The organism is Mesorhizobium sp. B4-1-4 (genome assembly GCF_006439395.2).
Classification (GTDB): Bacteria; Pseudomonadota; Alphaproteobacteria; order Rhizobiales; family Rhizobiaceae; genus Mesorhizobium.
Genome location: NZ_CP083950.1, coordinates 461,372 through 576,714, shown reverse-complemented (window position 1 = coordinate 576,714; position 115,343 = coordinate 461,372). Strand labels below are relative to the sequence as shown.

Here is a 115,343-nt window from a genome sequence, read left to right as displayed (position 1 = left end):
CAGCATGCGCGGCCCGCTCTGGTCACCAGTTCGACAAGGCGCGATCGAGCGTCTCGGCCAGCTGCTCGGCATTGTCACGGGCGAACGGCAGCGGCGGCCTGATTTTCAGCACATTGCCGCGCGGACCGCACGACGAGATCAGCACGCCATCCTCGCGCATCGCTTCGACGACGGAAGAGGTCTTGCTGGCAGCCAGCGCCTCATCGCTCCCCGCCGTCAACTCGACGCCGAAATAGAGGCCGTTGTGCCTGACGTTGGCGACCATGCTGTGGCGGCCTTGCAAGGAATCGAGCAAGTCGCGCGTATAGGCGCCGACCGTCCGTGCATTCTCGATCAGCCCCTCGCCTTCGATCACCTCGAGCACGGCGATGCCGACGGCGGCGGCGACCGGATTGCCGCCGAACGTGTTGAAGTAGCCGGTGTTCGAGCCGAAAGAGGAGACGAGCTGAGGCCGCACGATCACCGCACCTATCGGATGCCCGTCGCCGATCGGCTTGCCCATGGTGACGATATCGGGCTCGAGGCCGTAATTGGCGAAGCCCCACATGCCTTGGCCGAGCCGGCCGAAGCCGGACTGGACCTCGTCGGCGATGACGATGCCGCCGGCCTTTCTGACGTGATCCGCCGCCTCGCGCATGACAGAAGCTTCGGGGAAGAAAATGCCGTCGCTGGAAAAGGCCGAGTCGAGCAGCAGCGCGGCCGGGCGGATATTCTGCGCGCGCATATCCTCGATGGCGGCGGCGACATTCCTGGCGAAATCATGCGCGGCGCGGCCATGGTCGCGGAATGTGTCCGGCGCTGCCACGGTCCTGTGCTGTGCCGGCACGCCCTTGGCCCCGACCGCCGCCGGCGACAGCTGCGCGGTCGCGATCGTCGCGCCGTGATAGGCGAAGTCGGTGATGATGACGCCAGTGCCGCCACTCGAATGCTGGGCGATGCGGATGGCAAGGTCGTTGGCCTCGCTGCCGGTGCAGGTGAACATGGCGTGGCCGAGATGCGGCGGCAGGCTGCCGAGCAGTCTTTCCGCGTAATCGAGGATGTTCTCGCTCAAATAGCGGGTATGTGTGTTGAGCGTGGCGGCCTGACCCGACAGCGCCTCGACGACACGCGGATGACAATGCCCGACCGACGCGACGTTATTGTAGGCATCGAGGAATTTGCGCCCGTGCACATCGTAGAGCCAGACGCCGCTGCCGCGCACCAGATGGATCGGGTGGCGGTAGAAGGCGCGGTAGGTCGGCCCAAGCAGCCTGGCGCGGCGTTCAAGCAGGGCCTGCTCCTGTGCTGAGGCGACGGCGTTTGCAGCATATGGCGAGGACTGGGACACGAGCATCTACTCCGGATTGGAATGATCGAGAAAATAGCGGCGGGCGGCGGCTGACGACAGCTCATCCAGCCGTTCGAGCGAGGTCCAGACTTCGGTGGCGAGGCGCAGGACATAATCGCGCTTGGCCGGGAAGCGCTCCGCTTGCCAGCTGGCGATGTTGGCGATGAGCGCAAGGCGGGCACGGATCAGGTGGAAAAGAATGCCGATCTCTTCTGCTTCAAGCGGCTGCACCGACTGGTAGCCGGCGACGAAGCGCGCGGCCGGCGCCAATGGATGACCTTGCGCCGGCCAGCGATAGACGGCGCCGATGGCGAGATCGCAGATCAGCGGCGAATGGATCATGTCGCCGAAATCGAGGATGCCGCTCACCATTTCCGGCCGCGATGCATCCATCACCACATTGTATGAATTCATGTCGTTATGGACGATCTGCGCGCGCAGGCTGGGGATGACCGGCGCCGCATGCTCCTCGAAGGCGTCGATGACGCGCTCGACTATGGCACGGTGGCGAGCATCCGAGATATGCGCCAGCATCGGCCGGGTCTTTGCCACCTTGCGGATGTCCCAGAGAAGGTCGCTGCCGGCGGCCGGGTGGAAGAAGCCGCGCAGTGCCCGCCCGAGCCGGGCGAGGAAGATACCGAGATTGCGATCCTGCGCCGCCGAGGTGGGCGAGCGCGAGAGCAACTGGCCGGGCAGATAGGTGACCAGCCGGATGATGCGCGGCTGGGATCCCTCAATGCTGACCGCAAACTGCGCATCGCCCGCAAGGCTTTTGCGCACCGAGGGGACCGGCAAGGTCGGGTCGACTGCAAGGATATGGTCGAGCGCCTTGTTCTGGAAGTCGGTGAAGCCGGCCTCTTCGGCCGGATGGGAGACCTTCAGGACGAACTCGCCCTCGCCTTCGGTCTGGATGTGGAAATTGTGGTCGCGTTCGCCCGGCAACGGACGCGCGGTGCCGGTCAGCCCGTAGTGTCGGCGCAACAGGGCCAATGCGTCGGCGATCGAAACGTCAGGCGCGTCCTTGGCGAGCGTTTCGCCGAAAGCATCGGGCACTGAGGCATTCATGATCTCACCTCGGGATCGATCGGCTCGAGGCCGCACCAGTCGGCGATGAACAGCGCGATGGTCTGGGTGACCTTGCGCACCGAATCAAGATCGACCGCCTCGTCATAGCCATGCGGCATGCGGCAGATCGGGCCATAGACGATCGCCGGCGTGTCGGCATAGAGGCCGAAGAAGCGCGCATCCGTTGTCGCCGAGGTGACATGCTCCTGCAGCGGCTCGCCCCAGACGGCGGTATGGCTGCGCCGCAGAACGGCTTCCATCTCGTCGGCGCCCTCCAGCACATAGCCCTCGGCCATGAAGCCATTGTAGGTCATCCTGGGCGGGCGATTGGCCAGGAATGGATCGGCGCGGGCCGCATCGGCGATGCAGGCTTCGAGCTCGGCCCTGGCGTCTTCCAGCTTCTGGCCGGGATAGGTCGCGACCCGCATTTCGAAGACGCAGCGCGCCGGAACGCTCGACGTCCATTCGCCGCCTTCGATCTTGCCGAGGTTGAAGCGGATCGGATGCGGATGATCGCAGAAATGCTTGTCGTCGACCTTGCGCGCATTCCAGACGATTTCCAGTTGCTTCAACGCCTGGATGATGACGATGGCCTTTTCGATGGCGTTGGCGCCGGCGGAGAAAGCGCCCGACGCATGCTGCGGATCGCCGTCGACCTCGACCCTGAACCAGATCGGCCCGACCTGTGCCCGCATCAATCGCGGTTCCAGCGGTTCGGGAATGAAGGCAGCGTCGGCACGGTAGCCACGCTGCAGACAAGCGAGCGCGCCATTGCCGGTGCACTCTTCCTCGACCACCGACTGCAGGAACACTTTCGCGGCCGGCTGATAGCCAAGGCTGCGCAAGGCGGCCAGCGCATAGAGACAAGCCGACAGGCCGGCCTTCATGTCGCCGGCGCCACGGCCATGCATCCAGCCATCCTCGATCGCCGGATCGTAGGGGTCACGGGCCCAGCGGTCGAGCGGTCCGGTTGGCACCACATCGATGTGGCTATTGAGGATCAGCGAGCGGCCGGTTGCGTTTCGTGGTGTGTGGGTTGCGACGACATTGAAGGCATCGTCATAGGACACCGCCACCGGCGAAAAACCCGGCAGGCCGCGGATGGCGTCAACGTCGATGCGCCACATGTCGACCGCGTAGCCATCGGCCTCGTAGGCCGCCGCCATGAAGCTCTGCGCGGCGTGCTCCTCGCCGCGTTGAGAGGGAAAGCGTACAAGGTCCGCCAGGAACGCGACCTGCCGCGTGAAGCCGTCGTCAACCGCGCGCAAAATGGCTTCGTCGGCTATACGCTCAGGCATGATGTTCCGCTTTCCCGTGGATGGTGTATCATATCTCATATGCCATTCCTCGCAAATGCAAGTGACAGGGGGACCAAAATCGTGCCCCACCTGTGGAACCTCTTGGCAGGCGAGCACAGAGTTGGCATCAGCTTCTTGCAGGCCGGCAAGGCGGCGCGACGAAAGATCGAGGACAAATGCTGGTCACCGAGGGCACATTGCCGGATGAAGTCACCGATCTCGCGTCCGGTTACCGGCGTGTACCGGCCGGCAAGATCGTCAATGCGGTGACGTGGATGGAGGCGCGCGCGCCAGTGCCGGGTCTCGCCCGACCGCTGGCAATGACCCGTATCACAAAGCCCGACACTGCCTCCTACCGCGCGACCTTCCTCGAGATCGGCGCTCCCTGGCTTTGGGATCGCGCCGCCGAAATGTCGGATGCCGAAATCGCCACGCATTTTTCCGACCCTCGCCAGCATATCTACTACGCTCACGATGAGAGCAGCGCACATGTCGGCATGGTCGAGTTGCGAGTGGCCGAAAACAGCGAGATCGAGATCACCTATTTCGGCCTGCTCCCTTCCTTGACCGGCCGAGGCCTCGGCAAGCGGCTGATGGCCGGCGCGCTCGGTCAGGCATGGAGCCTCGGCCCAAGCCGTATCTGGCTGCACACCAGCAGCATCGATCATCACAGCGTCATCGGTTTCTACAGGGCTTGCGGATTTGAACCGTATGCGGCGGGTTTCGAAATCACCGACGATCCCCGGATCAAGGGAACCTTGCCACGCGATTGCGCGCCGCAAATCCCGCTGATCGAAACGGAATGGATGCCCGGCGTCAGATGAGACCGTCTTCGCGACCAGCCAGCCAGGCATCGCCCCACCATCGCCGGTGGGTACAGCGCGAGACCATCCTGTCGAAGCTGGAGCGGCATGTCGACACGCGCATCGTGCTGTTTGCCGCGCCCGCCGGCTTCGGCAAGTCGACGACGATGACGCAGTGGGCGGCGGAAGTCGCGCGCCACGGCCGGTTGACCGCATGGCTGTCCTGCGAGGCGACGGACAATGACGAAGGGGCCTTCCTGTCGCATCTGGTGGGTGCGTTGCGCCATCTCGTCCAGAGCCCGGCCGAGCTCGACCTCGCCTTCCAGTCGAGCCCGATCCCGCAGCTCGATGTCGTGCTCGCGGCGCTTGTGGCGGGTCTTGCTGCGCGTGACGCTGACATCACCCTTTTCTTCGACGACTACCACGCCATCGAAGCGCCGGCGGTGAAGCGGTTCATGGAGCGGCTGACGCGGCAGGCGCCCGCCAACGTCGTCTTCGTCATCGGTTCGCGCAACCTGCCCGACCTGCAGCTCGGCAAGCTCAGGGTTCTTGGCGACGTTTTCGAAATCGGCCCCGACGATCTGCGCTTCGCCTCGTCCGAAGCCGAAGCGTTCTTCAATGACAAGCTCGGCCTCAGCGTCAGCAGCGGCACGGTGGAGACCCTGTGCTCACGGACCGAAGGCTGGGCCGCCGGCCTGCAACTTGCCTCGCTGTCGCTCAGCGCCGCGCATGCTCCCGAAACCGTCATCGGCAACTTCACCGGCGCCAACCGCAACGTCGCCGACTTCCTGATGGGCGAAGTGTTCCTGGAGCTGCCGCCGGCCTTGGCCAAGTTCCTGCTCCACAGTTCGATCTTCGAGCGCTTCAGCGCCGAGGCGTGCCGGGCTGTGATGCGCGCGGCGGACGCCGAGGCTGATATCGCCGAGATCGAGACCCGCAACCTGTTCCTGGTGCCGCTCGACGAAGAGCGGCGCTGGTTCCGCTATCATCACCTCTTCCACGATTTCCTCAGCAGCGAGATGGAGCGGCGCGAACCGGAGATGATCGCGCCGCTGCACCTTGCGGCTTCGGAATGGTTCGGCGAACGCAAGATGCTGACCGAGGCCATCGGCCATGCGCTTGCCGCCGGCGACCAGGCCCGCGCGGCGGTGTTCGTCGAAAACAACGCGCTCGAGCTCATCGCCCAATGCCAGCTGCTTTACGTGCGCCAGTTGCTAGCGTTGCTGCCCAGGAAACTGGTCGACCAGCGCATCCGGCTGCAACTCGTCGTGCTGTGGTTGGCGGTGCACAGCAGCCAGCCCGAGATCGCCCAGCAGACGCTTAGCAATGCGCGCAAGCTTGTCGAGACCGGGCCAAGCGATAGCAACGATCCGGGCACGCTGACCGGCACCACGATCGAAGCCGAGCTCGCCGTCCTCACCGCCGCCGTCCACAGCACGCTGGAACAGTTCGAGGACGCTCACGACACCGCGCTGACCGCCCGGCGCGTCATTGCGCCCGACGCGTGGTTCATGGAAGGGGCGACCGCCAATGTCATCGGCTACAATCTCTATGCGCTCGGCGACCTCGAAGGAGCATGCGCGGCGGTTGACGCGGCGCGCAAGGCGCACGAGCGAAGCGGCAGCCTGCTCGGCGTCACCATCGCCAATTGCTACATGGCCGTCATCGAGCGCTCGGCAGGCCGCTTGCCCGCCGCCGAACGGCTGCTGCGCAATGCGATCATCGAGGCCAGAACGCGGATCGGCGCGAACTCCTATGCCGAGGCGCTCGCCGGAACGCTGCTTGCCGAACTTGCCTACGAGACCAACGCGTCCGGCGAGGCACTGACGCTGGTCGAGAATCTCGGGCCGTTGATCGAGGGCGCGGCGGTCATCGTCTATCCCCTGGCCAGCGTGCCGACCTATGCCCGCGTGCTGCAGCTGACCGGTCGGGGCGACGTCGCGCTGGACATGCTGGAGCGCGTCTACCAGCGCGTGCGCGGCTCCGTCTACCGCCGCCTCGCTTCAATTCTGGTGCATGATCGCGTCCGGCTGCTGATCGATCAGAACCGCACCGTGGAAGCGCGCGCCCTGCTCGACGAACATCGCCGCGATCGGAGCGAGACCTTCCCAAGCGTTGCCAACGAGTTCGAATACTTCGCCGAAGGCAGGCTGCTGACGGCGGAGAAATCCTATGCCGCAGCTGCGGCGATTTTCGACGATCTGCTGGAGCGAACGAAAAGCAGCGGGCGCATGCGCCGCCACATACTGGCGCTGATCCTGCGCGCCAGGAGCGCCGGCCATGACCCGCGCGAGGCCGATCGCCGTCTCCTCGAAGCGTTGCGTCTTGCGCGGCCCTCCGGCTTCATCCGCTCCTTCGTCGACGAGGGTAGGCCTGTCCTCGAAAGTTTGATGCGGCTGCGGGCAGCTCAGGCGAAGACCGATCCGTCGCTGTCAGCCTATGCGACGCGCATCATCGATGCCGCGCAGACAATGCCGGTGGCAACGCGCAAGCCAGCCGCGCCGGTTGCAGAGAAGGAACAGCTCACTCAGCGCGAGTCCGAGCTGCTGCGCTGCCTGTCGGAAGGCATGTCCAACCGCGATATCGCGGTCGCACTGTCGGTGAGCGAGACGACGGTCAAATGGCACTTGAAGAACATTTTCGGCAAACTCTCGGTGTCGAACCGCGTCCAGGCCGTGCGCGCCGCGCAAGCCGCCGCAAACTTCCGACCCCCTCCGAAAGGAGGGGCATAGATATCCGGCACAACCCTTCTTTGGGGTCGGGCCACGCGATCGTTAGCCTGCTAGCGTCCCTTTGTTTTTAGGAGACGTTGCGGATGGCGACAGGTTACGTTTTTCACGAACAGCTGATGTGGCACGACACCGGCTCCAGCGCCGACATGATGCCTCCCGGCCGTTTCGTGGAGCCTGGCCGACATCTGGAATCGCCCGGGTCGAAGCGCCGGCTCAATAACCTCATCCAGGTCAGCGGCCTGTCGCGTCATCTGGTGCCGATCATTCCCGAGCCGGTCTCGGTCGACGATCTGCTGCGCGTACACACACAGCGCCACGTCGCCGACATCAGGATGCTCAGCGAGCGCGGATCGGGCTTTGCCGGGCCGCAGGCGCCGATCGGCCTCAACAGTTTCGACATCGCGCTACTCTCCGCAGGGACCACCTATGCCGCGACGCGCGCGGTGCTGACCGGCCGCGTCGACAATGCTTACGCGCTGGCGCGCCCGCCGGGGCATCACGCGGAGCCGGACCAGGCAATGGGCAACTGCCTGTTCTCCAACATCGGCGTGTCGGTGCGCCGGCTGCAGCATGAGGGCCTGCTCGGCCGCGCGGCGATAGTCGACTGGGATGTGCATCATGGCAACGGCACCGAGACGGTGTTCTATTCCGATCCGTCGGTGCTGACGATTTCCCTGCACCAGGACAATCTCTATCCGACCGGACGCGGCGCGCTGGCCGACACTGGCAAGGGCGAAGGCGAAGGCTACAACATCAACATCCCCCTGCCGGCCGGCAGCGGGATCGGCGCCTATGAGGCGGCCTTCGACCGCGTCGTCGCTCCGGCGCTGCGCGCCTATAAGCCGGACCTTGTCATCGTCGCTTCCGGCTTCGACGCCTCGGGCTTCGACCCGCTCGGCCGCATGATGCTGAACAGCGAATGCTTCCGGCGCCTCGCGGCGCGCATGGTGGCGCTGGCCGCCGAAGTTTCGAACGGGCGGCTGATGATGACCCATGAAGGCGGCTATTCGGAAGGCTATGTGCCGTTCTGCGGCCATGCCGTCATCGAGACGCTGGCCAATCACCGCACCGAAGTGGTCGACCCGCTGTCGGACCATATCGACGAATGGGCCGGGCAGGAGTTGCAGCCGCATCAGGCTGATGTGATCGATGCCGCCGAAGGCTTGGTCGCCGGCTTGCGCCAACGCCTCGCCGGCGCGGCCTGACGCGATGGATTTTGTCGTCACCACATTGCTCAATGCGCTGACACTGATCAGCATCCTGATGCTGGTCGGGCTCGGGCTGGCGATCAGCTTCGGCCTGATGAACGTCACCAACCTGGCGCATGGCGAGTTCGTCACCGTCGGCGCCTTCGCGGTCTATTTCATCCAGAGCCTGGGCGGTTCCTTCTGGGTCGGGTTGGCCGCCGCACCGATCGCCGGCGCGGTGGTCGGCTCCATCCTGGAATTCGCCATCATCCGCCATCTTTATTCGCGGCCGGTCTCGACCGTGCTCGCCACCTGGGGCGTCAGCCTCATCCTGCAGCAAGGGCTGGAACTGACCTTCGGTCTCGGCGCCAAACCGGTGACGCCACCGATCGAAGGCACGCTCGACCTGTTCTTCACCGTCTATCCGGCGTACCGGCTGATCCTGATCGCGATTGCCATGCTGACCCTGCTCGGCGTCATCCTGCTGATCAACCGGACGTCCTTCGGGCTCGATATCCGCACCGTCATCCAGAACCGCGAAATGGCCGAAGGCGTCGGCATCAACACGCGCCGCACCTACGCCATCGCCTTCACCTTCGGCGCGGCGATTGCAGGTCTTGCCGGCGGGCTGGTTGCGCCGCTGGCGATCGTGCTGCCGCAGATGGGGGTGAACTATCTCGCCAACGCCTTCTTCGTCGTCATCGTCGGTGGCGTCGGCTCGATCGGTGGTCTCGTCGCCGGCAGCGTCTTCGTCGGCGGGCTGACCAGCGTGCTCAATTACCAGATCTCGCCTTCGCTGGCGCAAGCGATCGTGCTGCTCGCCGCCATCGTCGCCGTGCGGCTGCGCCCCAATGGCCTGTTCAACGGGGCGTCGCGATGATCGCCCGGGACCGCAACTGGCTGCTGGTCTTCGCCGTCTGCGCGGCGCTCGCCGTCACCTATCCGTTCTTCGCCGATGGTTACCAGCTGACGGTGATCCGCGACGCGCTCATCTTCGGCCTGTTCGCGGCGAGCCTCGACTTCTTCTGGGGCCGCACCGGCATCCTGTGTTTCGGGCATGCGGCCTTCTTCGGCATTGGCGGCTACATCATGGCGCTGGTCACGCTCAACGATGCGATCCCCTTCGGCAGCCTCCTCGGCGTCATGGGCGCGGTGTCCGGTGCTGCCTTCGTCGCCGCCATCATCGGCTATTTCTTGTTCTTCGGCGGCATCCGTGGCAGCTACTTCACCATCGTCACGCTGGCCATGGGCGTCATCTGCCAGCAGGCCGCCGTCTCCTGGAGTTCGATTACCGGCGGCGACAGCGGGCTGATCGGCATCCCGCCGATCGCGTTCGATGTCGGCGGCCTGCATGTCGACCTCAGCCAGGACGTGCCCTCCTATATCTTCGTGGCCGCCATCGTCGCATTGGTCGTACTGGCGCTATGGTCGATCAGCCGTGGCCGCTGGGGCACGGTGCTGACCGCCATCCAGGACAATGAAGTCCGGGCGGCGGCACTCGGCCACAATGCGCCATTGCGGCTACTCGTCACCTTCATCCTGTCGGCGGCGATCGCCGGGCTTGCCGGCGCACTCTATGTCTGCATGGCGGGGCTGGTCGCGCCCGATCTCTCCGGGCTGCTTCTGTCGACCGAAGTCATCGTCTGGGTGGCTGTCGGCGGACGCGGCACGCTGCTCGGTCCGGTGCTCGGCGCCATCGTCATCCAGCGCGCGCAGCAGACCATCAGCAGCTTCAACCCGAGCCTGTGGCCGCTTCTGCTCGGCTGCGTCTTCGTCATCATCGTCTTTCTGCTGCCCGACGGCATCCTGTCGATCTACGCGCGGTTGAAGAGCCTGTTCAAAGGCCGGAGCCAGGCGCAATGAGCGATGTCCTGCTTCAGGCCGAAAACGTCGGTATCCGGTTCGGCGGGCTTCAAGCGCTCGAAGGGTTGAACCTGACGGTCCGCGACAAGGAACTCTGCTGCATCATCGGGCCGAACGGAGCCGGCAAGAGCACTTTCCTCAACGTGCTGACCGGCACGCTTCGCCCGACGAGTGGCAGCGTTCGCTTCCTCGGCCACGACATAGCCGGCCTGCCGCTGCATCGGATCGCGCGGCTCGGCATCGCCCGCAAGTTCCAGATTCCATCGGTCTTTCCCAGCCTGTCTGTTGAAGACAACCTCAAGGTCGCACGGTGGGGCGCGCCCGCGCCGGCTCGCCCGGTCGGTGAACTGATGGAGCTGGTCGCGCTTGGCAATCGCGCCAGCACGCTGGCCGGCGCGCTGGCGCACGGCCAGAAGCAATGGCTCGAGATCGGCATGGCGCTGGCGATCGAACCGAGGCTGCTGCTGCTCGACGAGCCGACCGCCGGCATGACGCCGCAGGAGACGATGGCGACCGCCGAAATGCTGCTGCGGCTCAAGGGCGAGTTCTCGGTCGTCGCGGTCGAGCACGACATCCGCTTCGTGCGGGCGTTGAACTGCGAAACGCTGGTGCTGCATCAGGGGCGGCGGCTGCGCAGCGGTCCTTTCCACGACATCGAGAGCGACGAGATGGTCCGCGACGTCTATCTGGGGAGGCGCTGACCATGCTGCGGACAGTTGCTGTGTCGGCCGGCTACGGCCTGCTTCCGGTGCTGAACGGGATCGACCTCAGCGTCGCGCCGGGCGAAGTCGTCGGCCTGCTTGGCCGCAACGGTGCCGGCAAGACGACGCTGCTGCGCGTCATCGCCGGCGGCTTGAAGGTAAGCGGCGGAGCGGTGGTTCTCGGCGACAAGGATCTCACGAATGCCGCTGCCTTCCGCCGGGCGCGCGCGGGCATCGCGCATGTGCCGCAGGGCCGTGGCATCTTCAACCAGCTGACCGTGCGGCAGAACCTGGAAGTCGGCACCCGCGCCGCCCGAGATCGCGGCGCCGGCGGCATTCCGGCCGACATCTTCGGCTATTTTCCGATCCTGCGCGAACGCGAGGCGCAGGTCGCCGGCACCCTTTCGGGTGGCCAGCAGCAGATGCTCGCTATCGGCCGCGCGCTGTGCGGCCTACCGTCGGTGCTGCTGCTCGACGAACCCTCGGAAGGCATCCAGCCGAACATCGTGCAGTCGATCGCCGAACTGGTGCCGCGCATCGCCCGCGAGCGCGGCATCGCGATTGTCCTCGTCGAACAGAATCTCGATCTCGTTCTCAAGGCGGCGGACCGCTGCCTGGTGATGGAGAAGGGCAGGATCGTGCACGAAGGCACCCCTGAGGTGTTCGCCGACGAGACCCTGCTGAAAGACCTCTTGGCTTTGTAAGGCGTGCATGGGGCGCGCCTGGACTGGAAGGGAACACAACAATGATAAGCAGAAGAACTGTCCTGAAATCAGGCGCCGCCGCCGCCTTCGCCATGATCGGCGCGCCATCGATCCTGCGTGCCGCCGACACCGTCAAGGTCGGTCTGTCGATCCCGATCACCGGGCTGCAGGCGATCCTCGGCGAGACGCTGCTCAATTGCTACAAGCTGGCCGCCGCCGAACTCAATGCCGCCAACGGCATTGGCGGCCGCCAGGTCGAATTGTTCATCGAGGACAACCAGACCACGACCAAGGGCTCGATCGACAAGGCGCGCAAGCTCCTCAACGAAGACAAGGTCGACGTGATCATGGGCACGATCATTTCGCCCGAGCGGAGTGCAACGCTTTCCGTGACCTCGAAGGCCAAGAAGCTTTTCTTCTATCCAACCAATTTCGAAGGCGGCGAATGCAACCGCTACTTCGTGGCCACCGGTCCGATCCCGATGCAGCAGGTCGACCCGATGATGCCGTGGGTCGCCGAGAATCTCGGCAAGACCATCTACATCATGGCCTCCGACTATGCCTGGCCGCAGAAGATGACCGAGGCGATCACGGCTGCCTACGAGAAGGCCGGCGGCAAGATCATCGGCGCCGACTATTATCCGTTCGGCACCACGGATTTTGGCCCCGCCTTCCAGAAAATCAAGTCGCTGAAGCCCGATGTCGTCTGGTCGATGGTGGTCGGCAACGACGCCGTCACCCAGCTCAAGCAATATCGCAGCTTCGACATCAAGCAGCCGCTGATCGCGCCGCTCGACGAGGTCTTCAACAAGGATGCGCTGCCGCCCGGCGTCGCCGCCGGTACCTATGCGCCGCAGCCCTACTGGATGGCGCTCGACAACCCGGTCAACAAGAAGTTCATCTCGAGCTTCCGCGAAAAATTCGGCCAGGAGAAGATGATCAACGGCATCGGCGAAGCCGGCTATAACGGCCTGCATCTCTATGCGCTGGCCGCCGAGAAGGCCGGATCGCTGAAGGACGACGATGTGCTCAAGGCACTGCCGACGATCGAGTTCGATGCACCGCAAGGCAAGATCCGCGTCGATGCCAGCAACAATCACACGCTCTGCCATTCCTATGTCGGCAAGGCGGCGGCGGACGGTATCAGCTACGAGATCGTCAAGGATTTCGGCACGATCGCCCCGGTGACGCCTTACTGCAAGCTATAGGACGTCCGGCTGCGCGGCGATCGGGACTTTGTCCACGCCGCGCAGCCGTCTTGATCGGCAACTGTCAGGTCGACCGCGGCGCCGGCAGCCGCTGGCGCAATTCGTCGACGAGCACCCTGATGTTCTCGGAATAGTCGACAGGCACGACGACGAGATGCACGCCGCCGCCGGCGAATGCCTGCCCCAGCGCGGGCCGAAGGTCGGCGATGGCATCGACCCTCGTCCCCTTGGCGCCGTAGGCCTCGGCATATCTGACGAAGTCGGGGTTGCCGAAGGTCATGCCGAAATCCGGGAACTCATCGACCGCCTGCTTCCAGCGGATCATGCCGTAGGCATGGTCTTCCAGCAGCAGGACGACGAGGTTGAGCTTGAGCCGGACCGCGGTTTCCAACTCCTGGCTGTTCATCATGAAGCCGCCGTCGCCGCAGATGGCCATGACACGGCGCTTGGGATAGAGCAGTGCCGCCATCATCGCCGACGGCAGGCCCGCGCCCATGGTGGCAAGCGCATTGTCGAGCAGCAGCGTGTTGGCCATGCGCGTGCGGTAGTTGCGCGCGAACCAGATCTTGTACATGCCGTTGTCGAGGGCGAGGATCCCGTCCGCAGGCATCACCGCGCGCACGTCGTGCACGATGCGCTGCGGCGTGAAGCGGTCTTCGGTGGCGCGCGCGGCGATGCGGCTCAAAATGCCTTCCCGCAGCGGCAGCAGGGCCTGGGCGTTGGGGATCTTGCCTTCGACACGATCGGCCAGCAGCGCCAGCGAAGGGCCGAGATCGCCGACGATCTCGGCCTGCGGAAAATAGACCTGCTCGACATCGGCCGATTGGTACCCGACATGGATGACCTTCGGTCCGTTCGCGCCCATGATGAAGGGCGGTTTCTCGACCGTGTCGTGGCCGATGGTGATGATCAGGTCGGCCTGTTCGATGGCCTCGTGCACATAATCGCGTTCCGAAAGCGCCGCCGTTCCCATGTAGAGTTCAGTGCCGCCTGGCACGGTGCCCTTGCCCATCTGCGTGGTGAAATAGGGAATTTGCGTGCGCAGCACGAACTGGGCGATATCAGGGGTCACGCGCGGGCGTGACGCCGCCGCGCCGAACATCAGCAGCGGACGCTTGGCCTCCATGATCATGCGGGCGGCGCGATCGAGCGCGTCCGGGCTGGCCAGAGGCAGGTCGACCGGATGCGTCGGCACCAGAGCCACCGGCTCGCACTCGGCCGCCGCGATGTCTTCCGGCAGTTCCAGATGCACGGGGCCGGGGCGCTCTTCCTGGGCAACGCGGAAGGCCTCGCGCACCAGCGAGGGGATCATCTTCGGCGAGACGATCTGGCGCGACAGCTTGGTCAGCGGCTTCATCGCCGCGACGATGTCGACGATCTGGAAGCGTGCCTGCCGGGACGACAGGATGCCTTTCTGGCCGGTGATCATGATCATCGGCATGGCGCCGAGCAGCGCGTAGGCGGAGCCGGTCGTCAGATTGAGCGCGCCCGGACCAAGCGTGGTGATGCACACGCCCGGCTTGCCGGTGAGCCTGCCATAGGTGGCGGCCATGAAGGCGGCCGCCTGCTCGTGGCGGGTCAGGATCAGCTGGATCGACGAGCGGCGGATCGATTCGACGATGTCGAGGTTTTCTTCGCCCGGAATGCCGAAAATCCGCTCGACCCCTTCGTTCTCGAGGGCCGCCACGAACAGATCCGAACCTTTGGTCATGAACTGTCTCTCCTGCAATGCGCATATCCCGTCAGCCATCTTATGGCACCGGAACGCTACACCTCAAAGAGACTGTCTTCGACTGCGGATCAGCGGCACAGTCCGGCAACATCGCGGTGATGTTCAAGCCGTAGCCGTCACGAGCGTCAGCGCGGCTGCCGAATGACCGCGCTTGAAAGATCATATCCGCGATAGCGGACAAATCATTCTTGCGACGCCCTTGAAGGCCCGGCCCTCCAGTCCTAAATCCCGGTTGCGGGCCGGGCCCCTCTGACTGCCGCTTTCAGCGGCTGTGATGTCGGACCGCTATAACGGGCCCCTTTCCATTATTTCGGTCGAGCGGGCTCATTCTAAAAAAGGTTTGGAGCCCCTGATGACATCTTCCCTGCTTGGTATGGTTTGCCCCTCCTGCCGCGTCGCGCTCGTGATGAGCGAACGCCAAGGTATCGAGATCGACTATTGTCCGCAGTGCCGCGGCGTTTGGCTGGATCGCGGGGAGCTCGACAAGATCATCGAGCGGTCGAGCAAGGACGCGGCGCCCGCACCGCAGCCGCGGCCTGCACCGTTCGCCCAGCCGCAATACAGCCAAGGCCGCGATGACGATTATTCCCGCTCGCATGGCCACCGCTATCCGAAGCGCAAGAAGTCATTCTTCGAAGAGTTGTTCGATTGACCTTGCGAGGCCGGCCCCTGCAGGGCCGGCGTTTGCCGAAAACGTCCGAAACCGCATCGACAAAGGTCCACGCCGATGAATTCCCGCACAAGCCGATTTGCCGCTCTCTTTGCAGGTTTGTTCCTCGCATTCTCCATGGTCGCGATCGATCATGCCGAGGCCCGTCGCGGCGGCAGCTTCGGCAGTCGCGGCACGCGTACGTTCCAATCGGCGCCGCCGACCAGGACCGCGCCGGCGCCGACCGCGCCGGTCGAGCGTTCGATGACGCCCAACACCGGCGTGAACACCGCTGCCCGGCAGCCGCAGGCCGGCCTGCAGAGGCCCGGCTTCTTTAGCGGCTTCGGCGGAACCATGATGCGCGGCCTGCTGATTGGCGGCCTGGTCGGGCTGCTGCTCGGCCAAGGCTTCGGCGGTCTGGCCGGCATGTTCGGCTTCCTGCTTCAGGCCCTGCTCATCGGCGGTGCGATCATGCTGGCGATCAGGTTCTTCCGGTCGCAATCCGCGCGTGGTCCCGCGCTCGCCGGAGCCGGAGCCGGCAACGGCCAGGCTTCGCGGTTTGAAAACCGCGCAAATGGTGCGGACACGGCACGTCCCTTCACGATTCCCGGTTTTGGCGGCGGTTCAGGGGAAAGCTCCCCGGCCACCGGTTCCGAGGAGATCACGCTGGCCCAGACGGATCTCGACGCCTTCCAGCAGCTGTTGACCGATGTGCAGGAAGCCTTTGGGCGTGAAGACCATGCCGCGTTGCGCCGATTGGTGACCCCCGAAATGGTGTCCTATCTGTCGGAGGAATTGGCCGAAAATGCCCAGAAGGGCCTCAGGAACGACGTGTCCGACGTCACCCTGCTGCAGGCCGACATCGCCGAAAGCTGGCGCGAGGACGACCGCGACTATGCCACGGCCGCGCTACGCTATGAGTCGCGCGATGTGATGCGCGATCGAGCCAGCGGCAAGGTGGTCGAGGGCGACGAAGGCCATCCGACAGATACGACCGAACTGTGGACGTTCACGCGTCAGAACGGCTCAAGCTGGAAGCTCTCGGCAATCCAGCAGGCTTGATCCGGATCACCTTCGGCTGCTGCTTTGACTACGAAAATTGGCGGCTTTGCCGGTGCTCAAGCGACGATTTTGACGCACATCGGCGTGCCGATCTCGATGGCCCGCCCGGTGTCGGTCAGCAGGCCGCTGTCGGCATCGCGGGCGAAGATCGAGATACGGTCCGCGTTCTGGTTGGCGGAAAACAGGTGGCCGCCTGACGGCGTCAGTGCGAGGTTGCGCGGCGTCGTACCGCCGCAAGGGATATAGCCGACGAGGCTCAACGCGCCGGTGTTCTGGTCGACGGCCATGATCACGACGCTGTCATGGCCACGATTGGAGCCGTAGACGAAACGGCCATCCGGCGAGATCTGGATATCGGCGCAGTGGTTGCTGTCGCGAACCTCGGCCGGGACTGCAGGCTTGGCGTCGATCACCGAAAGCCTGCCGCTGGCTTGGTCCAACGCCATCGACACCACGGTCGAATCCAGCTCGTTCATGACAAAGACGAAGCGCCCGTTTGGGTGCAGGGCAATGTGGCGCGGGCCGGCGCCCGGCGGCAAAGCGGATTCGGCTGACTTCGTCAGGCTTCCATCTGGCCCGATCCGATAGGACACCAGCCTGTCGATGCCGAGGTCGGCGACGATCGCCGTCCCCCCGCCAATAGTTTCGGTGACGCTGTGGGCGTGCGAGCGCTCCTGCCGTGCAGCATTCGGCCCGGTGCCTTTGTGCGACACGCTGGCGAGCGGCGCGGACAGCGCGCCATCCCTTTCGAAACCATAGACAGCGACGGCACGGTCCGGACCGCCCTCGCCTATGCCGTAATTCGCGACAAGCAGTTTCGTGCCGTCACGGGTGATGGTGTTGTGGGCGGTGATGCTGCCGAGGGAGGGCTGCTTGTTGAGGTAGTTCAGCGCATTCGAGGCGCGATCGAAGCCGTAAGCGGAGACAGTTCCCTCGCGCCAGGTGAACACTTCCGAATTGACGTAGATGCGCGAACCGTCCGGGGTGACCGACAGGAATGTCGGGTTGTCGACGTCGTTGGTCTCGGCCAGTTTCCGGATTTCCAGCGTTTGCTCGTCGAAGCTGTAAACGCCGAGGCCGACGCCCCGCGCGCCCTGAAAATAGGGCGCCTCGCGGTTCAGGCTACCGACAAAGACCAGCCGCGCGTTGCTCATGATTTTCCTCCCCTGCCCGCCGGCGCTTCAGCGCGCCAGCGCCCAAAATTTCGCCTGTCCTCGCTTGCAACGCAATCCCATATGTGAAAATACTATTTACAAAAGAAGATTGCCGGGAGGAGATGTCGTGCATTCGAACGCTTTGAGGCGTGTTCAAACGATTGCTCGAAGCCTCCTGCGAGAGCGCCGGAGCCATCACCATGAATGATTTCGCCCCCACTGTCGGCGTCGCTTCGACATACCCCAAAAACATGCCTGAAGAGCACGCCGCCTTGCCGGTGTGGAACGCGGAAAACTGGTTCTATGAGGACTGGCCGGTCGGCCAGAAAATCCGCTCGTTGCGGCGCACGATGGCGGAAGGCGACAGCCATCTTTTCAATACGCTGGTTCTCGACATCCACCCCTATGTGCAGGACCAGATGTTTGCCGAAAGCGAAGGCGTATTCGGCAAGCGGCTGATCGCCGGCGCCTTCGTCTTTTCGGCGGGGCTGGGGCTGGTCGCAACCAACTGCGTCAATGCTTTTTCCTATGGCTACGACAAGCTGCGGTTCATCAAGCCTGTCTTCATCGGCGACACGATCTATTCGATCCGCTCCAATCTCGACAAGAAGCCCCGCTACAAGGAGATGGGGCTGATCCGCGCCAGCTACGAAGTGTTCAAGGGCGAAGGCGAACTCGTTCTCTACTGCGAGCATCTGCAAACGGTGAAGTACCGCAACCCGGCCGATTTCGCCGGCAGGACGGAGAGATAGAGATGGCAGCCGAATTGCCGCTTGCCGGCCTCGTCGTCGTCGATATGAGCCAGTTCCTGTCCGGGCCTTACTGCTCGCTCAGGCTGCTCGATCTCGGTGCCCGCGTCATCAAGATCGAGCGTCCTGACGGCGGCGACCTGTCGCGCCGGCTCTATCTCAGCGACACCGAGATCGGCGGCGATTCCACCATCTTCCATGCCATCAACCGGGCCAAGGAAAGCCTCGCCATCGATCTGAAGAACGAAGCTGACCTCGAGGCGTTGCGCGGATTGCTGGCCAAGGCGGATGTGCTGATCCAGAATTTCCGGCCTGGGGTCATCGAGCGCCTCGGCCTCGACTACGAGGCCGTGCGCAAGATCAACCCGCGGCTCGTCTATGCCTCGATCAGCGGCTATGGCGAGGAAGGCCCATGGGTGAAACGCCCCGGCCAGGACCTGCTGGCGCAGTCGCGCTCCGGCGTCATGTGGCTGAACGGCGACGAGGACCAGGGGCCGGTGCCGTTCGGGCTCGCCATCGGCGACATGCTGGCGGGCGCGGCCTGCGCGCAAGGCATCCTGGCCGCACTGGTGCGGCGCGGCATCACCGGCCAGGGCAGCCATATCGAGACCAGCCTTCTGGAGGCATTGGTCGACTTCCAGTTCGAGGTGCTGACCACGCATCTCAATGACGGCCGCCGCTTGCCTAGGCGCTCGAGCTTCCGCAGCGCGCACGCCTATCTCTCGGCGCCATACGGCGTCTATCCGGCCAAGGATGGTTATCTCGCCATCGCCATGACACCGATCCCCAAATTGGCCGATCTGCTGTCGCTGAACGAACTGGCGCCATATCGCGACAAGCCGGCATCCTGGTTTACGGCCCGCGACGACATCAAGGCGATCATCGCGCAGAGGATCGCCACCAAAACAATCGACGAATGGCTTGCCATTCTGGAGCCGGCCGACATCTGGTGCGCCAAGGTGCTGACCTGGCCGGAAATGCTGGCGAGCGAGGGTTTTCAATCTCTCGACATGCTGCAGACGGTGACGCGCGAGGACGATGTTTCCGTCCTCACCACCCGTTCGCCGCTCAGGGTCGACGGTATCAGGGCCAAGGTCGACCGCGCGGCGCCACGCATCGGCGAGCATAGCGTGGCAATCCGCGAGGAGTTCGGCCTGTGAGCGCACCCTCGCTCAAGGGCATGACCTGGAGCCATCCGCGCGGCCACGATCCGATGGTCGCGTGCTCGGCGCTGTGGCGGGAGCGAACCGGCGTTGCGATCGAATGGGACAAGCGCTCGCTGCAGGATTTCGAATCCTTCCCCGTCGAGGAGCTGGCGCGCGCCTACGACCTGATTGTCATCGACCATCCGCATGTCGGCCAGATCACGGCGGAGTGCTGTCTCGAACCCCTCGACATCGCGGGCCGCGAGGCCGAGCGCGCAGTACTTGCCGCAGGCAGTGTCGGCCAGTCCTATCCAAGCTACGCCTGGCAAGACCGGCAATGGGCCTTTCCCATCGATGCGGCGACGCAGGTCCAGGCCTGGCGGCCGGATGCGCTCGATGCGCCGCCAGCGACATGGAGCGAAGTGCTCGATCTCACCCGGCAAGGCCGTGTGCTGCTGCCGCTGCGGCCGCCGCATTGCCTGATGACCTTCTACACGCTGGCCGGTAATCTCGGGCATCCCTGCGCGACCGATCCGTCGCGCGACCTGATCGATGTCGAGACGGGCAGCGAAGTCTTCGAGAGGATGCGCGAGATGGCCGCGCTGCTCGATCCTGCCTGCTTCGAGATGGATCCGATTGCCGTCTCCGAACGCATGGCGGAGGCCGGCTCCCGGATCGTCTGCGCGCCGCTCATCTATGGTTACGTCTCCTATGCGATGGCCGGGTTTCGCCCAAATCGGCTGGCCTTTGCCGACATCCCGGTCATCGGGAACGCTGGTCCGGTCGGCTCGGCGCTCGGTGGCACCGGGATCGCTGTATCGGCCTTCTCAAAGGCGAAGGAGGCCGCGATCGATTTCGCCTACTGGATCTCCAGCGGCGACGTCCAACGCGGTCCCTATGCTGCCGCTGGCGGTCAGCCGGGCCATGCCGCTGCCTGGGAAGACCAGGCCGTCAATGCGGCGGCCGGCAATTTCTACAGGGATACGCGTGCCACGCTCGAGGGCGCTTGGGTGCGACCGCGCCATGACGGCTATATGGCTTTCCAGCAAGCGGCGTCCGATCGCGTCAATTCCGGCGTGACTTCAGGCCACCCCGCCGGCCAGGTCGTCGCCGATCTCAATCGCCTGTTCCGGGAAAGTAACCCAGTGCAGGTGTCCGGCGCTGCCGGTGGAGGAGCCTGAACCAAAACCGAACGGAGGAGACAATAATGAAAAACACGATCCGCGGCCTGCTGGCCGCAACCGCTCTCGCCTCACTTGCAACGACTGCCTTTGCCGAGGATATCCAGGGCGTCATCGGCGGACTGCCGATCGAACTCAAGGCGCAGTATGACGGCGCGCCGCAGAAGGTGCTGGGTTCGGCCTGGGACAATTTCACCCCGCCGCCGAAGCCATGGAAATGGTGCCACTCGGAATCCTACCAGGGCAATCCGTGGCGGGTGACGGTGACCAAGGAGTTGAAGCGCCTGGTCGACGGGCTGATTGCCGACGGCACCGTATCCAGCTTCGAAGTGTCGGATTCCAACAACGATGCCAGCCAGCAGATCAACCAGATCCGCGCCTTCATCGACAAGAAATGCTCGATCATCACCTCGATCCCGGGCTCGGCGACAGCGCTCGACGACGCCATCGACGCGGCTGCCAAGGCCGGCATCCCGTTCATCACGGCTGCTGGCTCGGTAACCAGCCCGAACGCGATCAATGTCGATTCCAACTATGCGCGCTGGGGCTATGACATGATGACGGCGATCGGCAAGGCCGAGCCGGATGGCGCCAGCATCCTGCTGGTCGAAGGCATTGCCGGCCACCCGATCGTGGTGCAGGAGCGCCAGGGCGCGGACAAGGCGCTGGCGGAAAATCCGAAGCTGAAGATCTCGCGTACCGTCAACGGAAACTGGACGGCCAACGTCACCAAGACGGTCGTGCTGCAGGCGATCGCCACCAATCCGGCGCCGATCGACGCGGTGTGGACGACCGGCAGCGAAAGCCGTGTCGTCGCAGAGGCCTTCGCCGAGGCTGGCCGGCCGGCGCCGCTGATCACCGGTTCGATCACGGGTGATGCTTTGGGCTACTGGAAAGCCAATCCGGACAAGTATCGTTTCGAAGGCCATGCGGTGCTGCCGCATTGGACCGCCGAGACGCTGTTCCGCGTTGGCGAGCGTATGCTGGACGGGCAGAAGCCGAAGCTGAACACGCTGCTGATCCCGATCCCGCCGGTTCACAACGCCGATCTCGGCGCCTGGTATAAGGACTGCATGACGCCGGATGCCGTCTCGATCTTTCCGATCCCGCCGAAGGACCCGATGCCGGAGGAATGGCTCGACACCTATTTCTCCAACCCCGCACCGACCAAGGGTTGGGATTATTCGAAGGTGCCCGACGCCTGCGCGAAGTAACGCCTGCGACAGACAAACCCAACGAGCCGGCTCCTTTCAGGGGAGCCGGCTTGCCAGCTTCGAAACACGGCATGCTTGAAATCAGGAACATATCCAAACGCTATGGCGAGACGGTCGCGCTCGCGGACGCTTCGATCGCGTTCCGGGCAGGGACCATCCACACCATCCTGGGCGAGAACGGCTCGGGCAAGAGCACGATGGTCAAGCTCTTGTCCGGAATCGTGCAGCCGGACAGCGGTACGATCCTGCTGCAGGGCGAGCCTTTTTCGGGCAGCAACCCTTCGGCCTTCCAGGGGCAAGGCTTCGCCACGGTGTTTCAGGAAGTACTGATCGCACCGGACCGCAGCGTGACCGACAACATCCTGCTCGGCCTCGATGGGCTGCTCCGGCGCGTCGTGCCGCGCAACGAACGCCGCGACCGGGCGGCCGCCGCGCTCAAGCGCTTCGCGGTTACCGACATGCCTCTCGACAAGCCAGCCGGCCTGTTGCCGCTCGCCGCACAGCAACTCGTCGTTCTCGCCCGTGCGGTCGTGCGCAATCCAAAGGTACTGATCCTCGACGAAGTCACCGCCGCGCTCGACTTCGCCGACCGTGAATCCGTCTTTTTGCTGATGAGGACCCTTGCCGGCGAAGGCTGCCTCATCCTGTTCATTACGCACCGCATGGACGAGGTGATGTCGCTTTCGGATCGTATCTCGATCCTTCGCGGCGGCAGCGTGGTGCGCACCGAAGAGCGGGGCGCTTCGACGCCCGCTGAACTGTTGAAGGCAATGGCACCGCGCACGGCGGCGGAGCTGGCGCATGGCTGATCGCGCCGCCTCAGATTTTCGCGGGCTCGCCATCCGCGACCTCGTCATCGCGGCTGAAGCCAACCCGATCACGCAATTGATCGCTCCCGGCGAGATCGTCGGGCTTGCCGGCCTCGATGGTCACGGCCAGGAAGTGTTCCTCAAGATGCTTGCGGGCCTGACGCCGCCGCTCGGCGGCTCGATCGAGTTGGCCCTGCCCGGCGCGTCGCACAAGATCATCGGGTTCCGCAGAGCCGTTGCCAGCGGCATCGCCTATCTGCCACGCGACCGGCGCGCAAACGGCATCTTTCCGACACAGTCGGTGCTCGACAATTTCGCCGTCGCGACGCTTTCGCGCGATACACGCCTCGGCCTGATCAGCCCGGCGGCGCGCAAGGCGCGCTATGAGATCTACCGCGAAAGGCTGTCCATTTCGGCACCCCGACCCGATGCGCCGATCAACACGTTGTCGGGCGGCAACCAGCAGAAAGTGCTGCTGGCACGGGCGTTGGCGCTGCAGCCATCGATCCTGCTTCTCAACGATCCCACGCGCGGCGTCGACGTGGCGACCCGGCATGTTCTCTATGATGTCTTTCGCGGTCTCGCCGCCGACGGCATGGGGCTGATCATCCTGTCCAGCGAAATCGAGGAGATTCTTCTGCTTTGTGGTCGCGTGCTGGTGTTCAGGGAAAACGAGGTTGCCGCGGAAATCTCGGGTGAAGCCATGAATACCGATAACGTGATAGCAGCCATGTTCGGACGCGCGGCATGAATCCGCGCCTTTCGTCTCTTTCGCGAAGCGTCGGCTTCGCTGTCGTGCTGCTGGCCATCCTGCTTGCGGTCAATCTCATCCTTAGCCCGGCGCGCTTCCAGCCGGGGTCCTGGGGCGCACTGGTCGGACTGGCCGCTCCCTTGATCGGCGCGGCAATCGCCTCGACGCCGGTGATCCTCGCCGGCCGTGGCGGCATCGACATTTCGGTCGGGCCGCTGATGGGTTTCGTCAATGCTGTCGTGATCCAGGTGCTTTTCCTCAAGGCAGGCATCTCGTCGCCCCTGTTGCTTGTGCCGGCGGCCCTGCTCATCGGCGCGCTGGTCGGCGCGGCGAACGGTTTCCTGGCGACGGTGGTGCGCATCCAGCCGATCGTGGCCACGCTCGGCACCTATCTGATCCTCACCGGCATTACGCTGACGATCCTGCCGGCGCCAATCGGCCCGGCGCCGGCATGGCTCAAGGCGCTGGCCGGGCCGCTGTCGCTGCTGCCGCTTCTATTGATGTTCATCGCCTGGTGGCTGGTGCGGCGCACGCCCTATTACGATCAGCTTATGGCGGTCGGCAGCGACGACCGCGCGGCCTACACCGCCGGCGTCGATGTCACGCGCGTACGCTTCATCGCCTATGTCATGGCGGGCATCCTAGCCGGCTGCGCCGGGCTGATGCTGACCGCGCTGATCGGCTCCGCCGATCCCAATATCGGGCCGACCTACACGCTGATCGCCATCGCCGCCGTCGCGCTGGGCGGCGTCAGCCTCGCCGGCGGACGTGGCGGCGTGGCAGGCGCCGCTGTCGGCGCCGTCGACATCTTCCTGTTGCAGAGCGTGTTGACGACCTTCAACGTCTCCACCTTCGTGCTGCAGATCGCCTATGGCGCCATCCTGGTGCTGGCGGTGATGCTGACCGCGCTGCAGGAACGTCTTGCCACGAGGGGGCGCTGACATGGCCAGCCGGAACCTGTTCGCGACAACCAATGCCCGCGTCATCGGCGCCTTCGGTGTCGCGGCGCTTCTGCACCTTGCCGGCACGATTCTTATCCCGGGCTATTCGGCCCCGTTCGCGGTACGCGCCATGCTGGTGCTGGCGTCGCTGCTGGCTGTCGCCTCGATCGGACAGACGCTGGTCGTCATCATGGGTGGCATCGATCTTTCGATCCCCTTCGTCATCGGCTTCGCCAATGTCGTGGCGGCACAGCTCTATGGCGACGGCTGGAACTTCTTTCTCGTCTGCGGCCTCGTCGGCGTGCTGGCGCTGGTCATCGGCGGACTGAACGGCCTGATCTCGCGCAGTTTGGACATCCAGCCGCTTATCGTCACCCTCGGCATCGGCATGATCGTGCAGGGGCTGGTGCTGTTGTGGACCGCCGGCTTCCCGTCAGGCTCCGCGCCACCGGTGGTTTCCAGCTTCGTATCGATCGGCGGATCGGCCGGCCCCCTGCCCGTTCCGTGGCTGGTGCCCAGTCTCGTCGTGGTGGCGGCGTTCGTCGTGCTGGTGCTGGAGCGGACGCCTTATGGACGACGGCTCTACGCACTGGGCAGCAATCCGGGCGCCGCGCCGCTGGCATTGATCGATCCCGTTCGCATGTGGGTGGTCACCTATGCGGCAAGCGCCTTCTTCGCAGCTGTCGCGGGCGTGCTGCTGCTCGGCTTCACCGGCTCGGCCTATGGCGATGTCGGCCAACCCTATCTGTTCCAGACCATCGCGGCCGTCGTCGTCGGCGGCGCCGCGCTGGTCGGCGGGCGCGGCAGCTATCTCGGCACGATCGCCGGGGTGCTGGTGCTGACTGAAATCAACACGCTGCTGATCGGGCTCGGCTTCCAGCCCTCGGCTGTGCAGGCCGCGCTCGGCCTCATCATCGTGCTGCTGGTCTCGCTCTACGGCCGCGAGCGGCACGTCTCGACGACCATCTGAAGGCGACTATTCCAACCGCCACAGCTTGCGGGCATTTGCCGATAGCAGCCTGTCGCGTTCCGAGACGCCGCAGCCGGAAAGCAGCGCATGGGTGGCGGCCACCCAGGTCGAGAGGCCGCCACCAAGCGTGCAGACCGGCCAATCGCTGCCCCAGACGACGCGGTCCCAGCCAAACGAACGAACCGTGTGTTCGACATAGGGCCGCAGGGTGTCGACGGTCCAACTGCCGGGATCCGCGTAAGCGACCACGCCAGAAATCTTGGCCATGACATTCGGCCGGCGCGCGATCTCGCCCATGTGCTCGCGCCAGGGGTGCTCGCCCCCGCCCTTGATGTCGGGGACGCCGCAATGATCGAGCACGAACTGAACGTCGGGCGCCAGGTTGGCAAGGGCAATGGCCTTGGGAATTTGATGTGGCAGCACGACCAGATCGAAGGTCAGGCCAGTGCCGCCAAGCCGCTTGATGTTATCGCGAAACAGCGCAGCTTCCGACAAGTCATCGGGCACGACGTGGAGGACGCGACGGAAGCCCTTGACGAAGTGATTTGTCCGCTGCCGCTCGAGATAGGCGGCAAAGCCAGGCTCTTCCGGCCGGCAGGACGCAATCGCCCCGGCCAGCATGCTGCCCGGCTGCCGCGACAGCCCTTCGACCCTGGTCGTCTCCGCCTCGATGTCGGCCGCATCGACATCGACCTCCATATGCAGCACGCGTTCGACACCGACCCGCCGCGCCTCCGCGGCGTACTCGTCATAGGAGAAATCACGGTTAAGCGCCGGCACACCGGCAAGCCAGGGATAGCGCAAGGCCGAGCGATCGATGAGATGCAGATGGGTGTCGATGATCATGGTGAGGCTCCTCCCTCCAGCATTTTCAAATCATCTCACGGAGGAATTCTTCATTCAAATAAGAATTCATGCCGCCGCGCCGACAGCCGATCCAGCCAAGTGCGACAGCTTCCCGGTCGTGGCCAGCAAAAGCTCGATGGTCCTGGTCATATCCGGTGCCGAAGGCGTGTTGATCACGCTGATGTAGGGAATCGACAGTGCCGCAATCGCCTTGCCGTCGGAACCGCGCACCGGTGCTGAGAGATTATAGACCCCGGCGGTTTGCATCGAGGCCATCATCTCATAGCCGCGATCGTGGATCTGGTTGAGGCGGGCGTAGAATTCGGCCGATTGCAAGGTCTTGTCGGTGCTGCGGACATGCTCGGAAATCATCATCTGCCGCTCCTCAGGTGAGCGGAAGGCAAGCAGCACGTGGCCGGAACCCGTGTCGAAAAGGCTGATATGAGAGCCGACCCGGATCGAGATGCCCCAGTAGTTCGGCGCCTCCTGCTGAGCGATAACGACAGCGGAACCTCGATCAAAAACAACGAGTTGGTTGGCCTGCTGCGAGGTCTCGGCCAGCTCGCGCATCAGCGGTGTGGCGTAGGAGACCAGCCGCCGCACCGGCGCGTGCAACTGCGCCAGGCCGAACAGTTTCAGGGTCAGGGAATAGCGATCCCCGTCAAGCCTTGTGACATAGCCGCGCCGCACCAGCCGGTCGAGCATGCGGTAGAACTCATTGGGGCTGCGGTCGAGTTTCTTGGCGATTTCGGCCTGGGTGAGGCCGCCGTCGACACCAGCCAACAGTTCCAGAATGTCGAGTCCCTTGTCGAGCGCCGGCGCGCGGTAGCGCTCGTCTTCGCTGTCGTCCATGGGCATCCCTCCAGTGAATTCGATTCTTCATATACGCAGGCGCGTGGGTGTCGGAAACAAAATTCGCCTTGACGTATGTATGAATGTTTTGTTTGTATATGAATGTAGCACTTGTTGTCACGCGAACAAGTTGCGGTCGCCACCAAGGCGCACCCAGGGAGGAACCAAATGAACAGACTGCTTTCCGGCGTGTGCGCCGGTGCATTGGTGCTTGCGTCAGGTGCAGGCACTGCGCTTGCCGGCGACCTGCCCGGCAAGTTCGAAGGCGTGACCGTCGACGTAAAGCTGATCGGCGGCCAGCAATATGAAAAGCTCTATGAGCGCATTCCCGAATGGGAGAAGGCCACCGGCGCCAAGGTCAACATCCTGACCAAGAAGAACGGCTTCGACATTGACAAGGAGCTCAAATCCGACATCGCCTCGGGCAGCACCAACTGGTGCGTCGGCTGGAACCATTCGTCCTTCGCGCCGCAATATACGGGCCTCTACACCGACCTCAGCAAGTTGCTGCCGAAGTCGGAGATCGACGCCTTCGTGCCTTCGACGATCAAGGCGGCGACCATTGGCGGCAAGTTGGAGATGCTGCCGCGCGCGCAGTTCGACGTCTCCGCTCTCTACTACCAGAAGAGCCTCTACGAGAACGCCGACAACAAGGCTAAGTTCAAGGCGAAATACGGCTATGACCTGGTGCCGCCGGATACCTGGAAGGAAGTGACGGACCAGGCCGAGTTCTTCGCCAACCCTCCCAATTTCTACGGCACGCAGTTCGCCGGCAAGGAAGAGGCGATCAACGGCCGCTTCTATGAAATGGTGGTCGCCGAGGGCGGCGAATATCTCGACAAGGACGGCATGCCGGTCTTCAACTCCGAGGCCGGCGTCCGGGCGCTCGACTGGTTCGTCAACCTCTACAAGGCCAAGGCCGTGCCGGCCGGAACCACCAACTATCTCTGGGACGATCTCGGCCAGGGCTTTGCCTCCGGCACCGTCGCCATCAACCTGGACTGGCCGGGCTGGGCCGGCTTCTTCAACGACCCGAAGTCGTCCAAGGTCGCCGGCAATGTCGGCGTGAAAGTTGCCCCGAAGGGTTCTTCCGGCAAGCGCACCGGCTGGTCGGGTTTCCATGGCTTCTCGGTGACCGAGAACTGCCCGAACAAGGAGGCCGCCGCATCGCTCGTATGGTGGCTGACCAATGAGGACAGCCAGAAGCTCGAGGCCGCGGCAGGCCCGCTGCCCACCCGCACCGCGGTCTGGGACTGGGACCTGCAGCAGGCCGCCAACGATCCCTACAAAAAGGAGGTTCTCTCCGCCTTCCAGGAAGAAGCCAAGCACGCCTTCGCCGTGCCGCAGACGCCCGAGTGGATCGAAATCTCGAACGCCGTCTATCCCGAACTGCAGGCGGCGATCCTCGGCGACAAGACCTCCAAGCAGGCATTGGACGAGGCCGCCGTCAAGGCAACGCAAATCCTGCAGGACGCCGGTAAACTCTAAGCATTGCTCCCAAGGCTGCCTCCCCCATCAGCACTGGGGGAGGCGATCGCGTCTTGAGTGCGCCGCGTGGTGCTTCCGTCGGCTGGTTCGACGAGTACGCCGACAATCAAAACAACATGTCACGGAATCCTGATGAAGGGCTTCAAGCCGTCCGCGCCGTTCCTGCTGCTGCTTCCAGCCATCATCGTGCTGGCGGCGGTCGTCGTGGTGCCGCTGATTTTGTCGCTCTATTCCAGCTTCACGCCCTTCCGACTGACGCGGCCTGAGACGTTCTTCGTTTTCGTCGGCTTCCGAAACTATCTTTCGATTCTGTCCAGCGCGGATTTCTGGTGGGCCTTCGGGCGCACCGTGCTGCTGCTGACCATCGCGCTCAATCTCGAAATGCTGCTTGGGCTTGGCTTGGCCATGCTGGTCGAGAAGGCGACGCGCGGACAACGCATCCTGCGCACACTGATGATGTTTCCGATGATGTTCTCGCCGATCCTCGTCGGCTTCCAGTTCAAGTTCATGTTCAACGACAATATCGGCCTGGTGAACAATGCGCTGCAGTCGCTCGGCGTCACCAGCGATGCCATACCGTGGCTGATCGAGGGGCACCTCGCCTTCATCGCCATTTCGATCGCCGAGATCTGGTCGTCGACGGCGATCTTCGCCATCCTGATCCTCGCCGGCCTGCTCGCCATGCCCAAGGAACCGATCGAGGCGGCGCGTGTCGACGGCTGCACGCCGTGGCAGACCTTCCGCTATGTGACGTGGCCGTTCGTCATGCCGTTCGCCTATATCGCCATGACCATCCGCTCGCTCGACGTGGCGCGCGCCTATGACATCGTCAAGATCATGACCGATGGCGGACCGGCGGGCCGCACCGAGCTGCTTTGGACATTGGTGGCGCGCACCGCCTATAGCGACGGGCGCATGGGTATGGCCAACGCCATGGCCTATTTCTCGATCCTGCTGTCGATCGCCTTCACCGTCTATTTCTTCAACAAGCTCGCCGCGGCGCGCACGCAGATCGGGGCCGAGTGGTGAAGGGCGGCGTCGTGAGAATGGACGAGAATTCTTCCGCCCGCCTCAAGCGCCGGCTGCTGGGCATCGTCTATCGCATCGGGCTGTTCCTAGCGATGCTGACCATCTGCCTGCCTGGCCTGTGGATCGTGCTGTCGTCGCTCAGGCCAACAGTCGAGATCATGGCCAAGCCGCCGGTGTGGATCCCTAAGGAGATTTCATTCGACGCCTATATCGCGATGTTCTCAGGCATCGGCAAGGGCGGCATTCCGGTGATCGAATATTTCCGCAACTCGCTGATCATCTCGGTGACCTCGACGGTCATCGCGGTGGCCATCGGCATGGCCGGCGGCTATGCCTTCGCGCGCTACCGTTTCCGCGGCAAATCGAGCGTCTTCCTCGGCCTGATGCTGACCCGCACCGTGCCCGGGATCGCGCTGTCGCTGCCGCTGTTCTTCCTCTATGTGCGGCTCGGCATCATCGACACGCATTTCGGGCTGATCCTCGCTTATGTCGCGCTCAACGTGCCGTTCACGATCTGGCTGATCGACGGCTTCTTCCGCCAGGTACCGAAGGACCTCGCAGAGGCAGCGCAGATCGACGGCTGCACACGCTGGCAGGCGTTCTGGCAGGTCGAATTCCCGCTGGCCGGGCCGGGCATCGCATCGGCGGCCATCTTCGCCTTCCTGACCTGCTGGAACGAATTCGCGCTGGCCTCGCAGCTGACCCGCTCGGTCAGCGCCAAGACGCTGCCGGTCGGCCTGCTCGACTACACGGCCGAGTTCACCATCGATTGGCGCGGTATGTGCGCGCTCGCCGTGGTGATGATCATCCCGGCGCTCACCCTCACCTACATCGTCCAGAAACACCTTGTCGGCGGCCTGACGTCCGGCGCGGTGAAAGGCTGACAGAATGGCAACGGTTTCCCTCAAAAAGCTGACCAAGCGCTACGGCAATATCGAGATTGTGCACGGTATCGATCTCGACATCACCGACCGCGAATTCATTGCGCTTGTCGGCCCTTCCGGCTGCGGCAAGTCGACGACGCTGCGCATGATCGCCGGTCTGGAAGAGATCAGCGCCGGCTCTATCGAGATCGGCGGACGCGTCGTCAACGATTTGCCGCCGCGCTCGCGCAACATCTCGATGGTGTTCCAGTCCTACGCGCTTTATCCGCACATGACGGTGCGCGAGAACCTCGGCTTCTCGCTCAAGATCGCGGGAGCCGCCAAGGACGAGATGGATCGCCGCGTCGCCGAGGCCTCTGCCATCCTCGGCCTCGACACGCTGCTCGACCGCCGCCCGTCGCAATTGTCCGGTGGCCAGCGCCAGCGTGTCGCCATGGGCCGCGCTATCGTGCGCGATCCAGACGTGTTCCTGTTCGACGAACCGCTTTCCAATCTGGATGCCAAGCTCAGAACGCAAATGCGCACCGAGATCAAGAAGCTGCATGCCAAGGTGCGGTCGACGGTCATCTACGTCACCCACGACCAGGTCGAGGCAATGACGCTCGCCGACCGCATCGTCATCATGCGCGACGGCCATATCGAACAGGTCGGCACGCCCGACGAGGTGTTCCGCCGGCCGGCGACCCGGTTCGTCGCCGGCTTCATCGGATCGCCGCCGATGAACCTGCATGAGGCGACGGTCGATGACGGCCAGCTGGTTTTCGCCAGCGGCGAAAAGCTGCCCCTGCCCGGCCAATTCAGAGCCAATGTCGCCACCAGCGACAAGATCGTGTTCGGGCTGCGGCCCGACGATATCTACCCGACCGGGCACGGTATCAGCTCCGGCGACGCCGCCGACGTGCACCAGATCGAACTGCCGATCACGGTGACCGAACCGCTCGGCAACGAGACACTGGTGTTCGTCGAATTCAACGGCAGCGACTGGGTGTCTCGCATGCTGAACCCGAGACCGCTGAAGTCGGGCGAACGAGTAGCGATGAGCCTCGACATGTCGCAGGCGCATCTGTTTGCCGCCGACACCGGAAAGACATTGCGGAGCTGACCGACATGGCTAGAATCGAAAAGATAGAACTGCGGATGGTGGACCTTGTGCCCAAGGTCAAGCGCACGGACGCGATCCAGAGCTTCGTCAGCCAGGAAACGCCTGTTGTGACGGTCACCGATTCCGACGGCGCGGTCGGCACCGGCTACAGCTATACGATCGGCACCGGCGGCTCGTCGGTGATGCGGCTCTTGTCCGACCATCTCGCGCCACGCCTGATCGGCCGCGATCCCGAGATGATCGAGGCGATCTGGCACGACCTCGAATTCGCCACCCATGCGACCACGATCGGCGCCATCACCGCCATCGCCATCGCCGCGATCGACACGGCACTTTGGGATCTGCGGGCGAAGAAGCAGGGCCTGCCGCTGTGGAAACTCGCCGGCGGCGCCAAGGACCGGTGCCCGCTCTATACGACCGAAGGCGGCTGGCTGCACATTGAGACGCAGGCGCTGGTCGACGATGCGCTGGCCGCCAAGGCCAGGGGATTTCGCGGCTCGAAGGTGAAGATCGGCAGGCCGCATGGGTCGGAGGATCTTGCCCGCCTGTCGGCGGTGCGCAAGGCGGTCGGCGACGGCTACGAGATCATGACCGACGCCAATCAGGGGTTTTCCGTCGACGAGGCGATCCGGCGCGCGGCGAGGCTGCGCGAGCTTGACCTTGCCTGGATCGAGGAGCCGCTGCCCGCCGACGATATCGATGGCCATGTGCGGCTGTCGAACTCGACGCCAACGCCGATCGCCATCGGCGAGTCGCTCTACTCGATGCGCCATTTCCGCGAATACATGCAGAAAGGCGCCTGTTCTATCGTGCAGGTCGATGTCGGCCGCATCGGCGGCATCACGCCCTGGCTCAAGATCGCGCATGCGGCGGAAGCGTTCGACATACCGGTCTGCCCGCATTTCCTGATGGAACTGCATGTCAGCCTGACCTGTGCTGTTCAGAACGGCCGATATGTCGAGTACATTCCGCAACTCGACCAGTTGACCGGCAACCGCATGCGCATCGAGGATGGGCAGGCGCTTGCGCCAGACGAGCCGGGTATCGGCATCGACTGGGACTGGGACGCGGTAAAGGCCATGAGCATCGCCGAATTCACCACGACGATCACGAAATAAGGGAACGAACATGCAGCGGATGGGAATGGTGCTCGGGCTGAAGCCCGAAAAGGTCGAGGAATATGTCCGCCTGCATGCCGCCGTCTGGCCTGACGTGCTGACCATGATCTCGGCCTGCAACATCAAGAATTACTCCATCTACCTCAAGCAGCCGGAGAACCTGCTGTTTTCCTATTTCGAATACCACGGCACCGACTACGCGGCCGACATGGCCAAGATGGCCGCCGACCCGAAGACGCAGGAATGGTGGGCGGTCTGCATGCCCTGCCAGGAGCCGTTGGCGACCCGCAAGGACGGAGAGTGGTGGGCCTCCATGGACAAGGTCTTCCATCATGACTGAAGGCGGTTTCGACCCTGCCTCACTCATCCAGTCCTGGCCCAAACCCTCAAAGCCCCGGCCGATCGTCACCTTCGGCGCGGGGTCGATCGTCGGTGACGCGCATTTTCCAGCCTACAGAAAGGCCGGATTCCCGGTCGCCGGACTTTACGATCCAGACCAGGCCAAGGCGCAAACCCTGGCCGAGACATGGGGGGTGACGGCGTTCCGCTCGGTGGACGAAGCCGCAGCCGTCACGGACGCGATCTTTGACCTGGCGACGCCGCCGGGACGGCACGCCGAGATCCTGAAGGCTCTGCCCGACAGGGCGGTGGCGCTGATCCAGAAGCCGATGGGCAACTATCTCGGCGAGGCAACCGAAATCCTCGAAATCTGCCGCGCCAAGGAACTGAAGGCGGCGGTCAATTTCCAGCTGCGCTTCGCGCCGATGATGCTGGCGCTCAAGGATGCCATCGCCAAGGGCTGGCTCGGCGGGGTCGTCGACTTCGACGCCTGGCTGGCGCTGGCGACACCCTGGCAGCTGTGGGAATTCCTGCTCAAGGCGCCGCGCGTCGAGATCGCCATGCATTCGATCCACTATCTCGACCTGATCCGGCAATTGCTCGGCGACCCCAAGGGAGTGCACGCCAAGACACTCGGCCATCCCAATCATAAGGTGGCGCAGACGCGGACCAGCGCCATTCTCGACTATGGCGACACGGTGCGCTGCGCGCTGTCGATCAACCACGATCACAAATTCGGCCGGCGGCACCAGGCCTGCGAGTTCCGCATCTGCGGCACCGAAGGTGCAGCCTATCTGAAGCTCGGCCTTAACCTCGATTATCCCGCCGGCGAGCCGGACACTCTCGAGATCTATGCGAAGGGCGGCACGGACTGGGTCGCGGTGCCACTGGCCGGCGAGTGGTTTCCCGACGCCTTCGTCGGGCGTATGGCCAATGTGCAGCGCTTTGCATCTGGTGAAGATGACACGTTGGTCAGTTCGGTCGAAGACGCCTGGAACACCATGGCGCTGGTGGAAGCCGCCTATAGATCAAGCGCGGCGCCAGCGACGCCAATCGCGGAAAGGCCGTAAAGCAGGATATGGAACAGATCACTTATTTCGAGGACTACGAGATCGGCTCTACGCGCCTCAGCACCGGCCGCACCATCACCGAGACTGACTTCGTCGTCCACGCCGGCCACACCGGCGATTTCTTCCCGCATCACATGGATGCCGAGTACATGAAGACGACGCCGTTCGGCCAGCGCATCGCGCATGGCACGCTGGTGTTTTCGGTCGGTATCGGGCTGACGGCTGGTGTCGTCAACCCCGTCGCCTTTTCCTATGGCTACGACCGGCTGCGTTTCATCAAGCCGGTGTTCATCGGCGACACGATCCGCACGCGCACCACGATCGCGGCCAAGCAGGACGACCCCAAGCGCCCGGATTCAGGCCGGGTGATCGAGCGCTGCGAAGTGATCAATCAGCGCGGCGAAGTGGTGCTGGCGGCCGACCACATTTACATCGTCGAGCGCAAGCCGGCCTGAGCCTCGGAATTTACGAGCCAGTGGCGCGCGCGGTGATGCGCTCGAGCCCAAGCAGCAGCACCAAGGTCGCCACCACCAGGATCATCGTCAGGGCCGCACCTGCAAATATATCGCCACGATCGGTGAGGCTGAAGATCGACACCGGCAGCGTCACCCAGCCCGGCGGATAGACCATGACGGTGGCGCCGAGTTCACCCATCGACAGCGCGAAGCTCAGGCCGAAAGCGGCGACCAGATAGGGGGCCAGCAAGGGCAGCGTGACATGCCAGAGCCGGTATGCGGGCCGCGCGCCGAGGCTTGACGCCACCTGTTCGAAATCGGGCGAAAGCCGTGCCAAACCGGCCGAGACGTTGCCGAAAGTGAAAGCCGAGATCAGCACGAAATGCGCGATCATCACGATCGCCACCGTGCCGTTGAGCAGAAGCGGCGGATGGCTGAACGCAACCAGCAGGCCAAGCCCGACGGATACCGAAGGCACCGCGCTGGGGATAAAGAACAACAGGCCAAGCAGCCGCTTCAAGGCATCGCCCTGAAGGCGAAGCGAAAGGGCCGCCCAGGTGCCGCTGACCAGCGCCAAGGCGCTGGCCAGGAAGCCGGTGATGAGGCTCGCCTTGACCGAATTCCAGGCCGCGCCCTTGACGACGTCGGCGTAGTGCTCCGTCGTCAAGCCATTGGGCAGCACGCCATTCCACTGGTCGGCAAGGCTGGACAAGAGGATGACCGCCAGCGGCGCCAGGAACAGCACACCGAAGATCAGCGCGAAGAGCACCCATAGAACAGCGCGACCGGAGCGCGACCAGACCAGCATGGCTAGACCCCCAACCGGCCGGCGGCGAAGCGGTAGAGGCCGAAAAGACCGAGCGACAGCGCAATGTTGATCACGGCGATGATGCAGGCGACCTGATAGGCCGATTCCTGGATCGCCTTGCCGTAGATCAGCAGCGGCAGCGTGATGACGCCCTTGGCGCCAATGAACAACACGATGCCGAATTCGTTGACGGTCAACAGCAGGCAGAGGCTGCCGCCGGCGATGAGCGCGGGCACCGCGGCCGGCAGGATGACCTGGCGCACGATGCGGAAAGGCCTCGCCCCAAGCACGCTTGCCGCTTCGATCTGGCCGCGGTCGACCAGGGAGAAGGCGGCGAGCAGCGGCCGCAGGATGAAGGGCGTGTAGACGGTGACTTCGGCCAGCACCACGCCCCAGGTCGAATAAAGGAAATCGACCGGCGGCAGCGGCAGCGAGAAGACCTCCATCAGCCCCGAATTGAGCATGCCGGCGGAGCCGTAAAGAAAGGTGAAGGCCAGCGTCACCAGGAAGGTTGGCAATGCGATGAAAGTGTCGATCAGTCGGGCGATGAAGCCGCTGCCGGGAAACGGCACGAAGGCCAGGATCAATGCCAGCACGAGCCCGACGATCAGGCATCCGGCCGTAGCGGCGACCGAGATCGTCACCGTGTTGATCAGCGCGTTGAGGAAGAAGCGCGAATGCAGGACACGGACGATCTCGGCGACGTTGGCGACACCGCTGTCGTCAAGGAAGGCCTGCCGGGCAATCAGCGCCAGCGGATAGAAGAACAGCAGCGCCAGCAGCGCCGCCGGCGGCACGATCCCGAATTTGCCGGGTTCTCTCCTGATCGCCGGCGCACGGATGGCGACAGCCTCAGACACCGGCGTCTTCCGGAAGCAGCGACGTGTCGGCAGGTGCGAAGAACAGCGGCACCCTTGCGCCGGGCTCCGGCAACGCCATGGGCAGTTTCGTTGCCGAGACGCGCACCGGCGTGCCCTCGACATCGAGCACGAGATGGGTCAGTTCGCCCTGCCAGTGCACTTCCCTGAGTGTGCCGACGATGCGATTGGTGTGCTCGCTGTCGGCCGTCAGGCTGAGATGCTGCGGTCTGATGCAGAGCAGGCTCTTGTCGCCGGCCTTCTCGTCACGACCGGCGCCGGTGAGCAGCGCATCGCCATGCCTTGCCTTGGCAAAGCCTTTCGACCCGACAGGTTCTTCAACCGTCACCGGCAGAAGGTTGGCGCGGCCGAGGAACTCGGCGGTAAAACGGTTTGGCGGACGACGGTAGAGTTCCGTCGTCGGTCCGTGCGAACAGACCCTGCCGTCGCGCATGATGGCGATCTTGTCGGCAAGCGTCAGCGCCTCGGTCTGGTCATGGGTGACGTAGAGGATCGTCAGGCCCGGCAGGCTGCGGTGCAGGCGGGCGATCTCCTCGACCATGTTGCGGCGGATCTGCGCGTCGAGCGCCGAGAGCGGTTCGTCGAGCAGGAGTACGCGCGGCCGCACCGCCAGTGCCCGTGCGATCGCCACACGCTGCTGCTGACCGCCCGAAAGCTCGCGCGGATAGCGCCTGGCAAAGGCCGACATGCCGACGGTGCCGAGCGCATCCTTGACCCGCTCGGCGATCAACACCTTGTCGGCGCCTTGTGCCCTGAGGCCGAAGGCAACATTGTCCTCGACCCGCATATGCGGAAACAGCGCGTAGTTCTGCACCACCATGCCGAGACCACGCTCGTAAGGCGGCAGGTCGGTGACGTCGGTGGCACCGATACGGATGCGGCCGCTTGCAGGCCGCACGAAACCGGCCACGGCCCGCAAGGCAGTTGTCTTGCCTGAGCCGGAAGGACCGATCATTGCCAGGATCTCGCCCGGTGCGATGTCCAGGGTCAGCGGATGCAGCACGACATGCGCGCCATAAGCGACGCTGACCCTGTCGAAGTGGACGTTGGAACCGGCGCCGCGAACCTTCGCGGCGTCGATATCCATGACACTGGTACCCGTGAAGGCGACGGCCGACATGGCGTTGTTCTCCCGACTGGTTCCCTTGGGGATCAACTTCCGGTCGCTTCGTTCCACTTCTTGACGTAGTCGGGAAGCTTGGCCAGCGCGTCATCCCAGTTCGGCGACCAGATGGTCAGGCCCTTCATCGCCTCCTGCAACTTGGCGAAATTGGCGTCGGACGGCTTCACGTCCTTGCGGGCGGGCATACCGATGGCAATCGAGCTTACGGTGGACTGGGCTTCCTTGGATAGCAGGAAGTCGATCAGCTTCTTGCCGTTGTCGGCGTTCGGCGCACCGGTGACCAGGCCGATTTCATAGGGCAGCGCGAAGGTGGAGCGGGTGCCGTCCGGACCAGCGGGCCAGAACACCTTGATGTTGGGATTGTCGGCCATCTGCGACATGTTCATCTGCAAATCGCCGTTGGCGACATGCAATTCGCCCTTGTTGACCAGCGCGGTCAGCTTGCCGGTGGAGGCGGACGGGCCGACATTGTTGTCCTGCAGTTTCTTCATGAAGGCGAAGCCAGCATCCTCGCCGCCGAAGGCGTGAATGATCTGCAGCATGACGGCGGTGCCGTCGCCGGCCTGGCCGGGAGTCGAATACTGGATCTTGCCCTTGAACTTCGGATCGAGCAGGTCGTTGTAGCTCTTCGGCGCTTCCGACAGCACGGCGCTGTTGTAGATGAAGTTCATATAGTTGTTGACCAGCGGCCGGTACTTGTCGGTGCCGCCGTCGATCTGGGATGCGGCCTCAGGCTTGTAATCCTGCAGCAGGCCATCTGCGGCCGCGCGCTGGATGAAGGGCGGCAAGGTCACCAGAACATCGGCCTGCGGGTTCGACTTCTCCTTGGCGACGCGCTCGACGACGCCGCCCGAACCTGCCTCGATATATTGTACGGTGATGCCGGTGGCCTTGGTGAAGGCGGCGAATTCGGTCTCGTACCAGCTGCCATTGCCGTCATGCAGGCCATCGGCGGAATAGATGGTGACGACGCCGTCGGCGAGTGCCGGTCCGACGAGAGCGGCCGACGCGAGCAATGCGGCAAAGGCCGCGACCATGGTTGCGTTTCGTGATTTCATGACCAGTTCCCCTTTATGATTGAAGGCACATTCTGCGATGCACTAGGACCAATCGGCTCGGTCTCTGACGGACGTTGAGCCGATTGGATGTCGTCGTTATGACAACTCTGAGGATTGGTGATCGATAAGTAAAATCTATTTATTTTATGACAGACAAACTTCCTCTGATATTTGTCATAGAACTGTCGCATCCATGTCGTGGACGCATTTTAGGGGCGCGGAATCGGCCCGAGGCAGGGGTCCTGAAAGTTAAAAGGTGATGGAAATCAGGAGAATAAAACGCCTGCCGTCTGCGCCCGCAGACGAGGATCGAACGAGCGGATGGTCACCGGACGCCCGTCGAGGATTTCGAAGCAGCGGGCGAGCGTGTCCTCTTCAAGCCGGCGCATCGCTTGCGCCGTGAAAAATGTGAGATGCGGAAAGAGGATCACATTGTCGCGACCGAACAATGCGCTCATCGGATGGCCGGACTTCGCCAAAGGCTCGACCGAATAGACGTCGAGCCCGGCGCCGGCTATGCGCCCGGCGAGGATCGCCTCGACGAGCGCCGCCTCATCGATCAGCGCGCCGCGAGAAACGTTGACGATGACGGCGGAAGTTTTCATGCAATCGAGTTCGGCCTTGCCGATCAGGCCACGCGTCTTGTCGTTCAGCACACAATGGATGGAAAGGAAGTCGCAGGCCCGTAGCATGGTGTGGAGATCGTCGGCCTTCTCGATGCCGGCAGCGTGCATCGTCGCTGCATCGACACCGGGATCGAAACCAAGAACCCGTGCGTGAAACCCTTGCCCGGCCATGCGCGCCATGCTGCGGCCGATCTTGCCGCAGCCGACCAGGCCCAGCGTGGCGCCGGAAATATCGCGCCCAAGCCAACGCTGCCCGGGCCAGACCCAGCCATCGCGCGACACCGCCGCCGTAATGGCCGGCAGCCGCTTGGCAAGCGCGATCATCAGCGCGAAGGCGCCTTCGGCGACGGTTTCCTCGGCATATTCGGGCACATTGACGACCGGGATGCCGCTCCGCATCGCGGCAGGGACGTCGATGGCATCGATGCCGACGCCATATTTGACGATGCCCTTCAATCTAGGAGCTGCCTCGATTACCGCAGCGGTTATCGGTGTGTAGCACATGAGCAGAAGGTCGGCGTCGGCGACCGCGCTGATGAGATCGGCTTCGGGAATGCCTTCGGGCAGCGTCACCAGTTCGACGCCCCTCCCCCGCAAGCCGGCATCGATGCCGGGGCATTCGAGTTCCTGGTCGGTGCGCACGGCTTTCATGGTCAGGCCGCCAGCACCGCGGCCTCGACGATATCGAGCGCGCGATCGAGATCGGCTTTCGAGATGACCAGCGGCGGCGAGAGCGTCAGCACATTGCCCTGGCTGATTTTGAAGCTCAGCCCTTGCTCCAGGCACGTGTAGAAGACGCGTTCCGCAAGTTCACGTGCCGGCTGGCGCGTGGCTCGGTCCTGGACGAGTTCGACGCCGCCCATCAGCCCCCTGCCCCTGACGTCGCCGACATGAGGCGAGCGCGCCATCAGATCCTGCATGCGTCCGAGCATGTGCCGACCGAGTTCGGCCGAGCGCTCGACTAGCCCTTCTTCCAGGATAATGTCGATTGTCGTCAGCGCGGCGCGCGTCGTCACCGGGTTCTTCTCGTGGGTATAGTGGCCAATGGCAAAGCCGCCCGTGACATCGAGGTCGCGGCGGGCAATGACGGCGGCGATCGGCAAGATGCCGCCGCCGAGCGATTTGCCGAGAACGACGATGTCGGGCGTCACGCCATCATGGTCGTGGGCGAAGAATTTTCCCGTCTTGCCGAGCCCGGTCGGGATCTCGTCGAAGATCAGCAGCGTGCCGTGCCGGTCGCAGGCCTCGCGCACCCGCTTCCAGAAACCAGGCGGCGGCGGGTTTGGCGTCGCCCGCATCGGCTCGGCGACGACCGCCGCCACGTCCTGCTCGCGGCCGAGCACGTAGGCGATCATGTTGGCGCAAGCGAGCCCGGATGCTTCCAGTGAATCGTGGCCGTAGGGGCAGCGATAGCCGTCCCAGGGCGCGACATGCTCGGTGCCGGTCATCATCGGGCCGGCGATATGGGAACGGAAGGTCGCCTCGCCGCCGACGCTGGCGGCGCCGAAGCCAGCGCCATGGAAGGCGTCCCAGAACGACACCGTCTTGAAGCGGCCAGTCGCGGCTCGTGCGATCTTCAGCGCCACCTCGATTGCATCCGAGCCGCCCGTGGTGAACAGCACCTTGCCGAGGTCGCCGGGTGCAAGTGCCGCCAATTTCTCGGCCAGTTCGACCGCGGGCTCGCAAGTGAAGCGGCGCGGCGCAAAGCAGAGCTCGTCGAGCTGCTTCTTGATTGCCGCCACCAGCCTGGGATGGCCGTAACCAAGGTGATGCACGCTGTTGCCGTGGAAATCCATCAAGCGCCGGCCGGCGATGTCCTCGATCCAGATGCCTTCCGCCTTGGCGATCGTCGACAGGCAGGGACTGGACAGGCTCTGGTGCATGAAAGCGGCCGCGTCGCGGTCGAGCAGGCCGCGGATACGCGGATCATCCTGGCCGGCGTCCCAGCGGCCGCGCGCCGCCGTGGTGTTGGAATCGCCCTCGGTATGCACAAGCTCAGATATTGGGGCCATAACCCTCTCCGAAACGCGAATGAGGGAGCGCGAAACGCCCCCTCGATTTGTCCTGCCAGCCAGTGTGGTCCGGTCAGGACCAGGGCAGCGAAAACGTCTTTACATTGGTATAGCTCTTCATCGCCTCGATGACGCCTTCCTTGTAGCCATTGCCCGAATCCTTGATACCGCCAAATGGCGACATCTCGATGCGGTAACCCGGCACTTCCCAGATGTTGACCGTGCCGACCTGCAGGCCGGCGATGTACCTCTGCATGCGGGGAAAGGAATTGGTGCAGACGCCCGACGACAGGCCGAAGGCGGTTGAGTTGGACAACGCGATCAGCGCCTCGTCATCGTCCGGCGCGCGCACGATGGGGATGATCGGCCCGAAGGTCTCTTCCATCACCAGTTCGGATGTGTGCGGCACACGATCGACGACGATCGGCGGCAGCAGCGCACCCTGGCGGCCGGGGTTGTAGAGGATTTCCGCGCCCTGCTCGGCGGCCATGTGAACGCGGGCTTCGAACAAAGCCGCCGCCTTCTCGTGCACAACGGTGCCGAGATCGGTCGCGCGATCCATCGGATCGCCGAAGCGGATCTTCTTCGCTCGCTCCAGCACCATCGGCACCAAACGGTCAGCGACGCTTTCCTGGACGAGGATGCGCTTGACCGCCGTGCAGCGCTGGCCGGAGTTCTTGGTTGCACCCGCGACGGCGAGATCGGCGGCCTTGGCCAGATCGTCGTCGGAGAGATCGTTGAGGATGATCAGGGGATCGTTGCCGCCGAGTTCCAGCACCTGGCGCTTGTAGCCGGCGGTGCGGGCGATCATCTTGCCGACCGGCACACCGCCAGTAAATGTGATCAGGTCGATGTTCTCGTTGGTGATCATTTCGTTGCCGATGTCGGCCGGCCAGCCGGTCACCACCGAGAGCATTTCCGGCGGCAGGCCGGCTTCGTAGAGGATGTCGGCGAGCAGCAGCGCCGTCATCGGCGTCAGTTCGGTCGGTTTCACCACCACGCAATTGTTGGTGGCGATCGCCGGTGCCACCTTGTGCGAGACCATGTTGAGCGGATGGTTGAACGGCGTGATCGCCGAGATCGCCTTCAGCGGCTCACGCGTGGTGAAAATCTTGCGTGCCTTGCCATGCGGTGTGAGATCGCAGGAGAAGATCTGGCCGTCGTCCTGGATGCACATCTGCGCCGACAGCGTGAACACGTCATAGGCGCGGCCGACTTCATAGAGCGAGTCGGTCTTGGAGATGCCGAGTTCCAGCGTGATGAGATCGGAGATTTCCTCCTTGCGCGATGCCAGCGCTTCGGCGGTACGGAACAGGATCTGCTGGCGCTCGTAACGCGTCAGTTTCGATTTGTAGCCAGCCGCGATTTCGAAGGCCTGGCGGGCGTGTTCGGCGCCACCGGCCGGCACAGTGCCGATGACAGCGTTGGTATAAGGGTAGTGGACGGGAACGACGCCGTCGGCATCGACCTTGCGCCCCGCGATGCGCATCGGTTCATGGCGCACCTTGATGGAAGTTTCGAGTTTGGTCATGGGCTCTGCTCCAGCAGATTTTTGGGTGCGTTGGGGCACAGGGTCGACCCCCACTCCGGCCCTCCGGGCCACCTCTCCCCCGATCGACGGGGGAGAGGAAGTTTGGCAACGTCAGCGCCCCATTGTTTCTCAACCAAAGCGCGGCGGGATCGGCTTGGCGCCTTTCCTCTCCCCCGTCGATCGGGGGAGAGGTGCCGAGCGAAGCGAGGCGGAGTGGGGGTCGACATTGGCTCAGCCTACGCCGAGGCCGCCGCCATGGTGGCGTAGTAGAAGGCGTCGAAATTGCGCAAGGTTGGCTCATTCGGCAGGTCCGGCAGCACGCGGTTGACGATGAACGGCACTTCCTGCTCGGTCAGCCCGCCATGCGAGCGCAGCGGTTCGTTGAGGGCCGCGAGATCATGCCGGTGTTCGCTGGTGCCAATGGTCTTGTTCTCGGTCGAGATCAGCACGATGTCGCCGATGCGGTCGGCCGGCAGTTCGAAACGTTCGCAGGCCGTCGGGCTGTCGACGACCAGCATGATGCCGTCGACCTTGGCCAGACGCGCCATGATGTCGGCCTGGTCCGCGCCATCAGGCAGATAGGCGGTGGCGAAGGAGCCGAGCGCGCCGTGGTGCACGACATAGGGATCAGTGATCGGCAGGATCACGCGGGCGGCGTCCTTTCCCAGCCATTCGTCGAGCAGGTCCTGGACATAGACGACGTCGGGCGAGCCGTCCGCCTTGTGCTTGGGCTTCATGCCATGGTCGGCGGTGACGACGATCGCCGCGCCCAGCGCATCGAGTTCGGTCAGGTACTTGTCGAACATCTCGTAGAAGGCGTTGGCCTGTGGCACGCCGGGCGCATATTTGTGCTGCACGTAGTCGGTGGTGGTCAGGTACATGATGTCAGGGCGGAATTCCTTCAGCAGTTGGACGCCTGCGGCGAAGACGAATTCCGACAGCTCAGCTGAATAGACTTCCGGCACCGGGAGGCCGAAGTGCTTCGAGGCGTTGTCGATGCCGTGCTCGGCCTTGGTGGTGGTGTCGGACTTTTCCGCCGAGAAGCACAGCGCACGGCCTTCGTCGAAAGCCAGCCCCTTGCCGAGCAGCGCGCGCAATTTGTCCTTGGCGGTCACCACGGCAACCTTGGCGCCGGCGTCGTAGAAGGCCTGGAAGATGGTCGGCGCGCGCAGGAAGCGCGGGTCGTTCATCATCACTTCCTTGCCGGTCTCACGCTCGTAGAGATAGTTGCCGCAGATGCCATGCACCGACGGCGGCCGGCCGGTGGCGATCGAGAGATTGTTGGGGTTGGTGAAGCTCGGGATGACCGAGTGCGCCATGAGCACCGTGCCCTTCTGCTTGATCCTGACCAAAGCCGGCATCAGCCCGGCATGAATAGCCTCGTCGAGATAGGCCGGCTCGCAGCCATCGAGACAAATGGCGATGGCGGGCACGCGCGGCCAGGCGTAGGTGCGGCCGTTGACGGCGACGTTAACGGGAGACATCTGGTTCATCGAAAATCCCTTGAAATCCTGCCGCTTCAGGCGGCGAGTTTGGCACGCTCGGCGATTGCCGCGGCGGGTGGAGCGGCGGTGTCGACGCCCATTTCCTTCAGTGACTCCGCCGCTGTCTCGACGACGCGGCGCATGACATGTTCGTCCATCTGGCCGATGCAGCCGACGCGGAAGGAATCCACGACCGTCAGCTTACCCGGATAGATGATGAAGCCCTTGTCCTTCATCAGCTCGTAGAAGCGATCAAAGGCGAAGTTGGCATGGGCCGGATTGAAGAAGGTGACGATGATCGGCGACAGCCAACGGTCTTTCAGCAAGGTCTCGAAACCGAGTTCGCGCATGCCGGCCACCATGACGTCGCGGTTCCTGGTGTAGCGGGCGCCACGGCCGGCGACGCCGCCTTCGGCTTCGTGCTGGCGCAGCGCTTCGAGGAAAGCGGCGACGACATGCGTCGGCGGCGTGTAGCGCCACTGGCCGGTCTTGTTCATATGTGCCCATTGTGCGTGGACGTCGAGCGACAGCGAATGGCTGCGGCCCTTGGCGGCCTCAAGTTCGCTTTTGCGGGCGATGATGAAGCCGAAGCCTGGCACACCCTCGATGCATTTGTTGGCGGAGGAAACCATCGCCTCGTAGCGGATCTCGTTGACGTCGAGCGCGACCGCGCCGAAGGCGCTCATGGAATCGACCAGCAGCTTGCGGCCCTTGGCTTGGACGGCCTCGGCAATCTCGGCGACCGGATTGAGGATGCCCGAGCTGGTTTCGCAATGGATGGCGATTACATGCGTGATGGCGGGGTCGGCTTCAAGGGCTGCCGCTACCTCGTCGCCGCGCGGCGGCAGATAGTCGCCCTTGTCGATCAGCGTATAGGCACGACCGAGATACTGCATGGTCTGCGCGGCGCGCAGGCCGTAGGCGCCGTTGGCCAGCACCAGAACCTTGCCGTCTTTCGGCACGAACGAGCCCAGCATCGCCTCGACGCAGAAGGAGCCGCTGCCCTGCATCGGCACGCAATCGAATTCGCCTTTCGCGTCACCGGTCAGCGCCAGCAGGCGGCGGCGCATGTCTGATGTCATGGCGCGGAAGTCGCCGTCCCACGATCCCCAGTCGCGCAGCATGGCCTGCTTGACCGAATAGGCCGTGGTGAGCGGGCCCGGGGTCAAGAGATAGGGCTCGCCCAGCGCCGGCATGGCCAGCGGCTCCGCGGCAAATTTCGTCTCGGCGAGCATGGGTGTCCTCCGACAGGTCGCTGCTTTTTGATGCGGCCTTACTCTCGGCCGGAATGACATATTTGTAAAATCGTTATTTTGTATCGAAGTATCGATTTCCACGATGGTAGAATTGCCATCTCTGTCAGGCTGGCACGGGCGCCATTGCGTCCGCGGCGCGCGTGGCCAGCCGGCTTTCAAGCAGATCGCCGCTTTGCGTCAGCAGGGGATAGGCGACCGACGCCATCAGCGAGTTGATTTCCTTCAGCGCCCTGACCGCCTCCAGATGAATGTCGCTGGTGTCGATGCTCTGCGGCATTCCCGATTGCAGGCGCTTGAGGTGACGATCATGGCTCATGCGTTCCAGCTTGCGCATACGCTCCTTCTCGACCACGAGTTGCCGCGCCGAATCGAGGTCGCCCGATACCAACACGTTGAGCGCAAGCTGCATGTTGGCCATGACACGGCTGTGAAGCCCGCCCAGTTCGCCCCAGCCGTCGCGTGAAAAGCGCAGATTCTTGTCCCGCAATTCCCCGGCAAGCACGAGCAGGTTCTTGGCGACGATATCGCCGGCCCGTTCGAGATTGATGGCGAAATCGGTGAGTTCGATGCCGCGGCGGGCCTCGGCCGCGGTCATGCTGCCGCGATTGACCTCGGCAATGTAGAGCTTGATGTCGGTGTGGGCGCGGTTGACCTCGTCATCGAGCTTGCGCGCCTGACGGATCTGATCGGCAGTGCCGGCGTCGAAGAAATCCATCACCGGACCCAGCATCACCTCGACGACTTCACCCATGCGCAGCAACTCGCGGGTCGCGCTGGCCAGCGCAAGACGGGGTGTCCGCATGACGCTGCGATCGAGCGCGCTGGCGCGACGCGACATCAGATCAGTACTGTCCTTTGCCGGCGGCTTGTCGCCGACCAGCAAGGTCACCAGCCTTTCCACCAGGCCAGCGAAGGGCAGGCAGCAGATGACCAGAGCCAGATTGAAGGCGAGATGCAGGTTGACCAGTTGCCGGCCTTCTGTCGCACCGAAAAGATGTGTCGGGAACGCCATTTCCTGAAGGGCGAACAGGGCGGCGAGCGCGGCCGTGCCGCGGAAGATCAGATTGCCAAGGGGGATGCGGCGCGCCTCGACGGGCTCGCCGCGCGTCAGCCACACCGCGATCAGCGCACCGCCGCAATTGGCGCCGAGGATGAAGAACAGACCGACCTCGACAGGCAAGACGCCTTGCGCGGCGAGCGTGACGAACAGCAGGATCGCCGCCACGCTGGAATGGATCAGCCACGTGAACAGGGCGGCGGCGGCAAAGGCCGTGAAATAGTCCGCGCGCAAATAGGAAATCACCAAGGGCAGCAGCGTGCTCTGGCGCATCGGCGCGGTCGCCTCGCCGATCATGTGCAGCGACAACAGAACGAACGCTATGCCCATCAGGATGCGCCCACCTTGCTTGATGCCGCGCGCCTCGAACATCAGGAACATCGCGCCGCCGATCAGGATCAGCGCGGGTACGAGCCAGCTCAAGTCGAACGAGAGCACCTGCACGACCAAGGCGGAGCCAAGATCGGCGCCAAGCAGGATTGCCAGCCCGGCCGAAACCGAAACCATACCGCTTGCGGCAAAGCCAGCTGCCAGCATGGCGACGGCCGTGGAACTTTGCAGCAGGACGGCAAGCACGGTGCCGACCCCCGCCGATTTGATCCGCGCACCGCGAGCCTGTCTCAGGGCATCGCGCAATGCAGGCCCGCAGGCCAGCTCGACGCCGGTGCGCACCATGCGCACGGCCCAGAGCAGCAGTATGACGGCACCCGCCAGATGCAGCAGGATGAGGGAAAATTGCATGGCTACGCCTCCGGAATGTCCGTGGCCGGCAGAGACGTCGACCTTTACTCAGGCTAAGTTTGACCGAACATAAGTCAAATCGTTCATTTCTATCTTTTAGTTAATCTGACTTATGGTAAGATATCCACTCTTCCTGACCTCGAACGGCGGAAAAGATGCGCTACGTCCAGTTGCGGGCCTTTCATCAAGTGGCGATCTCGGGCGGCTTTTCGCGAGCGGCCGAAGCGCTGTTCCTGACCCAGCCGGCCATTTCCGACCAGGTGCGCAAGCTCGAGGAAGAATATGATGTCCTGCTGTTCAATCGGAACAAGAAGCAGGTCACGCTGACCCATTCGGGCCAGAAGCTGCTCGAGATAACCCACCGCATGTTCGACACCGAACAGCAGGCACTGGAACTGCTCACCGAATCGCGCGCGCTGCGTTCCGGCACGCTGCGCATCGTCGCGGACGCCGCACATCACCTGCTTCATATCCTCGGCAGCTTCCGGGCCCGTTATCCCGGCGTCCAGGTTTCGGTGCGCGCCGGCAACACCGAGACGGTCATCAGCAGTCTCTACAGCTATGATGCCGACATCGGCGTGCTGGGCGAGGTGCCGGCCGGGCGAGACTTCGAAGTGCTGAAGCTCAACTCGACGCCGATCATCGCCTTCACCTCCCTCGACCACCCGCTGTCCGGCAAGAAATCGCTGACCCTCAAGCAGCTCGCGCAGGAATCGCTGGTCATGCGCGAGCGCGGCTCGAAGACCCGCCAGAAGCTCGAAGACCTCGCTGCTGCCTCGAAGGTCGAACTGAGGCCGGTGATCGAGGCCGAGGGCCGCGAGGCCGTCCGCGAGATCGTCGCCTCGGGCGCCGGCATCGGCTTTGTCTCGGCGGCCGAATTCGGCCAGGATTCGCGGCTCGTCCCGATCACCATCGACGCTCCCGAAACCTTGATGGACGAAGCGCTGATCTGCCTGCGCGAGCGCAGCGGCGGCAAGCTGGTGCGCGCCTTTCTCGACATGGCGCGCTCGATGTCGGCGGATTAAGCGGCGGCGCGAACCTCAACCCTATCCGCCTTCACCCGCTCTGATTTCGGATCGTAGGGGCTGCGCAGGTGCGCCGTTGCCGTATGGCGAACGCCAGCGAGGTCGATTTCGAAACGGCCACCGCTGAGGAATTGGGCGTCGACGCCGGCTTCGTTTTCGACCAGCCCGAGCGCGACCGAGCGGCCCAGCGTGTGGCCATAGGCCGCCGAGCGAACCTCGCCGACCGGCTTGCCGTCACGCAGGATCAGCTCACCGCCCCACAGCATCGGCTCGGCATCGTCGAGCGTGAACAGCACGATGCGCTTGGCCGGTGCCGCCGCAGACCTTGCCTCGACCAGCGCGTCGCGGCCGATGAAGCCGCCCGGCTTGTCGATAGCGACGGCAAAGCCAAGCCCGGCCTGCCAAGGGTTGATATCCGGCGTCAATTCCCTGCCCCAGGCGCGAAAACCCTTTTCGATGCGCAAGGCATCGAGCGCGTAGTAGCCGGCGTCAGCCAAGCCGAATTCACCCCCTGCCTCATGCAGCGCCTCGTAGACGCCAACGGCGAATTCTGTCGGCACGATCAATTCCCAGCCGAGTTCACCGACATAGGTCATGCGGTTGGCATGGGCGGTGGCATGGCCGATATCGATCTCGCGGATGGCGGCGAAGGGAAAGCTCGCGTTGGAGAGATCGGCCGAGGACAGTTTGCCGAGAAGATCGCGCGAGTGTGGTCCCATCACGGCCAGCACGGCATAGGCCGAGGTGACGTCGGTCAGGATCGCATGGGCGTCGGCCGGAATGTTCCTGACGATCCAGTCAGCGTCGTGGACCGCTTGCGCGGATCCTGTGACGATGAGGAACTTCTCCGCATCCAGCCGCATCACGGTGAGGTCGCTTTCATAGCCGCCACGCGCGTTGAGCAAGCCCGTGTAGACCGACGTACCTATAGGTACATCGACATTGCCGGCGCAGATCCGGTTCAGCACGGCGCAAGCGTCGCGGCCCTGGACAAGCAGTTTTGCGAAAGACGTCTGGTCGAAGATGGCGACGGCCTCGCGTGTCGCCTTCATCTCGCGGCGGACCGCCTCATGCCAATTCTGGCGGCCGAAGGCGTAATCGTTCTCGGCCTTCTCTCCTGGAGCAGCGAACCAGTTGGCACGCTCCCAACCCATCTTGGAGCCGAAGCAGGCGCCCCTGGCGGCCAGCCGGTCATAGAGCGGCGAGCGGCGGAAGGGCCGCGCGGTCTCGAGTTCACGGTTCGGCCACGGCATGGCGTAGTGCAGGCCGAGCGTCTCCTTGACTCGGTCATGCAGCCAGCGCGGGTTGTTGTTGAAGGAAGCGAAGCGCCTGATATCGACCGGCCACAGATCCATGGTCGGTGCGCTGTTGACGATCCATTCGGCCAGCGCCCTGCCCGCGCCGCCGGCGCTGGCGATGCCCATCGAATTGAATCCAGCGCCGACATAGAAATTCTTCAGTTCCGGCGCCTCGCCAAGGATGAAATTGTTGTCCGGCGTGAAGCTTTCGGGACCGTTGTAGAATTTCTTGACCTCGGCATGCGCCAGCTGCGGCACGCGGACCAGCGCGTTTTCCATCAGGATCTCGAACTGGTCCCAATCGTCGGGCAGCAGCGCGAATTCGAAATTTTCGGGGATGCCGTTCATGCCCCAGGGCTTGGCATGCGGCTCGAAACCTCCCATGACCAGGCCGCCGACCTCTTCCTTGAAATAGATGAAGCCGTCGGGATCGCGCATGACAGGCAGGTCAGGATGCACGCCCTCGATCCTGCCGGTGACGATATACATGTGCTCGGCCGAATGCAGCGGCACAGAAACACCGCACATCAGCCCGACCTTGCGCGCCCACTGGCCGGCGCAGTTGACGACGATCTCGGCGGCGATGCTGCCGTGGTCAGTCTCGACACCGCAGGCGACGCCGTTCCTGACGCGGATGCCTGACACCTTGACCCGCTCGAGGATTTTCGCGCCGCGATTGCGCGCGCCCTTGGCCAGCGACTGCGTCAGATCAGTCGGATTGGCTTTGCCATCCCCTGGCAACCAGACGGCACCGACCAGATCGTCAATCGCCATGACAGGCCACAGATCGCCAGCCTCGCTCGGCGAGATAACGTCGATCTCCACGCCCTGAGCGCGCGCCGACGCTGCCGTGCGCTTCAGCACCGTCATGCGATCCGCGGTGCGCGCAACCGACAGCGAACCGCAGTTCTTCCAGCCGGTGGCGAGACCGGTCTCGGCCTCCAGTTCGCTGTAAAGCTGGGTGGAGTATCTGATCAGGCTCGTCATGTTGGAGTGGCTGCGCAACTGACCGACAAGACCGGCGGCATGCCAGGTGGTGCCGCCGCTGAGTTGTCCCTGCTCGAGCAGGACAACATCGGTCCAGCCGAGTTTTGTCAGATGATAGGCGACCGAGCAGCCAATGATGCCGCCGCCGACGATGACAACGCGAGCGTGGATGGGAAATTCATGTGCCATGAGCGTTCCGCCATTGGAGGGATGGCCGGGATACTAACATAGCAATGCCAAATATCAACTCAAAATCTCACAAATTATCACATAAAGCAACGATGAGTTCTGGCCCCTTTTGCGAAAGCGCTTCCGCAAGCGCTGGTTCGGGATTGGCGTCGACGATCACGCCGGCGGCCCGTTCGAAATTCGGAATCCTGAGCGGTGTCAGCTTGCCGAACTTGCTGCTGTCGAGCACGAAATAGGCCTTGCCGGCGAGCGCGATCATACGGCCGCGCTGCTCGGCGCCGGCACGGGTGAAGTCCGTCACGTCGCCTTCCGGCGACAGGGCACCACCACCGAGAAAGGCGATGTCGACGCGAAAGCGGGCCATTGCATCAAGCGTGTCGATGCCGGAAGCCGCCTCCTCGCCCGGATCGATCTCGCCGCCCAGCATATGCACGCGCATGCCCGGCACATGGCACAGATGCAGCGCTATCTTCAGGCTTGCCGTGCAGATGGTGAGATCGCGCAGTTCGGTCATGGCATGCGCGACGGCCAAGGTGGTGGTGCCGGAATCGAGAAAGACCACCATGCCATCCCTGACCAGACCGGCGGCAGCCCTGCCGATCGCCGCCTTGCCATGGGCATTTTCCTGGCTGCGCAGGCTCATCGCCGGTTCGCTCGGTTCGAAGCGGGCGGCACCGCCATGCACGATGCCGAGCCTGCCCTGCTCCGAAAGCAGCTTCAGATCGCGGCGGATGGTTTCGCGCGAGACCTCGAAGAACCCGGCCAGTTCGGCGACACTGACGGAGCCTTGGGCGCTCAGCCGCCGCAGGATTTCGTCATGGCGGCGCGGGGCAAGGGCGCGCACCGGCAGGCGGCTGACGGGAGACATGGCGATCCTCTTGTCGAGCATTGACGTTGCAATATGTGGCAGTGAACTCGCATAGACGCAACCGCGCCCGACGTGGCCGGTATCGATCGGCACTCTATTTGTCAGTCGAGGTTAGGGTTTTCGCGACAAGCCACCGCCCTCTATCGCGTTGACGAGCGTCTCGCTCCCTTCGCGCAGATACTGCCGCAGAACGCTCGCGGCTTTCCTGCCGTCGCGCTCGCGGCAGGCGGCCAGCAGTTCGCGATGCTCCATTTGCGAGCCGGTCGCATCGGGCTCGCTCCGCTCGGGCCAGAGCCGAGCACACAGGCGCTCGTGCTCAGCCTACCTTCACGGCCATCACCGCGGCGCAGTCACCCGCTTTGACCAGCCCGGGAAAATGCCGCGCCGCCAGCAAGCCAGACATTTTTGCCCGGATTTCCTGTGGGGCAATGCCGGTGCGGCCAACGGAATGGATGCGCGCCAGCACCGCGCCTTCCTCGACGGCTTCGCCGAGATCGACCATGGTTTCGATCATGCCGTCGTCCTCGGCGAAGGCGAAGCAATCGCCCGAGGGCATGTCGAGCCACTGTGTTCTGGTCTTCTCCACCGCGCCATCAACAATGCCTGCATGGCGAAGCACATTGAGGATGCCACGCCGCGCGATGCGCACGGTTTCGGCACGCGATGTCCCCCCGCCGCCAAGTTCGGTGGTGACGAAGACCTTGCCCATGTCCTCGGCCGCGGTGTCGTACATGCCGACCGCATCGATCTCGGTCATGCGCATCGAGAAAGGTGCCGAGAAGGCTTCGACTGCGGCGAAGGCCTTTTCTTCCTGCACCTTGTCCGGCAGCGTGTGCGCGGCGCAGAAAGGCACGAAATCCAAGGTCCTGCCGCCGGAATGGAAATCGAAGACGATGTCGGCGCGGGGGAGCAACTCGCGTTGGAAATAGTCGGCGATCTTCTCGGTCACCGTGCCATCGGGCCGGCCGGGAAAGCTGCGGTTCATGTTGCCCTTGTCGATCGGCGACGTGCGCGTGCCGGCACGAAAGGCCGGATAGTTCATCGCCGGCACGATGATCACCGTGCCGGAGACGTCCTTGGGGTCGAGTGTGCGGGCGAGTCCGTAGAGCGCCAGCGGGCCCTCATACTCGTCGCCATGGTTGCCACCGGTCAGCAGCGCCGCCGGTCCCTTGCCGTTGCGGATGACGCAGATCGGGATCATCACCGAGCCCCAGGCCGAATCGTCGCGGCTGTAGGGCAGGCGCAGGAAACCATGCTGGACGCCGTCACGATCGAAATCGACGGTCGGCGCGATAGGCGACGGACGGAGGCTGGACATCGGGTTCAATTCTTCACCACCAGCTTGCGCGGCACATTGGCCAGGCATTCCACACCCGTTTCGGTGATCAGGATGGATTCGGTGATCTCAAGACCCATCGTCTCCAGCCACAGGCCGGTCATGAAATGGAAGGTCATGCCGGGCTTGAGTTCGGTGCGGTCGCCGGGGCGCAGGCTCATCGTGCGCTCGCCCCAATCCGGCGGATAGGACAGGCCGATCGAGTAGCCGGTGCGGTTGTCCTTAATGATGCCGTACTTCTTCAGGACGGCGAAGAAGGCATTGGCGATGTCCTCGCATGTGTTGCCGGGTTTTGCCGCCGCCAACCCCGCATCCATGCCTTCAAGCGTCGCCTTCTCGGCATCGAGGAATTCCTGCGTCGGCTTGCCGAGGAAGACGGTGCGCGACAGCGGACAGTGGTACCTGTTGTAGCAGCCAGCAATCTCGAAGAACGTGCCCTCGCCCGACTTCATCGGCTGGTCATCCCAGGTCAAATGCGGCGCCGAAGCATCGACGCCCGACGGCAGCAGCGGCACGATCGCCGGATAGTCGCCGCCGATGCCGTCGACGCCGCGCGTGCCGGCATCGTAGATCTCGGCGACGAGATCACATTTGCGCATGCCGACTTCAATCCTGTCGACGATGCGCTGATGCATCGCCTCGACGATGCGGGCGGCCTTGCGCATGTAGTCGATCTCGGTCGGGCTCTTCAGCGCGCGCTGCCAGTTGACCAGGGCCGTGGCATCGACGAAGCGGGCGTTGGGCAGATGCTTCTGCAAGGCGGCGAACGCAGCGGCGGAGAACCAGTAATTGTCCATCTCGACGCCGATGGTCAGCTTGCCCCAGCCGCGATCGGTCAGCACGCTGGACAGGAAGTCCATGGGGTGGCGCTCGGTCGACTGCACATAGTGGTCGGCATAGCCGACGATGTTGTCATGCGCGAGATAGGCGGTGCGCTTGGCGCCATTGGCGTCCTGGCCACGGCCGTACCAGACCGGCTCGCCCGATGGCGGCACGATGACCGCCTGGTGCACGTAGAACGACCAGCCGTCGTAACCGGTCAGCCAGGCCATGTTGGAGGGATCGCTGACGATCAGGAGATCGACACCCTTGGCTTCCATGGCTTTGCGCGTCTTGGCGAGGCGATCCGCATATTCGCCGCGCGAAAATTTCAGGTTTGGCTGCATTTTTTTGGGTCCTCGTTTGTTGGGCTGGAGCCTGTTCAACTTCGCTGAATCCGGCTCGTCGTCTGGTTCTTCTTTGCGCGTGAAAGCCGGTTCCCACTTTTCCGGATCACGCTTTGGCCGGCATCAGCTTTCAAAAATGGTTCCGGATTTCGCGGCCAGCGCCCGGTCGCGGGCGAGCGTGGCAATCGCCGTATCCTGCACGCCGGTGCCGGTGAGATCGGCAATGGTGATGTCGCTGGCCGAGCGCCGTCCGTGTCTCTCGCCAGCGATGATCTGGCCCAATTCGGCCACCTCGTCCTCGGCGGCCATGATTCCTGCGGCGATGGCATGATGCAGTTCGCCCAGCCGCCGTGTCTGGCGAGCACTGTCGGCGACGTAGAGATCAGCCATGCGCAGGATCGCAGGGGCGATCTCGTTCTTGTGTTCGGCGTCCGAGCCCATGGCGGTGATGTGCTGGCCGGCAGAGATGAAGCCGGCCTTGATCAGAGGCTCGGTCGACGGCGTCGTGGTGACGATGATGTCGGCCCCAACCACGGCCTCCGCGGCACTGGGTTCGGCGCGCACGGCGATGCCGAGCTTCTCACGCAGGGCGCCCGCAGTCAGCTCAGCCTTGGCGGCATCGCGGGCCCAGATGCGTGCCTCTGTGATTGGCCGCACGAGGCGGAGCGCTTCGAGCTGCAATCCGGCTTGCACGCCGGCGCCGAAGATCGCGGCGACGGACGAATCCGGCCGCGATAGATGCTTGGCCGCGACCGCGCCCGCGGCGGCGGTGCGGATATCGGTGAGATAGCCATTGTCGAGCAGCAGCGCCTCGACCAGACCTGTCTTTGCCGACAAAAGCACCATCATGCCATTGACGCTGGGCAGGCCGAGTTTCGGATTGTCGAAGAATCCGGGACTGATCTTGATGGCGAAGCCGTCGACGCCAGGCACATAGGCGGTCTTCACATCGACCTCGCCGTGATGTTCAGGGATGTCGAGCCGCAGGATCGGCGGCATCGCCACCGGCAAAGTGGCTAGCGCGCGAAAAGCATTCTCGACGCAGGCGACGGCATCAAGATCGAGCGTCACGATCTTACGCAGTTCCGCTTCGGTCAGGATTGTCATCCGGTTCATGCGGCGCGCTCCGCAAATGAGGGCTTCTCTCCGCAAACGATCTTCTTGTGCAGTTCCATATCGATGTTGCGCCCCGAAAGCAGAACCACCATCGGTCCGCTCGCGCTGACCTTACCGGCGAGCAGTGCCGCGATGCCGACGGCGCCGGCGCCTTCGACGATCTCGCGCTCCTGCTCATAGGCATGGCGGATGCCGGCGGCGATTTCCTCCTCGGAAAGCAGGACGATATCGTCGAGCAGGTCGCGGCACATGGCGAAGGTCAGTTGGTTGTCGAGGCCGATGCCGCCGCCGAGCGAGTCCGCCAGCGTCGGCAACTCCTCGACCAGCACGGGCCGGCCGGCATCGAGGCTCGCCTTCATCGCAGCACCCCGCGCCATCGACACGCCGACGACCCTGGTCCCGGGGCTGACGCCCTTGATCGCCGCCGCTACGCCCGAGGCGAGCCCACCGCCCGACAGTTGCACCAGCACCAGCGCGGCGTCGGGAACCTGCTCGATCATCTCCAGTCCGAGGGTACCCTGGCCAGCAATGATGGCTGGATGGTCGAAGGGCGGCAGCATGACGAGGCCCTCCTCCGCCACCAGCCGCTCGACCTCCTGCTGCGCGTCGTCCTGGCTGTTGCCGACGATACGGATTTCAGCGCCAAGCCGGCGGATGGCATCGAGCTTGTTCTGAGGCACCAGCCGCGACATGCAGATCACCGCGCGCGTTCCCTCGAGTTTCGCCGCATGGGCAAGCGCTCGGCCGTGGTTGCCGGTGGAGGCCGCGACCACGCCACGTGCCTTCTCCTGCACGCTCAGCGAGGCTACCGCGTTCGAAGCGCCACGCAGTTTGAAGCTGCCGGTGATCTGGCGATGTTCGAGCTTGAGGTGAACGGGAATACCCAACCGTTCCGACAGAGCTTCGGACAGCACGGTTGGCGTTCGTTCGATCTTGCCGGCGATACGTTCGCGGGCGGCTCGGATGTCCGAAAGGTCGATGGCGCGCGTCATCGGGCGACCCCCTCTGGCCTGCCGGCCATCTCCCCCTCAAGGGGGGAGATCGGCAGCTCATGCGGCACCGCCGTTTCTATAGCATCCACAAGCAGCCAAAGCGCAGCGGCAGGGAATCTCCCCCCTCGAGGGGGAGGTGGCCAGCAGGTCAGAGGGAGACGCTCTTGCACGCAGAACATAATCTTACCGTCCCAGCGACAACGTCATCAGACGGCCGAACTCCGGATGTGGCGTCTCGTCCCCGCACAACCGTAAACAATTCCATGCCGTCGCCTGGTTGCTGGTCACCACTGGACGGCCGATCGCCTCTTCCATACTGGCGACCGCGAGCGCGCTCCGCAGCGCCGTGCAGGACACAAACAAGGCTTCGGCCTGTGGATGGGTCGCCTGGCGCGCGAGGTCGACAAGGGCTGCCGGCGGAATGCGTGCCATCTCGCGGTCATCCTCGAAACCCAGGCAGGTGAAGCTGGCGATATCGAAACCGCGTTCGGCGAAATAGGTTGCCATCGGCCTGGAAGTTTCAACCGTGTAGGGGGTGAGAATGCTGATCCGGCGCACGCCGAAGGCGTTCAGCCCGCGCACGCCGGCCATGGGCGGGGTTACGACGGGAATGCCGGGCTTGGCCGCCTGGATCGCCGCCTCGATCTCGGCATCGCCGATCACCACCGATGCCGAAGTGCAGGAGTAGCAGATGGCGTCGAGCGGCTCGTCGGGCAGGATCAAGGCCGCGCCCGCCGTCAGCGCCGGCTGCATCTTGCGAAGGTTCCGAGGCGTCGTCGGATTGGCATAGGGAATGCGCGCGACATAGACGCCGATCCGTTCGCTCGCCACCATGCGGCGAAAGTCCGGCTCGGTCGTGTGGTCGGTGGCCAGGATGATCAGGCCGACACGCTTCGCCAGCGGGCGGTCATCGAGCGCCGGCCGGTCGGGGTGGACCTTGATCTCGGGCAAGGGCTTCATACGTTATCTCTCGATCTTGCCGTAACGGCGTTCCAGCCAGCGCAACAGCACGACAGAACAGAGGCTGATGGCGAGGAAGAAGGCGCCCACCAACGTGATCGGCTCCAGGTAGCGATAATAGGTGTTGGCGACGCTTTTGGCCTGGTTCATCAGTTCTAGCACGGTGATTGCCGACAGCAGCGGCGTCTCCTTGAACATGGCGATGAAATAGTTGGCCAGCGCCGGGATCATCGGCGGAATGGCTTGCGGGATAATGATGTGGGACCAGGTCTGCCTGGCGCTGAGGTTGCACGCCTTGGCGGCCTCCCACTGGCCGCGCGGCACATTGTCGATGCCGGCGCGATAGACCTCCGCCGTATAGGTGCCGTAGTGCAGCCCGAGCCCGATGACACCGGCGACCAACGGCGGCAGAAGAATACCGACGTCTGGCAGCACGTAGAAGATGAAATAGAGCTGCACCAGCAGCGGCGTGCCACGGACGAATTCGGCCGCCCAACCGACGGAGCGCGATACCGCCTTGTTGGGCGAGCGGCGCGCCAGCGCGATGCCCAGACCGACGATCGCCGCCAGTACCGAGCCGAGCAGCGTCGCCAGGATGGTGATCTTCACCCCCTGGATCAGCGTCGGCAGGATCTGCCGGACAAAATCCCAATCCCAATCCATCAGCGAACCTTGGCCATCAGCGAGTTCCGGTCATCAGACGCGCACCCCGTCGAGGCCGCGCGCCAGGTGGCGCTCCAGCGAGCGCACACCCCACGAAATGAGCAGCGCAAGGATGAAATAGAGAATGAGGATGGTGGTGAACGGCACCATGGTGTTACCGGTCTGGGCTCGCACCACCTGCGCCTGGAATGTGAGGTCGGCGAGCGAGATCAGTGAGACGACGGATGTGGCCTTGAGCAGTTCGATGGCGTTGTTGCCGAAGGTCGGCAGCATCACCAGAAACGCCTGCGGCAGGATGACATGGCGCAGGCCTTGCCAGCGGCCAAGGTTGAGCGCGATGCAGGCCTCGTGCTGTTCGCGGCCGATCGACTGCACGGCGCCGCGCACCACTTCGGCGGCGTAGGCGCCGACATTCAGGCCCAGCGCCAGCACGCCGGCCTGCAGCGGGGTCAGTTCCAGGCCCAATAGCGGCAGCACGAAATAGGCGAAGAACAGCTGCACGAAGATCGAGGTGCCGCGGAAGAATTCGATATAGGCTGTGGCGAGCGCGCGCAGCAGAAAGAAGCGCGACAGCCGCCCCATCCCGGCAACAAAGGCCATGACCAGGGCAAGCACCGACCCCATCAGCGTCAGCTCGATGGTGACAAGCGCTCCCTGCAATATAAGGCCGAAATAGCCGGACCATTGGGTCATCGATTAGAAGTTCCAACGTTTGCGATTCGAGTTCCTTCTCCCCGTTGAACGGGGAGAAGATGCCGGCAGGCAGATGAGGGGCAGCGCTAGCTTCTCCAAACCTAGCGCCGCCCCTCATCCGTCACTTCGTGACACCTTCTCCCCGTGAACGGGGAGAAGGAAGAAGAGCGCTCTACTTCGCCGAGCAGAGCTTTTCGCGCGTCGTCGACATCGCGGCAGCCGCCGAGAAGCCGTAGGGCTCGATGATCTTGGCGAACTCGCCCGACTTCTTCATCTTGGCCAGTTCGACATCGTAGGCGTCACGCAGCGCCTCGTCGCCCTTCTTGAAGGCGGCGCCGTCGCAGTAGACCGGGGCGCCCTGCACCGGCGCGATGACTTCGAGGCTCGGATCGTTGGCTTTCTTCATCAGATCATTGATCGACAGGACCGGCAGCGAATAGGCGTCGATGCGGCCGTCCTGCACCATCTTCAGGCCGCTCTGGCCATCCGGCACGACGATGACACGTTCACGCGGCACGCCGGCGTTGAGCGCCAGCTTCTCCTCGGTGCCGCCGCCCGGCGCGCCGATCGTGGCGGCAGTGTCCTTGGCGACGTCCTCGTAGCTCTTGAAGTGCTTGGGATTGCCCTTCTTCACCAGCATCGCCTCGGCGTCGCACAGAACCGGCTCGGAATAGGCGACCGCCGCGCAACGCTCCGGCTTCATGAACAGACCGGCGGTGACGACATCGAAGCGGCCGGCCTGCAGGCCGGGGATCATCGCGCCATACTCAGAGATCGAAGCGACGATATCGGCCACTCCGAGACGCTTGAAAATCTCGCGCGCCACGTCGGGCGCCGCGCCCGAAACCTTGCCGTCGGCGGCGACCGCCGTATAGGGCGGTTCGTTGGCGATGGCGACGCGGGCGAAACCCTGCGCCTTGAGCTGTTCGAGCTTCTTGTCCGCGGCCGAGCCCACGCTTGAGGTCGCGAGCACTGCCATAATTGCGAAGCCGGCGATGCCGGCCAGAATGCCAAGTTTCTTCATTGTTCCCAACTCCTTGTTGCTCTTCTTGGTTTGCTTGTGGGCGGTTCGCACGCCCGCATGGCGGTCAGACGCGGTGTCCGGCCGCGATGATCTTCTTCAGGAAGCCTTGCGTGCGCTCCTGCTTGGGACGGCGGAAAATCTCGTCGGGCTTGCCTTCTTCAACGATCTTGCCGCGATCGAAGAACAGCACCCGGTCGGCGAAGTCGTGGGCGAAACCCATCTCATGGGTAACCAGCAGCATGGTCATGTCGGTCTCGGCGCAGAGCCGCCACAAGACGTTGAGCACCTCCTCGACCAGTTCCGGGTCGAGCGCCGACGTCACCTCGTCAAACAGCATGATCTTCGGCTGCAAGGCGAGCGCCCTGGCAATCGCCACACGCTGCTTCTGGCCGCCGGACAGTTGCGCCGGCATCGCCTTGGCCTTGTCGGCCATGCCGACCATGTCGAGCAGTTCCATCGCGCGTTTTTGGGCGGCGGCGCGCGGCGTGCCCTTAGTCAGCATCGGCGCCAGCGTGACATTGTCGATGACGCTCTTGTGCGGAAACAGGTTGAACAGCTGGAAGACCATGCCGATCTTCTGGCGCATTTTTGCCAGATGCCGCTCGTCGGCCGGCAACAACTGGCCGTTGCGCTCCATATGGTAAAGCTGCTCGCCATCGATCTGGATGTGGCCGCCGTCGATGCGCTCCAGCGTCATCAGGATACGCAGGATCGTCGTCTTGCCTGAGCCCGACGGGCCGATCAGCGCCAGCTTCTCGCGCGGCATGACCTGCATCGACAGGCCGTCCAGCACCTTGAAGGCACCAAAGCTCTTCGAAATGGCATCGACCTTGATGATGGGTGCGGACAAATGAATTTCCCCGTGCTGGAGAAGCCTGTGCCCCTAACGATGCGGAACGCGCCAAATCATGTCAATTGGGAAAATAATATCATGACAATTATTCCGATTGCGCACAATTCTCGACCCGTGGAGAGTCGGGCTCAGGCCCGACCCAGCAATGGCGGCGTCTGAGACCGGAACGGAGCCGGAAGCGCAGGAGACCACCTTCGCAGGCCGGCATCACCGGAATATCGACGCACCCCCTAGATGGCGAGCAGCAGGTGCTCCGGATCTCCAAGCAAGAGCTTGGTGACAACGCCGAGACCGGCGCGCAGTTCCCCCTCGGTGGTCGAACCCAACGAAATGCGCACCGCCGGATGCCAGGGGGCGTCGGAAATGCGGAAGGAGGCGCCCGGCGCGATCGCCACGCCCTGCAGCCGGGCCTGGGCGACAAAACTCTCCTCGGCCCGGTCGCCAGGCAATTGCAGCCACAGATGCAGGCCATCGCGATGCGAACGATAATCGACCCCTGCAAGGACCTCCGCGGCAATGACCATCCTGTGCCGGAGCGCTTGGCGCTGCCAGCGGACAAGCTCCATCGCGGTGCCGTCGACCACCCATTTGGTGGCGATCTCGGCCACCAGCGGCGTTGCCATCCAGTTCGAGACCAGATGCCGGTTGGCGACGGCGGCAACGTAACGATCGGGCGCGGCGAGATAGCCGATGCGCAGGCCGGGCACGGTGATCTTGGTGAAGGAGGTGACGTAGAGCGTGCGCTCCGGCGCATAGGCAGCGACCGGCGGCGGCCGGTCCTCGACCAGCGGACCCAGCACATCGTTCTCGATGATGGCGATGTCATGCTTGCGCGCCACCGCCGCGATCTCAGCGCGACGTCCCGAATCCATCAGCGTCGCGGTCGGGTTAATCACCGAAGGCTGCACGAACACAGCGCGGATGTCGGAAAGCCGGCAGGCCTCGTCCAGCGCCTCCGGGATGAGGCCATTGCCGTCGATCGGCAGGCCTTCGAGGTTGAAGCCGAGATAGCGGGCGAGCGGCACCAGCGTGTGATGGCCGATCGCCTCGGTCGCGACGGTCGATCCCGGCGGCGCCACGCTCATCAGCGCCACTGTCATGCCGGCGGTAGCGCCGTTGGTCAGGCTGATATTCTGCGCGGAGGCCTCGAGCCCGCACAGTTTCAGCCATTCGACGGCGACAGCGCGATGGCGCGGGAACACCATGTTGGGCCGGAAGGACAGTGCCGAACTCGAGGGCAGGTGTTCGGCCAGCCATCCCAGTGCCTGCTTCATCCGTTCCAGATGCATCGGCTCGCAGACCGGCTTCAGGATCGAGAGATCGATGACCTCGCCGAGGCGCTCGGGCAGATAGGGCGGCTCCGGCTCGCGGCGCTGCGTCTGGACAAAGCTGCCGCGGCCGATCTCGCCCGAAATCAGGCCGCGCCGGATCAATTCCTCATAGGCGCGGCTCACCGTCTGTACCGACAGCTTCAAATCGTCGGCCAGCCAGCGATGGGTCGGCAGGCGCGCGCCATTCGCCAGCCGTCCGTCATGGATGGCACGCGCGAACTGGTCGGCAAGCGACTGGTAGGCTGGCCGCCTGATGAGCGCGGGATCGGGTTGCCACAATGTCATGACTTATTAGAGATCGAAATCAGTGCAATTGACAATCGAAATAATGCACCGTCATGGTGCCGTGGACGAAAAGTGGACTGTGATGACGGCTGCAAAACTCGACGCGATCGACCTCAAAATCCTCGACGCCATCCAGCGTGACGGACGCATCACCAAGCTGGCGCTGGCCGAGCAGGTCGGGCTCTCGCCGACGCCATGCTGGATGCGGCTGCGCAAGCTGGAGAAAGCCGGCATCGTCTCGGGTTACCACGCCCGGATCGCCATGCGTGTGGTGGCGCCGGTCGCCACCGTGCTGATGGAAGTGACGCTGGCCAGCCACCGCCAGGCCGATTTCGACCGCTTCGAGCGAGTCATCCGTGACATTCCCGAGATCGTCGCCTGCTGGTCGGTGGGCGGCGGCGTCGATTATGTGCTGAAGGTGATGGCGCGCGACATCGACGCCTATCAGCGGCTGGTCGATGCCTTGCTCGACCGCGAGATCGGCATCGACCGCTACTTCACCTACATCGTCATCAAGACGGTGAAGGACGAGACCGTTTTGCCACTGGCTGACCTGTTGCCCATCGCCACTTCATCCTAGGGCGGAGCAAGGAGCGAAGCGACGCGGCGCAGACCCTGGCATTACGAAGTTGAGAGGCTCAGCTGACGGCTTTCCCGAAACAGCGATGCATATTCCCCACATAGAGAGATCGCTCTGCTCACGGGGGCGAATAGAGAGACTCTCTCCTTTAGCGGACGCCCAAACAGCCTCTCTGTCTGCGCATGGGGGATAGTCTTCCCGCATTAGTCCGAACCGGGAGGCTTCGACCATGTCCGCGCATTTCGCCCGCTCACATCGCCATGAAGCGCTCGATCGCCTGGCCGACCGCCGGCTGTTGCGCGAACTCGCCTATGTCGACGGCCACTGGACGGCGAGCGAGGCCGCCGAAAGCTTCGAAGTCACCGATCCGGCGACCGGCACCACGGTCGCCTTCGTCGCAGCGTTGGACGCGCGCCAGACGACAAAGGCGATCGATGCCGCGGCGCGCGCCTTTCCGGCCTGGCGGTCGCTATTGCCGCAGGAGCGCGCAAAAATCCTGCGAAAATGGTTCGAGCTGATCATCGAGGCGAAAGACGATCTCGCCCTGCTGATGACACTGGAACAGGGCAAGCCGCTCAAGGAGTCGCTCGGCGAGATCGACTATGCCGCCTCCTTCGTCGAGTGGTATGCCGAAGAAGCCAAGCGGCTCAACGCCGAGAGCGTCACCAGCCATCTGCCGAACGCCGAAATGATGGTGCGGCGCGAGCCGGTCGGCGTCGTCGGCGTGGTCACGCCTTGGAATTTTCCGTCGGCCATGCTGACCCGCAAGGCCGCCGCCGCTCTCGCCGCCGGCTGCACCATCGTCGCCCACCCCTCCTCGGAGACGCCGCTATCGGCGCTGGCGCTGGCCGAACTCGGCGAGCGCGCCGGCCTGCCCGCCGGTATCTTCAATGTCCTCACCGGCAGAGCCGCGACGATCGTCGGGCGCATGTGCGAAGACCCGCGCGTCCGCGCCATGAGCTTCACCGGTTCGACCGAGATCGGCCGGCTGATCGCCGCGCAGAGCGCGCCGACGATGAAGCGGCTGGTGATGGAGCTTGGCGGCCACGCGCCGCTGATCGTCTTTGCCGACGCCGAGGTCGACAAGGCCGTGCGCATCGCCGTCGACGCCAAATTCGCCACCTCGGGCCAGGACTGCCTTGCCGCCAACCGCATCTATGTCCAGCGCCCGATCTATGACCGTTTCTGCGCGGCCTTCGCCGCGCGCATCGAGGCACTGCGGACCGGCAACGGCCTTGCCGACGAAAGCGACATCGGGCCGCTGATGCACGAGCGCGCCGTCAAGAAGGTCGAGGAGCAAGTCGCCGACGCCCTCGCCCAGGGCGCCCGCTGCCTTGCCGGCGGCAAGCGCCATCCGGCGGGCCCCCTCTTCTACCAGCCGACGCTGCTGGCCGACGTGCCCGACGAGGCTTTGATCATGCGCGAGGAGACCTTCGGTCCGGTCGCTGCCGTCACGCCCTTCGACGGCGAGGACGAGGTGATCGCCCGCGCCAACGCCACGGAGTACGGCCTCGTCGCCTATGTTGTGACCGAGAACGGCGCCCGTCAGCAGCGCATGGGTCGCGCGCTCGACTACGGCATGGTGGCCATCAACCGTGTCAAGATCACTGGCGCACCGATCCCGTTCGGCGGGGTCAAGCAGTCCGGCATCGGCCGCGAAGGCTCGCGCCACGGGCTGGAGGCTTTCACAGATCTCAAATATCTCTGCCTGGATGTGGCTTAGGCCGCGCCGGAATTCTCTTTCAAGGAGTCAAAAAGATGCTCGACCAGTCCAACGAACTCAACGCCTGGGACCGCGATCACTTCTTTCATCCCTCGACCCATATGGGCACGCATGCGCGTGGCGAGTCTCCGACCCGCATCATGGCCGGCGGTGAAGGCGTCACCGTCTGGGACAACAATGGCAGGAAGAGCATCGATGCCTTCGCCGGCCTCTACTGCGTCAATGTCGGCTACGGCCGCCAGAAGATCGCCGACGCCATCGCCGCCCAGGCCAAGAAGCTTGCCTATTACCATGCCTATGTCGGGCACGGCACCGAAGCCTCTATCACGCTGGCCAAGATGATCATCGACCGCGCGCCGAAAGGCATGTCGAGGGTCTATTTCGGCCTCTCCGGCTCGGACGCCAACGAAACCAACATCAAGCTGATCTGGTACTACAACAACGTTCTCGGCCGCCCGGAGAAGAAGAAGGTCATTTCGCGCTGGCGCGGCTATCACGGCTCGGGCGTGATGACAGGATCGCTGACCGGCCTTGAGCTGTTCCACAACGCCTTCGATTTGCCGCGCGCGCCGATCCTTCACACCGAGGCGCCCTATTATTTCCGCCGCGCCGACCGCTCGATGAGCGAGGAGCAGTTTTCGCAATATTGCGCCGACAAGCTCGAGGAGATGATCCTAGCTGAAGGTCCGGAGACGGTGGCTGCTTTCATCGGCGAGCCGATCCTCGGCACTGGCGGCATCGTGCCGCCGCCCGCAGGCTACTGGGAAAAGATCCAGGCGGTGCTGAAGAAGTATGATGTGCTGCTGGTCGCCGACGAGGTGGTGACGGGCTTTGGCCGGCTCGGCACCATGTTCGGTTCCGACCATTACGGCATCAGGCCGGATCTGATCACCATCGCCAAGGGCCTGACCTCGGCCTATGCCCCTCTGTCAGGGGTCATCGTCGGCGACAAGATGTGGCAGGTGCTGGTCGAGGGTTCCGACAAGCTCGGTTCGCTCGGCCATGGCTGGACCTATTCGGCGCATCCGATCTGCGTTGCCGCCGGTGTGGCCAATCTCGAACTGATCGACGAGATGGAGCTGGTGAAAAATGCCGGCGAGACCGGCGCCTATTTCCGTGCTGAACTCGCCAAGGCCGTCGGCGGCCACAAAAACGTCGGCGAGGTGCGTGGCGACGGCATGCTGGCGGCGGTCGAATTCGTGAAAGACCGCGACGACCGCGTCTTCTTCGATCCTTCGCTGAAGATCGGACCGCAGGTCGCCACGGCCCTTGCCGCAAGCGGCGTCATCGGCCGCGCCATGCCGCAGGGCGACATCCTCGGCTTCGCGCCGCCGCTCTGCCTGACGCGCGAGGAGGCCGATATCGTCGTGGCCAAGACCGCGGATGCCGTGAAGAGCGTGTTTGCCAATCTGTGAGATCGAGCCATGAATGCCAGGACCAACACGCTCCCCGCCACCATGGCCGCCGTGCTGCTGACCGGCCACGGCGGACCGGAAAAACTCGTCTACCGCACCGATGTGAGAGTGCCCGCCCCTGCTTCGGGGGAAGTGCTTATAAGGGTCAGCGCTTGCGGGATGAACAACACCGATGTGTGGGTGCGCCAGGGCGCCTATGGCACCGAGGAAGACGCTGCAGCGGTGTCGACCTGGCGGCGACAGGGCAACACGCTTGTTTTCCCGCGCATCCAGGGCACCGACACTGTCGGCATCATCGCTGCCGTCGGCGATGGCGTTTCGTCTGATCGTATCGGCGAACGGGTGATGGTCGATTTCTCCATCTACAACCGCGACGACGATTCGCTTGCCGATATCGACTATATGGGCCACGGCCGCGACGGCGGTTATGCCGAATACCAGGCTGTGCCGGCTGAGAATGCGCATGTCGTCGACTCGACGCTGAGCGACGTCGAACTCGCCACCTTCTGCTGCGCCTACCTCACCGGCGAGCAGATGCTGGAACGAGCCGCGCTGAAAGCCGGCGAACGCGTTCTGGTCACTGGCGCTTCGGGCGGCGTCGGCTCTGGGATCGTGCAACTGGCGCGGGCGCGCGGCGCCATCCCCTATGCCGTCGTCGGCAGGGGCAAGGAGCAGGCGGTGCTCGACATCGGAGCGGAGGCCGTCATTACCCGTGGCGTCGCCGATTTGCCGCGAGCCGTGGCCGAGGCGACCGGCGGCCAGCCGATCGACGTCGTGGCTGACCTCGTTGGCGGTGCCATCTTCAACGATTTGCTGCGCATCCTGAGGCCGGAGGGCCGCTACACCACCGCCGGCGCGATTGCGGGCCCGGTCGTCCAGCTCGATCTCAGGACCATGTATCTCAAGCAGTTGCAATTGCACGGTTCGAGCCAGGGCACGCGCGCGGATTTCCGCCGCATCGTGCGCTACATCGAGGCGGGCAAGATCCGGCCGCTGGTCGGCGGCGTCTACCGGCTCTCCGATTTCCACCACGCGCAAGCCGATTTCGTTGCCAAGGACTTTGTCGGCAAGCTGGTTGTGGTGCCCGACGCTGTCGCGGAGCGGCCGGCGTAGTTAACAAATCCAGGCCTGCGCTCCGCCTGTCTTCTCGTCGCTGCCACAATGGGAATGGCTTGCACTCCAGCCAGCAAGCCGCCACAAACAGTGAGGCCCGCCGCGCCGCTGGTCCGGGCATCTGGTCACGGGTACAGGCGAGACATGACAGCCCGGATGATACTGCTCAACGCCAAGCCGCTCGGTGTGGCCGACGTCGCCGAGATCGCACGGCGCAACGCCCGGCTTATGCTCGGCGAGGCAGCGATGCGCCGCATCCGGGCGAGCCGGGCGCTGATCGAGCACCTGACGCAGCTCGGCAAACCGATGTATGGCGTCACCACCGGCCTCGGCGCCTGTGTCGACACGCCGCTCGCCGAGGCCGATCTGATCGCCTTTCAGCATAGCGTGCCGCTCAGCCACAGCATGGGCATCGGCCCCGCCCTTCCGACCGAGGCAGTGCGGGCGCTGATGACCGCACGCATCTCGGGCATGGCCGCCGGCGGCACCGGCACCTCCGAACGCGTGGTCTTGGGCCTTATGGCGGCGCTCAACGCCGGCGTCCATCCGGTGATCCCCACTTGGGGATCGATCGGCGCGGCCGACCTTGCCCATCTCGGGCATATGGCGCGAGCGCTGCGCGGCGAGGGCGAAGCGGAATTCCAGGGCCGGATCATGCCATCGGCCGAGGCGCTAACGCTGGCCGGACTGGAGCCGCTCGACCTGCGCGAGAAGGACGGCCACGCCCTCATCGTCGCCAACAGCCTGTCGACCGGAACGGCCTGCCTGTGCCTCGAAGACGTCGCCCATCTTATCGACTGGGGCTTGGCCGCCGTGGCTCTCAACTACGAGGCGTTCCGCTCCTCCCTCAGCGCGATCGACGAGGATGCCCTGGCCGCGCGGCCGGCCTTCGGCCAGCGCGAGATCGGCGCTCGGCTGCGCACGGAGCTGGCGGGCAGCGGCCTGTGGAAGGACAAGGCGGCGCGGCGCCTACAGGACCCGCTCAGCTATCGCTGCGTGCCGCAGGTCTGGGGCGGCCTGCTTCATGCGTTCGAACAGGCAAGGCTGGCGACCGAAATCGAACTGACCCATTCCGGCGACAATCCCGTGATCCTGCCGCAAGACGAGCGGGTGGTTTCGAACGGCAATTTCGACCTCACGGCATTCACGCTTGCCTGGGAACAGCTCGGCCAGGCGCTCGCGCATTGCGCGGTCGGCACCGCCAATCGCTGCATGAAACTGATGTCTCCGACAACAGCTGAACTGCCACGCTTCCTGTCGGCCAGGGGCGGCAGCCGCCAGGGCTATGCCGAACTGCAGAAACCCCTGGCCGCGCTGGAAGCCGAGATCCGGCATCTCGCCAACCCAATGTCGCTCAGCCCGCTTGCCGTTGCGGATGGGATCGAGGATCAGTCGTCGATGGCGCCCCGAGTGGTGGCCAAGACTGACGAGATCATCGAGCGCCTGCGCTATCTCGTTGCCATGGAGCTGATCTTCGCGGCCACCGGCGTGGAGTTGCGCGGCGTCGTCGACAGCATGGGCGAAGGGCCGCAGCGCACCTTCGCCGCCGTACGTGCGCTTGTCAGTCCACTCGATGACGACCGCGAGATGAGCACCGATATGACACGGATTGCTCGGATGGTGGCCGGTCCCCGCTACTGAGGCAGCGTCCTTCCGCCTGAAGCCTTTAAACCTCCGCAGCGGCAGGTCGAGTTATTGGTAAGGGCCTCTGAGATTCAGTTTCTCGGCCAACAGGCAGAAACGGTCGATCGACCGGACAAGCTCTTCGCCTTGCTCGGCAACAATCCCGCCACGCTCGGCAGTTGGCGTTTCCGACAGCGCCTTCCACAACCGGCTTTGCCGGTCACAGAGATCCGCCAGCTCGGTGCAGTCGTGGGAGGTCAGTTTCAAAAGATGGGACTCCGTCACCGGTCCGATGCCGGGAGGCGTCGTCATTCCAAGGGAGACATAGCCCGGCGGCACGGAGCCCTTGGCATTCGTCACCGCTTTGCGGCAGATGACATCGAACAGCTGGTCGACGGCCTGTTTGGCGCCGGCGACGCGCGAAGGATGGTCGGTGTCGGCCGCGGCATGGGGCAGAAGTTCGAGCTTGGCGCCATGCCTCTCGACGAGGTCGAGATAAGGCAGCATCGGACCGGACAGACCGCCGGTCGAGGCATCGCTGAACAGGTCGGCATCGATGGCGGCGTGGCTTAGCCGGCCGGAGGACAGGGCGTCGTCAAGCGCCTCGATATCAACAAGCTCACCGCGATCGTAGTTGACCAGCACCGCGCCATTCTTCATGCGGGACAGGACATCCGCGGCGACGATTCCGGCATTGGCGTAGCGGCCGGTCTGCGCGTCCTGCTTGCCCAGGCCGACATGGACGCTGAGCACATCGGCCCCCTCGGCCGCTTCGGCCGGGCTCGCCGCATAGACAAATCCCTCTGCTTCTATCCAGTCCCGGTGCCGAGGCCGTGCGTGGATCACCACGCGCATGCCGAAGGCACGGGCGAGCTTCGCCACCTCGCGGCCGATATTGCCATAGCCGATGATCGCCATCGTCTTGCCTTCGAGCTTTTCGGTGGGGAAATCCCGCAATTCCCTGCCGGTGTCGAAGGCGCCGCGCGCCACCAGGTCGTGCAGCATATCGACCGGGAGATCCGGCAGGACTTTCAGGATCGCCTTCATCGCCATCTGCGCCGTGGCGCGGCTGTTGATGCCGGGCGTGTTCATCAGCACCGCCGTGCCGCCCTCGCCGCTGCCGCCACCCCAGGAGCCCGAGCCCATATTGCCGGTGCCAGCGCCGATGCGCACGCCGGCCAGCGGGAAGACGGTCTCGGCTGGCAGGAAGGTCGCCGCCGCGATGACGGCGTCATAGCGCCCCTCCCCCGCGGCCTCGATCAGCTCTTCCCTGGTGCTGAGGTCCGGCTGGTAGAAGAAATGCACACGGCCACGCTCAAGCTCCGCTTTGTCTCCGAGCGACGATGAGTGAAAGCGGCCCCCCTTGGCTTCGATATGGGCGCGGACTTCGCTCGGGTCAGGCTTGCCGTCCGGCCCGAAGCGCAGGCCGACCAGATCGCAGATCAGCACGGCGTAGCTGCTTTGCGGGTCGATTGGCTCCACGGCCTGCATGCTGGTCTCTGCGGTCACGGCGTTTCCCCCATACAAGAACGGCAAAGCCTGCTGCGACAGCAGGGCTGCCCTGAACAATCAGAACCTATCAGCCCGGAAAGGTGTCAGATCGATCGCAGGCGGCAAACCGGCGGCAAGTTGCGACACGTCCGTGACGAACGCTTCAACGAGAGCGGCGCCGCACGGTTTTTGAGCGAACGGATTGTTCCACTATCCTTGCCGGGATGATTTGCGTGATCTGCCGATGTGACCACTGACCTGCACGCCGTCCTCGGCGCGCAGGTACAGAAAGCCGGGAATGGATATGAGCGGGATGATCGCGGTCAGCAGGAACACCTGATGGAACCGTTCCGGCGTCAGGACGTGGCTTTCCCCTGCAATCAGGCCCAGCAGCATGGCGGCGACCGAAACGCCCAGCGAAACGCTAAGCTGCTGCAGCACGCCGCCCAGGCTGGTGGCGCGGCTGAGCTTGTCCGCCGGCAGATCCGCGTAGGACAGGGTGTTGGAGGTCATGAACTGCGCCGACCGGACGACGCCGAACAGGAAGACATAGAAGCCGATCATCCAATGCGGCGTATCGGCACTCATCAAGGCGAAGCCCGCCACGGTAGCGGAACCCACGATCGCGCTGCCGATCAGCACGACTTTGAAGCCGACGCGCCGCAGCAGCGGCGACAGCATTGGCCGCATGAGCAGCGCGCCGAAGCTGCCGACGAATGTCAGCGAACCTGAGGTGACCGGGCTCATGCCAAAGCCGACCTGAAGCATCAGCGGCAGGAGGAACGGGGCGCCGTTGAGACCGACGCGGCACAGGCCCCCCGCCAGCGTGCCGACCCAGAACGAGCGAAATCGAAACAGCGTCAGGTCGACAGCCGGCGCCACGACGCGGCGCGCATAGCGCCCGAAGGCGAGCAGCAGCAGGACGGCCGCAGCCAACACCAGCACCGTCGTGAAGGCGGGAATGATCGGGCGGCCGATATTCTCCAGCCCGAACTGCAGTAACGCCACGCCGCATCCCACCATCAGAAATCCGGCGAAGTCGAAGCGCTCCACCGCCTCCTGGTGGAAATCGTCGACGAAGCGCAGCGCCGCCAGAATGCCAAGACAGCCAAACGGCAGGTTGACATAGAATATCCAGCGCCACGACGCGTAGGTGGTCAGCAGGCCGCCGAGCAGCGGCCCGATGATCGGCCCCATGATGGCCGGCAAGGTCGTGTAGGTCATGGCGGTGATCAGGCCGCTGCGTGGAGAGCTGCGCAGCAGGATCAGCCGCCCGACCGGCGTCATCATGGCGCCGCCAAGTCCTTGCAGCGCGCGCATGGCCAGCAGCATGCCGAAACTGTTCGCTATGCCGCACAGCGCGGAGCCAAGGGTGAAGGTGAAAAGCGCCAGGGCGAACACCCTGCGCGCGCCGAACCTGTCGGCGAACCAGCCGCTGACGGGAATGAACACGGCGAGCGTCAGGATGTAGGTGGTGATCGCCAGATTCAGCCGGACCGGCGTCGTATCCAGACTTTGCGCCATGGCCGGGATCGCGGTGGTGATGATGGTGGAATCGAGCTGTTCCATCAGAAAGGCGATGGCGACGATGATCGGGATGATCAACCTCAGCCTCGGGTCGCGCTCGGTGGCAAATAGAGGCTGTTCCAATGCTCTGGCCAATTCCGTCATGCAGGCGGTTCATATGCCTTGGCGAAAGGCTGGCATCCGCGACCAACCAGCCGGGGCGGGATCACTTGGCGCGTTTTATGGTCCGACAAATGCAGCAGCGACAATGAATTCTTACCGGACGGTGGTCAAAAAATCTTGAGCGCGGACAGAGGGCGAGGAAAGCAGCGATCGCGTCAAGAAGGATGGTCCAAAGACATTAGGCATTCAGCGTCAGGCATTCAGCGTTCCTATTTCGTGAAGGAACGTCTGGGGCGGCAGGCCGTTTTTCCTGTGCATGTCTCGTAGGAACAGGAGGCATCTTCATGAAACGGCGTCTGATGCTCGCCAGCGGCGCTATCGTGCTGGCCGCCGCGAGCGCGATTTCATTTACCTCCATCGCCGATGCGGCGGCTGTCAGGTACCACTTTGTCCATACCGCGGTTCATCGCCACAACGGACATCGGTACGTCGTACAACGGCAACATCCAAACCCTCGCGTGTGGGTTGGCGGCGGTTGGACAGGCGACAATTGGACCGGCGACAATGGCTGGATGGACAGCTACTACAATGGCTACGGCAGCTACCATGGATTCGTCGGCGACTTTTGTGGAACCATCGAATGGACGCTCGGCCTGTGCGGTCCCCACGGTCCTTGATCCCTGATCCCCAGACCCCGGCCAGTTGACCAGACGGGCGGATGCTATGCCATTTCGGGACGCCTTGACGCCTCTGAGTCAGCAATTCCTGCATCTGATGCCGGGTCAAGGCATCGAGCGCGCCAAAGGGCTCGTCCATCAGGAGCATCTTGGGGCGATAGGAAAGCGCACGCGCAATGGCGACGCGCTGTTTCATGCCGCCCGACAATTCGGACGGATAGCGGTCCGCACTCTGCGACAGCTTGACGAGGTCGAGATGCTTGAGCGAGATCTCGCGGCAGGCCGACCGGTCATAGCCCGCGGCCTTGAGGGCAAACTCGATGTTCTGCCGCGCCGTCAGCCAGGGAAGCAGCGTGTAGGACTGGAAGACGACGCCACGGTCGAGACCCGGCTGCAGGATCGGGGCACCGTCGATGCTGAGTTCGCCGGCGTCGAAGTCCTGCAGTCCGGCCACGATCGACAGCAACGTGCTCTTGCCGCAACCCGATATGCCGACAAGCGAGACGAACTCGTTGTCGGCTAGATCAAGATTGATGTCGCGCAGCACTTCCGTGCGCCGCTCTCCCGTGCCGAAGCTCTTGTGGAGGCCTGCTCCGCCCGAGGATGACGAAAGGATGAAACCTACTCCACCGTCACCGACTTCGCCAGGTTGCGCGGCTGGTCGACATCGGTGCCCATGAACACGGCGGTGAAGTAGGCCAGCATCTGGATCGGCAGCGCGTAGATGATCGGCGAGATGATTTCGGGCACGTCCGGCAGCACGATCGTCTCCATCGTGGTCACGCTCGCCTGCGCCGCTCCCCTGGCGTCGGTGATCAGGATGATCTTGCCGCCGCGCGCCGCCACCTCCTGCATGTTCGACACCGTCTTTTCGAAGATGCGGTCATGCGGGGCAATGACGATGACCGGCATGTTCTCGTCGATCAGCGCGATCGGCCCGTGCTTCAGTTCGCCGGCCGCATAGCCTTCGGCGTGGATGTAGGAGATTTCCTTGAGCTTCAGCGCCCCTTCCATGGCCAGCGGGAAATTGGTGTCGCGGCCGAGATAGAGCACATCGGAATAGCGTGACAGGTCCCGCGCGATGCGTTCGATCTGCGCCTCGAGCTTGAGCACCTGGTTGGCATAGCGCGGTGCTTCCGAAAGCGCCCGCACCAGGGTCTTTTCCTCATCCGTCGAGATCGCGCCGCGCGCCACGCCGGCGCGCACCGCAAGCGAGGCCAGCACCGACAGCTGGCAGGTGAAGGCCTTGGTCGAGGCGACGCCGATCTCGGGACCGGCAAGTGTGGGCAGCACGACGTCGGATTCGCGCGCCATGGTCGATTCGCGCACATTGACCACGGCGCCGATCTTCATGCCGGCCTTGCGGCAGTAGCGCAGCGAGGCCAGCGTGTCGGCGGTCTCGCCCGACTGCGAGATGAAGAAGGCGGCATCGTTGCCCGACAGCGGCATCTCGCGATAGCGGAACTCCGAGGCGACATCGATGTCGACCGGCAGCCGCGCATAGCGTTCGAACCAGTATTTGCCGATCAGGCCGGCGAGATAGGCGGTGCCGCAGGCCGAGATCGCCAGCCGGCCGATCTTGGCGAAATCGAACGGCAGGTCGAGCGGCTTCGAGACGCCGGAGACGAAATCGACATAGTGGGCCAGCGTATGCGAGATCACCTCGGGCTGTTCATGGATTTCCTTCTCCATGAAATGGCGGCGGTTGCCCTTGTCGACCATGAAGCTGGTCGACAGCGATTGCTGGCGCTTGCGGTCGACCTTTTTGCCGCCGATGTCGAAGATGGCGACGCCGTCGCGGCGCACCACCGCCCAGTCGCCGTCCTCAAGATAGGTGATCGAATTGGTGAACGGGGCGAGCGCGATGGCGTCGGAGCCCAAAAACATCTCGCCATCGCCATGGCCGACGGCGAGCGGCGGCCCGTTGCGGGCGCCGACGATCAGGTTGTCGTCGCCCCTGAACATGATGGCCAGCGCAAAGGCGCCCTCCAGCCGCTTCAGCGCCTGGTGCGCGGCCTCGACCGGCTGCAGCCCCCTGGCCATCTCGCGCGCCACCAGATGGGCGACGACCTCGGTGTCGGTCTGCGAGGCGAAGGAATAGCCGTCGCGCGTCAGCTCGTCGCGCAGTTCGGCGAAATTCTCGATGATGCCGTTGTGGACGATGGCCACGCCTTCGGAGAAATGCGGATGCGCGTTGGTCTCGTTGGGCACGCCATGCGTTGCCCAGCGCGTGTGGCCGATGCCGATGGTGCCGTCGAGCGGCTCGTCCCTGAGTCGGCGCTCGAGATTGACCAGCTTGCCCTCGGCGCGCCGGCGGGCAAGCTTGCCACGCTCGACGGTGGCGATGCCGGCCGAATCATAGCCGCGATATTCCAGACGCTTCAGCGCAGCGACGATGAGCGGCGCAACCTGTGAGTGGCCGACGATCCCAACGATACCGCACATGGCGTTGCCTCCATAGCCGGCAGAATCCCGGCCTTATTGCCGTAAAAGCCCACATTATCCTTCCTTGATAACGGGCTGATCGTTCATTTGAAGGAGCCCAATGCGTTAATCGGAGCCCGGACTCTCGTGCTTGAAACCGGCTGATCCAAGTGGACGCTGGTCCGGGGCTGGGGCCTGACGTAGTTGGTTGAGTGGTGCCTATCGCGACGGCAGTGTTCGTTTGAATGATGCGCGTTCATCGAATGAGGTGCAGGGTGGCTCAGCCGGCAAACCAAAACACACCCAACCGCCGGTTAGGCCCGGCCGCCTGATGCCCCCCTCCAAGAGGCTGTCGGGCCGCCCGATAAAGCGGCGCTGAATTCAGGCAACAGGTGACGTCAGGATGAACGCAAGAAGGGCTGCCTGACGCGAGAGCCTCCAGGCAGCCCTTGCAGGTGATCGACCACCATCAAACCCCAGGCCTGCCTCGCGAGTTCTCGACGATTCCTGCGGTGACAGCGCTAGATCGCCGGAGCTTGGCATCGTTTGATTGCACGAAGACGCTCAACGGATCTCCCGATACAAAGGGTATCTCAGTCCGCGTGCCTTGCTGGGTCCAGGCATGCCGTAGGGGGATGTAGGGCATGAAGCTCAGGGATCTGATCAGGCGAGCCGATAACGCGGAGAAGTCATTCGAGGAACTCGAAGCTGACTTGGCGGACGCCGTCGACGAGTGCATTGGTTTGGATGACCTGTCGGCGCCGGCAGAGAACGATGTCCTGGGCGAGGCGTCCATGGAGCAGGACGAGGGCGCGCAAACCGAAGACGACGCGAGCACCTCGAAAACCGCGCGACGGCTGACCTCTCATACGCAGAGCCGTATGGCCGCCTTGACGTCCTTCGATGGGCTGTTTCGCGATGCGAAGGTCCATTTCGAGGACATCAACGCGAGACTGTCGGAGATCGCAAGCACGCATCACCTGACCCGCGAATTCTTCCATATCCTTCACGCCGACATTCTCCGCGCCAACGAACTGGAACTGACGAATCAGAGCCTGACGGCGGAGCAAAGGGTCCTGTCGGACAAGCTCAATGACCTGAACCGAAGGCAGCATGAGCGGGAAAGCATTGTGGAGACTTTGCAGCAGCGCGAGACAAGCCTGGTTCAAGACAGCGAGGCGCTTCGCGGCGCACTGGCCGCGGCAAGGCTGGAACTCGTGGAAGCAGCGAACGCGAACGCAAAAAGCGAAGCGGAATTTGGAGACCTCACAAACACGCTTGCCGCCGTAACCGTCGAGGCTGACAGGCGCGCGCGCGAAAACAAACTGCTGCGGGAAAAGAATGTCAGCCTGTCGATCGACCTCGAAAAGGCGCTAAAGCGGGAAGATGAAGCGCGGCACAGACTCGACGCCTTCTCCACGATCCACGCCAACGAAGCGGCGCGAAACTCCGAAATGCTGGGTGCGCTCGGCAGGAGCGAAAAGGAAGCGACACGGCTCCATACGTCGCTTGAGGTCGCCCAGGCAAAACTGTCGGAGGTGACGGAAGCCGCCCGTATCACGGAGGCGGACAAGAACGCCGAGATCGAGCGCTACCGTGCCGAGATCAGAGGATTGCGTTCCGAGATTCAGAACCTCCAGTCGCGACTGGAGGTCGCGTCAAGCGCAAATAAAGAAGCCTCGGATGAGATCGCCAAGCTCAAGCATCAATGGAGCGACGCCGTGGCGGAAAAGCAGGTCGCGGATGAAAGGTTGGCTGCTCTCACCAAGGAGGCCGAAACCGACAAGCAGAACCTTTCGAAGCTAACCGCCAATTTCTCACAGCTTTCACTGCAGCAGGCGTCCGATCAGATACAACTCGATATCCGCCGGCAGGAATGCGAAGACCTGCGGGCCGAAATTGCATTGGTCAACGCCCGGATCAGGGAATTGCTACCCTTTGAGAGACTCCATGTGGCCACAAACGGCTTGCCGCACAAGATCGATGTGGCCAAGGCTCCCGTAACGGCAGAGCGAACAGCGCGGGCCGCGCGCCGCGTTCGTCGCAGGGCGCTCACCGGGTCTTAGAGCGGTTCAGCGTTTGATAGAATCGTTGATCCGCTCTAACTCCTTGTTTTTACATAGTTTCGGACGGAAAGCCGCTACGCACTTTTTCCTGGATTGCTCCAGGGGGAAGAGGCGCTCGTATTTGCGGCTCGCTTCCGGTGGTTCATTGGCGGAAGGCCCTCGACATCTGATCCGTGAGCGGCTTCAGCAGATAGGACCAGACGCTGCGTTCGTCGGTGCTTATATGAACCTCCGCCGGCATGCCTGGTTTGAGCACCTTGGCATCGGTCAGGCAGGCCGCCTTGTTCTCGACGTTGATACGCGCCGAGAAATACGAGAGCTGGCGCTGTTGATCCTTGATCAGATCGGCAGAGATGCGTTTGACCGATCCCTGGCAAGCAGGCGTGGTGCCGGAATCGAAAGCCGGAAAACGGATCGAGACCCGCTGGCCTGGTCGAATGTCATCTATGCGTGAGGGAGGAATCAGCGCGTCGACGACGAGGTTGTCGGCGTCGGGAACAATCATCATGAGCACTTCCCCAGGAGCGATCACGCCGCCGATTGTGTGGATGGTGGATTCCTGCACCGTTCCCGATTGCGGAGCGCGGATGGTGGTTTTGGTCAACTCGTCTTGCGCCACAACCTTGCGCTCATTGAGTTCGGTCTGCTTGGCTTCCGTTTCGCGTAGCTCGCTGGTTACCTCACTGCGCCTTTGTTCATCGAGCTGAAGAATTTGCAATTCGGTCTCGCTGATCCGGGCCTGCGCCTCGGCGACCGCCGCCGCGAGACGCCCTGACTCTCCGTGCGCCCGGGTGGCATCCAACCTGATGTTGCTCAGCCGCTCCTTGGACACCAGTTTTTTGGAAAAAAGCGCCTGGACGTCGACAAGATCCGCGTCCAGCAGGGTCACGGATTGATCTTCCGCGGCCTGCTGTGCCTTGAGGCCATCGATCTGGCGTTCAAGTTGTTTTGAGCGGCTTTGCAACTGCGCCTTCTGCCCCGTCAACGCGGCAGCGCGGCTTTCGAACAGGGCGCGTTCGCCGCTGACGAGTGCAGCCAGTTCCGGGTCGCCCATCCGCGTCTGAAGGCTGGACGGAAGCTGCATATCCGGCAGGCCTTGCCGCTCGGCTTCCAGCCGCGCAAGACGAACGGTCGCGCGATCGAGGTCCTCACTGATTATCTGCAGATTGGCCCGAGTCAGCGTGTCGTCCAGCCTGGCCACCACATCGCCCGCCCGCACATGGTCTCCATCTTGCGCGAAGATACCGCCGATGGTGCCGCCGTTCAGATGCTGGACTTTCTTGATATTGGTTTCGACCACCACCGTGGCAGGCGCAATCACCGCGCCGGCGATTTTGGTCAAACCGAGCCAAAGCCCTCCGCCGGCGATCAACAGAACCGTGACCGCGACGCCCAGGATCAGGTTGGCCCGGATATCATCCCGCGCATCGGCCGAACTGGCCTCGGTCCTTCGGCTACCATCGCCAATCGGCGCATATGAGAACATCGTCGCGTCAGACATGGAACAGGACCTCACGCATGACCGCTCACCCCTTTCTGCATCGGGACCACCGACGCTGGCCGTTCAGCGGCCGAGGGGAAGGGCCGGATCACGTTGGCCAGGACCTCCTCGCGCGAGCCAAAGGAGTGCAGCATGCCATTCGACATTACGAGTACCTTGTCGATATTGGTAAGGGCGGAAGGACGGTGCGCGACAACGATGACGATGCCTCCGCGCCGGCGTACCGCCAGGATCGCGCCGGCCAGGGCGGCATCGCCGTCAACATCCAGGTTTGAATTCGGCTCGTCGAGGACGACAAGAAACGGGTCGCCATAAAGTGCCCTGGCAAGTCCGACAAGTTGCCTCTGTCCGGCCGACAGGGCCGCCCCTCCCTCGCCTACCCGTGTTTGAAAACCATCCGGCAAGCGCATGATCATCTTGTCGATGCCCGCGGCCCTGGCAGCAGCCAGCACGCCCTTGGCGTCGCCCTTGCCGCCAAATCGCGAAATATTATCGGCAACCGTTCCATCAAACAGTTCAACATCTTGCGGCAGGTAGCCGATATGAGCGCCAAGCTGTTCCTGGCCCCATTGGTCGAGCGAGGCCTCGTCCAGCCTTACCGTTCCGCGAAGCGGTTGCCACACACCCACCAAGGCGCGCACCAGCGTGGTCTTGCCAGAGCCGCTTGGGCCAACAATAGCCATCCCTGCTCCCCCGGACAGGTGGAAGCTGACGTTGGTGACGGTCGGCCTTTGCTGACCGGGCGGGACTATGGTCAACTCCTCGACCGCAAGCATTGCGTGTGGACGCGGCAGTTCCATGAGTTCGCCCTGGCTGCCGAAGGCGGCCAACGCCGCCGCCAGCTGTGAATAGCTTTGCCGGAACGCCACAAACCCCCTCCAGTTTGCGATGGCCGCGTCAACCGGGGCCAACGAGCGGCCCAGCAGTATGGAAGATGCTATGATCACACCGGGGGACGCTTCACCCCCGATCACGAGATAGGCACCTAGCCCCAGAACGCAGGATTGCAAAGCCATCCGCAGCGCCCGCGACAGGGAACCGGTGGCGCCGACAATATCGGAGAGCTGTTCCTGGTGCGTGAGATATGATTGATTGATCTCGGCCCAGCGACGGGCGAGCCGTCCGGAAAGGCCCATCGCGCGCACAACCTCCGCGTTGCGGCGGCCGGAATCGGCAAGGGTCCGTTGCGACACAAGTGTCTCGGACGCGCGCGCCGCAGGTCCGCGGCCAAGGATCTCCGCCACCACGGTGAGCAGTACGACCACAATCGCACCGCTCGCTGCCAGCAGACCGAGCGAAGGATGCAGGAGATAGATGACCAGCAGATAGAACGGTATCCACGGGGCGTCGAAGATGACGGTCGGTCCCAATCCGGAAAGGAAGCCGCGCAACTGATCCAGGTCACGAAGTGGCTGTATCCGGCTCGCATCCTGCCCGCCGATAAGCGGCAAGGAGAGCGAGAGGCCGAAGACCTTTTGCTGCAGATTTCTGTGGAGGCGATTGCCGATCCGAACCAGGAGGCGAAGCCGCACGAAATCCAGCAACCCGTAGACCGCGTAAAGGCCCAGCATTCCGATGGTAAATCCGACAAGTGTCGGAATGCTCTGCGAAGGCAAAACGCGATCGTAGATTTGCAGCATATAGACGGAGCCGGTCAGGGCGAGAATGTTTATGACCGCCGAGAACAGGCCAACACCTATCAGCCCAGGCGCAGTGCCAAGCATGGCGGCGCGCAGATCGGGCGAGCGTCTTCCACCGGGGGTCATGACCTGCGACCTTTGGCAAAAAATAGTCGCGCAGGCCCATCGGCTCCGACGGCCATGGACAAATTTTTGGTTTTCAGGAGCGTTGTCCCTCTTTGCTTTCTAACATTACGCCCCGCTAACGTATGTGCCCTTCGGTCAAAATGCAGCGAAATCGTGACGCCAGCCAGAGAAACCCGAAACTGACGCGTCAAATCGGGGGAAAACCGCCATCTAGGGTGTTCCGGAAGCCTGGATCGATAGCGTTCCAGTCAATGAGAGCGACGCCGCATTATCTTTTTTGGGGGGGTGATTCGCTCTGCGGGCGGGCCGGGTTCCCGGCTCGTAGCCATTTCACCGGGCCATTTGCGATTCCGTTTTCTAGCGCTTCTTCGCAACAACCAGGAAATGCTGCGCCAGTTGTCCGGGGATGCGAAGAGTTCTGGACGCCTTCTCGAAAGGCTCCATCAACGCCTCGCACAGCCCTGGCAAGAGGCGTCCCGGCCGGGGCAGATAACCGTAAGGTATCACCTCCTCGACGAGGAATCCCGACGCGGTCAGGAGCTCCTTGAACCTCGCTTCGCTTAGCGTGTTGCGAATTGTGCGTCCAAACAACCGGTTGAGCAGCCGACAGACCAGGCCAACGGGCGACGTCGCGTTCATGTGAATATTGCACACCAGCCGTCCGCCGTCTTTCAGCTGCAGATTTATCGCTCTCAGCGCCTCCTGTTTCAGTCGATCCTCCGCATTCAGAAAGAAGCGAAATGCCGTTACGATATCGAAGGTCTCGTCGAGGGATTCCATTGTCATATCGATGTGAAGCAGCCTCACATTGTGGGGAACCCGCGCGCAGGCAAGCATGGATTTGGAGACGTCGACGCCGACCACTTCGCCGAAGAGCCCAGCCGCGACATTGGTAATGCGACCTGTTCCGCATGCGAAATCGAGGCACTTTCGGTCGGCTCCACCCATTGGGCCAAGAACACCCAGGATCAGGGGCCTTTCGATTTTATCCCACAGCGCGCCGTAATAGCCGGATTCGTGCGTTTTGTTGTAATGCGCGCCATAGCCCCGCGCGCAATGGCTGGCTCTGTAGTTGTCCGACGCCCGGTCGCCTTGCGTGTGGACCTTCTGGTTGGACGTCAGGTCCTGCCAGAGTCCAGGTCCACCGGTCCGGGACTCGATCAAGGGATTTTGCACCGCCAAAGACGGATCGAAAGCATAACTTGCCGGCTGGGCCATTTGAGCCGCGTTCATCGACCGCGTCGGCTTTCGCTTGGAATTGAGCCTCACCAGGATCTCCCGTTCGGTTCTGTTCGACTGCCTGATCGAACAGTGAGTTTCCCAAGCCCGTTTCTATCGGCCAACGATCGTGGCCGCCTACCGGATTGCCGCGCTCTGCAGATCACTGCTGAACTTGGCCTCGACGGTATCTCCTGGCATCACGATCGTGTCCTCGTCGGCCGAGAGTTTGCGCCACTCATCGCCGACCTTGCGCACGATGGTGACCTGGGCCCGGATCGTTTCGCCGGCCATCGGCAATGGCTGGGCCGATGCTCCGCTCGGTTGCAGCTTTTCGCTGGCGGCGTGGAGTTTGGCGGTGACGTCGGCGAGCCTCGCGTTGGTGTCCTTCAGATCCGTCAGCAAGCCAATCCTCCTCTGATTGTCATTGCGTTCGTGCTGCCTGACGTAGTCCTCCTGCTGGCGTCGCGCCCTCATGAGCTCCACCGATGTCTGAAGTGCGCCGCTTGAAGACAGAAGCAAGGCGCGCCGGACGTCCGCGAGCCGGTTGTTGGTCAGGTTGCCTGACTCAAACACCTTTGTGACGCGCGCAAGGTCTTCCTGATCCGCCTTCACACCCTCGGCCTCGACCTGTTCGCGCTTCTGCAAAACGTCGATCTGATCGGCCGCATCCTTTTCGCCCTTCTCGAGAAAAGTCTGCTCCTGCTGGAAATCGCCCAGCGCAATCTTCAGCGCATCCGCTTCAGCCTGGGCGATCGCGGCTCCGATGCTAGGCGAAAGAGGCGATCCCTGTGGGGTCTGCTTGTCGAAGTCCGCCTGGTCCTGAAGTTCGGCGCGGATACGGGCGGCGTGAAAATAATCCTTGGTGTAGTCGCCCCAAAGCGTTTCGTAATCGCGCCTGAGGTCAACCGGATCGGGTCCGGTCTGGCCTGCCCGCGACCGCAAAAGGCTGAAGCCGCCGGAGACGGCGAGCGCCTGCCGTACGGTCATGAGCGGACGATAGGCCTGCTGTCCCGGTGTGAGCACGTCGCCCATCACGTAGATCGGACGGTAGTCGGCGATGACGGCGGTGACGTCGCTTGGCTGGACGACAACCATTTGCTCCCGTCCATCGGGCAGGCGCGCATGAAAAATCTTGGTCGGCAGCAGCGCCTGCATGCGCGTCTGCAATTGAGACGCCGTCAGGCCCGCGACCATGACCATCCCGACTTCGGGAAGGGCGATATTGCCGTCCATCTGGACCACGGCGCGCTGCGTTCGCTCCGGAATCGGCGCTATCCCTATCTCGACGGTATCGCCAGGTGACAGTTGATAGGGCCCGACGTCGCCCGCGGCGGCCATCGATGTCAGGGACATCACGGCAACGGAAGCAAGAACGGTTCGTTTAGTGAAGGCCATTTGTAACAATCTCCTTCTGGTTCGACACCTGCTGCCAAGGCCATTCAACACGAGCAACGAAATCGTACACCGGGCCGCCAGGCACGCCCCAATTGCTAGACCAGACCACCTGTGAGCCATCTGGAGATGGCGAGGCATGCGTCTCGTTCCAGTAGTCGAACTGCGCGTTCTGCGTGTTGACGATAGGGCGGACCTCTCCGCTGCCGTCCGTGCGCAGCGCGATGACCTGCTGCGCATAGGGCGCCCAATCCTGGTGCTTCGACACTTCGGCCGATGTCCCGCCATAGCTCAGAAACACCCAGCCGGGCCTGTCCAGGGACCTGAGGGACGCATGCATGGCCTCGCCGTACTTCATCAGCGAGGTGACCTTGCCGTCGGTCAACCTGCGTTTGATCACCTGATACTTGTCGGGGTCCGATTTGCTGATCCCGACATAGATTTCGGCGCCGTCGGCATCGACCGTCATGTCGCCGTGACCGGGCCGGTGATGCTCTGTCCACTTCTGGCGCAAGACGCCATCGATCGAAAAGATGAAGCTCGGTTCGTTGCCGTCCGGCAATTCCTGGGAACACAGAATGTTGATCCCGAGCGGGGAGATCGAGCAGGCGTTGGTGGCCCCCGGAAGTTGCGCAAGATCGATATCCGGGAATTTCTGCCGCAGCTTGAGGTCATAGCCAAAGACCACCGCTTTGCCGTCATTACGCGTTGCACGCACCGCGATGCGGTTGCCGTCTCGGCTCGGATTGCCCTTGTAGGGCCCGAACTGCAGATTGCGATAGGCTGCCGAGACGAACACGATATCCTCGTGATTGGTGCGTGGCGCCCAGGTGGAAATCCGCCGGCCACCAACGCAAATCATCAGGTTGGGATCCTTGGGATGCCATTCGCATTCGGTCGAGCGGTCGCGGCGGAACAATGGAACGTAGGTATGCCCATCGAGAAAGCACATGGCACCACAACCGTTGACGATAAGGAGAAGACTCTGGTCCGCGTTCCAGGCCTGGGCGCTTGAATAACGGTGGGTGCAGTATTTCTTGCCGCATACAATCCCGTGGCCGAGGATTCCGGGTCTGGTGATCCGCACGATCGCGGTGCCGAACACCGCATCCTTTGTTTCGCGCAGATAGTCAGGCAGGTTCTTCGCCGCCGGTGCGGCCGACTGCTCCGATACGCTGCTTGCCCGTCCGCCGGCCGTATAGATATCGAGGAATACGGCACCGGCGATCAGCAACAGCGCCAAAACATGCCGGCGGAGCAGGATCATGTCATATAACCCTTTTCGCGCCGTACCCGGCCTTCGCTAAGGCGCGCCCGCCACCATGCGATCGTTCGCTGCAACCCGTCGCGCAGGCTGGTCTGCGCCCGCCATCCAGCCTCACTCTCAAAGCGCGAGGAATCCGCGAGCAAGGCGCGAACCTCCGAATTTTGCGGCCGCAGACGGCTTTCGTCGCGATGGACCGGTTTTTTGGAACCGCTCAACTCGAGGACAAGATCCAACACGTCGGAGATGGTCACGGCGCGTTGGCTGCCGGCATTGTAGGCGTGGCCGAATTCAAGCCCGGCCAGGCCCGCGGTCAGGAACGCCGCCGCGGTGTCCTCGACAAAGGTCAGGTCGCGGATCGGGCTTGTGTCGCCGACCATGATCGCCGGGCAGTTCGGATCGAGGGCCTGCCGGATGATGGTCGGCACGATGGCGCGCTCACTCTGACGAGGACCATATGTGTTGAACGGCCGCATGATCACGACCGGGAGGTCAAACGACCTGGCGTAGGATTCCGCCATCATGTCGGCACCGATCTTGGAGGCCGAATATGGCGACTGTCCCTGTAGTGGATGAGTCTCACGGATAGGCATGGTCAGGGCGGTTCCATAGACCTCGCTCGTGGAGGTATGCACCACTCGCTCCGTCTCCCACTGGCGCGCCGCTTCGAGGACGTTCACCGTGCCCAGGATGTTGGTTTCCACATAGGACTGGGCAGCCGCATAGGAGTATGGAATCGCGATAAGGGCAGCCAGATGAAACACAACGGCCTGACCACGCATGATCCGGTTCAGGAACGCGCAGTCGCGGACATCACCGCGGACAAGATTCAGCCGGCTCCGAATGTTGTCCGGCAAATCGTCCAGCCACCCGTGGCTGTCGAAGGAATTGTAGAGCGCCAGAGCCGTGACATCCGCCCCGTTGCGAACGAGCGCTTCGGTGAGATGCGAGCCGATAAACCCATCCGCGCCCGTCACCAGAACTTTCTTGCCGTTGTAACTCATGACCGCGCATTCCCTTGGCTGACTGGGGGGCTTCCCATTTGGGTTTCATACGTCGATCGGCGGTGATGGAACCCAGCCGACAACAGCCAGAAAGCCGCGCAGCATCCAGACGATGTCGGAGACGATGGTGCGCTGCGGATAGTAGGAAAGGTCGAGTTTGGCCTTGGCGGGAAACATAACCTCCCGGTAGAACAGGATCGGATCCACGGATTGTGGAAAGAAATGCGCCTCGTGCCGGAAAAGAACCTGGGTCGGGCCCAGCAGGCCAGGCTTGTATTGCAGGACGGCCTCCAGGCCACCTCGGAAACAATCGGCGAACGCCAGGCTCTCGGGTCGCGGCCCGACGATCGCCATCTCGCCTTTGAGGACATTCCACAGCTGTGGCAACTCGTCGAACTTTGTCGCGGCGAGGAACCGGCCCACCGTCGTCATGCGGCTGTCGCCCACGACGGTCAGCGCGAACCCATGGGGGCTGCAGTCCACGCCAAACTTGCGGAATTTGTACATACGGAAGGGTTGGCCACCCACGCCCATGCGGGTCTGTACGAACAAGACGGAGCGGCCGCCTTCGAGCAGAAGCGCTACGGCAATCAGCAGCATCAGCGGTGCCAAAATGACAATTGCGGCGCCTGCGACGGCAAGATCGATGGCACGTCTCGCGAAGCCATGCGTGCGGTTTGAGACGAGACGCCGGTGAAAGGAAAGGTCCGTCGCATTCATGCCGCAGTTCCTGTTTGAGCGCCGCTGTTGAGCGCGGCTGCGAGCGCGGCCACAACCGCCTCGGCGACAGGCGAAGTGATCTGGGGGTGCAGTGGAATTGTCAGCTCTCGCTGAGCAAAATCCTCTGTCCGCGGCAGATTGGTGCCGGGATAACGCTCACGATAGAATGTCATCTGGTGCACCGGTGGATAATGAATCGTGGTCTGTATGCCCTGAGTCCGCAGTTCATCGATAATGTCCTGCCGCCTCGCATAGCGCGGCAAAAGGATCGGCATGATGTGGTAAGCCGACGTCCGGGGTTCGCTGAAGGGAATTGTCACCGCAGGGCAACGTTCTGCGATGAGGCGCTGGTACAGGACGGCCAGGATACGCCTGATTTCGTTCCACTCCTGCAGATTCTCGAGTTGAACCAGTCCAATCGCCGCGCGCAGCTCATCCATGCGGTAGTTGAAGCCAAGCATGGTGACATCATATTGCGGGGTGCGACTGTTCAGCCGCTGATGCGTCCCTGTGGTCATCCCATGCCCGCGGGCCTGGCGAACCCGGTCGAGCAGATCGGGGTCGCGGGCAATCACGGCTCCCCCTTCCGCCGTCGTCATGTTCTTGTTGCCATAGAAACTGAAGGCAGCAGCGGCGCCGAATGTCCCCACCGACCTCAAGCCGGGAGCATGCGCGGCATCCTCGATGATATGCAGCCCTCGGGCACGGGCGAATCGTTGCCATTGTTCCCGATTGGCGAGATAGCCCGCGAAGTGAACAAGAATGACCGCCTTTGTGCGTGGCGTGCACCGCGCTTCGGCTTCCGCAATCGACATCAACGGCACGTCGACCGACTCGATATCGACAAAGACCGGCGTCGCCCCGACATACAGCACCGCATTGGCGGTCGCCACAAAGGTCAGCGACGGCACCAGCACCTCGTCGCCCGGGCCAATTCCCAATGCATGCAGGATGAGATGAAGCGCCGCGGTACAGGAACCGACCGCAACGCAATCCTGCGCGCCATGCATGTCGGCAAAGGCCCGTTCGAAAGCTCTTACCCGCTCTCCCATTGTAAGCCAGCCGCTATCAATCACTTTTGATAGAGCTGCCTTCTCCGGCACGCCTAGGATCGGGGCGCTCACCAAGAGCATCTTGACCTCCTGAACTCTTATTTACGGTTCGGCCTCATCTGAATTCTCTATGCGGCCGCGGCGGCGACCTCGATTGAGGTCGACTGCTCTTCCCAGGAAATCGCCTGTGCATTCTGGAAGTCGTCAACGCGACCGATATCGAGCCAGAGACCGTCGTGCTTGTACACATGCACGGTCGTGCCGCCCTGCATCATCTGGAGCATCAGGTCATCGAACCCGAATGGTATGCCCGAAGGAATGAACCGCAGGACGTCCGGGTTCATGCAGTAGATCCCCATGCTGACGAGATGGGAAAGTGTCGGCTTTTCCCGAAAGAGCTGAACGGCATTGTCGATCTCGTCGATGACGCCGAAGTCCATCTTGATCAGCCGGCAGGCCGTGGCGATCGTAACCGGATCCTTGTGCAAACGGTGCGCGGCGACAAACCGGCTGAGGCTTAGATCGGTGAGAACATCGCCGTTGAGCACGACAAATGTATCGTTCAGTTCATCCCTGATCAGGGAGAGAGGCCCGATGGTGCCGAGCGGCTCCATTTCCTGTGTGTATCTGATCTTCAGATTCCATTGCGATCCGTCGCCGCAGACGCTGCGGATCAGGTGCCCGAGATAGCCGGTCGTGATATAAACCTCTTCTATGCCGTTGCGCCGCAGCCACTTCAGAAGCAACTCAAGAACCGGCCGAGCCCCTATCGGCATCAAGGGTTTCGGCAAGACCGACGTGAAAGGCCGAAGGCGCGTACCCATCCCACCGCATTGAATCACCGCTTTCATCCGATCCTCCTGATTTGCAGTTGGCCGTATCCGGGCATTCGTGTTCGAGTTCATCCGGATCCGGCACCCGGTCAGATCCGATCCGACCCTCGGCGGCAATCCGAACATCATGAGTGAAGGTATGTGACCGCCGGGGTGGCTGTCGTCGTGCATTCGAATGGCAACGATCCGACGCGTTTCCGGTAGTAAATAGCCGCGAGGTCAAGGGCAGATCTAAGCGTTCAGGACCTGACCGTGAGACGAACGAAGCTCGCATGTGTTATGCCGGCATCAATAGGCTGTACGGCCCACTGGTCCGGACATCGGAACCGGGCACCCGGTATGGTTCGGGAGGCAGGCACCTCACGCGAAAGTTAAGAAAAAATAACAGAAGCTTTTTCGCAATTTAGGACTATATTAGCCATACTTGATATCTTCGGATGGGAGCGCCGTGGATATCATCGTGATGTCATGACCAGTGGTTGGCTGCGATTTTGGGACACCGCGGCTCGGTTCATCACAGAGTAATGGGAGGCTTCAGCGGGTTTTCTCGTCGGAGCCGAGCAAGTGTTGGGGTAGTTCAATGTATCGGATCGTCATCGCCGACGATCACGGCTTGTATCGGCGCGGCCTTCGGCTGGCACTCACGGCTGGAATTCCAAGTGCCGAAATTTTCGAGGCTGCGTGTTTCGACGCCGTGGTCAGTCTTCTCGAGGAGCAGGCATCCATCGATCTTGCGATCCTCGATTTAAATATGCCCGGACTGTTTCATCAGGAAGTTCTTGGCGACGTTCTGTCCGCCTATCCTGATACACGCTTCGCGATCGTTTCGGGGGACGATTCGCGCTCTGAGATATTGACCGCTCTTTCGATCGGACTTCACGGTTACATCGTCAAATCTCAGAGGGATGAAGAAGTTGTGATGGCCGTCAACGAGATCCTGTCGGGACGGATCTACGTGCCGGCGCTCTTGTCCCGGACGTCGGCCGGACAGAGATCCTACGCCCCGCAGTCCTCCGCGAAAAATCCGACCCGTCAGCGCGTGAACTCAGGCAACCTCGCTAGACTGACATCGAGGCAGAAGGACGTCCTCAAGCTGATGGCGGAAGGGTATTCGAACAAGGAGATCGCCCGCAATCTGGATATTGCCGAAGCGACAACGAAAATCCATGCAGCTGCCATTCTGCGCGAGCTTGGGGTGCGGAACCGGACTGAAGCAGCGGTTTTGCTGCAAACCTGGCTATCGAAAGATGTGACCTGATGCCTGTCGCCCATGGCGGGCAACTGCGTTGGGAACGGGACATCCCAAGGATGAAAACCTAAAGCGCCACGAGACCGTTTCACGGACGACACATTCTACAGTTCGATTTCCTTTCGTGACAGCCGTAACGAATATCGCAGTCCGTGCTCCGATATTTCCAGTTTCGGGGAATGACCGACGAGCGGCGCGCCGTCCACGCCGATGATCATGGAGCCGAAACCGTGGCGCACGACGCCTGAATTGTTGCGGTGTCCTGATTCCACCCAGTCTAGGACGACATCATCACCTGCGCCGTCGGATGCGAACTCCCACTTTACGTCGACCTTGCCTTGCGGATTACCCAGCGCGCCGTATTTCACCGAATTGGTCGTCAGTTCGTGAAGAACCATTGCCAAGCTCTCGGCGGCGCCAACTGGCACGACAATGGAGGGGCCGCTGATCGTTATGTCACGGGTCTCCTTGAAGGGTCGCAATTCCTGCTCCACGAGATCGTGGAGCATCCCTGAAATACTGCTATGACCTGACAGGAGCAGATGCGTCGCTTCCAGCGTTTTGATCCGATCGACCAGCATCTCCTTGTATTTGGCAACGTCGTTCTCGGGAACATTGATCATCTTCACCAGTGCTGTGATCACTGGGAACAGGTTGCTGAACCGATGGCGTTCTTCGCGCATGATGCGCTCGCGTTTCTTTACGGCCGCGCGCAGAAGCGTGGTTTGTCGGCGCTCGGTGAGATCGGCAGCCACACCGATGCGCAACTGGCGATCGCCGTGTCTTTCCTGGCGTCCGCGCAGAGCGATCCAGCGCACATGACCGTCCGTCCGCCGGACACGGACCTCGACGTCGTAGTTCACCGCCGAAGAGGGTTTGGTCGAAGCCGCCAGCTTCGGCCAATCGGCCGGATGAATCACGGCCGAGAGCTCTTCCAAGCGGCGGACGGGCGTTGGCGGCAGACCGAGAATGTCCCAGAACTTGTCGGAGCCTGCGACTGTCCCCTCCTTGAGGTCGATTTGCCATGTTCCCAGGCGTCCGGCAGACAAAGCGAGATCAAGCCACTCCTTCTGAGCCCGGAGCGCCTCGCGAGCCGCTCGTCGCTCCGAAATGTCGTCAACCACCACGAACACGCTCTCGGTGGAGACCTCATCAGGCCGCGATGAAGACACGGCCAGACGCGCCCAGAATATCTTGCCGTCCTTTCTCAGCAGGCGGATGTCCGCGGCGGACGATGCGGCGCCACTGTCCACGTCTCTCAACAACTCCCGCACGGCATCTCGATCGTCGGGAAGAACAAGTGCCTCGAGCGGTTGCTGGGCAAGTTCCCGTTCCGCGTAGCCTGTCATCTCACAGAGGCGTCTGTTCGATTGCAGCAGTTCGCCGCGTCGATTGGTGTTTGCAAAACCCAAGGCGGCACGTTCGAAAGCCAAGCGATAACGGCTCTCGGCCGCATCGATGGCGGCAAGCCTCGCCTCCGCAACCTCAAGCGCCCCACGCAAATCCTGTCGCAGGCGGTGGAACACAAGCGCTATCAGGCCGCCCGAGACCACAAGGAAGATGGCGCGGGTCCAATCTTCGGCAGAGAGTTGAGCGTTCAGGACGCGTCGTACCCACAAGCCGAGGGCGGCCATAAGAAGCGTCGCAACGATGCCAGCCAAACGGCCTTCGAGGTATACAACGACAATAATAGCAGGAATAGACGCCATAAACGCCGTGTCCTGGCCAACATATACCGTACTTGTTACTTCGAATATTATTGATACTGCCAGCACCAATAGGGAAGCCACATGAGCTAACGGGGTGCCTGACACGTTCGATTCCAGCCAACGCAGATGCGAACCCATGCCCAAGACTACAACCTTCCGTCTAGCCCGTCGAGACTAGGCCGCGAGGGGGCAGCCTAATCCCACTGCTGGATTGCCACGCCTTTGCCGGGGACTAGAATCATTGCGGAAGGGCTCATCAGGAACGCGCATCCAACGAAAGCTGCGAAAGAAACCTGACGCGGATTCCTATAACCGTGTCGAAATTCAAGCCAGAGGAGTGTGATCCCTGTCGAAAGACGGAAATCAAAGCAGGTAAATTTACACGTCATTTACTTGCGTCAAATGCAACAAGGGTTGGGGTAGAAGCGATGACACTGATTGACAGGCGCAACGATACGGTTGCAGGTAGCCAATATATTGTGTTGAGGGATACCGGGCATGCACGCTCGACACACTTCTCGGATCGATCAGACGCCAGAATTGGCGGGCCGCAGCGACGCAGTTTGGAATCCATAACCGGCATGCTTGACCGCATCGGCTGCGGCTATCTCGTGCTGGACCGCGACAAGAAAGTAATCGAATGGAACACGGCCGCTCAAGACACGCTTGAACGCCAGGGCGAAGCGGCCGATACGGCCTGCGAGCTTTCTGCCGGGCTAAGGCGGCTGGTCGCGAATGTTCCGGTGCATTTCCAGCCAGGCTCACTGTCATGGGTGGTGATCCGCAGCAGAGGCGACAAGCCGGTGATCCTGAACGAGACGGGCGTCATCGCTCCTGACGGGACAAGCATCGTCGCATTGCTGGATCGGGAGAACACGTCGGCGGCGAACCCTCAGACATTGCAAAGAATGTTCGGCTTGACCAGCGCGGAAACGCAGCTGGCGTTGCGCCTAGCTCATGGCGACGCGCCTTTGGAGATCGCCCGCAGTTGGCACCTTAGCCGCACGACGATCCGCTCCCAGCTCGCCTCGCTGTTCGCCAAGACCGAGACAAGGCGCCAGGCGGAGTTGGTGGCGCTTCTGGGGCGCATTTCGGTCCTGCCATGAGATAGGCGCCGGGGTGTCACCGCGTTCACGCGATCGGAGATCGGCGTTGCAACGCAGCCGCGCGGCTGCGTTGCACAGATCGTAGGACTGACAGCCACGTGTGGCGGGATTTCACCTATATCGACGACATCGTCGAAGGGGGCCGCGTGCTTGCCATGCCGCCGCATCCGGATTGGGACAGTCGCATGGTCGATCCCGCCACGAGTTCGGCATCACACCGGATCTGCAAGATCGGCGATGACCGGCCCGAAGAAATCAACGCCTGATCGCCATCATCGAGACGGCCCTTGGCCGCCGCGACCTTCGCATCGACGTTTCCTTACCTCCAGGCGATGCACTGGAGACCCGCGCCGATGCGAGCGATCTTCGCCGGGCTGTCGGCTTCGCATCGGCGACAGCCCACGAGGACGGCTTACACCGTTTTGTCGAATGATACCGGAATTTTCGCAGAAAGGGCTGCCAGCCGAGAACGGCAAACGTTCACCGCGGATCGACAGCTGTCATTTGCCAACCCTCAAGAACCAATTCCATTGCTGGCCGCCGATCGCACCTGGCCTGATCGAGAGCAGGACAAACACCAAGCCAGGCAGGATCTTCAGTCGCTTGCCGATATAGATAGCCATGGCAACGCTCCAGATGCCCAGCGCAAGCGCGACACCCACGGCGGCGCCAATCGGGCCGTATATCGCGACGCCCAAGGCACAGGCTATGATGTTGGCCACCGCACCGGCAATCATGGTCGTGGCGGCGGCCCATTCGTTTCCGGTCATTGCCAAAAGATTCTGCTGGGGCCCGCACAGCGCGACAAAGATATATCCCAAGATGAGAACCCGAGCGATTGGCGTTCCCGCGGTGTAGCCCTCACCGAAATAGCTCAGGAACGGTTCGACAATCACCATCATCGGGATGGCGACTGCGATGGCACCGCCAGCAGAAAGCAAGGTGGCCCGCGCGAACAGCTGCTGCAGGCCTTTGCGGTCTCCCCTGGCATGCAGATCGGCCGCTGTTGGCGAAAACATGGTAGCGACGGCGATGCGAGAGAGCCCCACAAGCATCGCGACGTTCAACGCCAGGGCGAATATACCCGCTTCGCGGATATGGTTGGTCCACCCCAACACCAGCACGCCGGCCCGGCTGACAAACACATCGAGACCGGTGATGAGCATGAGCGGAGGCACGGCAAGCCACCATTCCCTCGCTTCGTAACTGGGCCGGGCCTGCCGCAGGCCGGGCGGTTCAAACTTCGCCGCCGTGATGAACACCAGCCCAACCGTGGCCGCGGAGCTTATCAGCACCGCCAGCATCACCTCCGGCGCGTGAACGGCCCGCAATCCTAACTTTGCCATCATCGCCACCAACACCAACAGGAGCCCGTCTCGCACGATGCGCTCCGGCAATAGCGCCGAGACGACGCCGCCAAAAGCACGTACAAGCGTAGCGCCGATAGCATAAGCGGTAATCAAGGGTACGGCCGCCATGCCAAGCATAATGCTTGTCTCAAGTCCGTTTTGCGTATGATCCGAAAAAAGGAGAACCAAGGCAGCGCCCGTTATCCCGAATAGCGACGCCGCCAATAGCGATCTTTGCACCGCGAATTTTATCACCCCTCGCGCCAGATCAAGCCTGCCATTGGCTCTATAGGCAGGTACAAAACGCAACAAGGACACGTTGAACCCTAGCGTTGCCAGGTAAGCGAGCACGGACGTCCATGCCAGAACGTAGGAATAGATCCCGTAGTTGCGAGGCCCGATGAGGCGTGCAATGGCCAGTTGTGCAAGGCTGGTCAGTCCGGCACCTCCGATATAGATCAAGAGGGCGAAGACGCTCGCCCGAGCGAGCCGGGAGCCCACATCCTTATTCCGCAAAGGCGCGGCGATTGCGGGAGGAACATCCATGGGACGGTTCGGAGACTCTGCATAAAAGCGATTATCGAGACCTGCGGTGGCACTGCTATCGAGAGAGCGTTGTCTTTGGCCTCCAGCCGCGACTTCCTTATCTGTCCGCGAAAGTGCGGAAATGATTTGTTTCTCGACCTTACAAATACTGTTGAATTTTGATCGACCGTCGGCGTTTTCCACGGAAATGACTTTTCGCCCGGAAATCGCGAGAAGATCATTTATAGATTCAAACACACCAAGAGAACGCATATTCACGTTCATGTCAGCTTCGAAAATTCGCTCCGCCGGCGGCTCGCGCTCCATCCGTCGCCGCAAGCGATTCTCCACGACCGCAGATGGCACCACCAGCCTGACGGTGAGGTCGGCCGGCGGCGCGAGGCTGAGCGCCTTTGCGAGCGTGGCATGATCAGCGCTCCCGTTGAATGCCGCCAGCGATCCAATCGCTTGAACGTATCCTTGATCGAATATTATTATTTCGGACGATTGCTTCGCACGGCTCCAGCGACGTGAAAGGTGCAAGATATATTGCCAGATTCGAGCGCGCCATATTCGCCTTTTTGGCGGTATCAGCCGTACCAACGACAATGAAATGGAGAGATCGTTCGGCCTTCCCTTGGAAGAAATCAATATTCGTGCGGTCGAAAAGATTGCCGATACGATTCGTGAGACGAACAAGAAAATCCCGAGGTCGAAGCTTCCGGCCCTGGTGCCGGGTTTGTAGCTGAGAGCGACCTTGGCGTGATAGCCTTTCCCACGCAACTGCTCTGCGAGCGCGTGCGCAAACGTTGTTTTGCCGGATCCTGGGGATCCGAAAAATTCGATGATCATTCCGGATCAGATCCCATCATGGGAACGCACTTGGTTCCCGGTAATATTCCTTCGAGGTAGAGACGACGGCCTTCATCAAACCCTCGTCAGCAGGAGGTCGGCGCTGTTTCCGAGACTGTAGCCAGCATGCTTCTTGAGATTCACCTGCGTGAGCACACTTCCCACTGGAACGCTGACGGACCCACCGGCCCGCAGTGATTCCAGAACACCGCGGGCAATGCTGCGCCGCGTCCTGGCCCAGCGAACGGCAAAAAGCACCGCATCCGCCCAGCGCTTCAGAAGCCTGGTTTCAGGCCCTCCGAGACCCAAGGGTCCGTTCATGATGATGATGTCGTAAACCGAGAGCAACTCATCGGTAAACTGGGACCTGTCCACGGTCGACAGAAGCGTCAGCAGGTCATCCGAGGGTGCTGGAGCAGCCATGAGATCGATGCCGATTTCTGGCATTCTCGTGACTGCGTCCTGCAGAACACAGCGGTCACTTACATAGTCCCCAAAGGAGTTGCGAGCCTTGACAGTGCTGAATTCGCCCCGAAACTCGTTCGTAAGCCGCACGTCCTTGCGGTCAAGGTCGAGGAAAAGCACCCTTCCTCCCAGCCGTGTTGCCGCAAGCGCCAAACTCCATGCCAACTCGGTCTTGCCGTCGTCCCGGACGCTGGACGTTACGAGGATGATGTGTGGCGGATGCCCCCTCCCCTGAGTTGGCGCAGCGGTGACAAGAACGGACGTCACGGCACGGCTGAACGGTGAGGTCAGCTGGCTCAGAACCTGATCCCGCAACTGTTTCGCGTGAAGTCCCGAAACCTTGGGAAGCAACCCCACGCACGGAATCCCAAGCTCGGCTTCGGCCTCGGCTTCACTGCGCAAGGTCTGATTGAAGGCGTTGCGGACCATGACGAAAATCGCCCCCATCAGCCCGAACACGATCATGCCGGGCGGGACCAGGAAAACTGCCGGCAGCGTCTTCGGAGTTGACGGCGGCCATGCCATCGAAAGGATCGCTACTCCGGGTGATGGAGCGGCGATGTGCTGCATCAACTCCTGTCGCCGGCCAAGAAGCTCGTTGTATCGCTGCGTTACGATGGTCACCTGAGGCTCAAGTGCACGCAAGCCGGAAAGCTGGCTCGCAGTGTCGGACACCGCCGTGTCGAGCACTCTTTCGTGTTCTTCCAGCGCCGCAACCTGGGCGCGGTAGACTTTTGCCTCGGCTGCGATGCGCGCGATGTCCTGGTCCATCTCACGGTTGATCGCATTCCCCTGACCCTCGTCCGCACCAGCGCCCAGCTGGCGAGCCATCAGGTCGGCCAGCACCGGCGATCCGATTTCTTCAGCGACCGCCGAAACGGGCGCGCCCGCCTTCCGCAGATCCTCGATACGTTCAAGATGCGCTTCCGAGGCGGAGAGATCGGCTTTCGACAGGGAAATCTGTCGGCTGAGTTCCGCTCTCTCATTGGCCGCATTGTTGGCCGCACTTTGATCGACGGCGCCGTGGGTCAGCCGATACGTCTCCAGACGGTTGGTTGCGTCGACCAGATCGCTTTGCACTTGCGGCAGGCCGGCGACCAGCGATTGCAGTTCGACCTGGTCCAATGCACGTCGTTTCTGTGTGAGGTCGTCAATATAGACCTGAGCGAATGTGTTCGCGACAAGCGCAGCACGGGCCGGACTGGCATCGGTAAAGCCGATGGAGATGACCCGCGACCGCAGCTCTTGTCCGACCCTCATTTCGTTCCGAAGCGCCTTCAGTTCGGCCGCGTCCGCCGCTTCCGGACTTCCCGCCGCCGGCTTGCCCTGCGGCCACACCCGGTTCAGGAGATCGCCCAGGAACGAGCCTGCGGTGTGCTGATCGGCGGGAACGAGGCTGGAGCCACTCTTTCCGGCAGCGTTGGCCGCCTGCGCTTTGCGCAGCGACGCCAGAACTCGACGCAAATGGGCTTGCGAGGAGAGCATCGTCAGATGGTCATCGATGCTCGAATCCAGCAAATCCTGAACGGACCCTGCGCTGCCCGAGGAAGCACCGCCAGTTGGAGCGTCGATGATTACCTGCGTCGTCGCCTCATACAGAACCGGACGAGCAAGACCGGCGAGACCAGCAAGGACGCCACCCAGAACGGCGATGGCAAGCAAGAACCATTTTCTCGTCGCCAAGGTGACGACAAGCTGACGGAAAGGAGACGACGGCTCCAGGGGCTCGCTTAGCGGTTGCCTCATCCGCGGATTTGTTTCGAGCGCAGCGACGGCCATTTGCGTGGTGCGCGGACGTTTGGCGCGGCCAGCTACGGAACCTTCCATCTCAACCCCCTGTCAGTTCGATATGATGAGAGAGGCGCGTTGCCGGCGCCGGTGGCTGCGTGGCTTCGTTGCGCCACGCCTGGAACATGAGCAGAGGCCACAAATCGCGGGAATGATCTTGTTTTCCCTGCAGGTGATCGCGCCAACAGGCGTCGACCTTTGCAAAGTCGAGAATCCCGTCTTCCGAGAGGCGTATTGTGGCGATGATATCCGTTGCCCAGGCGCGCAGGGGCCCTTTCAGCCAAGCCCCGACCGGAACGTCGAAACCTTGCTTGGGCCGATCGAACAGCCGCCGCGGGACATAACGATCAAGGAGCTGGCGAAGTATCCATTTACCCCTGCCATTCCGAACCTTGGCATTGGTCGGCAGTCGCCAGGCGTATTCGACGACGCGATGGTCCAGGATCGGGCACCGCCCCTCGAGGCTGTTGGCCATGGTGGCGCGATCGAGCTTCACCAGGATGTCGCCGGGCAGATAGCCGGTCATATCATCGAACAGCAGACGGGATAGCAGGTCGTCGAGCTCTGCTGCACGAGGCTTGATTGCCGGCGGCCTGTGATGAACAAGGTTGTTGACCGAGGACTCGGTCAGCCGCTGAAGCAGTTCGTCCTCATTTGCAGCCGCGAGCAGGCGGGCGAGGCGGTTCAGGCGGTCACTGCGCAATCCGTGCCGCGCGTTCGCCGAAAGCGGCAGCCTGCCGAAGATATCTTTCCGGGAGGCCTGGGCCAGCAATCCGGCCCCAGCCGCCAACATCCGGCGAAGTGGGGATGGAAGCTCATGCTGTCTTCTGAGGCGAGCCGCCAGGAAGTGCCGGGAATAGCCCGCAAAGCACTCGTCACCACCGTCGCCCGACAGCGCTACGGTCACGTGTTGCCGGGCGAGGCGCGACACCAGCAGTGTCGGTATCTGTGACTCATCGGCGAACGGCTCGTCCCAGATCCGTGGCAGTTCCGGAATGACCTCACGCGCGGCGGCCGGTGAAAGGTGAAGTTCGGTGTGGTCGGTGCCCAGATGTCGTGCAACCGCGGCCGCATGAGGGGCTTCGTCGAACCCGCTCTCACCGAACGCGATGGTGAAAGTGCGGACGGGCTTCCGCGACTGTGCCTGCATCAGGGCGACGACCGTCGAGCTGTCGATACCGCCCGACAGAAAGGCGCCAAGCGGCACGTCGGCAACCATTCGTTCGCCGATGGCAAGGCGAAGCAGACGATCGAGCTCGGTCGTAAGTTCCTCGTCACTGCCGGTGAGCGGTTCCCGCAGCGCCGTGCTGGCGACATCGGCCAGCGACCACCAGCGTCGAATGCGACGCGCAAGCGAGCCTGCACCGCGGGCATTGGCGAAATCCGCCGCCGTCACGGAAAGGACGGAACCGGGTGGCAGCTTGAACACGCCCTGCCAGATGCAACTGTCATCCGGCACCCATCCTTTCGAAAGCATTGTCGCCGCGGCGTCGACATCGAGTTCCGGGGCGAACCCGGGGAAACAGGTGATCGCCTTCAGTTCCGAGGCAAAGACGAGCGCCTCGCGTGTCGAGGCGACGTAGAGCGGCTTCTTGCCCATTCGGTCGCGGGCGAGGTGAAGGATACGGTTCTTCAGGTCCCACAGCGCGAAAGCGAACATGCCGGCAAAGCGCGCGAGCGCGGCGTCGAGACCCCAGCTCTCGATCGCGCACAGCATGATTTCGGTGTCGCTGGTGCCACGGAAATGGTGGCCCTCCCCTTCCAACTCGCGGCGCAGATCGCGAAAATTGTATATCTCGCCATTGAAGGTGATGACATACCGGCCGCTCGCGGAATGCATCGGCTGCCGGCCCGCCTCCGACAAGTCGACGATGGCCAGACGCCGGTGGCCGAAGGCGACCCCGGCTTCACGGCTCATCCAAAATGCCTCGCCATCAGGTCCACGATGACGAAGGGCCGTCGTCATCGGCCCGATCGCCCGCAGCGCGTTCGTATCGACCGCATCGGGCGCCAAGAGAATTCCAGCGATCCCGCACATCCTAATATCTCCTATGGCGAACGATGGCGGGGATCGTCTGAGGCGTCCCGGCGACAAGGCAGAGCGTCACAGAGAACCACACGATCGGATGGCGGATAATCAGGTGCGGGGCACTGAACACAACGATCGACGCCATGAGCGCCACGAGGGCATCCAATCTCGCACGCCAGGCGGACAAGGCGGCAGAGCCGAGGATCCACAAAAGCGCCATGACTGAAATCAAGCCACCTTGGGTATAGAGATCGAGGATCGTGCTATGGGCCTCGAAAGGCCGAGGCAGAAACTGCTGATTGGTGATGGGGGGACGTTCAAGGTGAGGCCCGGGGCCGAGGCCGAGCGACCCAGATCTTGCTCCCTTGTCCAATGCCTCGTCCCAAAGGTAGAGGCGAAGCTCGGCGGTTTCCGCGGTCGCTTGCCCGCCCTTGTCCTTGGTAAGGCTCTTGGCGAAGTTTTCGGCGCTGGCGGCGTCGCTGAGGGCGTAAGGCGCGATGGAGATCGCCAACGGAACGAACGCAATCGTGAACAGGAGGGCAAGTTGCCGTGAAAGGCTGACCTTGCCGCCATCAGTTGCAAGCCAAGCCCGAATCCGCAGCCCGAGAAGGATCAGGCAAGCCAGGATTGTCGTATAGAGATAGGTATCGCTCTTTGTCAGCCTTCCGACGTAGAAGGTGAGGACCAGGCCGGTTAGCCCAAGGCACCTCCCCCACGGATTGCGGGTGGTTACGGCAAGATGCAAGGCTAGCGGACCCAGGAGAGCGCAATAGAGCGCAAGCTGGTTCGGATTGTCGGACCAACCGCTGAAGCGGTCCCAATACCAGGGATTGACGCCAGATTGATGGATCCAGCCCCACCCAAGCCCCAGTTGAACAACAAAGCATGCATTCGCGACAGCAATGATCCACCAGCCAATGTTGCGTAGACGGCGACCGGCGTCGGGCTCCGCCGCGGCCAGGCAGGTGATGAAGACCAACAGCACATACGCCATCGTGTCATGCATCAACGGAGCGATGAACAGGACAGTCGTCAGATAGCCGACGAAGGCTCCAACACCCAGGGCAAGCGTCAGGATCAGCCAGAAACGTGCAAGCTGGGCCAGGGCCGGCGTGAACTCCAATCGGCCGCCCGCGAGAACCCGCACGATCGAGAGCAATATCCAAAGCGCGAGGAACAGTTCGCTGTAGCCGAACGGCAGGCCTGGGATGCTGAGTTGGACCGCATAGGACATTGCGATGCCGCAGGCCAGGAGCACATCACGGATCATTGCCGCGCCTCCCCCAGTCGGGGGCTCCGCGCGCCCTCTTCCATCAGGATCGCGGGGGCCGATCGAGCAAGGCTGCCCCGGTACTTTGCCCCGAGGACGGTCTTGTACAGCTCGCAATACTGATCGACGACCCACGACAGCGAAAAGCGCTCCCGGATGAGTCCGACGGAACGGCCGCCCATGATTTTTCCACGGGCGCGATCGGACAGGATCTCGATTATCCTGGATGCGAAGCCATCCACATCGCGTGGCGCGACGAGATAGCCGTTCCAGCCATCTTCAACCACGTCATTGCAGCCGGGCATCCGCGAGGCGACGATCGGCAATCCGGACAATCCGGCCTCCAGCAGGACACGCGGAATACCCTCGCGATATTGCGTCGGAAACGCGAACAGGTCGGCCATGCCAAGGAGGGCCGGAACATCCTGTCGCGATCCCAAGGCAATGACGTGAGGCGCGTGTCGATCGATATCGGCCCTGTTGACCGCGAACGGTCCCTCGGAGTCCTGCGGACCGACAAGGACGAAACGCGCATTGGGTCTTTCGGAAAGGACACGGGGAACCGCCTTGAGGAGGGTCGGAATTCCCTTCTGGCGGGTCAGGCGGCCGACAAAGATTATGATTTCAGCCGACTGAAGCCCAAGGCTCTCGCGCATCGTCGTGGCCGAAGGGCCACGATACCTTGCTGTCGAGAATGCCTTCGGGTCGATGCCAGAACTGCGGATCAGCCGCGCTTTGTCGTGACCAAGCAGCCGATAGCGTTCGAAGAAGACCTGATCGTCACGATTCTGGAAGACGGTCATGGCTGTCCATAAGGATGCCAGTCCTTGAAGGCCGCAAAAGATCGGACGCAAGGCCAGAGCCCGTGGTTCGAGGGACGAGAATGTCCAACCAAGGCCATTGATGGTGCGGACAACCGGCACCTGCCCGCGCACGGCCAAAGGGGTCAGAAGATTGGGCTTGGTGTCGAAACTTTGAACGATGTCCGGACGCAGTTCCGCGATCAATTCGCGGACAGCACCTAGAGCGCCCCATTCCCCGCCGCCGCTGGTAAAGCGGTCAAATCCCAGTCGACGATGCGCAATGCCATGAAGAGAGAAGGCGTTGCCCATATCGCTCGATACGGCAGTGACCCGGAAGCCCCTTTCGCGCAGCGCCAGCAGGAACGGAATTCTAAGACGATGATCCTCGCCTCCAACACAGACCAGGTGGGGGTTCATCCTGCCCCTCCAGGATGCCGGCGGTATCCCGGTCGCGCAAAATGGCTGGCTCTAGGATCTGCTCTCATGGTTCGGCTTCATTGCCCCTGTGCGCACGACACCCAAATCCACGCTAGGAGCAGGCCTTCCCGCTGTCCTCGTCTGTTTGAATGAAGCAGGGCTTCAATGATGCTGCGATGCACCTGACCCCTTTCATGTCGGATCGGCGAGTTCGGTCGGAATCATTCGTTCTAACGATGCCACGGCCAAGATGGTCGCGTACGACACTGCAAAGCGGGTCAGCAAAAAAGGGGGTCGCGTTGGAAGCGTTTGATCGCACGCGTTCTTCAGAAGGCCTGCCTTTGCGCGCCTTGCAGTCCGTGCTGGGACTGGCGAAAGAGCGGGATGTCGCGATAACGCGCGACAATGGTCCTCAAGACGGTTTCACATGGAAACAGGCATCCACCCGTCCTCTGGACATGGACGGACCGGCAAACCCTGCCTTCCAAAGGATGTGCGATGACTTCTCCGAAAAATCGGCGTTCTGGCACCTCGAGAGAATTGTCGGGAAATATCCGGACAGGATCGCGATCAGCGATGGCTCGACATCCCTCAGCTTCCTGGAGCTGTTGAACGCGGTCCAAAACCTGGCAGGTGCGATTGCCGGTTCAGTTCCAATGGGTAAGGCGGTCGGGCTTCTGATCGGGAATACTCTTTGGTACCCGGTGGCCATGCTTGCCGCCATGCGTGCGGGCAGGCCCGCCGTGCCGCTAAACCCCCGAGATCCATTTCAGCGCCTCGCGGCAATTGCCGCCAGCGCGCGGCTAGCCGCAATTGTCAGGCCGGGGCCGGGCAAGCCGGCAGGCTGGCCTGATGCCTCGTCCCTGAAATGGATCGATGCGGGAAGCTGCATGGCCGCAGCGCCGGACGGCAGCTTACCGGCGCTGCCGCCCGACGTGCCGGTCGATTCGCCGGCGATCGTCCTGTACACGTCAGGCAGCACCGGAGCCCCGAAAGGCGTCGTGAACAGCCAGCGGGCAATCCTCCAGCGGGTGCAGCAATATGTCGATGCTTGCCACATCGGCCCCGACGATGCGTTCATGCCGTTGACCGGCCCGGCGACGATCGCGGGCTGCCGCGAGATGATGACCCCGATGCTGTGCGGCGCCACATTGTACCTTTTGGACATTGAGAGTGCCGGCATCCGCGCTGCGCGCGACAATTTCCAAAAATGGCGGGTGACGATCGCCTATCTCGTGCCGGCGCTGCTGCGTGTGTTGATGACCGATTCAGCGCCCGACGTATTCTCGTCACTGCGGGTCGTGCGGGTCGGCGGAGAAAAAGTGTTGTGGTCCGACATCGACCGGCTTCGCGACAATGTCCCCGAGTCCTGCCTTGTCCAGATCAGCTATTCGTCCACGGAAACGACCGGCACGCAGTGGTTCCTGCCGAGGGATTACCCGGAGCGAGGCGCGACGGTCCCGGTCGGCTTCGTCCTTCCCGGCATCGAATACACCGTCGTGGATGAGAATGGGTACGAGGTCGCCCCCGGCGATGAAGGGGAGTTGGTGATCAGGGGCAACTACACCACGCTCGGCTACTGGGCGGACGGGGGACATGTTCCTCTTCGTGCAAGCTCCGCCAATCCCCGGCTTCGGATCTTCGCAACCGGCGATCTGGTCAAGGTCGACGGCACCGGAATGATGTGGATCGTCGGACGAAAGGGACGCCAGATAAAGATCAACGGAAGACGGGTCGAGCCTGCCGAACTGGAACTCGTCCTGCGCCGGGCGCCCCAAGTGAGTGATGCCGTCGCGGTGGTGACGGACGCGAACGAACTGGTGGCCTTTGTCGTTCCCGTGAAAACTGGCGCAAGCGAAATCATACCCGAATTGCGGGACTTGATCAGGACAGCCCTGCCGCCAGCAGTTCATCCAACGCGACTGCACAGTATTGCCGAGATACCACAGCTCAAGGGCGGCAAGGTCGACAGTGTCAAGTTGCGGGAACTGGATCGCGCGCTGAACGCGCAAGACGCCCAGAATCCAGACGTCCGGCAGGCGCTGAACCCGCTCGATATCGAAGGCGTGGCAGCGGCCGTATGGGAGAGGATACTTCCCGGCAAGAAGGCGGCTGGCAGCCACTGGGACGACGCGGGCGGCGATTCACTGAAGCTGCTGCAATTCGTCATGGAACTTGAGACGGCTCTGGGACGGGAACTCAACTTGGACGCATTCACCGTCGGAATGAGTTTTACCGACGTCGTCAGGGCAGCGTCCGCAGAGCAAGACACAAGCGACTTGCTTGTCGAGGCGTCCGACCCGAGGCCGCTTTTGTTTATTGTGCCGGGATCGATCGGCTACGGGCCAAGCCTGGCGGCTTTCGGTGTCGAGATGAGCGATGTCGCCAGGGTTGTCGCCATTCGCTATGAGGACCTGAACGATCTACTGAAGGGACATGGCACCATACCGCGGATGGTGGACGCGGTTGTCGACCAGATCAGCCAGGTCCAGCCTGATGGCGACGTGAAGCTGATCGGCTATTCGCTTGGCGGCGGCGTCGCGTTCGAGGTTGCCGCCAAACTTATTGCAGCGGGTCGATCGGTCACGTTCCTGGGAATCCTCGACACCAATATCGGGCCTGGGCAGCACGACTACCGTGAAACTCTTGCACGCACCGTCCAGCGCATCCGTTCGCATAGAGTGACGGCGGATCGCATGATGTTACGGGCTCTCGCAAAAGCATTTGCCAGATTTGGCGCTGAAGCCCTGCTCGCCAGGGGCATCGACTGGCTGAAATGGAGGGCCTTCGCCAGAGTGCGGTTCATTTTGCGCCTTGAGCTTGAGGAAATCCTGCGGATGCGCGCATTTGGCCAATGGCTCGCGCAACCGAAGACCGCGTTGCCGATTACCGCCACCCTGTTTCGATGCAGGCGTACAGGGGTTCCGACGGATCTTGGCTGGAGCGCCTTTTTTGCCGATCTGAGCATAGTTCCGATCCTCGGGGGACACCTCGATATGCTCATTGAACCGTATCTGAGCCACAACCGTCCTTTGATAGAAAGAGCCTTTCTGGTGAGCGGCGCATAGCGCGTGGACGACCGCCATCCGCACACTCCGAAGCGGCTGGAATGAACCAGCGCGATCCTGCGCTTTCTGCAGTCCACAACAAAATCCAGCAGTGCCACCGAGGCAGAGACAGTCCAGTCCTGCCTTGCCGCGCCGGAAATATCCCTGAACAATCAACAAGCCCGGAACCAAGGCCGACATCCCATCGCGTGGACCTTTTCTCGCCGTGATCAATGATTCTATCAACGGGCGCCGGTATTTGATTTGGTTCTAATATACCCTTTCCAATAGGCAGGCGTGGGGCATCTACCGAATCAGACGAAGGATATTTTCATGACAACCCTCCATTACGCCTCGGGTGGATCCGCCTCCGAGGTTGCAAACGCCGGATTCAATCTTGTCGACGTTTCATCCGTGGACGAACTCAACGCCCTGCCGGCTGGCACGAAAGGTCTGGTCTGGCTCGATGAAGCCAATGGGACAACCTCGTCCTTTATCCAGAAAGTCACGCCCTTTATCGGCAATCCGAAAGCGTTTGGATTCTTCCTTGTCGATGAGCCGGACCCCACCGGCAAATGGGGAACCTATGCCACCGCCACGAATCTGAAGGCGGAATCCGACTGGATCCACACCAACGTGCCGGGCGCCAAAACCTTCATCACCATGATGAACATGGGGTCTTCCGCAAATCCCGATTTTTCAAACACTTATAATCCCGCCAACACACATATCGACTATTACGGGCTGGACCCCTATCCGGTGCGCACCGGGACAAGTGCGGTCGACTACAACATGATCGACAGGACCGTGGCCGCGGCTGTCGCTTCGGGGGTCCCGCTCAACCAGGTCGTTCCGGTTTATCAGACGTTCGGCGGCGGCAGCTACACGACCGATACGGGCGGCCAATATGTCCTTCCCACCGCCGCCCAGGAACAGACCATGCTGGACCACTGGTCCAAGCTGGTTCCGTCGCCCGCCTTCGACTATGCCTATGCATGGGGTTCCCAGCAGGGCGACACGGCGCTTGGAAACTCGCCGGCGCTGCAAGCCCTCTTCCTTCAACATAACCACGGCACCGCAAGCGTGCCTCCGACCAGCGGCGCGACTTCGTCCGGCACCACTGTGCCCTCGACCAGCGATACGACTTCGTCCATCACCCCACCTTCGACCAGCACCACCCCTCCGACCAGCACCGCGCCTTCGACCAGCGATCACGTTTTCTACGGCACCGGCCGCGCGGATGTACTTCACGGCACCACCGGCGCCGACACAATGATCGGTGGCGGCTACAACGACACCTATTATGTCAACAACCCTGGCGATAAGGTGGTGGAACTGAAGGGCGCAGGCCACGATACCGTGCTGGCAACAGTGAGCTATGCACTATCAGCCGGCTCGGAAATCGAGCAGCTTGCCACCACGAGCCGGGCCGGCACCACTGCCATCAACCTCACGGGAAACGAATTCTCGCAGACCATACAGGGCAACGCCGGCAACAACGTCATCAATGGCGGCGGCGGGCAAGATGTGCTGACAGGAAATGGAGGCAAGGACGTCTTCGTCTTCAATTCCGCCCTCAAGACAGGCAACATCGACAAGATCACCGACTTCAATGTGACGCAGGACAAGATCCATCTCGACCACACTGTGTTTGCCGGGCTTCAGGTGGGCGCCCTTCCCGCTGATGCGTTTCACACTGGCAGGGGCGCGCATACCCATACCGACCACATTATCTACAACAGTTCGACCGGCGCCCTCTCCTTCGACAGCGATGGGGCCGGCGGCGCGCATCAGATCCAGTTTGCCGCTGTTTCTCCGCATCTGTCGTTGACGGCATCCTCGTTCGTCGTGACGTGAACCTTTGGAACCGTCAGGCCCTCATCAAAAGGGTCTGACGTTTTCTTGAATATACCTCCGCGGAACGAAATCGCTTCGATGAACATTAGTTCGTCATGAGCGCTCGCGGCATCGAATTCCTGCAGAACTGGGTGGAGGAAAATGTTCCACCCTATTCGACGTCCGATCCGGCGCTTGCGGCGAAACTCGCCAAACAAGCGACGGCGGACGCCATCAAGGCGGGAATTCGCCCCGAGGAAATATCGGAAGAAGTCGGAAGCATGTTGACCACCATGCTTGAAGTGCTCGAAAATCCCGACACTGAATGATTGCGTGCCGACGACGTCGGCAACAGGAGAGCCCGAAGGCGGCGTGGATGTGGTTTCCGGTTGCCGCTGGATAGATCCTTGAGCGGGATTTCCCGGCATAGTCTTAAAACTTTTGCCTACTCCCGCTCGTTATTGGTCCCGGCTTGAGCTGTGGCACCCCCCTCAATCCCAGCCAAACGCGGAACTATCACCGCATCAGGCCTCGCGAGATATGCGGCCTGGGTGTCTGAGGTTCGTTGGCGTGATGCCGGTGTGCCGGCGGAAGACGCGGCTGAAATGCCCGGCATTGCCGAAGCCGCACCTGAACGCAATTTCCCCTATCTGCAAGTCGCTGGCTTCGAGGAGCGACTTCGCGTAGTGCACCCGCAGCGCCAGATAGGCGGCCATTGGGCTGATGCCCAACTCGATGCCGAAAAGACGCTCCAGCTGGCGCCTGGAGCAGTTCAATCTGGCCGCGATTTCGGTAACCGATACCTTTTCCTGGAGATTGCTCTCCATCAAGAGCAAGGCTCGCTTCACCGGACGGCTGGAGGCTCCGGCAAACAGATCCCCGACCGGTTGAACGTCACGGATGTTCCGGATTCGATCGAGGACAAGGATCTTGGCGGCCTTTTCCGCTGCCTTGTGACCAATGAATTTCGACACGAAATAGCCGGCCAGGTCGGCTGCACCCGTGCCTCCGGCGCAAGTAGAGCGGTTGCGGTCGACGGAAAACAGACTGTCCGCATGGGCGTTCACGTCAGGGAATTCCGCCCGGAAGTCCTTGATGTGAAACCAGCTGACCGCGGCACTATAACCGTCCAGCAACCCGTAGCGCGCGAGCACGAAACTGCCCGTGCAAAGGGCGGTGAGCGGCACGCCTTTCTCGGCAGCCCGCAAAAGGAATGCCTCCTTTTCAGAACTCAAGCCGCGGTTGGTGTCGAGCAGGCCACCAACCACAACAACATTGTCGAAATCCTCGGGATGTCCAATCTCTTTTGTCGGCAGCAGTTCGACGCCGCAGCTGGCCCTGATCGGCAGACCGCGCTCTCCGATCACCTGCCAGTCGAATTCCACGCGACGGCTTCGATCGCCCTCATCACCCGCCAGGCGCAGCGTGTCGATGAAAAGCGACAGGGGTGACAATGTGAAGTCGCGGACCAGAAGGAATGCAAACTTCTTGGACATTGGTTCAGCGCTATCCGCGATTAATTTCAGCAGGACCAAAACTATATGTTTGGACCGCTATATGCACAGGGAATTCCGGCGGTGCTCACGCCTCGCCTTCGCTTGACCTGGTCGGGAATGGCAGTGGCCAAACGGCACGCGTTCCTTGGATCAGGATGCTGCCTATCGCCGGGAATGCCGCGACCGAAGAACTCCGCTCTTGAAGTCCGTCCCCAGCGCGATTGGCCAGTGTTCCTGATTTCCCCGTGCTCCCCGATTTTCCCATGCGGACCTCGCTGCAAATGTCTTATGGTCGACAGACGGGCTCGTTGTCGCGAGTCCCGCATATGCTGACCTGGCTTGAGCGCCACGGCCAATGCCGGCATCGCGCTTCAAACCATCATCAACGGATAGAACATGGTTTCAAGCTTGCCACCTCCCGTCTCTCAATCGGTCGCCGCCAGGCTTACGCGGGCAGCGATATTCCTGGTCGTGACGATCAATCCCGGATCGGCGTCCGAGGAAACGGTTCGCGGCTTGTGCGCCGATCTCTCCAGCCTGCTCCGCGGCGTGGGTTTCCGCAATCTCAACGGACAGCTGTCGTGCGTCATGGGGTTCGGGTCCGATGCCTGGGACCGGCTGTTCGGGGCGCCGAGGCCGAAAGACCTGCATCCTTTTCGCGAAATTCGCGGCGTGCATACCGCCGTTTCGACGCCTGGCGACATCCTCTTTCACATCCGCGCTGCGAGCATGGACCTCTGCTTCGAACTCGCGACACATGTCATGTCGCGGCTCGCCGGCGCGGTCTCGACCGTGGACGAGGTGCACGGCTTCAAGTTCTTCGATGACCGCGATCTGATCGGCTTTGTCGACGGAACCGAGAACCCGGTCGGCCAGGCCGCGGACGCGGCCACCCTTGTCGGCGATGAGGACGCCGCCTTTGGCGGCGGCGGCTACGTGATCGTGCAAAAATACCTGCACGACGTGGAGCGGTGGAACAAGGTGCCGGTCGAGGAACAGGAAAACATCATCGGCCGGCATAAGCTGTCCGACATCGAACAGCTCGATACGGTGAAGAAGCCGTATGCGCACAATGTCCTGACGTCGATTGAAGAAAACGGAGAGCAACTTCAGATCGTGCGCGACAACATGCCATTCGGCGAAGTGGGCAAGGGCGAGTTCGGCACCTATTTCATCGGCTACGCGCGGTCCCCCCACCGCATCGAGAAGATGCTGGAGAACATGTTTATCGGCAACCCGCCGGGCACCTACGACCATCTGCTGGATTTCAGCCGCGCAGTGACCGGCACGCTGTTCTTCGTGCCGACGGCGACCTTCCTCGACGATGTCGACCCCGAGGCACGACCGGTTGCCGACACCGACGCGAAGTTGCCGCAAGCGCCGGAGGCGCCTCGGCCGGACGCGCTTCCCAACGATGGTTCACTCGGCATTGGATCACTGAAGAAATGAGGCAGACATGAACAATCTTCATCGAGAACTGGCTCCCATCTCCGACGCGGCCTGGGCGCAAATCGAAGACGAGGCGGCCCGTACGCTGAAGCGCCATCTGGCGGCGCGGCGTGTTGTCGACGTTGTCGGCCCAAAGGGTGTCGACTTCTCGGCTGTGGGCACCGGTCATCTCAAGCAGCTTCCCGCCTTCGGTGACGGGGTCCAATCCGCACAACGCGAGGTGAAGGCGCTGGTCGAATTGCGCGTTCCATTCGAACTCACGCGCCAGGCAATCGATGATGTCGAGTGCGGCGCGACGGATTCGGATTGGTCCCCCGTGAAGGAAGCCGCGCGCAAGATCGCCTTCGCCGAGGACCGCTCTGTTTTCGATGGATACGCGGCGGCTGGCATACAGGGCATCCGCGAAGGCAGCAGCAATCCTCATCTGATGCTTCCGTCCAACGTGATGAACTATGCGGAAGCTGTCGGACACGCGGTCAGCCAGTTGCGGCTGGCCGGCGTCAATGGTCCCTACGCGCTCGTGCTGGGTGCCGCCGCGTACACGGCCGCGAGCGGTGGCAGCGACGAGGGCTACCCGGTATTCCATCATATCGAGCGTGTGGTCGAGGGAGGGGTCATCTGGGCGCCGGCCATCGAGGGTGGGTTCGTGCTTTCCACGCGTGGCGGCGATTTCGAGCTGGATATCGGCCAGGACATCTCTATTGGCTACCTCAACCATTCCGGCACGGCCGTTGAACTCTATCTCCAGGAGACCTTCACCTTCAGGCTTCTGACAACCGAGGCGGTTGTGGTGCTCGCGGCTGAAGAAGCGGCTCAACCGCGCGGCAGGAAGTAAACCACGCACGTCTAGAGGCGGCCGAGGCATTGGGCTGCCGCGAGCCGGGCTGCCGGAGAGCATGGTGAACCGGGAGGTCTTCCCTTGGTGTCAAGCTCTTCGGTGACTTTTCTGGCAGTTTATATGGGTGGCCGTTGGCACGAAGATTGCTCGTCCTATGTCATCCTATGTGCTGTGCCGGGGAACCGCTATGGTCACAGCCCTGCGCGCCGACGGCGGCAGGTGGCCTTCTCATTCCAGGAGCGCCAAAGGGGCAAGGAGACAGGGATGACTGAGCATTCATCGTCGCCGGCCGGCCCCGATTTCACCCAGGGTGTCGCTTTGGCGGATATTCCCGAGGGCGGCATGTTGTCCGGCCACGTGAACGGCAAGCCCGCATTGCTCGTGCGCCAAGGCGAAGAACTGTTCGCCGTCGGCGCAACCTGCACCCACTATGGCGGACCGCTGGCCGAGGGGCTGCTGGTCGGTGACACGATCCGCTGCCCCTGGCACCATGCCTGCTTCAGCCTTCGCACCGGCCAGGTTCTTCGGTCACCCGCTTTGAGCGATCTCAAATGTTGGGATGTGGCGCGCCGAGCCGGTCATGCATTTGTGGGCGACGGGCTGCCGATGCCACAACCGCCCAAACTGGCGGCCGCGGGGCTGCCTGAATCCGTGCTCATCATCGGCGGCGGCGCGGCCGGAAACGCCGCCGCCGAAACGTTGCGCCGCGAGGGTTATCAGGGACCCGTCACGATGTTGAGCACCGATCGTTCGCCACCATACGATCGGCCGAATTTGTCGAAAGACTATCTCGCCGGGACGGCGAAGGCCGCCTGGCTTCCTTTGCGGTCGCCGAAATTCTACGCGGATCATCATATCGATGTCAGATGTGATCAACGCGCCGTCAAGCTCGATCCCGCGCGGAGAACGATAGCGCTCTCTGATGGCAGCGAGGTGACCTATGGGGCACTGCTGCTTGCCACCGGCGCCGAACCCGTCCGGCTCACCGTTCCCGGCGCAACCTTGCCGCAGGTGGAAGTGCTGCGCACCCTGGCAGACTGCGATACGTTGATCGCGCGTTGCGGCACGGCACGACACTGCGTCGTGGTCGGCGCGGGCTTCATCGGCCTCGAAGTAGCGGCGTCATTGCGAAAGCGCGGACTGGAGGTCCATGTCGTCGCGCCCGGCTCACGCCCCATGGAACGCCTCCTCGGCGCGGCGCTTGGCGACATGGTCAAGACACTTCACGAATCGCATGGGGTTGTCTTCCATCTCGGGACCACCGTGGCCGAAATCCACCAGGATGGCGTCAAGCTTTCGACAGGCGTGGATTTGAGCGCCGATCTGGTGATTGTGGGGATCGGAGTGCATCCCGAGGTAAATTTGGCGAAGCAGGCCGGCCTCGCCATGGACGGCGGGGTGCTGGTGGACGGGTTTCTTCAAACAAGCGCCGCGGCAGTCTACGCGGCCGGCGATATCGCGCGCTGGCCAGACCCGAGGACGGGAGACCGCATCCGCGTCGAGCACTGGGTGGTTGCGGAGCGCCAGGGCGCGGTTGCGGCGCGCAATATTCTGGGGCAGCGGCAGCGCTTCGCCACGGTTCCGTTCTTCTGGAGCCAGCACTACGACACGACCATCAACTATGTGGGTCATGCCGAACAGTGGGATCGGCTGGAGATAGATGGCGATCCTGTCGCGCGCGACTGCATGGTCAGCTATTGGCGCAACGACAAGCGGCTTGCCGTGGCGACCGTGGGGCGTGACCTGGACAGCCTGCGGGCGGAGGCCGAGTTCGAGCGGCAGACGCCTTGAAGGACGTGCTTGCTGAAGAGACGAGGAAAACACGCGGCGAGGAGCCAAGCTTTTTCGATACGATGATCCTGGCGACGGGGGTTCGCCATGCCTATTTCGGCCATGACGAATGCGAACCCTTCGCGCCAGGTCTGAAGACGCTGGAGGATGCCACCAAGATCGGAAAACCGCTGCGCACCTTCCTGCAATTGCTTTAGGCGTTTCTCGGCAGCACCTGGAGCACCCTGGCGATGAACATGCCGAATTCGGCCATGTAGTTGCGCAGGAATTCCTGGGTGGATGCAACCGTGACCTCCCCGGCGTCGGTGACCAGGCCAGGCGTGAATTGGATATAGGCTTCAGGGGCGTTCATCTGCGGCGAGTTGCAGAAGCTCAGCACGCTGCGCAGGTCTTGCTGGGCGACCGCGGTGCCAATCGGGCCGGGCGACGTGCCAATGACAGCGGACGGCTTGCGGGCGAAGGAATTCTTGCCATAGGGACGGCTAGCCCAGTCGATGGCGTTCTTCAGACCGCCGGGGATGGAGCGGTTGTATTCCGGCGTCACGAAAAGGACGGCGTCGACAGCGGCGATGGCATCCTTGAAGGCGCGAGCGACGGCCGGAAAGTCGGCATCGTAGTCGTAGCTGTAGAGTGGCAAGTCCTTAAAGGAGATCTCCGACATATCGAGTTGCGGCGGGGCAAGCTGCACCAGCGCCTTCGCGAGCTTGCGGTTGATGGATTCGCGCGCGAGGCTGCCGATGAGATAGCCGACTTTGTGCTTGGTCATTCATACCTCCTGCATTTGGCTTGTGCTGACGATGACTTCGATCCGTGCTGGACGTGGTTCAATGGCTTAAGCCGGCCCTCGCTTCGCTACTGGACATTTTGCCATGGCCGAGAGACAAATTGTCCATAGATTTCAATAAGGTGGTGCAGAAGTTGCAATGGTCAAGCCTGAGGCCTTCCACACTGGTTCCAGTCTGCATGTCATGCCTGGATCCCAGCCGGGCCACGAACACCTGCGTCGGCATCCTGCCGACTTCGTCGCGGCCCACAACTTTGGCCGCGGACTCATCTGCAAGGAACCCTGAGCGTTTCATCCACGATGCGTTCCACCATTTGCCAGGACTAAACATCTAGGCGCCTCGATCAGGGACCAGGATACGCCCCTCTACCCACCCCGCTACCATGCGGTCCGCCAGAATCGCCAGGAACGCGATTGCCAGGCCGGCGATCAGGCCCATGCCGGCATCGGCCTTGCCGAGCGCGACATAGACCGCCTGCCCGAGATCGCGCGTGCCGACAAGGGCCGCGATCGCCAGCATCGACAAGGCTGCCATGATGGTCTGGTTGAGCCCCAGCATCACCACCGGCAGCGCCAGCGGCAGCTTGGCCTGCAACAATGTTTGGGTAGGCGTCGCGCCCATCTGCTCGACCGCCTCGACGACATCGACACGCACATGCCGCAAGCCATGCTCGACGTAACGGATCGGCGGCACGATGGCGTAGAGCATGATGGCGATCAGCGCCGTGAACTCGCCAACCTTGAAGAACATCAGTGCCGGAATGAGGAAGACGAATTGCGGCATGGTCTGCAGTGCGTCGCAGACCGGCTTCAGAAAGCGCGAGACGCGGTCGCTATAGGCGGCCCAGACACCAAGCGCACCGCCTATGACCAAGCAGAGCAGCACCGCCAGCGTACAGAGGTAGAGCGACTGGATGAGCTGGGGCCACAGCCCGTTGACCAGGATGAGAGCAAAGCCCGCGAGCGCGAAAAGGCCAAGCCGGATGCCCGCCACCTGTGCGGCAAGCAAGGCGACGCCAAGGATAAAGACCGGCCAAGGCAGGCCGAGGAAGCCGGTGAACAGGACCAGGCCGGCCGCCAGTGCGGCCAAGCCAGCCCGCCAGCCGAAGCCGCGTGTCGATAGCGCGGCGACGGTCAGGATGAGCGCGCAATATCCGGCCGCCATCGACGGCGACAGCGCAAAGCCCCAGAGCGTAGGCGTGGCGGCTCCCGAAATGCCGATCCTGAGCGGCAGCAACAGGCAATAGAGGACGCTGTTGCGGACATGGTCGAAGAACCAGGCATAATCGCGCACCAGGCCGAGCAGCCATTGATTGACGCCACCGACCTGCATGCGCAACCCGGTGGCAGGCAGCAAGGTCTCGTCAGGCCACAGGACACGAATGGCAACCGCCAGCATCACGGCGAGCACCAGCGCAATTACCAGCCTGCGGCCGGTCATCCACGTCATGGCGGCGGTCGGCCCGGTGGGCCGTTCCCTGGCGAAGCCGATGGTCAGGCGATCGACAAGAATGGCGAGCAGCGCGATGACCAATCCGGACAGAATGCTCTGGCCGAACTCGGCCTTGCGCATCGATGACAGCACCTCCCAGCCAATGTCCTCGAAACCGCCGATGATGGCGGCGACGATGACCATCGAGAGCGCCGCCATCGTCGTCTGGTTGAAGCCGACGAGCATTTGCGGCAGCGCGGTCGGCACTTCGACGTGCCAGAACTGCTGCCGGCGCGTGCAGCCGCTCATCAGCCCGGCTTCGCTGATGTCCGATGGCACGCGGTCGAGACCGAGCATGGTGTTGCGCACCATCGGCGGCGTCGCATAGATGGCGCTGGCGATCAGCCCGACCACTGGGCCGAAGCCGAACAGAAGAAGCAGCGGGATGAGATAGGCGAAGGCCGGCACGGTCTGCATCAGGTCGAGTGCGCCGAGCAGTGCGGGCCGCAGGCGCGGTCTGCTATGACCCAGCACGCCAAGCCAAAAGCCGAGCACAACGGAGATCGGTACGGCCAGCAGCACCAGCGACAGCGTGCTCATGCTTTGCGGCCAGTAGCCGGCAAGCAGGATGTAGGCGAGCGCCAGAACGGCGAAGACCGCCAGCCGAATGCCGCTCGATTTCAGCGCAAGCGCCGCGACCGCCAGCATCACCGCCGGCCACGGCAGCCATACCAGCACCAGGCGCGCGCCGCGCATGGGTGCATCGAGCACGGCGGACAGGGCGCGGAATGCGGGCTGGACGACGGTCACGACCGCATCGGTGACCAAATTGATGGCCGGTGCGAACGGCAGCGTCCATTCCTTCGGAAATGTCACGAGCCAGGGGAGATCCGTCTTCAGCGCGAGACAAAGGACGGCCAGAACGGTCAGTCCACACCAAGGCAGAAGGGCCGGCTCCACAACGACCCTCGGCGAGGATCGCAATGTCGCGGCAGGCGCCGTCATGGCCGTGTCCGTCTTGCCTGTTCGCGATCGAGCACGGCAAGAACCGCGCTGGCGCTGAGCAGCCGTGGCGGACTGACGCCCTCGCCCGGCACGGTGAAGGCGCCGATCCCGGACGCCAGGCGTGGGATAAGCTCCTCGATACTGGTGTCGGCAGCGATGCTCTCGTGCGGCATAGCGGCTCCGTTCGCCGGCACTGCAAGATCACCAGCCTTGATGACGCGCAACAGCGGCATGTCCTCGGTGAACTGCGCGACATAGTCGTCGGCCGGGCTGAGCACGATGTCGGCCGGGCGGCCGATCTGGACGATCTTGCCGGCCCGCATGATGGCGAGCCGGTCGGCTAGCCGGAAAGCTTCGGCCATGTCGTGGGTGATGAAGACGATGGTTTTCTGCAACATGCGCTGCAGGCGCAGGAACTCATCCTGCATCTGCCGCCGGATGAGCGGATCGAGCGCAGAGAACGGCTCGTCCAGGAACCACAGCTCCGGGCCGACGGCGAGCGAACGGGCGATGCCGACGCGCTGCTGCTGGCCACCGGAAAGCTGGTGCGGAAACGAAGCCTCGCGGCCTTCGAGACCGACCAGCGCGATCATCTCGCGGGCGCGGGCTTCGCGCTCTTTCACCGGCTTGCCCTGGATCTTCAGCGGGAAAGCCACATTGCCCAGAATGGTCAGGTGCGGCAGCAGGCCGAAATTCTGGAACACCATGCCCATTGCGTGGCGGCGCAGTTCGATCAGTTCCTTGCCGGAGACTTTGGAGAGGTCGCGGCCGTCGAGCAGTATTTCGCCGGCGCTCGGCTCGACCAGCCGCGACAGGCAACG

The 115,343-nt window shown here is 62.8% G+C and carries 97 protein-coding genes (2 of these 97 running past the window's edge); 43 read left to right on the top strand and 54 right to left on the bottom strand.

The genetic code is table 11. The features are described from left to right. The 4 genes in view from FJW03_RS02540 to FJW03_RS02525 are tightly spaced (at most 16 nt apart) and all read right to left on the bottom strand, a layout consistent with a single transcriptional unit that may run on beyond the window. On the bottom strand, positions 1–6 hold the start of the coding sequence (locus tag FJW03_RS02540) for a GntR family transcriptional regulator (protein ID WP_140760491.1). Its footprint begins 651 nt before the window's first position; the window shows 6 of its 657 coding nt (coding positions 1–6); it begins with the start codon at positions 4–6; its stop codon lies off the left edge, out of view. Between the two features lie 16 nt (positions 7–22). After that, positions 23–1,333, bottom strand: a complete 1,311-nt coding sequence (locus FJW03_RS02535; RefSeq protein ID WP_181173125.1) for an aspartate aminotransferase family protein — start codon at positions 1,331–1,333, stop codon at positions 23–25. Further along, on the bottom strand, positions 1,334–2,392 hold the full coding sequence (locus FJW03_RS02530) for a phosphotransferase (protein WP_140760489.1): 1,059 nt from the start codon (positions 2,390–2,392) through the stop codon (positions 1,334–1,336). It lies immediately after the preceding gene. Next, entirely contained in the window at positions 2,389–3,690 is a 1,302-nt protein-coding gene (locus FJW03_RS02525) for an ArgE/DapE family deacylase (RefSeq protein WP_181173123.1), read from the bottom strand. Before FJW03_RS02525 ends, FJW03_RS02530 begins: the two co-directional genes overlap by 4 nt. A gap of 176 nt (positions 3,691–3,866) precedes the next feature. On the opposite strand from FJW03_RS02525, the gene FJW03_RS02520 reads away from it, so the two are divergent. The 8 genes from FJW03_RS02520 (at position 3,867) to FJW03_RS02485 (ending at position 12,888) form a co-directional block, all read left to right on the top strand. Beyond that, entirely contained in the window at positions 3,867–4,514 is a 648-nt protein-coding gene (locus FJW03_RS02520; protein ID WP_181173121.1) for a GNAT family N-acetyltransferase, read from the top strand. After that, positions 4,511–7,225 carry a LuxR C-terminal-related transcriptional regulator gene (locus tag FJW03_RS02515; RefSeq protein ID WP_140760487.1) on the top strand — a complete coding sequence of 905 codons (2,715 nt, stop codon included), beginning with the start codon at positions 4,511–4,513 and terminating at the stop codon, positions 7,223–7,225. Before FJW03_RS02520 ends, FJW03_RS02515 begins: the two co-directional genes overlap by 4 nt. A gap of 83 nt (positions 7,226–7,308) precedes the next feature. Beyond that, positions 7,309–8,430, top strand: coding sequence for a class II histone deacetylase (locus FJW03_RS02510; RefSeq protein ID WP_140760484.1), 1,122 nt, complete (start codon positions 7,309–7,311; stop codon positions 8,428–8,430). After that, positions 8,375–9,292: an urea ABC transporter permease subunit UrtB gene (gene urtB, locus FJW03_RS02505; protein ID WP_226890569.1), complete on the top strand. Its 918-nt coding sequence runs from the start codon at positions 8,375–8,377 to the stop codon at positions 9,290–9,292. The genes FJW03_RS02510 and urtB overlap by 56 nt, the downstream gene beginning before the upstream one ends. Then, complete coding sequence (locus tag FJW03_RS02500) at positions 9,289–10,275, top strand: branched-chain amino acid ABC transporter permease (protein ID WP_140760482.1); 987 nt, start codon at positions 9,289–9,291, stop codon at positions 10,273–10,275. The genes urtB and FJW03_RS02500 overlap by 4 nt, the downstream gene beginning before the upstream one ends. Continuing rightward, positions 10,272–10,976, top strand: coding sequence for an ATP-binding cassette domain-containing protein (locus FJW03_RS02495; RefSeq protein ID WP_140760479.1), 705 nt, complete (start codon positions 10,272–10,274; stop codon positions 10,974–10,976). The genes FJW03_RS02500 and FJW03_RS02495 overlap by 4 nt, the downstream gene beginning before the upstream one ends. 2 nt (positions 10,977–10,978) lie before the next feature. Then, positions 10,979–11,680, top strand: a complete 702-nt coding sequence (locus FJW03_RS02490) for an ABC transporter ATP-binding protein (protein ID WP_140607414.1) — start codon at positions 10,979–10,981, stop codon at positions 11,678–11,680. A gap of 41 nt (positions 11,681–11,721) precedes the next feature. Next, positions 11,722–12,888: a substrate-binding protein gene (locus FJW03_RS02485; RefSeq protein WP_140760477.1), complete on the top strand. Its 1,167-nt coding sequence runs from the start codon at positions 11,722–11,724 to the stop codon at positions 12,886–12,888. A gap of 64 nt (positions 12,889–12,952) precedes the next feature. Here FJW03_RS02485 and FJW03_RS02480 read toward each other — a convergent pair whose 3' ends face one another. Then, positions 12,953–14,599: an acetolactate synthase large subunit gene (locus FJW03_RS02480; RefSeq protein ID WP_140760475.1), complete on the bottom strand. Its 1,647-nt coding sequence runs from the start codon at positions 14,597–14,599 to the stop codon at positions 12,953–12,955. Between the two features lie 373 nt (positions 14,600–14,972). On the opposite strand from FJW03_RS02480, the gene FJW03_RS02475 reads away from it, so the two are divergent. Next, positions 14,973–15,272, top strand: coding sequence for a zf-TFIIB domain-containing protein (locus tag FJW03_RS02475; protein WP_181173135.1), 300 nt, complete (start codon positions 14,973–14,975; stop codon positions 15,270–15,272). A gap of 75 nt (positions 15,273–15,347) precedes the next feature. After that, entirely contained in the window at positions 15,348–16,331 is a 984-nt protein-coding gene (locus tag FJW03_RS02470; RefSeq protein ID WP_140760473.1) for a Tim44 domain-containing protein, read from the top strand. Positions 16,332–16,387: 56 nt separating this feature from the next. Here the strand turns inward: FJW03_RS02470 and FJW03_RS02465 are convergent, their stop codons facing one another. After that, positions 16,388–17,485, bottom strand: a complete 1,098-nt coding sequence (locus tag FJW03_RS02465) for a lactonase family protein (protein ID WP_140760470.1) — start codon at positions 17,483–17,485, stop codon at positions 16,388–16,390. A 200-nt stretch (positions 17,486–17,685) separates the two neighbouring features. Between FJW03_RS02465 and FJW03_RS02460 the strand changes: the two genes are divergently transcribed. The 8 genes from FJW03_RS02460 (at position 17,686) to FJW03_RS02425 (ending at position 25,245) form a co-directional block, all read left to right on the top strand. Next, positions 17,686–18,237, top strand: a complete 552-nt coding sequence (locus FJW03_RS02460; RefSeq protein ID WP_140760468.1) for a MaoC family dehydratase — start codon at positions 17,686–17,688, stop codon at positions 18,235–18,237. Positions 18,238–18,239: 2 nt separating this feature from the next. Continuing rightward, complete coding sequence (locus tag FJW03_RS02455; RefSeq protein ID WP_413466456.1) at positions 18,240–19,394, top strand: CaiB/BaiF CoA transferase family protein; 1,155 nt, start codon at positions 18,240–18,242, stop codon at positions 19,392–19,394. A gap of 20 nt (positions 19,395–19,414) precedes the next feature. After that, the gene (locus FJW03_RS02450) at positions 19,415–20,560 is read left to right on the top strand and encodes an extracellular solute-binding protein (RefSeq protein WP_181173133.1); all 1,146 of its coding nucleotides are present in this window, start codon (positions 19,415–19,417) and stop codon (positions 20,558–20,560) included. 26 nt (positions 20,561–20,586) lie between these two features. Further along, complete coding sequence (locus FJW03_RS02445; RefSeq protein WP_140760462.1) at positions 20,587–21,774, top strand: ABC transporter substrate-binding protein; 1,188 nt, start codon at positions 20,587–20,589, stop codon at positions 21,772–21,774. 71 nt (positions 21,775–21,845) lie between these two features. Continuing rightward, positions 21,846–22,583, top strand: a complete 738-nt coding sequence (locus FJW03_RS02440; RefSeq protein WP_140760460.1) for an ATP-binding cassette domain-containing protein — start codon at positions 21,846–21,848, stop codon at positions 22,581–22,583. Next, complete coding sequence (locus FJW03_RS02435) at positions 22,576–23,334, top strand: ATP-binding cassette domain-containing protein (RefSeq protein WP_140760458.1); 759 nt, start codon at positions 22,576–22,578, stop codon at positions 23,332–23,334. The genes FJW03_RS02440 and FJW03_RS02435 overlap by 8 nt, the downstream gene beginning before the upstream one ends. Further along, positions 23,331–24,275 (top strand): ABC transporter permease, encoded by a 945-nt coding sequence (locus FJW03_RS02430; protein ID WP_140760456.1) that lies wholly within the window; start codon positions 23,331–23,333, stop codon positions 24,273–24,275. Before FJW03_RS02435 ends, FJW03_RS02430 begins: the two co-directional genes overlap by 4 nt. Position 24,276: 1 nt before the next feature. Beyond that, positions 24,277–25,245 carry an ABC transporter permease gene (locus FJW03_RS02425; RefSeq protein WP_140760454.1) on the top strand — a complete coding sequence of 323 codons (969 nt, stop codon included), beginning with the start codon at positions 24,277–24,279 and terminating at the stop codon, positions 25,243–25,245. Positions 25,246–25,251: 6 nt separating this feature from the next. Here FJW03_RS02425 and FJW03_RS02420 read toward each other — a convergent pair whose 3' ends face one another. Beyond that, positions 25,252–26,091 (bottom strand): amidohydrolase family protein, encoded by an 840-nt coding sequence (locus FJW03_RS02420; protein ID WP_140760452.1) that lies wholly within the window; start codon positions 26,089–26,091, stop codon positions 25,252–25,254. A gap of 66 nt (positions 26,092–26,157) precedes the next feature. Further along, positions 26,158–26,943, bottom strand: a complete 786-nt coding sequence (locus FJW03_RS02415; protein ID WP_140760450.1) for an IclR family transcriptional regulator — start codon at positions 26,941–26,943, stop codon at positions 26,158–26,160. A 168-nt stretch (positions 26,944–27,111) separates the two neighbouring features. Here FJW03_RS02415 and FJW03_RS02410 point away from each other — a divergent pair, with 168 nt between their 5' ends. From FJW03_RS02410 to FJW03_RS02375, 8 genes are all read left to right on the top strand, one after another. After that, a complete protein-coding gene (locus FJW03_RS02410) occupies positions 27,112–28,431 on the top strand; it encodes an ABC transporter substrate-binding protein (RefSeq protein ID WP_140760448.1) in 1,320 nt (439 codons plus the stop codon). Between the two features lie 132 nt (positions 28,432–28,563). Continuing rightward, positions 28,564–29,460, top strand: coding sequence for a carbohydrate ABC transporter permease (locus FJW03_RS02405; RefSeq protein WP_140696423.1), 897 nt, complete (start codon positions 28,564–28,566; stop codon positions 29,458–29,460). 17 nt (positions 29,461–29,477) lie between these two features. Next, positions 29,478–30,344: a carbohydrate ABC transporter permease gene (locus tag FJW03_RS02400; RefSeq protein ID WP_140696420.1), complete on the top strand. Its 867-nt coding sequence runs from the start codon at positions 29,478–29,480 to the stop codon at positions 30,342–30,344. Between the two features lie 4 nt (positions 30,345–30,348). Further along, entirely contained in the window at positions 30,349–31,446 is a 1,098-nt protein-coding gene (locus tag FJW03_RS02395) for an ABC transporter ATP-binding protein (protein ID WP_140760446.1), read from the top strand. A 5-nt stretch (positions 31,447–31,451) separates the two neighbouring features. After that, positions 31,452–32,564 carry a mandelate racemase/muconate lactonizing enzyme family protein gene (locus FJW03_RS02390; protein ID WP_140760443.1) on the top strand — a complete coding sequence of 371 codons (1,113 nt, stop codon included), beginning with the start codon at positions 31,452–31,454 and terminating at the stop codon, positions 32,562–32,564. A gap of 10 nt (positions 32,565–32,574) precedes the next feature. After that, on the top strand, positions 32,575–32,904 hold the full coding sequence (locus FJW03_RS02385) for an L-rhamnose mutarotase (RefSeq protein WP_140760441.1): 330 nt from the start codon (positions 32,575–32,577) through the stop codon (positions 32,902–32,904). Next, positions 32,897–33,973 (top strand): Gfo/Idh/MocA family protein, encoded by a 1,077-nt coding sequence (locus tag FJW03_RS02380; protein WP_140760439.1) that lies wholly within the window; start codon positions 32,897–32,899, stop codon positions 33,971–33,973. The genes FJW03_RS02385 and FJW03_RS02380 overlap by 8 nt, the downstream gene beginning before the upstream one ends. Before the next feature lie 8 nt (positions 33,974–33,981). After that, on the top strand, positions 33,982–34,428 hold the full coding sequence (locus tag FJW03_RS02375) for a MaoC/PaaZ C-terminal domain-containing protein (RefSeq protein ID WP_140607435.1): 447 nt from the start codon (positions 33,982–33,984) through the stop codon (positions 34,426–34,428). A gap of 10 nt (positions 34,429–34,438) precedes the next feature. On the opposite strand, the gene FJW03_RS02370 is transcribed toward FJW03_RS02375, so the two are convergent. The 10 genes from FJW03_RS02370 to FJW03_RS02325 form a co-directional block, all read right to left on the bottom strand. Then, positions 34,439–35,236 (bottom strand): ABC transporter permease subunit, encoded by a 798-nt coding sequence (locus FJW03_RS02370; protein WP_140760437.1) that lies wholly within the window; start codon positions 35,234–35,236, stop codon positions 34,439–34,441. A gap of 2 nt (positions 35,237–35,238) precedes the next feature. Further along, a complete protein-coding gene (locus FJW03_RS02365) occupies positions 35,239–36,096 on the bottom strand; it encodes a 2-aminoethylphosphonate ABC transporter permease subunit (protein WP_140760435.1) in 858 nt (285 codons plus the stop codon). Then, the gene (locus FJW03_RS02360) at positions 36,089–37,234 is read right to left on the bottom strand and encodes an ABC transporter ATP-binding protein (RefSeq protein WP_140760432.1); all 1,146 of its coding nucleotides are present in this window, start codon (positions 37,232–37,234) and stop codon (positions 36,089–36,091) included. The genes FJW03_RS02365 and FJW03_RS02360 overlap by 8 nt, the downstream gene beginning before the upstream one ends. A 32-nt stretch (positions 37,235–37,266) precedes the next feature. Next, positions 37,267–38,295, bottom strand: coding sequence for a 2-aminoethylphosphonate ABC transporter substrate-binding protein (locus FJW03_RS02355; protein WP_140607439.1), 1,029 nt, complete (start codon positions 38,293–38,295; stop codon positions 37,267–37,269). 266 nt (positions 38,296–38,561) lie between these two features. Beyond that, complete coding sequence (locus tag FJW03_RS02350) at positions 38,562–39,572, bottom strand: NAD(P)-dependent oxidoreductase (RefSeq protein ID WP_140760429.1); 1,011 nt, start codon at positions 39,570–39,572, stop codon at positions 38,562–38,564. 2 nt (positions 39,573–39,574) lie between these two features. Next, on the bottom strand, positions 39,575–40,933 hold the full coding sequence (locus FJW03_RS02345) for an aspartate aminotransferase family protein (protein WP_140760427.1): 1,359 nt from the start codon (positions 40,931–40,933) through the stop codon (positions 39,575–39,577). A gap of 73 nt (positions 40,934–41,006) precedes the next feature. Continuing rightward, the gene (gene phnY / locus FJW03_RS02340) at positions 41,007–42,464 is read right to left on the bottom strand and encodes a phosphonoacetaldehyde dehydrogenase (protein WP_140760425.1); all 1,458 of its coding nucleotides are present in this window, start codon (positions 42,462–42,464) and stop codon (positions 41,007–41,009) included. Positions 42,465–42,700: 236 nt separating this feature from the next. Then, entirely contained in the window at positions 42,701–43,957 is a 1,257-nt protein-coding gene (gene phnA, locus FJW03_RS02335; protein ID WP_140760423.1) for a phosphonoacetate hydrolase, read from the bottom strand. Between the two features lie 26 nt (positions 43,958–43,983). Continuing rightward, the gene (locus tag FJW03_RS02330) at positions 43,984–45,183 is read right to left on the bottom strand and encodes a 2-aminoethylphosphonate--pyruvate transaminase (protein WP_140760421.1); all 1,200 of its coding nucleotides are present in this window, start codon (positions 45,181–45,183) and stop codon (positions 43,984–43,986) included. A gap of 124 nt (positions 45,184–45,307) precedes the next feature. Beyond that, entirely contained in the window at positions 45,308–47,002 is a 1,695-nt protein-coding gene (locus tag FJW03_RS02325) for a Na/Pi cotransporter family protein (protein WP_140760419.1), read from the bottom strand. Positions 47,003–47,157: 155 nt separating this feature from the next. Here FJW03_RS02325 and FJW03_RS02320 point away from each other — a divergent pair, with 155 nt between their 5' ends. Continuing rightward, positions 47,158–48,027 (top strand): LysR substrate-binding domain-containing protein, encoded by an 870-nt coding sequence (locus FJW03_RS02320; RefSeq protein WP_140760416.1) that lies wholly within the window; start codon positions 47,158–47,160, stop codon positions 48,025–48,027. Here the strand turns inward: FJW03_RS02320 and FJW03_RS02315 are convergent. The 13 genes from FJW03_RS02315 to FJW03_RS02255 form a co-directional block, all read right to left on the bottom strand. Further along, complete coding sequence (locus FJW03_RS02315; protein ID WP_140760414.1) at positions 48,024–50,501, bottom strand: GcvT family protein; 2,478 nt, start codon at positions 50,499–50,501, stop codon at positions 48,024–48,026. The two genes, FJW03_RS02320 and FJW03_RS02315, sit on opposite strands and share 4 nt — an antisense overlap. A 67-nt stretch (positions 50,502–50,568) precedes the next feature. Next, positions 50,569–51,369 carry a DeoR/GlpR family DNA-binding transcription regulator gene (locus FJW03_RS02310; RefSeq protein WP_140760412.1) on the bottom strand — a complete coding sequence of 267 codons (801 nt, stop codon included), beginning with the start codon at positions 51,367–51,369 and terminating at the stop codon, positions 50,569–50,571. Between the two features lie 111 nt (positions 51,370–51,480). After that, positions 51,481–51,621 carry a hypothetical protein gene (locus tag FJW03_RS02305; RefSeq protein WP_226890568.1) on the bottom strand — a complete coding sequence of 47 codons (141 nt, stop codon included), beginning with the start codon at positions 51,619–51,621 and terminating at the stop codon, positions 51,481–51,483. Positions 51,622–51,685: 64 nt separating this feature from the next. Beyond that, positions 51,686–52,687 carry a N(2)-acetyl-L-2,4-diaminobutanoate deacetylase DoeB gene (gene doeB / locus FJW03_RS02300; RefSeq protein ID WP_140760410.1) on the bottom strand — a complete coding sequence of 334 codons (1,002 nt, stop codon included), beginning with the start codon at positions 52,685–52,687 and terminating at the stop codon, positions 51,686–51,688. A 5-nt stretch (positions 52,688–52,692) separates the two neighbouring features. Further along, on the bottom strand, positions 52,693–53,871 hold the full coding sequence (gene doeA, locus FJW03_RS02295) for an ectoine hydrolase DoeA (RefSeq protein WP_140607451.1): 1,179 nt from the start codon (positions 53,869–53,871) through the stop codon (positions 52,693–52,695). A 123-nt stretch (positions 53,872–53,994) separates the two neighbouring features. Beyond that, positions 53,995–54,987, bottom strand: a complete 993-nt coding sequence (eutC, locus tag FJW03_RS02290) for an ectoine utilization protein EutC (protein ID WP_140607452.1) — start codon at positions 54,985–54,987, stop codon at positions 53,995–53,997. Next, positions 54,984–55,979 carry a hydroxyectoine utilization dehydratase EutB gene (eutB, locus tag FJW03_RS02285; protein WP_140760408.1) on the bottom strand — a complete coding sequence of 332 codons (996 nt, stop codon included), beginning with the start codon at positions 55,977–55,979 and terminating at the stop codon, positions 54,984–54,986. Before eutB ends, eutC begins: the two co-directional genes overlap by 4 nt. Positions 55,980–56,162: 183 nt before the next feature. Beyond that, positions 56,163–56,939 (bottom strand): ectoine utilization protein EutA, encoded by a 777-nt coding sequence (gene eutA / locus FJW03_RS02280; RefSeq protein ID WP_140613375.1) that lies wholly within the window; start codon positions 56,937–56,939, stop codon positions 56,163–56,165. Between the two features lie 3 nt (positions 56,940–56,942). After that, positions 56,943–57,602 (bottom strand): ectoine/hydroxyectoine ABC transporter permease subunit EhuD, encoded by a 660-nt coding sequence (ehuD, locus tag FJW03_RS02275; RefSeq protein WP_140613374.1) that lies wholly within the window; start codon positions 57,600–57,602, stop codon positions 56,943–56,945. A gap of 33 nt (positions 57,603–57,635) precedes the next feature. After that, positions 57,636–58,295, bottom strand: a complete 660-nt coding sequence (ehuC, locus tag FJW03_RS02270; protein WP_140613373.1) for an ectoine/hydroxyectoine ABC transporter permease subunit EhuC — start codon at positions 58,293–58,295, stop codon at positions 57,636–57,638. Positions 58,296–58,467: 172 nt separating this feature from the next. After that, entirely contained in the window at positions 58,468–59,274 is an 807-nt protein-coding gene (gene ehuB, locus FJW03_RS02265; RefSeq protein WP_413466525.1) for an ectoine/hydroxyectoine ABC transporter substrate-binding protein EhuB, read from the bottom strand. A 109-nt stretch (positions 59,275–59,383) separates the two neighbouring features. Further along, positions 59,384–60,169 carry an ectoine/hydroxyectoine ABC transporter ATP-binding protein EhuA gene (gene ehuA, locus FJW03_RS02260; RefSeq protein WP_281407631.1) on the bottom strand — a complete coding sequence of 262 codons (786 nt, stop codon included), beginning with the start codon at positions 60,167–60,169 and terminating at the stop codon, positions 59,384–59,386. Between the two features lie 233 nt (positions 60,170–60,402). After that, complete coding sequence (locus FJW03_RS02255; protein WP_140760404.1) at positions 60,403–61,788, bottom strand: PLP-dependent aminotransferase family protein; 1,386 nt, start codon at positions 61,786–61,788, stop codon at positions 60,403–60,405. Between the two features lie 82 nt (positions 61,789–61,870). Here FJW03_RS02255 and FJW03_RS02250 point away from each other — a divergent pair, with 82 nt between their 5' ends. The 5 genes from FJW03_RS02250 to FJW03_RS02230 all read left to right on the top strand — a co-directional run bounded on the left by FJW03_RS02250 (position 61,871) and on the right by FJW03_RS02230 (position 68,260). Then, positions 61,871–62,368: an Lrp/AsnC family transcriptional regulator gene (locus FJW03_RS02250; protein WP_140613369.1), complete on the top strand. Its 498-nt coding sequence runs from the start codon at positions 61,871–61,873 to the stop codon at positions 62,366–62,368. A gap of 229 nt (positions 62,369–62,597) precedes the next feature. Beyond that, positions 62,598–64,091, top strand: coding sequence for an NAD-dependent succinate-semialdehyde dehydrogenase (locus FJW03_RS02245; protein WP_140760401.1), 1,494 nt, complete (start codon positions 62,598–62,600; stop codon positions 64,089–64,091). A 35-nt stretch (positions 64,092–64,126) separates the two neighbouring features. Continuing rightward, positions 64,127–65,506 (top strand): aspartate aminotransferase family protein, encoded by a 1,380-nt coding sequence (locus FJW03_RS02240; protein WP_140760400.1) that lies wholly within the window; start codon positions 64,127–64,129, stop codon positions 65,504–65,506. A gap of 9 nt (positions 65,507–65,515) precedes the next feature. Then, positions 65,516–66,619, top strand: coding sequence for an alcohol dehydrogenase family protein (locus tag FJW03_RS02235; protein ID WP_140760398.1), 1,104 nt, complete (start codon positions 65,516–65,518; stop codon positions 66,617–66,619). A gap of 144 nt (positions 66,620–66,763) precedes the next feature. Beyond that, positions 66,764–68,260 carry an HAL/PAL/TAL family ammonia-lyase gene (locus FJW03_RS02230; RefSeq protein WP_140760396.1) on the top strand — a complete coding sequence of 499 codons (1,497 nt, stop codon included), beginning with the start codon at positions 66,764–66,766 and terminating at the stop codon, positions 68,258–68,260. 51 nt (positions 68,261–68,311) lie between these two features. Here FJW03_RS02230 and FJW03_RS02225 read toward each other — a convergent pair whose 3' ends face one another. From FJW03_RS02225 to glmS, 4 genes are all read right to left on the bottom strand, one after another. Further along, on the bottom strand, positions 68,312–69,751 hold the full coding sequence (locus FJW03_RS02225) for an NAD(P)-dependent oxidoreductase (protein ID WP_140760395.1): 1,440 nt from the start codon (positions 69,749–69,751) through the stop codon (positions 68,312–68,314). 192 nt (positions 69,752–69,943) lie between these two features. Then, positions 69,944–71,404: a DHA2 family efflux MFS transporter permease subunit gene (locus FJW03_RS02220; RefSeq protein WP_140760393.1), complete on the bottom strand. Its 1,461-nt coding sequence runs from the start codon at positions 71,402–71,404 to the stop codon at positions 69,944–69,946. Positions 71,405–71,797: 393 nt separating this feature from the next. Further along, positions 71,798–72,586: an ABC transporter ATP-binding protein gene (locus tag FJW03_RS02215; protein ID WP_226890567.1), complete on the bottom strand. Its 789-nt coding sequence runs from the start codon at positions 72,584–72,586 to the stop codon at positions 71,798–71,800. 74 nt (positions 72,587–72,660) lie between these two features. Then, a complete protein-coding gene (glmS, locus tag FJW03_RS02210) occupies positions 72,661–74,484 on the bottom strand; it encodes a glutamine--fructose-6-phosphate transaminase (isomerizing) (RefSeq protein WP_140767520.1) in 1,824 nt (607 codons plus the stop codon). A 623-nt stretch (positions 74,485–75,107) separates the two neighbouring features. Between glmS and FJW03_RS02205 the strand changes: the two genes are divergently transcribed. Then, complete coding sequence (locus FJW03_RS02205; protein WP_140766160.1) at positions 75,108–76,529, top strand: hypothetical protein; 1,422 nt, start codon at positions 75,108–75,110, stop codon at positions 76,527–76,529. A 142-nt stretch (positions 76,530–76,671) separates the two neighbouring features. On the opposite strand, the gene FJW03_RS02200 is transcribed toward FJW03_RS02205, so the two are convergent. From FJW03_RS02200 to FJW03_RS02160, 9 genes are all read right to left on the bottom strand, one after another. Continuing rightward, a complete protein-coding gene (locus FJW03_RS02200; protein ID WP_140612168.1) occupies positions 76,672–78,015 on the bottom strand; it encodes an HlyD family type I secretion periplasmic adaptor subunit in 1,344 nt (447 codons plus the stop codon). Between the two features lie 26 nt (positions 78,016–78,041). Further along, positions 78,042–79,796, bottom strand: coding sequence for a type I secretion system permease/ATPase (locus tag FJW03_RS02195; protein ID WP_140766159.1), 1,755 nt, complete (start codon positions 79,794–79,796; stop codon positions 78,042–78,044). 357 nt (positions 79,797–80,153) lie between these two features. Beyond that, positions 80,154–81,065, bottom strand: a complete 912-nt coding sequence (locus FJW03_RS02190; RefSeq protein ID WP_226890564.1) for a class I SAM-dependent methyltransferase — start codon at positions 81,063–81,065, stop codon at positions 80,154–80,156. Between the two features lie 87 nt (positions 81,066–81,152). Continuing rightward, a complete protein-coding gene (locus tag FJW03_RS02185) occupies positions 81,153–82,412 on the bottom strand; it encodes a polysaccharide biosynthesis/export family protein (protein WP_140766165.1) in 1,260 nt (419 codons plus the stop codon). Continuing rightward, on the bottom strand, positions 82,399–83,676 hold the full coding sequence (locus FJW03_RS02180) for a hypothetical protein (RefSeq protein WP_140766158.1): 1,278 nt from the start codon (positions 83,674–83,676) through the stop codon (positions 82,399–82,401). Before FJW03_RS02180 ends, FJW03_RS02185 begins: the two co-directional genes overlap by 14 nt. Next, positions 83,673–84,677 carry an SDR family NAD(P)-dependent oxidoreductase gene (locus FJW03_RS02175; protein WP_140766157.1) on the bottom strand — a complete coding sequence of 335 codons (1,005 nt, stop codon included), beginning with the start codon at positions 84,675–84,677 and terminating at the stop codon, positions 83,673–83,675. The genes FJW03_RS02180 and FJW03_RS02175 overlap by 4 nt, the downstream gene beginning before the upstream one ends. Positions 84,678–84,722: 45 nt before the next feature. Then, positions 84,723–85,397, bottom strand: coding sequence for a sugar transferase (locus FJW03_RS02170; protein ID WP_140612104.1), 675 nt, complete (start codon positions 85,395–85,397; stop codon positions 84,723–84,725). Next, on the bottom strand, positions 85,394–86,530 hold the full coding sequence (locus FJW03_RS02165) for a DegT/DnrJ/EryC1/StrS family aminotransferase (protein ID WP_140766156.1): 1,137 nt from the start codon (positions 86,528–86,530) through the stop codon (positions 85,394–85,396). Before FJW03_RS02165 ends, FJW03_RS02170 begins: the two co-directional genes overlap by 4 nt. A gap of 47 nt (positions 86,531–86,577) precedes the next feature. Next, positions 86,578–87,300, bottom strand: a complete 723-nt coding sequence (locus tag FJW03_RS02160) for a nucleotidyltransferase family protein (RefSeq protein ID WP_140612108.1) — start codon at positions 87,298–87,300, stop codon at positions 86,578–86,580. A gap of 562 nt (positions 87,301–87,862) precedes the next feature. Here FJW03_RS02160 and FJW03_RS02155 point away from each other — a divergent pair. Continuing rightward, positions 87,863–88,540 (top strand): LuxR C-terminal-related transcriptional regulator, encoded by a 678-nt coding sequence (locus FJW03_RS02155; RefSeq protein ID WP_140612110.1) that lies wholly within the window; start codon positions 87,863–87,865, stop codon positions 88,538–88,540. A 95-nt stretch (positions 88,541–88,635) separates the two neighbouring features. On the opposite strand, the gene FJW03_RS02150 is transcribed toward FJW03_RS02155, so the two are convergent. Next, positions 88,636–90,378 carry a PAS domain S-box protein gene (locus tag FJW03_RS02150; RefSeq protein WP_140766155.1) on the bottom strand — a complete coding sequence of 581 codons (1,743 nt, stop codon included), beginning with the start codon at positions 90,376–90,378 and terminating at the stop codon, positions 88,636–88,638. A 290-nt stretch (positions 90,379–90,668) separates the two neighbouring features. Between FJW03_RS02150 and FJW03_RS02145 the strand changes: the two genes are divergently transcribed. After that, positions 90,669–91,346 (top strand): helix-turn-helix transcriptional regulator, encoded by a 678-nt coding sequence (locus FJW03_RS02145; protein WP_140612174.1) that lies wholly within the window; start codon positions 90,669–90,671, stop codon positions 91,344–91,346. A gap of 98 nt (positions 91,347–91,444) precedes the next feature. After that, entirely contained in the window at positions 91,445–91,612 is a 168-nt protein-coding gene (locus FJW03_RS02140) for a hypothetical protein (protein WP_226890562.1), read from the top strand. Between the two features lie 234 nt (positions 91,613–91,846). On the opposite strand, the gene FJW03_RS02135 is transcribed toward FJW03_RS02140, so the two are convergent. From FJW03_RS02135 to FJW03_RS02115, 5 genes are all read right to left on the bottom strand, one after another. After that, the gene (locus FJW03_RS02135; protein WP_140766154.1) at positions 91,847–94,072 is read right to left on the bottom strand and encodes an oligosaccharide flippase family protein; all 2,226 of its coding nucleotides are present in this window, start codon (positions 94,070–94,072) and stop codon (positions 91,847–91,849) included. Positions 94,073–94,147: 75 nt separating this feature from the next. Then, complete coding sequence (locus FJW03_RS02130; RefSeq protein ID WP_140766153.1) at positions 94,148–96,364, bottom strand: GumC family protein; 2,217 nt, start codon at positions 96,362–96,364, stop codon at positions 94,148–94,150. Between the two features lies 1 nt (position 96,365). Beyond that, the gene (gene asnB / locus FJW03_RS02125; protein ID WP_140766152.1) at positions 96,366–98,363 is read right to left on the bottom strand and encodes an asparagine synthase (glutamine-hydrolyzing); all 1,998 of its coding nucleotides are present in this window, start codon (positions 98,361–98,363) and stop codon (positions 96,366–96,368) included. Between the two features lies 1 nt (position 98,364). Further along, positions 98,365–99,624, bottom strand: a complete 1,260-nt coding sequence (locus tag FJW03_RS02120) for an O-antigen ligase family protein (RefSeq protein WP_140612120.1) — start codon at positions 99,622–99,624, stop codon at positions 98,365–98,367. Next, positions 99,621–100,844, bottom strand: a complete 1,224-nt coding sequence (locus FJW03_RS02115) for a glycosyltransferase (RefSeq protein WP_140766151.1) — start codon at positions 100,842–100,844, stop codon at positions 99,621–99,623. Before FJW03_RS02115 ends, FJW03_RS02120 begins: the two co-directional genes overlap by 4 nt. Positions 100,845–101,143: 299 nt before the next feature. Here FJW03_RS02115 and FJW03_RS02110 point away from each other — a divergent pair, with 299 nt between their 5' ends. The 3 genes from FJW03_RS02110 (at position 101,144) to FJW03_RS02100 (ending at position 106,056) form a co-directional block, all read left to right on the top strand. Further along, entirely contained in the window at positions 101,144–103,912 is a 2,769-nt protein-coding gene (locus tag FJW03_RS02110) for an AMP-binding protein (protein ID WP_226890560.1), read from the top strand. Between the two features lie 312 nt (positions 103,913–104,224). Further along, on the top strand, positions 104,225–105,748 hold the full coding sequence (locus tag FJW03_RS02105) for a M10 family metallopeptidase C-terminal domain-containing protein (RefSeq protein ID WP_140766150.1): 1,524 nt from the start codon (positions 104,225–104,227) through the stop codon (positions 105,746–105,748). Between the two features lie 95 nt (positions 105,749–105,843). After that, on the top strand, positions 105,844–106,056 hold the full coding sequence (locus tag FJW03_RS02100) for a DUF768 domain-containing protein (RefSeq protein WP_140612124.1): 213 nt from the start codon (positions 105,844–105,846) through the stop codon (positions 106,054–106,056). A gap of 195 nt (positions 106,057–106,251) precedes the next feature. Here the strand turns inward: FJW03_RS02100 and FJW03_RS02095 are convergent, their stop codons facing one another. Continuing rightward, entirely contained in the window at positions 106,252–107,262 is a 1,011-nt protein-coding gene (locus tag FJW03_RS02095; protein ID WP_226890559.1) for a GlxA family transcriptional regulator, read from the bottom strand. A 357-nt stretch (positions 107,263–107,619) separates the two neighbouring features. Here FJW03_RS02095 and FJW03_RS02090 point away from each other — a divergent pair, with 357 nt between their 5' ends. The 4 genes from FJW03_RS02090 (at position 107,620) to FJW03_RS02075 (ending at position 111,498) form a co-directional block, all read left to right on the top strand. Then, positions 107,620–108,672: a Dyp-type peroxidase gene (locus FJW03_RS02090; protein ID WP_140766149.1), complete on the top strand. Its 1,053-nt coding sequence runs from the start codon at positions 107,620–107,622 to the stop codon at positions 108,670–108,672. Between the two features lie 7 nt (positions 108,673–108,679). Beyond that, positions 108,680–109,507 (top strand): family 1 encapsulin nanocompartment shell protein, encoded by an 828-nt coding sequence (locus FJW03_RS02085; protein ID WP_140612130.1) that lies wholly within the window; start codon positions 108,680–108,682, stop codon positions 109,505–109,507. A 222-nt stretch (positions 109,508–109,729) separates the two neighbouring features. Next, positions 109,730–111,301, top strand: coding sequence for an FAD-dependent oxidoreductase (locus FJW03_RS02080; RefSeq protein ID WP_319022904.1), 1,572 nt, complete (start codon positions 109,730–109,732; stop codon positions 111,299–111,301). Further along, entirely contained in the window at positions 111,298–111,498 is a 201-nt protein-coding gene (locus FJW03_RS02075) for a hypothetical protein (protein ID WP_140766148.1), read from the top strand. The genes FJW03_RS02080 and FJW03_RS02075 overlap by 4 nt, the downstream gene beginning before the upstream one ends. Here the strand turns inward: FJW03_RS02075 and FJW03_RS02070 are convergent. From FJW03_RS02070 to FJW03_RS02060, 3 genes are all read right to left on the bottom strand, one after another. Next, entirely contained in the window at positions 111,495–112,067 is a 573-nt protein-coding gene (locus tag FJW03_RS02070) for an NADPH-dependent FMN reductase (protein ID WP_140612134.1), read from the bottom strand. The genes FJW03_RS02075 and FJW03_RS02070 overlap by 4 nt on opposite strands. Positions 112,068–112,416: 349 nt before the next feature. Then, the gene (locus tag FJW03_RS02065; RefSeq protein ID WP_140766147.1) at positions 112,417–114,522 is read right to left on the bottom strand and encodes an ABC transporter permease; all 2,106 of its coding nucleotides are present in this window, start codon (positions 114,520–114,522) and stop codon (positions 112,417–112,419) included. Beyond that, positions 114,519–115,343 carry the 3' portion of a quaternary amine ABC transporter ATP-binding protein gene (locus tag FJW03_RS02060; protein WP_140766146.1) on the bottom strand. The gene runs 237 nt beyond the window's last position, so only the last 825 of its 1,062 coding nucleotides appear in the window; the start codon falls outside the window, past its right edge — the gene reads right to left on this strand; the stop codon is at positions 114,519–114,521. The genes FJW03_RS02065 and FJW03_RS02060 overlap by 4 nt, the downstream gene beginning before the upstream one ends.

Excerpts from the sequence above, each read along its gene's own strand:
- FJW03_RS02470 (WP_140760473.1), top strand. The coding sequence starts at position 15,348 with ATGAATTCCCGCACAAGCCGATTTGCCGCTCTCTTTGCAGGTTTGTTC.
- FJW03_RS02170 (WP_140612104.1), bottom strand. The coding sequence starts at position 85,397 with ATGAATGCGACGGACCTTTCCTTTCACCGGCGTCTCGTCTCAAACCGC.
- FJW03_RS02185 (WP_140766165.1), bottom strand. The coding sequence starts at position 82,412 with ATGGCCTTCACTAAACGAACCGTTCTTGCTTCCGTTGCCGTGATGTCC.
- FJW03_RS02330 (WP_140760421.1), bottom strand. The coding sequence starts at position 45,183 with ATGCTCGCCGAGACGAAATTTGCCGCGGAGCCGCTGGCCATGCCGGCG.
- FJW03_RS02400 (WP_140696420.1), top strand. The coding sequence starts at position 29,478 with ATGGACGAGAATTCTTCCGCCCGCCTCAAGCGCCGGCTGCTGGGCATC.
- ehuB (WP_413466525.1), bottom strand. The coding sequence starts at position 59,274 with ATGGCAGTGCTCGCGACCTCAAGCGTGGGCTCGGCCGCGGACAAGAAG.
- eutC (WP_140607452.1), bottom strand. The coding sequence starts at position 54,987 with ATGAACCGGATGACAATCCTGACCGAAGCGGAACTGCGTAAGATCGTG.
- FJW03_RS02360 (WP_140760432.1), bottom strand. The coding sequence starts at position 37,234 with ATGTCGGCCGTCGCCTTCACGGGTACCAGTGTCATGGATATCGACGCC.
- FJW03_RS02405 (WP_140696423.1), top strand. The coding sequence starts at position 28,564 with ATGAAGGGCTTCAAGCCGTCCGCGCCGTTCCTGCTGCTGCTTCCAGCC.
- FJW03_RS02510 (WP_140760484.1), top strand. The coding sequence starts at position 7,309 with ATGGCGACAGGTTACGTTTTTCACGAACAGCTGATGTGGCACGACACC.
- FJW03_RS02385 (WP_140760441.1), top strand. The coding sequence starts at position 32,575 with ATGCAGCGGATGGGAATGGTGCTCGGGCTGAAGCCCGAAAAGGTCGAG.
- FJW03_RS02315 (WP_140760414.1), bottom strand. The coding sequence starts at position 50,501 with ATGGCACATGAATTTCCCATCCACGCTCGCGTTGTCATCGTCGGCGGC.
- phnA (WP_140760423.1), bottom strand. The coding sequence starts at position 43,957 with ATGAACCAGATGTCTCCCGTTAACGTCGCCGTCAACGGCCGCACCTAC.
- FJW03_RS02135 (WP_140766154.1), bottom strand. The coding sequence starts at position 94,072 with ATGATCATCGAATTTTTCGGATCCCCAGGATCCGGCAAAACAACGTTT.
- FJW03_RS02195 (WP_140766159.1), bottom strand. The coding sequence starts at position 79,796 with ATGACCCCCGGTGGAAGACGCTCGCCCGATCTGCGCGCCGCCATGCTT.
- FJW03_RS02230 (WP_140760396.1), top strand. The coding sequence starts at position 66,764 with ATGACAGCCCGGATGATACTGCTCAACGCCAAGCCGCTCGGTGTGGCC.
- FJW03_RS02155 (WP_140612110.1), top strand. The coding sequence starts at position 87,863 with ATGTATCGGATCGTCATCGCCGACGATCACGGCTTGTATCGGCGCGGC.
- FJW03_RS02350 (WP_140760429.1), bottom strand. The coding sequence starts at position 39,572 with ATGAAAGCCGTGCGCACCGACCAGGAACTCGAATGCCCCGGCATCGAT.
- FJW03_RS02495 (WP_140760479.1), top strand. The coding sequence starts at position 10,272 with ATGAGCGATGTCCTGCTTCAGGCCGAAAACGTCGGTATCCGGTTCGGC.
- eutA (WP_140613375.1), bottom strand. The coding sequence starts at position 56,939 with ATGAAGCCCTTGCCCGAGATCAAGGTCCACCCCGACCGGCCGGCGCTC.
- FJW03_RS02345 (WP_140760427.1), bottom strand. The coding sequence starts at position 40,933 with ATGGCCCCAATATCTGAGCTTGTGCATACCGAGGGCGATTCCAACACC.
- FJW03_RS02090 (WP_140766149.1), top strand. The coding sequence starts at position 107,620 with ATGGTTTCAAGCTTGCCACCTCCCGTCTCTCAATCGGTCGCCGCCAGG.
- ehuD (WP_140613374.1), bottom strand. The coding sequence starts at position 57,602 with ATGGATTGGGATTGGGATTTTGTCCGGCAGATCCTGCCGACGCTGATC.
- FJW03_RS02485 (WP_140760477.1), top strand. The coding sequence starts at position 11,722 with ATGATAAGCAGAAGAACTGTCCTGAAATCAGGCGCCGCCGCCGCCTTC.
- FJW03_RS02355 (WP_140607439.1), bottom strand. The coding sequence starts at position 38,295 with ATGAAATCACGAAACGCAACCATGGTCGCGGCCTTTGCCGCATTGCTC.
- FJW03_RS02430 (WP_140760456.1), top strand. The coding sequence starts at position 23,331 with ATGAATCCGCGCCTTTCGTCTCTTTCGCGAAGCGTCGGCTTCGCTGTC.
- FJW03_RS02240 (WP_140760400.1), top strand. The coding sequence starts at position 64,127 with ATGCTCGACCAGTCCAACGAACTCAACGCCTGGGACCGCGATCACTTC.
- FJW03_RS02415 (WP_140760450.1), bottom strand. The coding sequence starts at position 26,943 with ATGGACGACAGCGAAGACGAGCGCTACCGCGCGCCGGCGCTCGACAAG.
- FJW03_RS02100 (WP_140612124.1), top strand. The coding sequence starts at position 105,844 with ATGAGCGCTCGCGGCATCGAATTCCTGCAGAACTGGGTGGAGGAAAAT.
- FJW03_RS02455 (WP_413466456.1), top strand. The coding sequence starts at position 18,240 with ATGGCAGCCGAATTGCCGCTTGCCGGCCTCGTCGTCGTCGATATGAGC.
- FJW03_RS02375 (WP_140607435.1), top strand. The coding sequence starts at position 33,982 with ATGGAACAGATCACTTATTTCGAGGACTACGAGATCGGCTCTACGCGC.
- FJW03_RS02435 (WP_140760458.1), top strand. The coding sequence starts at position 22,576 with ATGGCTGATCGCGCCGCCTCAGATTTTCGCGGGCTCGCCATCCGCGAC.
- FJW03_RS02165 (WP_140766156.1), bottom strand. The coding sequence starts at position 86,530 with ATGCTCTTGGTGAGCGCCCCGATCCTAGGCGTGCCGGAGAAGGCAGCT.
- FJW03_RS02065 (WP_140766147.1), bottom strand. The coding sequence starts at position 114,522 with ATGACGGCGCCTGCCGCGACATTGCGATCCTCGCCGAGGGTCGTTGTG.
- FJW03_RS02520 (WP_181173121.1), top strand. The coding sequence starts at position 3,867 with ATGCTGGTCACCGAGGGCACATTGCCGGATGAAGTCACCGATCTCGCG.
- doeB (WP_140760410.1), bottom strand. The coding sequence starts at position 52,687 with ATGTCCAGCCTCCGTCCGTCGCCTATCGCGCCGACCGTCGATTTCGAT.
- FJW03_RS02310 (WP_140760412.1), bottom strand. The coding sequence starts at position 51,369 with ATGTCTCCCGTCAGCCGCCTGCCGGTGCGCGCCCTTGCCCCGCGCCGC.
- FJW03_RS02160 (WP_140612108.1), bottom strand. The coding sequence starts at position 87,300 with ATGAAAGCGGTGATTCAATGCGGTGGGATGGGTACGCGCCTTCGGCCT.
- FJW03_RS02200 (WP_140612168.1), bottom strand. The coding sequence starts at position 78,015 with ATGTTCTCATATGCGCCGATTGGCGATGGTAGCCGAAGGACCGAGGCC.
- FJW03_RS02175 (WP_140766157.1), bottom strand. The coding sequence starts at position 84,677 with ATGAGTTACAACGGCAAGAAAGTTCTGGTGACGGGCGCGGATGGGTTT.
- FJW03_RS02425 (WP_140760454.1), top strand. The coding sequence starts at position 24,277 with ATGGCCAGCCGGAACCTGTTCGCGACAACCAATGCCCGCGTCATCGGC.
- FJW03_RS02390 (WP_140760443.1), top strand. The coding sequence starts at position 31,452 with ATGGCTAGAATCGAAAAGATAGAACTGCGGATGGTGGACCTTGTGCCC.
- FJW03_RS02490 (WP_140607414.1), top strand. The coding sequence starts at position 10,979 with ATGCTGCGGACAGTTGCTGTGTCGGCCGGCTACGGCCTGCTTCCGGTG.
- FJW03_RS02410 (WP_140760448.1), top strand. The coding sequence starts at position 27,112 with ATGAACAGACTGCTTTCCGGCGTGTGCGCCGGTGCATTGGTGCTTGCG.
- FJW03_RS02325 (WP_140760419.1), bottom strand. The coding sequence starts at position 47,002 with ATGCAATTTTCCCTCATCCTGCTGCATCTGGCGGGTGCCGTCATACTG.
- FJW03_RS02245 (WP_140760401.1), top strand. The coding sequence starts at position 62,598 with ATGTCCGCGCATTTCGCCCGCTCACATCGCCATGAAGCGCTCGATCGC.
- FJW03_RS02120 (WP_140612120.1), bottom strand. The coding sequence starts at position 99,624 with ATGATCCGTGATGTGCTCCTGGCCTGCGGCATCGCAATGTCCTATGCG.
- doeA (WP_140607451.1), bottom strand. The coding sequence starts at position 53,871 with ATGCAGCCAAACCTGAAATTTTCGCGCGGCGAATATGCGGATCGCCTC.
- phnY (WP_140760425.1), bottom strand. The coding sequence starts at position 42,464 with ATGACCAAACTCGAAACTTCCATCAAGGTGCGCCATGAACCGATGCGC.
- FJW03_RS02145 (WP_140612174.1), top strand. The coding sequence starts at position 90,669 with ATGACACTGATTGACAGGCGCAACGATACGGTTGCAGGTAGCCAATAT.
- FJW03_RS02070 (WP_140612134.1), bottom strand. The coding sequence starts at position 112,067 with ATGACCAAGCACAAAGTCGGCTATCTCATCGGCAGCCTCGCGCGCGAA.
- FJW03_RS02380 (WP_140760439.1), top strand. The coding sequence starts at position 32,897 with ATGACTGAAGGCGGTTTCGACCCTGCCTCACTCATCCAGTCCTGGCCC.
- FJW03_RS02475 (WP_181173135.1), top strand. The coding sequence starts at position 14,973 with ATGACATCTTCCCTGCTTGGTATGGTTTGCCCCTCCTGCCGCGTCGCG.
- urtB (WP_226890569.1), top strand. The coding sequence starts at position 8,375 with ATGCCGCCGAAGGCTTGGTCGCCGGCTTGCGCCAACGCCTCGCCGGCG.
- FJW03_RS02370 (WP_140760437.1), bottom strand. The coding sequence starts at position 35,236 with ATGCTGGTCTGGTCGCGCTCCGGTCGCGCTGTTCTATGGGTGCTCTTC.
- FJW03_RS02445 (WP_140760462.1), top strand. The coding sequence starts at position 20,587 with ATGAAAAACACGATCCGCGGCCTGCTGGCCGCAACCGCTCTCGCCTCA.
- glmS (WP_140767520.1), bottom strand. The coding sequence starts at position 74,484 with ATGTGCGGTATCGTTGGGATCGTCGGCCACTCACAGGTTGCGCCGCTC.
- FJW03_RS02500 (WP_140760482.1), top strand. The coding sequence starts at position 9,289 with ATGATCGCCCGGGACCGCAACTGGCTGCTGGTCTTCGCCGTCTGCGCG.
- ehuC (WP_140613373.1), bottom strand. The coding sequence starts at position 58,295 with ATGACCCAATGGTCCGGCTATTTCGGCCTTATATTGCAGGGAGCGCTT.
- FJW03_RS02525 (WP_181173123.1), bottom strand. The coding sequence starts at position 3,690 with ATGCCTGAGCGTATAGCCGACGAAGCCATTTTGCGCGCGGTTGACGAC.
- FJW03_RS02440 (WP_140760460.1), top strand. The coding sequence starts at position 21,846 with ATGCTTGAAATCAGGAACATATCCAAACGCTATGGCGAGACGGTCGCG.
- FJW03_RS02220 (WP_140760393.1), bottom strand. The coding sequence starts at position 71,404 with ATGACGGAATTGGCCAGAGCATTGGAACAGCCTCTATTTGCCACCGAG.
- FJW03_RS02115 (WP_140766151.1), bottom strand. The coding sequence starts at position 100,844 with ATGAACCCCCACCTGGTCTGTGTTGGAGGCGAGGATCATCGTCTTAGA.
- FJW03_RS02480 (WP_140760475.1), bottom strand. The coding sequence starts at position 14,599 with ATGACCAAAGGTTCGGATCTGTTCGTGGCGGCCCTCGAGAACGAAGGG.
- FJW03_RS02130 (WP_140766153.1), bottom strand. The coding sequence starts at position 96,364 with ATGGAAGGTTCCGTAGCTGGCCGCGCCAAACGTCCGCGCACCACGCAA.
- FJW03_RS02205 (WP_140766160.1), top strand. The coding sequence starts at position 75,108 with ATGAAGCTCAGGGATCTGATCAGGCGAGCCGATAACGCGGAGAAGTCA.
- FJW03_RS02255 (WP_140760404.1), bottom strand. The coding sequence starts at position 61,788 with ATGACATTGTGGCAACCCGATCCCGCGCTCATCAGGCGGCCAGCCTAC.
- FJW03_RS02320 (WP_140760416.1), top strand. The coding sequence starts at position 47,158 with ATGCGCTACGTCCAGTTGCGGGCCTTTCATCAAGTGGCGATCTCGGGC.
- FJW03_RS02395 (WP_140760446.1), top strand. The coding sequence starts at position 30,349 with ATGGCAACGGTTTCCCTCAAAAAGCTGACCAAGCGCTACGGCAATATC.
- FJW03_RS02085 (WP_140612130.1), top strand. The coding sequence starts at position 108,680 with ATGAACAATCTTCATCGAGAACTGGCTCCCATCTCCGACGCGGCCTGG.
- asnB (WP_140766152.1), bottom strand. The coding sequence starts at position 98,363 with ATGTGCGGGATCGCTGGAATTCTCTTGGCGCCCGATGCGGTCGATACG.
- FJW03_RS02150 (WP_140766155.1), bottom strand. The coding sequence starts at position 90,378 with ATGGGTTCGCATCTGCGTTGGCTGGAATCGAACGTGTCAGGCACCCCG.
- FJW03_RS02465 (WP_140760470.1), bottom strand. The coding sequence starts at position 17,485 with ATGAGCAACGCGCGGCTGGTCTTTGTCGGTAGCCTGAACCGCGAGGCG.
- FJW03_RS02235 (WP_140760398.1), top strand. The coding sequence starts at position 65,516 with ATGAATGCCAGGACCAACACGCTCCCCGCCACCATGGCCGCCGTGCTG.
- FJW03_RS02460 (WP_140760468.1), top strand. The coding sequence starts at position 17,686 with ATGAATGATTTCGCCCCCACTGTCGGCGTCGCTTCGACATACCCCAAA.
- FJW03_RS02535 (WP_181173125.1), bottom strand. The coding sequence starts at position 1,333 with ATGCTCGTGTCCCAGTCCTCGCCATATGCTGCAAACGCCGTCGCCTCA.
- FJW03_RS02515 (WP_140760487.1), top strand. The coding sequence starts at position 4,511 with ATGAGACCGTCTTCGCGACCAGCCAGCCAGGCATCGCCCCACCATCGC.
- eutB (WP_140760408.1), bottom strand. The coding sequence starts at position 55,979 with ATGACGCGCGCCATCGACCTTTCGGACATCCGAGCCGCCCGCGAACGT.
- FJW03_RS02305 (WP_226890568.1), bottom strand. The coding sequence starts at position 51,621 with ATGGAGCATCGCGAACTGCTGGCCGCCTGCCGCGAGCGCGACGGCAGG.
- FJW03_RS02420 (WP_140760452.1), bottom strand. The coding sequence starts at position 26,091 with ATGATCATCGACACCCATCTGCATCTCATCGATCGCTCGGCCTTGCGC.
- FJW03_RS02105 (WP_140766150.1), top strand. The coding sequence starts at position 104,225 with ATGACAACCCTCCATTACGCCTCGGGTGGATCCGCCTCCGAGGTTGCA.
- FJW03_RS02530 (WP_140760489.1), bottom strand. The coding sequence starts at position 2,392 with ATGAATGCCTCAGTGCCCGATGCTTTCGGCGAAACGCTCGCCAAGGAC.
- FJW03_RS02450 (WP_181173133.1), top strand. The coding sequence starts at position 19,415 with ATGACCTGGAGCCATCCGCGCGGCCACGATCCGATGGTCGCGTGCTCG.
- FJW03_RS02250 (WP_140613369.1), top strand. The coding sequence starts at position 61,871 with ATGACGGCTGCAAAACTCGACGCGATCGACCTCAAAATCCTCGACGCC.
- FJW03_RS02180 (WP_140766158.1), bottom strand. The coding sequence starts at position 83,676 with ATGATCCTGCTCCGCCGGCATGTTTTGGCGCTGTTGCTGATCGCCGGT.